Below are 113,676 nucleotides of genomic sequence, written 5' to 3' on the forward strand. Positions count from 1 at the left end.
CACGACACTGGGTGAGCTGACTGCTTCAATCGCCCATGAAATCAACCAGCCGCTCGCCGCCGTGATCGCAAACGCCGACGCCTGCGTCGCCTGGCTGCAACGCAGTCCGCCCGACCTCAAGGCGGCGCGCCGCTCGGTGGAGTGGATCATCGAGGACGGCAAGCGTGCCAGCGACGTGATCCGTCACGTTCGGGCGCTCGCCAAGCGTTCCGAAATCGAGATGGCTCCGCTCGACGTCAGCGTGGTCGTGCGCGAGGCCGTCGCGCTCGTTCAGCGCGAGATGGCCAGCCATGCCGTGTCGGTCCGAATGGAGCTGTCGTCGGCACTGCCCAGGATCGTTGGCGATCGCATTCAATTGCAGCAGGTCCTGATCAACCTGATCAAGAACGGGATCGAGGCCATGGAAGGCATCCATGATCGCCCGCGCGAGCTCGCGATCCGTTCAGCGGCCGACGACGATGGCGCGGTGTTGGTGAGCGTATCCGACTGCGGCGCTGGTATCTGCGAACAGGCAATGGACCGCCTGTTCATGCCGTTCTTTACCACCAAGTCCTCCGGCATGGGCATGGGCCTGTCGATCTGCCGCTCCATTATCGAGGCCCATGGCGGACGACTTTCCGCCATACCGAACCAGGAGCATGGCGCGACCTTTCAGATCACGCTGCCGCTCCATCGAGAGGACGCATTGTGACCGAGCGCGCGGGGCCTTCGCCCAAGGAGGACGGCGACCAGCCAATCGTCTTCATCGTCGACGACGACGCGTCCATGCGCCGTGCGCTCACCAATCTATTCGAGTCGGTCGGCCTCAAGGTCGAAGCATTCGGCTCAGCGCCGCAACTCCTGCAGGCCAAGCCGCCAGAAGTCCCCAGTTGCTTGGTGCTCGACATCCGCCTGCCCGGAACAAGCGGCCTAGAGCTGCAGACCGATCTTGCCAAGGCAAATATCCAGACGCCCATCATCTTCATCACCGGTCATGGTGATATTCCCATGACCGTTCGGGCCATGAAGAGCGGCGCGATCGACTTCCTGACCAAGCCGGTTCGCGACCAGGACATCCTGGACGCGGTCCAGGCCGCAATCGAGCGAGACCGCAAGCGCCGCGACCTCAACAAGACGGTATCGAACGTCAGATCACGCTTCGAGTCACTCAGCTCGCGGGAGCGGGACGTCTTGTCACTGGTGACGTCGGGCCTGATGAACAAGCAAGTGGCCGCCCAGCTCGGTTTGGCGGAAATCACGGTCAAGATCTATCGCGGCCAGATCATGCGAAAAATGGGTGCGAAGTCGCTGGCCGACCTCGTGAGGATGAGCGAGGCGCTCGGGATTCGACCCAGCAAGCCCGACGTACAAACCTAAGTATGAGTTTCCAATGGTGACTGGCAGGTCCACCTTGCACGTTTAGGTATGGCCGTGGCGACGGCAAGCGTAATCCTGAGCGAGGAGCGGACGTCTTGTCAGTGGCTTCGGTCATTTCGGTGCTTGATGATGATCCCTATGTGCGGGCCGCAATCAACAATCTCTTGGAATCCCGCGGATACATTGTCCACACATTCGCCTCCGCCGAGGAGTTTTTGCGGTCGACCGATTCGACCGACACTTCGTGCGTGATCGCGGACGTGCAGATGCCGTCGGTCACTGGAATCGATCTGCTGACGCAGATGCGCGCCCAGGGGTCGGCGACGCCATTCATCTTCATCACCGCTTTCCCGGATGAGAGCGTGCGTGTGCGTGCGCTTAAAGCCGGGGCAAGTTGTTTCCTCGGTAAGCCCTTCGCCGCCTCGGATCTGATGCAATGCCTGGAGGTGGCGCTGGCAGAAGGTGGCGAAACCGTGAAGTGATTGTCCGGCGGTCAGCGAAGGCGACACGCTGACAACAGCACCGCCGCCTCAATCCACCTTGATGTTGGCCGCCTTGATGATCGGCCACCATTTTGCGATCTCCGCCTTCTGGCGGGTGCCGAGCGCTTCTGGCGTGAGCTGATCCTTGGGCGTCATCTCCAGGCCCTGGCTTTCGAGTTGCTTCTTCACTCCGGGATCATTCAGCGCTTCCACGGCCGCCGCGTTGAGTTTGGTCACGATCTCCTTCGGCGTGCCCTTCGGCACCCACATGCCCGACCACAGCGTCATGTTGAAACCCTTGAGACCCGCCTCCGCCGCGGTTGGAATCTCCGGCGCCGACGGCAGGCGCTTGTCGTCGGTGATGGCGTAGGCGCGAATGGTGCCGGCGCGGACTTGGTTGATGGAGTTGGAGGTCTGGTCGACGATGAGGTCGATCTGACCGGCGATGAGATCGTTGAGGGCGGGCGCGGTGCCGCGATACGGCACGTATTGCAGCTTGATGCCGGAGACGCTCTCGAAATAGACGCCGGCGATGTGGCTGCCGGAACCCGCGCCGGCGGTGCCTGCTGTGGGCGGCGACGGCCGTGACTTTAGCCACTCAATGAACTCTTTCAGCGAGGTCGCGGGCACCGCGTTCTTGCTGACAATGATCATCGGATTGCTCGGCAATAGCACCACCGGCTCTAGGTCGGCGACGAGGTCGTATTTGAGCTTGTAGACGGCACCGTTGGCAACGTGCGTGCCGAGATGGCCGAATGAGATGGTGTAGCCGTCCGGCGGTGACTGCACGGCACGGCCGACGCCGATCGAGCCGCCCGCGCCGGTGACGTTCTCGATCACCACGGGCTGGCCAAGCGACACCCGCATGCGTTCCGCAAGCACCCGCGCCATTGCATCCGACGGCCCGCCGGCCGCGAATGGCACGATGATTGTGATGGGACGCGTGGGATAATCGTCGGCGCGCGCGGCGCCTGCAACAGCGAGAATAGCAATCAGCGCAGCCCAAGCGGCCTTCATGGTCCTCTCCCCAGCAATGTCTTTATTATTTTTGGCCCTCTGCCCGCGTACGGGAAGAGGGATCAATCGTGGCGTATTGCCGCGCTAATCTAAAGCGCGATGAGATTAGGATGAATCGTCATCGCGCTCTAGGTTATCGTTTGAGCATGATCTTTTCGGAAAACCGCTGCACACTTTTCCGGATCATACTCTAGAACTGCGTGTAATCGATCGGCTTGTGGCGATCGAGCGTACGGGTGACCGGCGGCAGTGGATATTTCAGGCCGGTCGCACAGTTGAACAGCATCACGCGGTCGGTCTTGCTGACGCGGCCGTCGGCGAGGCTCTGTTTGTAGGCGGCGTAGGTGGCGGCGCCCTCGGGGCACAACAGGAGCCCCTCCTCGCGTGCAACCTCGCTGAGCGCCGACGAGATCTTGTCGTCGTCGACCGCGATGGCAAAACCCTTGCTCTGCCGCACCGCGCGCAGGATCAGGAAATCGCCGATCGCCTGCGGAACGCGAATGCCGGAAGCGATGGTGTGCGCATCCTCCCAGCGCGTCGCATGCTCGGTGCCCTCGTCATAGGCCCGCACCATCGGCGCGCAGCCCGAGGCCTGCACCGCGACCATGCGCGGACGCTTGGGGCCGATGAAGCCGATCTTCTCAAGCTCGTCGAACGCCTTCCACATGCCGATCAGGCCGGTACCGCCGCCGGTCGGATAGAAGATCACGTCTGGCACGTCCCAGCCGAGCTGCTCGGCGAGCTCGAGACCCATCGTCTTCTTGCCCTCGATGCGGTACGGCTCCTTCAGCGTCGACGTGTCGAACCAGCCGACTTTTGCTTTCCCCTCGCCGACGATCTTGCCGCAATCGTCGATATAGCCGTTGACGCGATAGACGGTCGCGCCCTGGAGCTCGATCTCGCTGACATTCACTTCCGGTGTGTCGGCCGGGCAGAAGATCGTAGTCTTGATGCCGCACGACGTCGCATAGGCCGCGAGCGCCGCGCCGGCGTTGCCGTTGGTCGGCATCGCCATGTGCTTAATGCCGAGCGCCTTGCCCATCGACACCGCCATCACGAGGCCGCGCGCCTTGAACGAGCCGGTCGGCAGCCGCCCTTCGTCCTTCACGATGATCTCGCCGCCGCCGAGTTTGGCGCCGAGCTTCGGCAGCCGGATCAGCGGCGTCGTGACCTCGCCGAGGGAGACAATGTCCTTGCATTTGCGCACCGGCAGCAGCTCGCGGTAGCGCCACATGTCGCCGGGACGCTGGGCCAAAGCGTCCTTGGTCAGCGCCTTCTTCACCCCGGTGAGGTCGTAGCGGACCAGAAGCGGCTTGCCGGCCTTGGAGAGGTTGTGGACCTGGTCGGCCGCGTAATGATCGCCCTCCATCGCGCATTCGAGATGCGTGACGAAGGTCGGGCGTTCGATGGTCAGGTTGTCGTTGTCGTGCATGGGTTCATTCCCTCTTCTTGTTTTCGTATTTCTCTATCAGACCCGTCACCCTGAGGTGCTCTCCATGCGGCGCCACGCGCCGGATGGAGAGCCTCGAAGGGCGACGAGCCCGGCTGCTGCATCTCGGCCGTTCATCCTTCGAGGCTCGCCCAACGGTGCTCTGCACCGCTGGCCTCGCACCTCAGGATGACGGAGCCGAGAGACGCGAAGCCCAGCCCGTCAAATATTCAGCACCCGTCCATAAGCATCCAGCACGGCTTCCTTCATCATCTCCGACAGCGTCGGATGCGGGAACACCGTGTGCATCAGCTCTTCTTCCGTGGTCTCCAGATTCATGGCGACGACATAGCCCTGGATCAGTTCGGTGACTTCAGCGCCGACCATGTGAGCGCCGAGAAGCTGGCCGGTCTTCTTGTCGAAGATCACCTTGACCAGACCTTGGTCCTCGCCGAGCGCGATCGCCTTGCCGTTGCCGACGAAGGGGAAGCGGCCGACGCGGATCTCGCAGCCATTCTCCTTGGCCTTGGCTTCGGTGAGACCGACCGAGGCGACCTGCGGATGACAATAGGTGCAGCCCGGGATCATGTTCTTCTCCATGGGGTGCGGATTGAGGCCCTTGATCGCCTCGACGCAGATCACACCCTCATGCTCGGCCTTGTGCGCGAGCATCGGGGGACCGGCGACGTCGCCGATGGCGTAGATCCCGGGGACATTGGTCTTGCCGTGGCCGTCGGCCACGATGATGCCGCGGTCGGTTTTGACCCCCAACTTCTCCAGGCCGAGATTCTCGATGTTGCCGACCACGCCGACCGCGGAGATCACCCGCTCGAACTCAGTCGTGACAGGCTTGCCCTTGCCGTCGTCGATGGTGGCGACGACGCTGTCGGCCTTCTTCTCGAGTTTTGTGACTTTGGTCGAGGACATGATTTTCATGCCCATCTTCTCAAAGCGTTTCCGCGCGAGCCCTGCGATCTCCGCGTCCTCCACGGGGAGGATCTGCGGCAGCACCTCGACCACGGTGACGTCAGAGCCCATGGTGTGGAAGAACGACGCGAACTCGATGCCGATCGCGCCGGAGCCGACCACCAGCAGCGACTTCGGAATCCGGTCCGGCACCATCGCCTCGAAATAGGTCCAGACCAGCTTCTGGTCGGGCTCGAGCCCCGGCAGAACGCGCGGCCGCGCGCCGGTCGCGACGATAATGTGCTTGGCCTGGTAGGTCCCCTCGCCCAGCGAGCCCTTCGGCGCCTCGACATCGGACTTTTTCACAGTGACCTTGCCGGGTGCGTCGATCGTGGCCGCGCCCCAGATCACGCTGACCTTGTTCTTCTTCATCAGGAAGCCGACGCCCGTGTTCAACTGCTTCGAGACGCCACGCGAGCGCTGCACCACGGCCTTCGGATCGAACGACACCTTTTCGGCCGACAGGCCGTAATCCTTGGCGTGCTGCATGTAGTGGTAGATCTCGGCTGAACGCAGCAGCGCCTTGGTCGGGATGCAGCCCCAGTTCAGGCAGATACCGCCAAGATACGACTTCTCGACGATCGCCGTCTTGAAGCCGAGCTGGGCGGCGCGGATCGCGGTGACATAGCCGCCGGGACCGGAGCCGATGATGATGACGTCGAAGGATGTATCGGCCATGGCGGCTCCCGTTCAACTCAAGAGGCGCCGCGAGCGCGGCGCTTGAAGACAACAAACCTGACCAGCCATTCGATGATCCCGACCAGGACCAGAACGGCCAGCGCGCTCAACACAATGGGTTGAGCGATGTTTCGCGACAGTTGCTCTCCCGACAGGAAGGCGGAGTGAAGAAAATCGAGTCCGATCGGATTGAGCGCGACAACGGCTCCGAGCAGCAGCGATATCCATGGCCAGCGGGTACGGACATGCAAGGTTGCCCCCTCTGCCGCCGCGTCAGACCATCATCATGACGGGATTTTCGATCAGCTGCTTGAACGCACCGATCAGCTCGGCGCCGAGCGCGCCGTCGATGGCGCGGTGATCGCAGGACAAGGTCACGCTCATCATGTTCGCGATCTCGATCTTGCCGCCGCGCACGACGGGACGCTCTTCGCTGGTGCCCACGGCCAGAATGGTCGCGTGCGGCGGATTGATCACGGCGGTGAAGTGGCTGATGCCGTACATGCCGAGGTTGGAGACGGCCGTGGTGCCGCCCTGGTATTCCTCAGGCTTCAGCTTGCGCGAGCGGGCGCGCGCGGCAAAATCCTTCATCTCGTTGGAGATGGTGGAGAGCGTCTTGGTCTCCGCCTTGCGGATGATCGGCGTGATCAGGCCGCCCGGCATCGCTACGGCAACACCGACGTCGGAATGGTGGTGCTTGACCATGCCGCTTTCGGTCCAGCTGACGTTGCAGTTCGGGATTTTCTGCAGCGCCACCGCCATTGCCTTGATGACGAAGTCGTTGACCGAGATCTTGTAGAGCGGCTTCTTCTCCTTGTCCTTGGGAGCAGCTGCATTGATCTCCTCGCGCGCGACCAGCAGCTTGCCGATGTCGCAGTCGATGGTGAGATAGAAGTGCGGGACGTTCTGGATCGACGCGGTCAGGCGCTGCGCGATGGTGCGGCGCATGCCGTCATGCGGGACGATGTCGTAGGTATCAGGCTCGAACAGCGACAGGATCTGCTTGTCCGACATGGTCGGCGCGATCGCTGGCGCCCCGGACGGCGCCGCCGCGGGCGCCTTGAGGCCCTTGCCGGACTTGGCCTGCTCGACGTCGCGCGCGACCACGCGGCCGTGCGGGCCGGTGCCCGTGACCATCGCAACGTCGATGCCGGCTTCCTTGGCGATACGGCGCGCCAGCGGCGATGAGAACACGCGGCCGCCATGGCCGTTGCCGTGCGCCGCGGGAGCTGCAGCCTGCGCCGCCGGTGCGGCGGCAGGTGCCGGCGCCGCCTTCGGTGCGGCCGGAGCAGGTGCCGGTGCCGGCGCAGCAGCAGGTGACTCAGCGGCCTTGGGCGGTGCAGCCGAGGCGGTCGGCTTCGCGGCGCCCGCGGCCTTCACGTCCTCGCCCTCGCCGGCCAGCACCGCGATCACGTCGTTGACCGGGACGTCCTGCGTGCCTTCGGGCACCAGGATCTTGGCGATCGTGCCCTCGTCGATCGCCTCGACCTCCATGGTCGCCTTGTCGGTCTCGATCTCGGCGATGACGTCGCCGGATTTGACCTTGTCGCCTTCCTTCTTCAGCCACTTGGCGAGGTTGCCCTTCTCCATTGTCGGCGAGAGAGCGGGCATCAGGATGTTGATGGGCATGCTGACCTCACGAAGAACTTCTCAAAACGTCGCCTTCGACAGCGAAGACGAACAGACCAGGTTTAGTTGCCGATGTCGCCCTGCCACAGGCGCTCATTGGCGGGATTGGAACGCCACGTCTTCATCATGGTGATGGAGCGGTCGTCGGCAAGATCGATCCAGGGGATGCCGAACTTGTCGAGGATGTCCTTGGACCCTGGGAAGGTGACGGATTCTCCGATCACCACCAGCTTGACCTTGAACAGCGCCAGCGCGCCGGCGCACATCGAGCAGGGCGACAGCGTGGTGTACATGACGGTGTCGTGGAACGTGATTGCGCCCGCCTCGCGCAGGCAGCTCATCTCGCCGTGCAGGATCACATTGTTCTCCTGCACGCGGTTGTTGTGGCCACGGGCGATGATCTTGTTGTCGCGCGTCAGCACCGCGCCGATTGGCAGACCACCTTGCGCGATCGAGGCTTCCGCCTCGCGGATCGCCTCCAGCATGAAATCGTAATGATAGGATTCTACCGCCACGTCAGTGCCCTTTGCCGCGTGGCGTCGTCGTGCCGGTGTCGGTGGGACGCTCGATCTCGGCCTGGAACATGTCCAGGATCCGGTTCAGGGCATCCTCCTCGGTGTACTCGCTCTCGCGCGCATAGGCGCGCGCGGCATGACGGGCGAGATCGACGAGCAGCAGGCCCCACATGTCGGGCTCCTCGAAGGCGCGCTGGAACGCCATCGACAGCCCGCCGTCCAGCACGAACACGCGCAGGATCTCGACCGCGTCCTCGCGGGTCATGACGTCGGGCGGCAGTGGCTGCTCCTTCGGGCCCGCCATGGTCTACCTGTAGCAGACGGCTTTGGCGGCCTCGACGACTTCCGCCGCCGAGGGCAGCGCGAGCTTCTCCAGGTTCGCGGCATAGGGCATCGGCACGTCCTTGCCGGAGACGCGCGTAACCGGCGCGTCGAGATAATCGAAGGCGTTCTCCATGATGCGCGCGGCGATCTCGGCGCCGACGCCGCTCTGGGCCCAGCCCTCCTCCACCGTCACCGCACGGCCCGTCTTCTTGACCGAGTTGATGATGGTCTCGGTGTCCATCGGTCGCAGCGTGCGCAGATCGATCACCTCGGCCTCGATGCCGTCCTTGGCGAGCTCGTCGGCGGCCTTGAGCGCATAGGTCATGCCGTTCGACCAGGAGATGATGGTGACGTGGCTGCCGGAGCGCACAATGCGCGCCTTGCCGATCGGAATCACGAAATCGTCGAGCTTGGGCACTTGGCCGGTGTGACCGTAGAGCACCTCGTTCTCGAGGAAGATCACCGGGTTGGGATCGCGGATCGCGGCCTTGAGCAGACCCTTGGCATCGGCCGCGGAATACGGCGCGACCACCTTGAGACCGGGAATGTGCGAGTACCAGGCCGAATAGTCTTGGCTGTGCTGGGCGGCAACGCGCGCAGCGGCACCGTTGGGCCCGCGGAACACGATCGAGCAGCCCATCTGGCCGCCGGACATGTAGAGCGTCTTGGCCGCGGAGTTGATGATCTGGTCGATCGCCTGCATGGCGAAGTTGAAGGTCATGAACTCGACGATCGGCTTGAGGCCCGTCATCGCGGCACCGACGCCGACGCCGGCAAAGCCGTGCTCGGTGATCGGGGTGTCGATCACGCGCTTGGCGCCGAACTCCTGGAGCAGGCCTTGGGTGACTTTGTAGGCGCCCTGATATTCGGCGACCTCTTCGCCCATCACGAAGACATCGGCGTCGCGGCGCATCTCTTCGGCCATGGCGTCGCGCAAGGCTTCGCGGATGGTCTGCGTCACCATCTCGGTGCCGGCAGGCACCTCCGGATCGGGCTCGGCCACGGCCTGCGGCGCGGCTGGCGCGGCCTTGGGCTGAGGCGCTTCGGCCTTTGCAGCGGCGGGCGGAGCGGACTCCGCAGCCTTCTCCTGCTTGGCCGGTGCCGGTGCTTTCGCGAGATCGGCGGCGCTCTCGCCGTCGGCGAGGATGGTCGCGATCGGCGTGTTGACCGCGACGTCAGCGGTGCCCTCGGGGATCAGGATCTTGCCGAGCGTGCCCTCATCGGTCGCCTCGACCTCCATCGTCGCCTTGTCGGTCTCGATCTCGGCGATGACGTCGCCCGACTTGATCGGCTCGCCCTCTTTCTTCAGCCATTTGGCGAGGTTGCCCTTCTCCATCGTGGGCGACAACGCGGGCATCAGCACTTGAATTGGCATATCGACTCCAAAAGAAAGCTTGCGCGCGTTCAGCGATAAACGTCGGTCCAGAGCTCGGCGGCATCCGGCTCGGGATCATGTTGGGCGAAATCGGCGGATGCGTTGACGACGTCGCGCACCTCGGCGTCGATCGCCTTCAGATCCTGCTCGGTGACCTTGGCCGCCAAGAGGCGGTTACGCACCTGCTCGATCGGGTCCTGGTCATGGCGGACCTTCTCGACCTCCTCGCGCGTGCGATATTTTGCAGGATCGGACATCGAGTGGCCGCGATAGCGGTAGGTCTGCATCTCCAGGATGTAGGGACCCTTGCCGGCACGGCACCAGGCCGCCGCCTCCTCGCCCGCAGCCTTCACGGCGCGGACATCCATACCGTCGACCTGCTTGCCGGGAATGTTGAAGGACGCGCCGCGCTTGGAAAAATCCTGCTGCGCCGAGGCGCGCGAGACCGAGGTGCCCATGGCGTAGCGGTTGTTCTCGATGACAAAGATCACCGGCAGTTTCCAGAGCTCCGCCATGTTGAAGCTCTCATAGACTTGGCCCTGGTTGGCCGCGCCGTCGCCGAAATAGGTGACGCTCACATTGCCGTTGCCGCGATAGTGATTGGCGAAGGCGAGACCCGTGCCGAGCGAGACCTGCGCGCCGACGATGCCGTGGCCGCCGTAAAAGTGCTTCTCCTTGCTGAACATGTGCATGGAGCCGCCCTTGCCCTTGGAATAGCCGCCGCGGCGGCCCGTGAGCTCGGCCATGACGCCGTTGGCCTCCATGCCGGTGGCGAGCATGTGGCCGTGATCACGATAGCCGGTGATGACCTGATCGCCCTCTTTCAGGGCCATCTGCATGCCGACCACCACGGCTTCCTGGCCGATATAGAGGTGGCAGAAGCCGCCGATTGCGCCCATGCCGTAGAGTTGGCCGGCCTTTTCCTCGAAGCGCCGGATCAGGAGCATGTCGCGGAGCGCCTTGAGCTCCTGCTCCCTGGTAAATTCCGGGGGCGAACCGCCGTCGGTCTTGTCCTGTGGAGTGCTTGCGGCGGCTTTCTTGGGTGCGGCCATGGGAATTCCGGGTCAGAGAAAACTTTCGCCCTCTCTAACCCAAGTCAAACACCGTTGGAAAGCACCGCGGCGGCATGGCACGATTTTCGTTATGCCGCACTGCAACGTGATCGTAATATTGGAAAATCTTTGGCGCCGATCGGGCAACAAATCGATGCAAGGCTGCCGCACGCGCAGATTCGTGACCTCGTCAAGAAGCGTTGAGGCGACCGGGACCTGACATTCGGAATGGGCGGCGCCGAAACGACGCCGCCCTCTCCGCCGACCGATCAGAAGAAGCCGAGCTTCTTCGGGCTGTAGCTGACCAGGAGATTCTTGGTCTGCTGGTAGTGATCGAGCATCATCTTGTGGGTCTCGCGCCCGACGCCCGACTGCTTGTAGCCGCCGAAAGCCGCATGCGCGGGATAGGCGTGGTAGCAGTTGGTCCAGACCCGGCCGGCCTGGATCTCCCGGCCGAAGCGGTAGCAACGGTTGGCATCGCGGCTCCAGACGCCCGCCCCGAGACCGTAGAGCGTGTCGTTGGCGATCGCGAGCGCCTCCTCGTCGGTCTTGAAGGTCGTGACCGAGACCACGGGGCCGAAGATCTCCTCCTGGAAGATCCGCATCTTGTTGTGACCCTCGAACACGGTCGGCTGGACGTAGAAGCCGCCGGTGAGATCGCCTGCGAGCTCGGCACGTCCGCCGCCGGCCAGCACCTTCGCGCCCTCCTGCTTGCCGATATCGATATAGGAGAGGATCTTGGACAGCTGCTCGCTCGAGGCCTGCGCGCCGATCATGGTGGTGGCGTCGCGCGGATCGCCCTGCTTGATCGCGGCAACGCGCTTCAGCGCGCGCTCCATGAAGCGGTCATAGATATCGGCATGCACCAGCGCCCGGCTCGGACAGGTGCAGACCTCGCCCTGGTTCAGCGCGAACATGACGAAGCCTTCGATCGCCTTGTCGAAGAAGTCGTCGTCCTCGGCAGTGACGTCCTTGAAGAAAATGTTCGGCGACTTGCCGCCGAGCTCCAGCGTGACGGGAATGAGGTTCTGGCTGGCATATTGCATGATCAGCCGGCCCGTCGTGGTCTCGCCGGTGAACGCAATCTTGGCGATGCGCGGGCTCGAGGCCAGCGGCTTGCCGGCTTCCAGGCCAAATCCGTTGACGATGTTGAGGACGCCCGGCGGCAGGATGTCCGCGATGATCTCGGCCCAGACCATGATCGAGGCCGGCGTCTGCTCGGCGGGCTTGAGCACCACGCAATTGCCGGCGGCCAGCGCAGGCGCAAGCTTCCAGCAAGCCATCAGCAGCGGGAAGTTCCAGGGAATGATCTGGCCGACCACGCCGAGCGGCTCGTGGAAATGATAGGCGATGGTGTCGTGATCGATCTCGCCGATCGAGCCTTCCTGGGCGCGCACGACGCCGGCGAAGTAGCGGAAGTGATCGATGGCGAGCGGCAGGTCGGCGGCGCGGGTCTCGCGGATCGGCTTGCCATTGTCCCAGGTCTCGGCGATGGCGAGGCGCTCGAGATTCTCTTCCATGCGATCGGCGATCCGGTTCAGGATCGCGGCGCGCTCGGCGACGCTGGTGCGGCCCCAGGCGGCCTTCGCCGCATGCGCCGCGTCGAGCGCCGCCTCGACGTCCTGCGCGTCGGAGCGCGCGATCTTGCAGACAACCTGGCCGGTCACCGGCGAGGCATTGTCGAAATACTTGCCCGAGATCGGCGCGACGAATTTGCCGCCGATGAAATTGTCATAGCGTTCGGCGAAGGGAACTTTGGTGACGCTGAGGAATTCCACCTTGTTCATTGATCACTCCCGATGTTTGCTGTTCGCGCAATTCGTCGCGTGGTCGCGACTTGCGCCGACGATGATGCGGGAGGTGTTTTCTGTCAGCCCGGGCGGGAGCGATGATGGCGCCGACCTGTCGCAGTTCTGCGACAGTCGTGGGCGAGGCAGCGCAAGATTGAGCACTTGCAGCTTCCACACCGTCATTGCGAGCCACCGGGTCCGCGCGAAGCGCGGCCCGATGACAGGCGCCGCGAAGCAATCCAGACTGTCCCTGCGGAAAGATTCTGGATTGCTTCGCTTCGCTCGCAATGACGATTGAGGGAGCAGTTGCGTTCAGTGGTTCAGCTCGAACCGCTTCAGCTTCCGATGCAGCGTGGCGCGGCTGACGCCGAGGGCCTTGGCGGCCGCCGAAACGTTGCCACCCGCGCGGAGCATCGCCCGCTGCAACACCGCGCGCTGACCGCCGGCAAGGTGGTCGTGTGCAGTGTCGCCGCCGAGGAGATCGGCCGCGGGCACCGGCTGCAGTGCCCGGCCGAGGGCGATCCCGAGTCCGATCCGGGCAGCGCGGGTTGCGCCGATCACGAGATCGTCCGCATCAACAGCGATGAGGCCGCCGCAACTACCGTCCGGGCCCTGCGTCAGCACGATGCGGGCATGGCTGAAGGCCCTGCGAAACAGGTCGGCCTCGATACGCTTGGCCGCCTCGCCCGCCGCCAGCGCGATCAGACTGGAGAACGCGTCGGTGCGGTCGGCGCGGCAGGAGGAGACGTCGAGCACGCCTGCCAGCGCCGCCTCATGGTCGTAGATCGGAACGGCGGTGCAGCTCAAAAGCGTGTTGCGGGCGAAGAAGTGCTGGTCGCGATCGATCGTCAGCGGACGCTGCTCGACGAGGCAGGTGCCGATGCCGTTGGTGCCCTCGTGCTCCTCGCTCCAGAGCGCGCCGGTCCACAGCCCCCAGGATTGAAACGTCGCATCGTCCCCCGGCGTGCCACGGCGATCGACCGGAACGCCCTCGCCGTCCGCGAGCAACACACAACAGCCGCTGGCGCCGACGGCCTGATACAGCCGGTCCATCGCACCTTGCGCGGCCGCCAGCAGCGGCGCGATGCGCTCACGGGCCTGATCCAGCTCGGCTTCGGTGAGCCGCATCGGTGAGCTGCGCCCGGCGGGATCGAGATGATGCAATCGGGACGAACGGCGCCACGACGCCACGAGCGCGGACCGGGCCGCCTGGCCTGACGCGATGGCGGCCTCGACGCGGGCCGCGTGATGCGGGGGCGTTGACCCATTCATCACTTGTTTCCTCCGGAAGGTAGTCTAGGCAGTACCGGCACGGCCCGGTTGATCTGCGTCAATCTTGGGCGACTGCGAGGCATGAGCCCCCTTGCTGTGGCGCCGTCAAGGCAGCCGACCGCTTCTTGGCCTACGACTTTCGGTACAGTTGAGGGCTGAGTTGGCGCCGATCGGCAGCCGCTTTCGTTGCCGGTTTCGAATGCAGCGAAAATGCTATTTCGCCGGTATCATCCGAACGAGATCATGCGGATTGACATAGTCGAGCTGGTAGCGCGCCCGCTCGTCCAGCATATCAGGATCGATCCTGGACGTGCGCAACAACGAGACGCGCTGCTCGCTCCTGGCGCGCTCGCGCTTGAGCTGTGCCAGCTCGCTGGTCAGCGCGATGATCTCCTGATCCAGCTCCTGGCGGGCGTTGAGGCCGTATTTGCCGGTGTAGGCGTTGACGCCGAAATAGCCGACGATCGCCGCCGCCATCGCATAGAGGGCAAGGCCGGTCAGGATCGATTTCAGGCGCGCGCGGGAGACCATCTTGGGAAGATGGGGCAGGTTGGTTAAGGGAGTGCTAATCGTCCTCTCCCTGCGCGTCGCTCCAGCCGCCGATCGCGGCGAGGCAAGCTATCTCCACGCGTCATGGCCGGGCCTGTCCCGGCCATCCACGTGCTTTGCCTGGGATGACGAAGAACGTGGATGCCCGGGACAAGCCCGGGCATGACGGAGAGTTGAGCGGCCTTGGCTTCCAGTTTCAGCCGTGATGCTTCGCGACGTGGGCGGCGAAGGCGTCGATATAGGCCTGGAGCACAGGCTTCAGCGACTCCTTGACCAGATTGCCCTCGGCATCAAAGGCGTCGCCAATGGCGTTCAGATAGGTCTCCGGCTGTTGCATGATCGGGCCGGTAATACCAGGCAGGATGGTTTGCAAATGCTTGGCCGCGCTGACCCCGCCGAGCGGGCCCGGCGAATTGGAGATGATGCCGACCGGCTTGCCATTGAAGGAGCTTTTGCCATAGGGCCGCGAGGCGACGTCGATGGCGTTCTTCAGAGCACCAGGGATGGAGCGGTTGTATTCGGGCGTGACGAAGATAACGCCGTCCGACTTCTGAAGCTTATCGCGGAACGCCAGCCAGTCCGCGGGAGGCGCGCCCTCGAGGTCCTGATTGAAGAACGAGATGCCGGCCGGCGTGATCACCTCGAGCTTGAGCGAGCTAGGTGCGAGCTTGGCGAGCGCATTGGCGATCTTGAGCGAAAAGCCGGCCTTGCGCACGCTGCCGGCGATTACGACGATATTGTAGGCCATGGAATGTCCTTCGAACTTGAGCGGGAGTGCCGGGAGCGCACTTAAGCGATCCGGACCAATGGATGCAAGTGCATGAACCGGCTCGATTTGGAAACGCTGCGTTTCTCGAACGTATCCCTTGGCTTCTCCGGGCGACATCGCGCCCTTTGGCTGTTGGCCAAAACATTCGGGCCGCCAAGCGGCGGCCCGATCTCTCGCCCAAACGGCTAACTCCGATCAGATCGTCGGATTCCACGCCGACGGAATCAGGCGGTATTTGGCGCCGTCCTTCACGACATGCCCGACCGACGGGAAGGTGAAGTGGAAGCCGATCACGGTCGCTTTCTCGGCCGCCGCCATGTCGTAGAATTTGTGGCGCGTCGTCTGCGCCATCGCCGGATCAGCGTCGAACATCACGTGCCAGTCCGGATTGCGCAGGAAGAATTCCGGAATGTTGGTGACATCGGACTGGATCAGCACTTTGGCATCGCCCGATGCGACCGCGAACGAGGTGTGGCCTGGCGTGTGACCCGGCGTCGCGATCGAGGTGATGCCGGGTGCGACCTCCTTGCCCCACTCGTACTTGGTGACCTTGGACTCGAGGCCGGCAAAGGTCTTCTTCACGTTGGCGAAATAGTTCTTCATCATCGGGTTGGACTCCGCCTTGGCGACGTTGTCCTCGCTGGTCCAGAACTCCCAGTCCTTGCCCGGCACCATGATCTCTGCATTCGGGAAGGCGAGCGTGCCATCGGCGAGACGGAGGCCGTTGGTGTGGTCGGGATGCAGATGCGACAGCAGCACGACATCGATGTTCTTCGGGTCGACGCCAGCGGCCTGGAGATTTTGCAGGGTGCGGCCGACCGCGCCCTTGCTCGGCTCGAGATTGGCGACGCCGTTGCCGGTATCGATTAGCACGAGCTTGGAGCCGGTGTTGATGAGCTGCGGATTGAACGGCACCGTGACCATGCCCTTTGGCATGTAGGCCGCCTCGCCCGCGGCCAGCGCCTCGTCCTTCGGTATGTTGACGACGAACTTCTCCGGCATCGGGAAGGTGCGCGCACCATCGTTGATCGACGTGCACTCGTAGCTGCCGACCTTGTAGCGATAGAAGCCCGGCGCCTGCGTCCCAGCCGGCTGCACTGAGGCATTGGCGGTGGTCGGTCCAAGCCCGGTAACGGCGGCCGCACTGAGGGCGGCGGCACCTGCGAGCAGGTGACGGCGATTGAGGTCGGTCATGCAGAGGTCCCCTTCTGAACGCCTTGCGGTTTTTCCGCTTTCAACGGCGGCGGGAATAATCGCCCGCTTCGCTCAGAAGGCAAGTCCCTTCTTCCGGTGACGTGCCGTCGCACATCACGATAATTTATTTGGGTTGAGGGGGAATTTTTCGGCGATCGCCTGTCTGCGCCAGTATCGCTTCGGTGCATGGCCGTAGACTCGCTTGAAGGCGTGTCCGAAGGCGCTCTCCGACGAGTATCCAAGCTGCGCGGCCGTTGCCGAAACGGTCGCTCCACGTCGAAGAAGATCGCGTGCAAGTCGCATTCGCCATCTAAGCAGGTAGTCGAGCGGCGCCAGCCCCACCAGAGACTTGAACCGCTTCGAAAACGCGGATCGCGACATGGCGATCGCTTCGGACAATGCTTCCAGGGTCCAGGGGTGAGCGGCGTCTTCGTGTATCAGCCTGATGGCCTTGCCGATCCTGGCGTCGACCAGTGCGTTGATCCATCCCAAACCCTCGCCGGAATCCTGATCCAGCGCCGCGCGGAGCACCTGGACGAGCAGGACGTCGGCAAGCCTGTCGGTGAGTACGGCCGCTCCGATTCCCGTCCCCCTGATTTCAAGGTCGAGAATCTCGAGCGTGGAATGAATGACGGCTGCCGATGGACTGCGCGACGGTATGAGCAGAAAGCGAGGGAGCGCATCGAGCAGCAATCCGGCGTCCGACGCTTCGAAACCGAAACTGCCGGCAAGCAGAACGGTATCGCGGCCCGCGTGACGCGCGACATCCGACTGCGTCCAATCGAACGCCGCTATACCGTCTTCGGGAGCAAGGCGTTGGTCGTTGGCCAGAACATAGGCTGGTGCATTGGCCAGAAGAAAGCAGTCGCCGGAGACAAGCCGATGATGGGCTTCGTCGCCGAAATCGATCCAGCAATCACCTCGGATGACCGCGCCGAACTTAAGGGCGGGTTTGGCCGGGAACCGATACGACCAATTGCCGCCCGCCTCGAACCTCGTGCAACGCGCAGCGCGAACGTTCAGGAGCGAGAAGACCTGAGACAGCGGGTCCAAGGTCTTGTGCCTATCCGAGGGTTTATCCAAGGCTTGATCCGATCTCGACGATTTTCGAGCACTTCGAGCATAGATCATCCTCGATTCCGATGCGAAGGTGATCTCGCAACGAATTGCGTGGAACATCTATGACAGGCATCGCAGGCAAGGTCATCGCCATCACGGGCGCCAGCAGCGGAATTGGCGAAGCCGCCGCCCGGCATCTCGCAGAACGTGGCGCCATCGTGATCCTCGGCGCACGGCGCGCCGACCGGCTGCAGATTCTGGCCGCGAGCATCGCCTCAAAGGGCGGAAAGGCGTCGTACCTCGTCACCGACGTCAGGCAACGCGAGGATGTCGCCAGGCTCGTCGGACTTGCCACGGACCGATACGGGAAGCTGGACGTCCTGATCAACAATGCGGGGATTGCCCCGATTTCCCGCCTTGACGACCTGAGGGTCGACGACTGGGACGACATGATCGACGTGAACGTGAAAGGCGTGCTCTACGGAATCGCCGCCGCCCTGCCCGTCTTTCGACGTCAGGGCTTCGGTCATTTCATCAACACCCTGTCGACCGCCGGCATCAAGATCGTTCCGACAATGGCGGTCTACGCGGGATCGAAGAATGCTGTCAGGGCGATTTCCGAAGGGCTTCGTCAGGAGGCCGGCCCCTCGCTTCGGGTGACAACCATCTCACCCGGTTATGTCGACACCGAACTGCCGTCCTCCATGACGGATTCCGCGTTGCGGGAGCAAGGGCAGGCAAGCATGAAGGCGATGGCCATTCCGGCGAGCGCAATCGCGGAGGCGATGGCCTTCGCGATTGCGCAGCCGGATAGCGTGGACGTCGGCGAGATCGTCATTCGCCCCACGGCTCAGGCATAAACTCGATCAGGCCTGGACGCCGTTGCGCGTCACGACTTATTCGGGTTGATGAGGAATTTTTCGCCGGTGGCACGTTTGGCGTACACCGCGATGTTGGCGGGATCGAGCGCCTCGGCGAGCGACACCACCTTGGTGTAGTGGCTGGCGAAGGTGGTCTTGAGCTCGGACGCGACGCGCTGGCGCAGGCGACCGATCTCGGCCGGACCGATCTTCTGGAGGAACGGCGTGAGCAGCCAGCCGCCGACGCCCCAGCTCAGGCCAAACGAGCGGTTCAGCTCGGTCGGGCGCGTGTCGAGGCTGCCGTAGATATAGACCTGCTTGTACACGTTGGAGCCGTAGCGGCTGTATTCCTTCGCGGTCTTGTTGGCCGCGATCTCCATCGCGGTAAGAATCTGGCTCGCCAGCTTGCCGCCGCCGATGGCGTCGAAGGCAATCGTGGCGCCGGTCTCGACCAGCGCGTTGGTGAGGTCGTCCATGAAGCTCGCCGCGCTGGAATCCACGACATGCTTGGCGCCGATCTTGTGCAGGATGTCGGCCTGCTCCTTGCTGCGCACGATGTTGACGAGACCGATGCCGTCCTTGATGCAGATCTTGTTGAGCATTTGGCCGAGATTGGAGGCGGCGGCCGTGTGCACGAGCGCCTTGTGGTTCTCGCGCCGCATCGTCTCGGTCATGCCGAGCGCGGTCAGCGGATTGACGAACCAGGAGGCGCCGTCGGCCGCCGTGGTGCCTGCCGGCAGTTCCATGACGTCGCGGACCTTCAGCACGCGATATTGCGTGTACATGGCGCCGCCGATCATCGACACCGTTTTGCCCATCAGCGCCTTCGCGGCATCCGATGATCCGGTCCGGATCACCGTGCCGGCGCCCTCGTTGCCGACCGGCAATGACTGATCGAACCTGGCCGCCATCATTCGCATCGCGCCCTCAGGCATTTTCGCGGTGATGACCGGTGCGTCCTTGGTGCCGGAGGCCTGGGCCGCCGACATGTCGGCGGCCCCGATCAGGAGCCCGAGGTCGGAGGGGTTGATCGGCGTGGCTTCGACGCGAACCACGACCTCATCGTCGGCCGGCTCCGGTGTCGGGACATTCACGAGGGACAATTCCAGCTCGCCGCTCTTCTTCAGCAGCGAACGTAGTTGCAGTCCGGTCTTGCCGTCGCTCATGTCGATCCTCCCCTGTCCTTTCTTCGCGAGTCGAAGCGCCGGCTTATGCCAGCGCCTTCAGTGCCGCCCTGCCGCCGTAGAGCGCCTGCTTGCCGAGCTGCTGCTCGATACGCAGGAGCTGGTTGTATTTGGCGGTGCGGTCGGAACGCGCAAGGGAGCCGGTCTTGATCTGACCGCAATTGGTGGCGACCGCGAGGTCGGCAATGGTGGAATCCTCGGTCTCGCCGGAGCGGTGCGACATCACCGAGGTGTAGCCGGCCTTGTGCGCCATCTCGACGGCGGCGAGCGTCTCGGTCAGCGTGCCGATCTGGTTGACCTTGATCAGGATCGAGTTGGCCCGGCCCGCTTTGATGCCTTCGGCGAGGCGCTTGACGTTGGTGACGAAGAGATCGTCGCCGACGAGCTGGCACTTCTTGCCGATGAGGTCGGTGAGCTCCTTCCAGCCGTCCATGTCGTCTTCCGACATGCCGTCCTCGATCGTGACGATCGGATAGCGCGCGACGAGGTCCGCAAGATACTTGGCCTGCTCGGAGATCGAGCGGGACTTGCCCTCGCCTTCATAGACGTACTTGCCGTCCCTGAAGAACTCGGTCGAGGCGCAGTCGAGCCCGAGCACGATGTCGGAGCCCGCCTTGAAGCCGGCCTTGCCGATCGCGTTCATGACGAAGTCGAGCGCCGCGTCCGCCGACGGCAGGTTCGGGGCGAAGCCGCCCTCGTCGCCGACATTGGTGTTGTGACCGGCCTTCTTCAGCTCGGACTTCAGCGTGTGGAAGACTTCCGCGCCGTAGCGCAAGCCCTCGGCAAAGCTCGACGCGCCGACCGGGAGGATCATGAATTCCTGGAAGTCGATCGGGTTGTCGGCGTGCACGCCGCCATTGATGATGTTCATCATCGGCACCGGCAAGAGCCGCGCCGAGGTACCGCCGACATAACGGTAGAGCGGCATGTCGAGCGAGTTCGCGGCCGCCTTGGCGCAGGCCAGCGACACACCGAGGATGGCGTTGGCGCCCAGCCGGCTCTTGTTCGGCGTGCCGTCGAGGTCGATCATGATCTGGTCGATCTGGGCCTGCTGCTCGACATCGAGGCCGCTCAGGGCCTCGAAGATCTCGCCATTGACGGCGCTGACTGCCTTGGAGACGCCCTTGCCGAGATAGCGGGCCTTGTCGCCGTCGCGCAGTTCCACTGCCTCATGGGCGCCAGTCGAGGCTCCCGACGGCACCGCGGCGCGGCCGAGCGCGCCGTCTTCCAGCACGACATCGACCTCGACGGTGGGATTGCCCCGGCTATCGAGGATTTCGCGGCCGATGATGTCGATGATGGCGGTCATGATGTGCACTTCCGTTCGTTAGGGCTGATCGGTGTCGCGGGTCTTACACGGGCCGCAAGCAAATGTGAACGCTTGGACGAGCCGCTTCGACTGACGCATGAAGAACCTCAGATTATGCTCGACGACATCTGCTCCGCGCGTCCATCCTCAATCCTAGACAGTCGGGGTAACGCCATGAATCGCCGCCAGTTTCTTGCCTCGAGCGCCGCCCTCCTCGCCGTCCGCCCAAGTTTTGCGCAGGAAGGCCCGTTCCGGACAAAATACTTCCCGATCAGCCCAGGCATCGGCCTGCACGATCTCACGCCCGCTCCTGATGGCACCGTGTGGTTCACGGCGCAGGGCAAAGGCCTACTCGGCAGACTCGATCCAAAGGATGGCACCTTCAAGACGGTCAGCCTCGGCCAGGGCGCCGCCCCGCATGGCGTGACCATCGGCCCCGACGGCGCGCCATGGATCACCGAGGGCGGCCAGAATGCGATCGCGCGGGTCGATCCCGGCGATCTCAAGGTCACGCTGTTCCGCCTGCCGGAAAAGTTCGCCGCCGCCAATCTCAACACCGGCGTGTTCGATAAGGAAGGCACCTACTGGTTCACGGGCCAGTCGGGCTACTACGGCCGGCTCACGCCGAAGTCGGGCGAGATGACGGTCTTCAAGGCACCAAAAGGCATCGGGCCCTACGGCATCACCGTCACGCCCAAGGGCGACATCTGGTACGCCTCCCTCGCCGGCAGCTACATCGCCAAAGTCGATCTTGCAAACGGCAATGCCCGCGTCGTGCAGCCGCCGACAGCGAATGCGGGCTCACGGCGCGTCTGGTCGGATTCAAAGAACCGGATCTGGGTCAGCGAATGGAATAGCGGCCATGTCTCGGTGCACGATCCCGCCAATGGCTCCTGGAAGACATGGAAGCTGCCGGGCGAACGTCCCCGCGCCTATGCCGTCTATGTCGACGACAAGGACAAGGTCTGGCTGAGCGATTTCTCCGCCAATGCCATCGTCCGTTTCGATCCCACCACTGAAAAGTTCAACGTCTTCGCCAGCGACAAAGCCAATGCCAACGTCCGCCAGCTCGACGGCCGTCCGGGCGAGCTGTGGGGTTGTGAGTCCGGCAACGACCGGATCGTCATGATCCAGACGATCGCGGCCGGTTGACGGCCGCGACATTTGCGTCCATCCCGGCATCCGAAACAGGATGTGACGACGATGGCGAAGAAATCCCTCCAGCTCGGTCGTGCGGTCGAGTGGCCGCACACACCGGAAGAAGCCCAGCTCGACCGCGTGCCCAACCCGCAAAAGGGCACTGATTATCTGGTGCGCTTCACCGTGCCGGAATTCACCTCGCTCTGCCCGGTCACGGGACAGCCGGATTTCGCGCATCTGGTGATCGACTACGCGCCGGGCGCGTGGCTGCTGGAGTCGAAATCGCTGAAACTCTACATCGCGAGCTTCCGCAATCACGGCGCCTTCCACGAGGACTGCACCGTGATGATCGGCAAGCGCATCGCGAGCGAGATCAAGCCGAAATGGCTACGCATCGGCGGCTACTGGTATCCGCGCGGCGGCATCCCGATCGACGTGTTCTGGCAGACCGGCCGCGTGCCGAAGGGCCTGTGGGTGCCTGAGCAAGGCGTCGCGCCCTATCGTGGACGGGGCTAGAGCATGATCCGGAAAAGTGTGAAGCGGTTTTCCGAAAAGATCATGCTCAAACAAAGAGCTAAAGCGAGATGACGATTCAACCCAATCTCATCGCGCTTTAGCGTGCTCTTGTCCCACCTGGCGCGGCATTGACCGACGTGCTCAGGCCCGCGCGTCTGACGGCGCCCGCTGCTTGAGCAGCTGGGCGCAGACGAAGCCCAGCACCATCATGATCACGGCGCTCGCGAACAGGGTCGGCACTTTGCCGGCATGCTGGAGGCCGAAGCCATAGGCGAGCGGCCCCACGGTTTGCCCCATGAAGAAGAAGAACGAATGCAGCGACAGCGCGGTGGCCCGCGCCTCGACCGAGAGCTCGCTGGCGAAGACCTGGAGACAGCCATGGGCGATGTAGAAGCCCCATCCCATCACGATGAGATTCAGGGCCTGCACCTCCCAGCGTGGCCCGAAGGCGACGGCAATGAGCTGTGAGGCAACCAACGTCATGCCCGCGATCATCATGCCCTTCATGCCGAGCCACGGCAGCAGGCGCGACACCGTCAACGTGTAGAACAAGCCGCCAACCGCAAAGCCCGCGATGACGATACCGGCGATCGAGAGCGAGGTCTGCCCGAGCTCGAACAGGAACGAGGCGATGTAGGGAAACAGGCCGAGCACGCAACAGCCCTCGATGAACACGGCCGAGTAGCAGACATAGGCGTTCGGATTGGTGAAGATGGTGCGATAGCCGGCCTTCAGCGCCGATAGGCTGGTCTTCGGTGGATGCTTGACCTTGGCGCCGTGAAAGCCGGCGGCAACCGCGATCGAGGCGACGATTACGAGCACGCCGAGCACCGCGAGCACGCCGCGCCAGCCGAGAAAATCGCCGATCAGCCCGGAGGCCGAGGCGCCGAGCAGATTGCCGGTCATCGCGCCGGCGAGCGTGCGGCTGATCGCAACTTGGCGTTTCTCTGGCCCAACGAGATCGCTGGTCAGGCTCAGCGCCACCGGAAACACGCCGCCCGAGCCGATGCCGGCGAGAATGCGGGTCGCAAACAAAACCGAGAACGAGGTCGAGAGCGCGCCTAGGATGTTGGCAAGGCCGAGCAGCGCGAGGCAGCCGATCATCAGCCGCGTCTTGCCGAACAGATCGGCGGCAGCGCCAATGATGGGCTGGATGATCGAGAAGGTGAAGGCGAACACCGCGGCAAAGCCCGCGGCGGTCGCGATGCTGACGCCAAAGTCCTCGGCGATGTGCGGCAGCACCGGATCGAGCGCGCGTGCCGAGAGCGCTGCGGCGAAGCTTGCGCCTGATATGACGTAAAGCGCTGTCGGCAAGCCGTGATCGTGCGGCCGCGCCTCGCCGTGCTGCATCAGCGCGGATTCTTTGCGAGCGCGTCGAACGCCATCAGTCTAGCAATCAGGCCCTCGAACTCGCGCAGCGGCACCATGTTGGGGCCATCGGAGGGCGCGCGATCAGGATCGGGATGGGTCTCGATGAAGACGCCAGCCACGCCAACGGCAACAGCCGCGCGTGCCAGCACCGGCACGAATTCGCGCTCGCCGCCCGACGACGTCCCCTTTCCGCCCGGCTGCTGCACCGAATGGGTGGCATCGAAGATCACGGGCGCGCCGGTGGTGCGCGCCAGGATCGGCAATGCGCGCATGTCGGAGACCAGCGTGTTGTAGCCGAAGGAGGCGCCGCGCTCGGTGACGAGCACGTTGGGATTGTTCGCGCGCGCGATCTTGGTGACGACATTGGCCATGTCCCAGGGTGCCAGGAACTGGCCCTTCTTGACGTTGACGACCTTGCCGGTCGCGGCCGCCGCGAGCAGCAGGTCCGTCTGCCGGCAAAGGAAAGCGGGAATCTGCAGGACGTCGACGGCCTGCGCCACCTCGGCGCATTGCGTGGCCTCGTGCACGTCGGTGAGGACAGGCAGGCCGAGCGAGGAGCGGATTTCGGCGAAGATCGGCAGCGACTGCGCAAGGCCAAGCCCGCGCGCCGCCGATGCGCTGGTGCGGTTGGCCTTGTCGAACGAGGTCTTGTAGACGAGCCCGATGTTCAGCCGCGCGGCGATCTCCTTCAGCGCGGAGGCGACCTCCAGCGCATGCTGGCGGCTCTCGAGCTGGCATGGCCCGGCAATGACCGAGATCGGCAGGTCATTGCCGAATCTGACCGTGCCAATGGTGACGACCGGCGCCGCTGACGTCGTAGAGCTCAAGGCAAATCCCTCGTTTCGGCGCGACCATAGCCGTGATGAGGGTCGGATCAACCCTATTCGGCCAGGGCGGTCAGAATATCAGGGTTGCGCGGAGGCTCCCTTTGCGGCTGCGCACGCCGGCCGGCGCTCACTTCACCGCGGAGAATGCGGTCGGCGCCAGGATCTGACTGACGATGTTGGCGACGATCTGGCCGTCGGCTTCGCTCTCGGCGCGCGCTTTCATCCAGTCGGGATCGGCAATGAACTTGCCCCACTTCGTCTCGCGCTCGGCGAGCGACTCCCAGGCCAGGAAATAGGTCAGCTCCTGGTTGGATTCACCGATCAGCGTGGTGAAGAAGCCGGCCTGCTTGATGCCGTGCTTCTCCCAGATCTTCAGCGTAGCGGTCTCGAACCGCTTCAAGAGCGCCGGCAGCCGGCCGGGGACACAGTGATAAACGCGCATCTCGTAGATCATTGGAGTTCACTTCTGCATTGTTGTTCTTGCGGCTGGGAGTTGTCGCAACAAATTGCGCGATCGTCAAAGGCGAAGGGAGCCCGCTACACCAGCCGGCTCTGCACCATCGCCGCCTGAATGAAGGACGCGAACAGCGGATGCGGCTCGAAGGGCCGCGACTTCAGTTCGGGGTGGAACTGGACGCCGATGAACCAGGGATGATCCTCGTACTCGACGATCTCCGGCAGCACGCCGTCGGGCGATAGCCCAGAGAATTTCAGGCCGTGTTGCTCGAGGCGGTCCTTGTAGGCCGTGTTGACCTCGTAGCGATGGCGGTGACGCTCGGAGATTTCCGTCGCGCCGCCATAGACCTCTGAGACGCGGCTGCCACGATTGAGCGTTGCCGGATAGGCCCCCAGCCGCATCGTGCCGCCGAGATCGCCGGCCTGCGAGCGCTTCTCGAGCTCGTTGCCACGCAGCCATTCCGTCATCAGGCCGACCAGGGGCTCCTTGGTCGGGCCAAACTCGGTGGAGTTGGCCGCCTCGATGCCGACGAGGTTTCGCGCGGCCTCGATGACAGCCATCTGCATGCCGAAGCAGATGCCGAAATACGGCACGTCGCGCTCGCGCGCGAACTGCGCCGCCTTGATCTTTCCCTCCGCGCCGCGCTGGCCGAAGCCGCCGGGCACCAGGATGCCGTTGACGTGCTCGAGGAACGGCGCGGGATCTTCCTTCTCGAAGATCTCGCTCTCGATCCAGTCGAGATTGACCTTCACCTTGTTGGCGATGCCGCCATGCGACAGCGCCTCGATCAGCGACTTATACGCATCCTTCATGCCGGTGTACTTGCCGACGATGGCAATGGTGACGTTGCCTTCGGGATTGCGGACGCGCTCGTTGATCTCTTGCCAGCTGCGCAGCTCCGGCGGAATCCGCGAGCCAATACCGAAGGCGGCGAGCACTTCGTCGTCGAGGCCTGCATTGTGGTAGGCCTCGGGCACGGCGTAGATGTTGTCGACGTCGCGCGCCTCGATCACGGCGCTTTCGCGCACGTTGCAGAACAGACCCAGCTTGCGCCGCTCCTCCTTCGGGATCGCGCGGTCGGTGCGGCAAAGCAGGATGTCCGGCTGGATGCCGATCGAGCGCAGCTCCTTCACCGAGTGCTGCGTCGGCTTGGTCTTGAGCTCGCCGGCGCTGGGGATGTAGGGCAGCAGCGTGAGATGGATGTAGACGGCGTGATCGCGCGGCAGCTCGTTCTTGAGCTGGCGGATCGCCTCGAAGAACGGCAGGCCCTCGATGTCGCCGACGGTGCCGCCGATCTCGACCAGCACGAAGTCGTAATCGTCATTGCCGTCGAGGACGAATTCCTTGATGGCGTTGGTGACGTGCGGAACCACCTGGATGGTCGCGCCGAGATAATCGCCGCGGCGCTCCTTGGAGATGATGTCCTGGTAGATGCGCCCCGTGGTGATGTTGTCGGCCTTGGTCGCCGGCCTGCCGGTGAAGCGCTCGTAGTGACCGAGATCGAGATCGGTCTCCGCGCCGTCATCGGTCACGAACACTTCGCCGTGCTGATACGGCGACATCGTGCCGGGATCGAGGTTGAGATAGGGGTCGAGCTTGCGGAGGCGGACCTTGTAGCCCCGGGCTTGCAACAGCGCACCGAGTGCCGCCGAGGCCAGACCCTTGCCGAGCGAAGAAACCACGCCGCCGGTGATGAATATGTACCGCGCCATGGGACTTAACCTCTAATCCCTCGAATTCGATTCGCCAAAGCGATTCGTATTCCGCCCCAAAGATTTTGCGGGCCTGTGGGTGATCCAGAACTGAAAGTGGTGACAGTGCCTTGATGGGGACTTTTGCTGCAGGACGGTAGAAGCCGCCCTGCATGGCCCCCCTGCTTTATTGCGAGCGCGGCACCTGCGGGCCGGCGGGCGCCTGGTTCTGCTGCTGCTCGTCGGCCTTCTTCAGCGAATCCAGGATGCCGCCCGAGGTCGGCGGTGCGATCGGCGACCCGCCGGCCGGCTGGGTTTGCGACGGCTGGCCGATGATCGACGACGGCTTGCGGTCGTAGCCGGCGTACCAGGACAGGAACAGGCTGGTGAGGAAGAAGCCAACGGCCAAAACCGCAGTGGTCCGCGTCAAAAGGTTCGCCGTGCCGCGGCTCGACATGAAGCCCGCGCCTCCGCCCATGCCGAGGCCGCCGCCTTCCGACTTCTGGAGCAGGACGGCGCCGATCATGACGGCGACGATCATGAGGTGGATGACGATGACAACGGTCTGCATAGTATCCTTCCGTCACAAGCGGGCGGCGCCTGACGGCGGCCGATCGCGCTTCGCGGGTTTTCCTGAAGTTGCGCGGTGTTACACGATCGGAGGGGGTATTGCCACCCCCGATCGGGCCCGGACCAACGGTTTGAATGAGCTAGGGACAGCCCTTGGCAATCGCAAGGAAATCGGCCGCCTTCAGGCTGGCGCCGCCGACCAGCGCGCCGTTGACGTTTTTCACCGCCATCAGCTCGGCCGCATTCGAGGGCTTGACCGAACCGCCGTAAAGGATCCGCATCTTGGCACCGTCGGCCTTGAACCGGGAAATCAGGAGCTCCCGGATAAAGCCATGAATTTGCTCGACATCCTGGGACGTGGGGGTCAGGCCTGTGCCGATCGCCCATACCGGCTCATAGGCCACGACCAGATTGGCTGCGGTGGAGCCGTCCGGCAGTGAGCCGTCGAGCTGGCCGCGCAGGATATCCAGGGTCTGGCCGGCATCGCGCTGGCCTTGCGTCTCGCCGATGCAGACGATCGCCGTCGCCCCGGCGCGCCAGGCTGCCTCGGCCTTCTGCCGGACCAGGGCATCGCCCTCGCCGTGGTCGGCGCGCCGCTCGGAATGACCGACAATGATGGCGGTTGCGCCGGCATCCACCAGCATTTCGGCGGCAACATCGCCGGTATGGGCGCCGGAGGCCTTGGGATGGCAGTCCTGGGCCCCCACCGCGACCTTCTTGCCCCGCGCCTTGTCGGCGAAGGCGGCGATCAGGGTTGCGGGCGGGCAGACCAGCAGGTCGGCCTTGGCAGCCACGTCCGCCGCGCCGTTGAGCATGGCGTCGAATTCGGCAGCCTGGGCCTTCAGGCCGTTCATCTTCCAGTTGCCGGCGATCAGCGGTCGGATGGCGTCGGTCATGTCAGTGTCCAGCAAAATGAGGTTTGTGCATGCGCTAGCAGAGCTGTCGCGGCAGTTCCAGAGACCAGAGGCTTTTAACCGCAGCTTCGAGGCGCCGCATGAGGTGAGGTTGCGGGGGGAAAGCCGCCACTTTATGATGATCTATCAATTTGGTGACGCGCTTTTGCGGAATCTGCATTAAGACGCGCTCCCGTTCCCCTCCTGCCAAACAAGTTGGACCAAATGCTTCGAGGAATGCGCAAGGCCTCATCAAACTGGCTCGGCAAGACCATTATGGCCGTGGTGATGGGCGTGTTGATCGTCAGTTTCGGCATTTGGGGCATCGCCGACATCTTCCGCGGCTTCGGGCAGTCCACGGTGGCCAAGGTCGGCAGCACCGAGATTTCGCTCAACGAGTTCCGCCAGATCTACACCGACCGCCTGCAACAGATCAGCCGCCAGTTCGGCCGTCCGCTGACGCCCGATCAGGCACGTGCCTTCGGCCTCGACCGCCAGGTGCTCCAGCAGACCATCGCCGAAGCCGCCATCGACGAAGAGGCGCGCCGGCTCGGGCTCGGCCAGTCTGACGACCAGATCCGCCAGGTCATCATGAACGACCCCAACTTCAAGGGAGTCGGCGGCAACTTCGATGCGAATCGCTTCCAGGCCGTGATCCGCAATTTCGGCTATACCGAGCAGCGCTACGTCGCCGAGCAGCGCAAAGTGTCGCTGCGCCGGCAGATCACCGGCACGATTGGCGCCGGCCTCGAGCCGCCGAAAACCATGCTCGACGCGTTGACGCGCTTCCAGAGCGAGCAGCGCGCCATCGAGTTCGTCAGGCTCGACGCCGCGCAGGCAGGCCAGATCGAGGCGCCCTCGCCCGAGACGCTCGCCGCCTATTTCGAGGATCACAAGGTCCAGTTCCGCGCGCCCGAATATCGCAAGATCGCCTTCGTCGTGGTCTCGCCGGAGGAGATCGGCAAGTGGTCCGAGGTGTCGGACGAGGACGCCAAGAAAGTGTTCGACCAACGCAAGAACCGGCTCGGGGCGCCGGAGAAGCGCCAGATCCAGCAGATCGTGTTTCCGAACTTGGCGGAGGCGCAGACCGCACGCGAGCGCCTCGTCGGCGGGATGTCGTTCGAGGACCTCGGCAAGGAGCGCGGGCTGAGCGCCTCCGACGTCGATCTCGGGCTCGTGACCAAATCTTCGCTCGATCCCGCCGTCGGCGATGCCGCCTTCGCGCTTCCTGCAGGCGAGATCAGCCAGCCGATCCAGGGCGGGCTTGGCGTCGCGATCGTCAAGGTCGACAAGGTCGAGCCGGGCAAAGAGGCGGACTACGCCAGCGTTGCGGGCGACATCAAGCGCGAGATCGCGACCGAGCGCGCGCGCGTCAAGGTCGCCGATCTCCGCGACAAGATGGAGGACGAGCGTGGCGGCGGCTCCAGCGTGATCGACGCGGCGCAGAAGCTCGGGCTCACGGCGGTGACCATCGACGCCGTCGACCGTTCCGGCCGCGCCCCGAACGGCCAGCCGGTCGCCAATATTCCGCAGGGCCTCGACGTGGTGTCGCAGGCCTTCAACACCGACGTCGGCGTCGACAACGACTCGATCTCGTTCAAGGGCGGCTATGTCTGGTACGACGTCATCGCGATCACGCCCTCGCGCGACCGCAATCTCGACGAGGTTCGCGACCAGGTCGAGGCGCGCTGGCGCCAGGACCAGGTGGCGGCCAAGCTGAAGACCAAGGCGACCGAGATGGTGCAGAAGCTCGAATCCGGCAGCAAGCTCGCCGATGAAGCTGCTGCGATCGGCGCCAAGGTCGAGACCGCGACCGGCTTCAAGCGCGATGACTCGCCTGCCGGCGTACCCGCAACCGTCGTATCGGCCGCCTTCCGCACCGCCAAGGACGGCGTCGGACAGACGCCCGTGAGCGGCGGCAGCGAAGTGATCGTCTTCCGGGTCACCGACATCGTCGAACCCACGGTGGACGCCGCCTCCGACGCCGTGAAGAAGCTGAAGGACAGCCTCGACCGCGCGCAGACCGAGGAGCAGGTCGCTTCCTACGTCAACAAGCTTGAAACCGACATCGGGACCACCATTAATCAGGCCGCCTTCGCGCAGGTGACCGGCGCGAACCAGTGAGTTGAAAGCACGCGATGGACGACCTGAAATCGATCATTGGAAAAGTGGCGACCGGCGCCAGCCTGTCGCGTGACGAAGCCGCCTCCGCCTTCGACGCCATGATGTCGGGCGAAGCCACGCCCTCGCAGATGGGCGGCCTGTTGATGGCGCTCAGGGTGCGCGGCGAGACCGTGGACGAGATCACCGGCGCCGTTACGGCGATGCGCTCCAAGATGCTGGCCGTGACGGCGCCGCCTGACGCCGTCGACATCGTCGGCACCGGCGGCGACGGCTCCGGCTCGGTCAATGTCTCGACCTGCGCCTCCTTCATCGTCTCGGGCGCCGGCGTGCCGGTGGCCAAGCACGGCAACCGCGCGCTGTCCTCGCGCTCGGGCGCCGCCGACGTGCTCGCCTCGCTCGGCGTGAAGATCGACCTCAGGCCCGAGCAGGTCGGACATTGCGTGCGCGAATGCGGCATCGGCTTCATGTTCGCCCCCGCCCACCATCCCGCCATGAAGAACGTTGGCCCGACCCGGGTCGAGCTTGCGACGCGCACGATCTTCAACCTGCTCGGCCCCCTGTCCAATCCGGCCGGCGTCAAGCGACAGATGGTCGGCGTATTCTCGCGGCAATGGGTGCAGCCGCTGGCGCAGGTGCTCAAGAACCTCGGCTCGGAGTCCGCCTGGGTCGTGCATGGCTCCGATGGCCTCGACGAGATCACACTGACCGGCCCGACGTTCGTCTCCGCCCTCCAGAATGGCGAGATCCGGAATTTCGAAGTGACGCCGGAAGAGGCCGGCCTGTCGCGCTGCGAGACCGGCGCACTCAAAGGAGGCGACGCCGAGGCCAATGCGATCGCGCTGCAAAGCGTGCTCGACGGCAAGCCGAGCCCCTACCGCGACGTCGCGCTGATCAACGCTGCCGCCGCGCTTGTCGTGGCCGGCCGCGCCAAGGATCTCAAGGAGGGCGTTGCGATCGGCGCGAAGTCGCTCGATAGCGGCGCCGCAAGCGCGCGGCTGAAACATCTGATCGCGGTCTCGAACGGCTGGGCCTGATATGTCGGATATCCTGACCAAGATCGAAGCCTACAAGCGCGAGGAGATCGCCGCGGCCAAGCGCGCGCAGCCGCTCTCGATTGTCGAGGCAAAAGCCAAGGCGCAAGCCGCCCCGCGCGGCTTCGTGCGCGCGATCAAGGCGAAGCACGCCAATGGCGACTACGCGCTGATTGCCGAGATCAAGAAGGCCTCGCCGTCGAAGGGACTGATCCGCGCCGATTTCGATCCGCCCCAGCTTGGCAGGGCCTATGAGGCCGGCGGGGCCGCCTGCCTTTCGGTGTTGACCGACACGCAGTCGTTCCAGGGTCATCTCGACTTCATGGGGGCGGCGCGCGCGGCAACGTCACTGCCGGTGCTGCGCAAGGATTTCATGTTCGACACCTATCAGGTGGCGGAGGCTCGCGCTCATGGCGCCGATTGCATCCTGATCATCATGGCCGCGCTCGACGATGCGACCGCCAGGGATCTCGAAGACGCCGCATTCGCCTACGGCATGGATGTGCTGATCGAGATCCATGACCGCGCCGAGCTCAACCGCGCGCTGAAACTTCGCTCGCCGATGATCGGCGTCAACAACCGCAATTTGCGCACCTTCGAGACCACGCTTGCGACCAGCGAGGCACTGGCGCCGCTGATCCCCGCGGACCGGCTGATGGTCGGCGAGAGCGGCATCTTCACAGCCGCAGACCTTGCGCGGCTCGAGCGCGTCGGCATGTCAACCTTCCTGGTCGGCGAGAGCCTGATGCGGCAGGCCGACGTCACCGCCGCCACGCGCACCCTGCTCGCGCGCGAGCCGGCACCGCGCGCGACGGGCACGCGCTGACATGGCGCGCAGGCCTTCCACGACCCGCTCGGCGAAAGCTAAGGCCGGCCCTGCCCTCACCCATATCGGCGCCTCCGGCGAAGCGCGGATGGTGGACGTGTCTGACAAGCCCGCGACCGAACGGCTTGCGGTCGCCGAAGGCCGCGTCATCATGACCAAGGCGACGCTCGATCTGATCGTATCCGGCAACGCCAGGAAGGGCGACGTGCTCGGCACCGCGCGCATCGCCGGCATCATGGCCGCCAAGCGCACCTCCGAGCTGATCCCGCTCTGCCATCCGCTCGCGCTGTCGAAAGTCACGCTCGACATCGAGCCCGATGCGAAACTGCCGGGCTGCCTCGTCCGCGCCAGCGTGAAGGTCACCGGTCCCACCGGCGTCGAGATGGAGGCGCTCACGGCGGTCTCGGTCGCCTGCCTCACCATCTACGACATGATCAAGGCGGTGGAGCGCGGCGTGCGCATCGAGGGCATCCATCTCGTCGAGAAGCTCGGCGGCAAGTCCGGCCATTACCGCGCCTGATCGCGTCGCTCTTGTCCCTCTCGGTGTCGTTGGAAGATGTGTTCGCAGATCACGTGCCAATGCGCTTTCGAGGACCGCCAACATGTTAGATAGTTAAGCCTTGGTTGATCGCGGCACGGCCGGCAGGAATTGATCGGCATCACGGAAGGCCCTCGGCAATTCCTGCACGTCTTGCGTCGCGCGCATCGGTTGCCTTTGTGCCCGGCCGTTCATATCGCGTTAACCGCGCTTCCTAACTTCGCCTCCACACCGTTCCCGTAAACCAACGGATGTTTCCGGGGCCAAGAATTGATCCTGGCGTGTGCACGGCAATGATCCAGCATGATGACGAGATTCGGCAGTCGCCTCTTTGACCAGGCCTTCGCCCGCAGCGGCCCGATCCGCTGGCTGGTGGTGGGCGGCACGCTGCTGATCGCGGCGATCGCCGTTGGCGCGACGCTGATGGCGCAGAATTTCCGCGAACGCGCGCTGCGCAACTCCGGCCGCGAGCTGGAAAACACCGTGCTGATGCTCGCCCATCATTTCGACCAGCAATTGCAGGATTTCGCGGTCATCCAGAAGGATTTCGTCGACCACGTCCGCGCAACCGGCATCAATAATGTGGAGGACTATCGCAAGCGCCTCTCGGGGCAGGACATCCACCGCATGCTGCGCTCGAAGATCGAGGCGCTGCCCTACATGGGCGGGGTCAACGTCATCGACGCCGAAGGTAATCTGGTCAACTCGTCGACGGCATGGCCGGCCCCGAACCTGAACGTTGCCGATCGCGCCTATTTCCGCACTTTCAAATACGATCCCTATTCGCCTGACGTACTGATCGAGCCGCTGCACAGCCGCATCTCGGGCGCCTGGACCATCCTGATCGTCCGCAAGATCCTTGGACCGAACGGCGAGTTCCTGGGCGTCGTCGGGCGCGGCATCGAGCCCGCCAATTTCGAGAAGTTCTTCGCTTCCGTCGTGCTCGGCGAAGGCGCGTCGATCTCGATGCTGCATCGAGACGGCACGCTGCTGGCCCGCTATCCCCTTTCCAGCGAATTGATGGGGCGGAATTTCAAGACCGGCCCGTTCTCGCATCAGAGGGTTTTCGGGCTCGATCACTTCGCCGGCCGCTTCGTGAGCCCTATCGATGGCGACGACCGGCTGATCTCCTCGCGCGCCCTGCCCCACTTTCCGATCCTGATCATGGCCACCATGACGCGCGCGGCGGCCCTGGCGGACTGGCGCGAGCAGATCGGCATCCTGATCTCGGTCGCCGCCTCTTCCGCACTCGCCATCGCGGGCGTGCTGATCGCGGTCGTGCGCAAGCTGCTGGAGCAGCACCGCCTCTCGCGGGAACGGCTGACGCTGGAAAAGCAGCGGCTCGACCGCGCCGTCAACAACATGACGCAGGGCCTCCTGCTGTTCGATGCCGAGCGGCGGCTCGTGATCTGCAACCAGCGCTACATCGAGATGTACGGGCTGTCGGCCGAGACCGTGAAGCCCGGTTCCAGCTTCCACGACATCATCGCCCATCGCAAAGCGACGGGCTCCTTCACCGGCAATGTCGACGACTACGTTGCGCGCGTGCTGCGCGACATCCACCTGCGCAACTCCATGGTGGTCGACACCTCCGACGGCCGCTCGATCCAGATCGTCAACGAACCGCTCGCGGACGGCGGCTGGGTCGCGACGCATGAGGACATCACCGAGCGCCGGCGGACCGAGGAACGCATCACCCACCTCGCCCATTACGACGCGCTGACCGACCTGCCCAACCGCGCCATGTTCCACGAGCATCTGCGCGAAGAGTTGGGTACCATCGCCGACGGCGAAGAGATCGCGGTGCACTACATCGACATCGACGAGTTCAAGGGCGTCAACGACGCACTCGGTCATCTCGTCGGCGACGAGCTGTTGAAATCGGTCGCACAGAGCCTTCGCCGCTGCGCAGGTCCGATGGATTTCGTGGCACGGCTCGGCGGCGATGAATTCGCGATCGTACAGAGCGCAGTAACATCGCCGGAGGAGGTCAACGAGCTCGTCGCGCGGGTGTTCGAGACCATTCGCATGCCGTTCGACTGCATGGGCCATCATCTCACCACGGACGCCAGCATAGGCATCGCCCTTGCGCCGAGACACGGGACCGCGCTGGACCAGATCCTGAAGAATGCCGATATGGCGATGTATGCGGCCAAAGCCGCCGGCCGCCGCACCTATCGCTTCTTCGAGCACGAGATGGACGCCAAGGTCCGCGAGCGGCGGCAGCTCGAGATCGACCTGCGCCACGCCATCGCTCATGGCGGCCTCGAGGTCTATTACCAGCCCTGCCTCGGCCTGAAGGACGACCGCATCACCGGATGCGAGGCGCTGGTACGCTGGCGCCATCCCGAGCGCGGCATGGTCTCACCGGCCGAATTCATCCCGATCGCCGAAGATACCGGCCTGATCAACGAGATCGGCGAATGGGTGCTGGCGACTGCCTGCAGGGATGCAGCAAACTGGCCCGACGACATTCGCCTCGCCGTCAACGTCTCGCCGGTGCAGTTCAAGAGCGGCACGCTGGCACTGAAGATCATGGCCGCCCTCGCCGCCTCCAATTTACCGGCGAGCCGGCTCGAGCTAGAGATCACCGAGGCCGTCCTGATCCGCGACGACGACGCAGCGCTCGCGATCCTGCACCAGCTTCGCGCCATCGGCGTGCGCATCGCGCTGGATGATTTCGGCACCGGCTACTCGTCGCTGAGCTATCTGCACCGCTTCCCCTTCGACAAGATCAAGATCGACCGCTGCTTCGTCGACGACATCGCCGGCCCCGACGGCTCCGCCAGCATCGTCCAGGCCGTCGTCAACCTCGCGGCCGCCCGCCGCATGACCACCACGGCCGAGGGCGTCGAGACCGAAGAGCAGCAGCGCCTGCTTCGCGCGCTTGGATGTTCCGAGATGCAGGGCTATCTGTTCAGCGCCGCGAAGCCCGCCGACAAGATGCTGGAGCTGTTCGCGCTGCATCGCAGCCGTCTCGCCCAGCGCGGTGGCGAGGAAATCCGCCGCCGCGAGGCCGGCTAGATCTTCGGCCGAACGGCCTGATCCCTCCCATCCCCGCGATGAAGTGCTGGTGGAGCGCGACAGCCGCTACGAAGCAACGTTTGCCGCCATGAACCCGAGCTGAGACGGCCCCCAAACGAAATCGCCCGGGAGCGGTCATCCGCTCCCGGGCGATTCCAGACGTCGCAAGAATTAGTTCGGCACCGCCGCCTTTGACCCGGGCTTCGCGGCAACCGCATTCGCGGTGACGCCGTGCAAGAAGTCGAAAGCCGTATGCAGGGCTTTGTCGTCCTTCTCTTCCGGCGGGACGTAGGATTGTGATCCGGTCTGCTCGGTGCCGTCGGCGGCCTGCAGATGCCCGCGCATCTGGGATTCCGCCATGGTGTCCATCCGGCCCTTCAGCTCGGGCGGCACATCCTGCAGGATCTCGATGTCGGGCGCGATGCCCTGGGCCTGAATCGAGCGGCCCGACGGCGTGTAGTAGCGCGCCGTGGTCAGCGCCAGCGCACCGTTGCCGGCGCCGAGCGGAATGATTGTCTGCACCGAGCCCTTGCCGAACGAGCGCGTTCCGATGATCGTCGCACGCTTGTGGTCATGCAGTGCGCCGGCCACGATCTCGGAAGCCGAAGCCGAGCCGCCATTGACCAGAATCACCAGCGGCTTGCCCTTGGTGAGATCGCCGCCATGCGCCGTGAAGCGCTGGGTCTCTTCCGGATTGCGCCCGCGGGTCGAAACGACCTCGCCGCGCTGAAGGAATGCGCTCGACACCGAGACGGCCTGGTCGAGCAGACCGCCTGGATTGTTGCGCAGGTCCATCACATAGCCTGCGAGCTTCTCCGACGGGACCTGCTTGGAAATCGATGCAATAGCCTTCTTCAGGCCGTCGGTGGTCTGCTCGTTGAACGAGGTGATGCGGATATAGCCGATGTCGCCGTTCTCGACGTGGAAGCGCACCGGGCGCACATGGATGATCTCGCGGGTGATCGCGACGTCGAGCGGCGCGTCGGCCCCCTTGCGCACGATGGTGAGCTTGGTCTTGGTGTCGACCGGGCCCTTCATCTTGTTGACAGCCTGCTCGAGCGTCATGCCCTGCACGGCCTCGCCGTCGATCTTGCTGATGAGGTCGCCGGACATGATGCCAGCCTTCGACGCCGGCGTATCGTCGATCGGCGAGACGACCTTGACGAGACCATCCTCCATCGTGACCTCGATGCCGAGCCCGCCGAACTCGCCGGAGGTGGTCTCCTGCATCTCGGTCCAGGCCTTGGCGTTCATGTAGCGCGAATGCGGGTCGAGCGAGGTCACCATGCCCGTGACCGCGCCTTCGATCAGCTTGGCATTGTCGGGCTTCTCGACATAGTTCGCCTTGACCCGCTCGAACACTGCGCCAAACAAGTTGAGCTGGGAATAGGCATCATCCGCGCTCGCCGCCGCCCGTGCCGCCCACACGCCGCCGTGGGGACTGGCTACCAGAAGGGTCAGACACGCTCCCGTGAGCGCGCCCAGGGGGAACAGCAGGTTTTTCCGCATGGATTGACTGGCCTTTTGCTTAGCGGTTCTCTTGAGGGGCTTGTCTCTCGGGCTTGGAAGCCGCCATGCAAATGGCGATCCAAGTCACGTCTCACAACACCATTCTGGTTTCTTCAAGGCCGGCCTGCCGTGCCGGCGGTACGCCGCAGAAATCCCTTCGCCGCGGCTTAAACTTTTGGCAACGTTCCGAAACCACTTTGCGCAAAGCGGACATCGGTCGGCCGCCCACGCTTCGCAGCTATGCGATTTTAGGATGGTTTTGCAGGGCCGGACGCGATACGCGATGGCGATAAGACTTCAAATTCTCGGGAGGACAACAATGAACGACGCGCCCCGCATCCGGCCGGAAAGGAACGTCGAACTCGGCGCCAGCAACGAGCCGTTCCAGAACCTGCACGAATTCATCCGGAAAGCGCGCGCCAACCTCAACCAGAATGCCTGGGACTACATCGTCGGCGCTGCCGAGACCGAGACCACGATGCGCCGGAACCGGATGGCGCTGGACGAGATCGCCTTCCGCCCCCGCGTGCTGCGCGATGTTCGCAAAGTCGACGGCTCGGTCGAGCAACTCGGCCGCAGGATGCGGCTGCCGGTGGTGCTCGCCCCGGTTGGTGCGCTCGAAATCTTCGATCCCGATGGTGCGGCAAGCGTGGCGCGCGCCGCCGGCACCTTCGGTGCGGCGCACATGTTGAGCTCGGTGTCCGAGCCCGGCCTGGAAAAGACTGCCGAGGCCGCGCCCGACGCGCTGCGGCTCTATCAGCTCTATGTCCGCGGCGACGATGCCTTCGTCGCCGATGTCGTCAGCCGTTCCGAGAAGAACGGCTATGCCGCATTCTGCCTGACCGTCGACACCGCCCATTACAGCCGTCGCGAACGTGACATCGCCAAGCGCTACGTTCGCGAAAGCCGCCTGCGCGCGACCGGCGGTGACTACCAGAAGGGTCTGGAATGGCGGACCGTGAAGATGATCAAGGACAAATTCAGGATCCCGCTGATCCTGAAGGGCATTGCCACCGCCGAGGACGCACAGATCGCGATCGATCATGGTGTCGAGTGGATCTACGTCTCCAACCATGGCGGCCGTCAGCTCGATCACGGCCGCGGCGCCATGCATGTGCTGCCTGAAATCGTCGAGGCCGTGAAGGGTCGCGCCAAGATCATGGTCGATGGCGGCTTCTGCCGCGGCACCGACATCGTCAAGGCGATCGCGGCGGGCGCCGACATCGTCGGCATTGGCCGGCTGCAATGCTGGGCGCTGGCGGCGGCCGGCGAAGCCGGCGTGATGCGAATGCTGGAACTGCTGGAGGATGAAGTGCTGCGCTGCCTCGGCCTCTTGGGTGCCACCTCGTTCGCCGAGGTCGACAAGTCCTGCCTGCATCAGGCGACCGCAACGAATGCGCCGAGCGTGTTCAGCGCGTTCCCGCTGTTCGACCACGACCCCTATCGATACTGAAGTGAAAGGACACGATGACCTCGCTCTCTCCCGGCAGCGCCGATGCGCTCCTGTTCGATCTCGGACGCGTGGTGCTCGACATCGACTTCTCCAAGGCGATCGCCTGCTGGGCGGGACATGCCGGCTGCCAGCCCGAGGCCATCGTCGCGCGCTATGTGCGTGACGAGGCCTACCGGCTGCACGAGGTCGGCAAGATCAGCGACGAGGACTATTTCCAATCGCTGCGTTCATCGCTCGGGATCGGCATTTCCGATGCGCAGTTTCTGGAGGGATGGAACGCGATCTTCGCCGGCGAGATGCCTGACATCGCCGAGCTCTTGCCGCGCGCTGCAAAGCAGATGCCGCTCTATGTCTTCTCCAACACCAACCGGCCGCATGTCGACTATTTCTCGAAGGAATATGCGGACCTGCTCGGGCATTTCCGCGAGCTCTATTTGTCGTCCAGCATCGGCCTGCGCAAACCGGATCCGGAGGCGTTCGACCATGTCGTGAGGGCGATCGGCGTGCCGGCCAGCCGAATCGTGTTCTTCGACGACCTTGCCGAGAACGTCGAAGGGGCGCGGGCGCGCGGATTGACGGCGGTGCATGTCACCTCGCCCAGTGATGTCGGCAACGCCTTGCGAGCGTTAGGAATTTGACGCCGACGCCCCGGCCGGATCTGGTTGGGTTCCGAGGACCAAATCTGCTTGGGATGCGGAACCAAATCACTTTGTGCATTTTTGTACAAAGTTCCGGGAACGGAAATACTTCCTCCGGACTCTATGAATCCGTTGGGACTTCTACATCGGACTAATTCTCGTGCTGGGCAAAGCCTACCTCACAAAGCAAGCTTCTCTGCTGCTCGAATTCGCCAGAACCACCTCGGATTCGCGCCTCTCCGCCAAGCTCATCAGCAAGGCCGCCGACCTGAAATCACAGGCCGATCCGCTGCCGGATAAGGATCAGGGCCCCAAAGCTCCGGACGTGACGCCTGGCGTCAGTCCGGGCGAACAGACGCAGAGTTGATCGATGCTGGCCGTGGCTCTGGTCATTCTCGTCCTAGCCATGGCCACTCTGGTACCAATCTGCCTCGTCCTGGAGATCATGTCGCGCCGGGCCTGACGCCGCCTTCGTTGCCTGCGAATGCGTGGTCGGGATGATCATCCCGCTCGGCTGCTCTTTTGCCTCTGCGCTCGCGCTCGGCTAGAAGGCTTCCTGCCAATTCGTCCGCGAGCAGGAGTTTTCGCCGTGGCTCTCATGCCGGTTTCCGATGCGCTTGCCGCCGTGCTTGCCGGCGCGGAGCCTCTGGCCGAGGAAATGGTTGCTCTCGACGCAGCCTTCCACCGTGTGCTCGCCCGCGACGTGGCGGCGCTGCGCACGCAGCCGCCGGAAGCAATGTCCGCGATGGACGGTTATGCCGTGCGCGCGGCCGACGCGGGGCCGATCGATTCCCAGCTGACGGTGATTGGCGAGGTAGCGGCGGGTCGTCCGTTCGTGGGAACAGTCGGCGCCGGCGAAGCCGTGCGGATCTTCACCGGCGGCGTCGTTCCCAACGGTGCCGACGCGGTCGTGATCCAGGAGGATACGGTCGCCGACGGCAAGCGCATCACCATCAAGGAAGCCGCGATTCCCGGTCGGCACATCCGCCCCGCAGGCGTCGACTTCTCCGAAGGCGACACGCTCCTGCGCAAGGGAACCCGTCTCACCGAGCGCGACCTCGCGCTCGCCGCCGCCATGAACCACCCCCAGCTTGCCATCTGCCGCCGCCCGAAGGTCGCGATCCTCGCCACCGGCGACGAACTGGTGATGCCGGGCACCACGCCCGGCCGCGGCCAGATCGTCTATTCCAACGGCTATGCCCTGCACGCGCTCGCCCGCAGCGAGGGGGCCGACACCAGCGACCTCGGCATTGCCGCCGACACGCTGGAGGCCACCACCGCCGGCATCCGCCGCGCCCGCGAGAGCGGCGCCGACATCCTGGTCACGACCGGCGGTGCATCGGTCGGCGACCACGATCTGGTCCAGCAGGCGCTGAGGGACGAAGGTGTCTCGATGGCGTTCTGGAAGATTGCGATGCGCCCGGGCAAGCCAATGATGCATGGGCGGCTCGGTGCGATGCGCGTGATCGGCCTGCCGGGTAATCCCGTGTCGTCCTATGTGTGCGCCTTCCTGTTCATGGTGCCGCTGATTCGCGCCTTGTCGGGCCGGTCCGTGATTCATCACCGCCATGAGCGCGCCGTGCTCGGCCGCGATGTGGGCGCAAACGATATGCGCGCGGATTATCTTCGTGCACGTCTGGAACAGCGCGACGACGGCACGCTGGTGGCCGTTCCCGTCGATCACCAGGATTCCTCGCTGCTTGCGAATCTCGCTGCGGCGCAGGCACTTCTCGTGCGCGCACCGTTCGCGCCGAAAGCCGGAGCCGGCTCGCCTTGCGAGGTGCTGCGCCTGCCCGTCTGAGCGCACCACCACACGTGTTCCGCGAACTTTGTCGCGTTCACGGTAAATTAAGCAGTTGCGGAACACATATCGAACATATAGTGTCCGTTCATGATTTGTTTCGAGGATGTAGCGGTTCGCCGCTCCAATTCAGCGTCTCGGAATCGAACGACATCAACCGGGGGACTTTGGTCGAGATGTTAACGCGCAAACAATACGAGCTTCTGCGGTTCATCAGCGAACGTCTGAAGGAAAGCGGCGTGCCGCCCTCCTTCGACGAGATGAAGGATGCGCTCGACCTGCGCTCGAAATCGGGCATCCATCGCCTGATCACCGCGCTGGAGGAGCGCGGCTTCATCCGCCGCCTGCCCAACCGCGCTCGCGCCATCGAGGTGATCAAGCTGCCTGAGCTCCAGGCCGCCGCCGGCAACCGCCGCGGCTTCACGCCAAGCGTCATCGAGGGCAATCTCGGCAAGGTGCGCGCGAGCTCCAGTCCGCCCGCCGACGAGGGCGAGCGTCCCGTTGCGGTGCCCGTGATGGGTCGCATCGCAGCCGGTACGCCGATCGAAGCGTTGCAGACCCGCAGTCACACCATCAGCGTGCCGCCCGACATGCTCGGCTCGGGCGAACACTATGCGCTCGAAGTGCGCGGCGATTCGATGGTCGAGGCCGGCATCCTCGACGGCGACATGGCGCTGATCCAGCGCAACGAGAGCGCCGATACCGGCGACATCGTGGTGGCGCTGATCGACGACGAGGAAGCGACGCTCAAGCGCTTCCGCCGCCGCGGCGCCTCGATCGCGCTCGAACCCGCCAACGCCGCCTACGAGGTGCGCATCCTGCCGCCGAACCGGGTGAAGATTCAGGGCAAGCTGATCGGACTGTACCGCAAGTACTGAGACGACCCAGCGGTCATTCGATACCAATGATTCCGATTGGAGCGGACGGATTGTCCGCTCCAGCTGAATAGTCTTTCTGATCTTGGGCAGATTATCTGGCCCCTCTCCCAGCGCTATGTCCTCAACATGCCGCCCGAAGCACTCATCGCTTTGCGGCTCAAGAGATCGAGGAGACAACGATGCGCAGGATCGTTTTGAGCGCGTTCGCCAGTATGCTGATCGCTGCATCGGCAGCGCAAGCATTCGCAGCACAATCGCAGCACCATCCCCGCAAGTCGGCGCACGCAACAACGACCGAGCAATTCCGTAGCGCCCGAAATGCCGTCGCGCGACAGCCACAGCCGAGTTGGCCATATTCCGGATGGTCGGCGCCCGCAGGCCGCTGACGCTCGCATCCGCCAAATGCACTAAAGCGAACTTTGTTCCTATCGGATTCGGGAAAGATAATGTGATCGCATCCTGCTGACGCCAGCCGCAGATTCGCCCACAACCAAGCAGAACGTTACGTGCTTCCACTCTGATAGAGGCTTGCGCCTCCGAAAGAGGCGCGGGTTGCTATCTTCGAATAGGAGCACCCGATGTGTGACTACAGTCTGCATGCCGTTGCATCGCGCCCCGCCGAAGTCGGCGAGACGATCGTGTCGACAACGTTCCGCGGCACCTCGACGCGCGGTTTTGCTTCCGCGGCCGACCCGACCGTGGCCGTCTGCCTGCTGCCGGGAACGGAGCTCGCCTTCGCCGACAACGTCCGTTACGACAATCGTTGGATCTGGACGCGCACGATCAACTCCCGCGTCGGCAAGTTCGGCAAGATCGATCCGCACATTCCCGATCGCCATCATGACGCGATCGAATTCCCCGACGGCAAATACGTGCTGGTGACGCAGCTCGTCGAAGGCCAGCGCGCAACCGTGCTGCAACTGCCGGTGACGCAGCCGGTCGGCGAGCGCGAGCACAAGCCGCTGGTCGATGCCGACAGCCGGCCGACGATCACGCGTCTGCCGATCGGCTGAGCCGTCCCTGGCCACCAGGTCGGGCCAGGATTGAAAATGCCATCGCCGGCCGAGGCCGGCGAGATGGTATGATTTATGTTCTGCGGAAGTCCGGTTGGACCCGGACCAAGTCCTCGCATTTGTTCTTAATCGTCTGGCCTTAATCGTCGGCCTGCAAGTCGGTCTCCGCCGGAGTCGCGTCCCGGTTGCGGGCCGTAGCCGCCTTCGGCGCGAGGCTCCCGTCGAAATCACCCTCGCCGGCGCCGGCCGGGAGCCAAGGGCGGCTTGAGCCTCTCGCTCTCACAGATTGAACTGCAAAACCGTCACCACGCTGCGTCAACGCCAGCGCGCCTTGGCTGGTGAGACGCTGCCGACCGACCATCATCGCCGCACAATCCGGCGGCGCGGGGCGCCGCGTCACCACCAGCGCGGCGCGGCTGCAATCATCAGCCAGCGCGTCGATCCGCAAGGAAAGCGCAACCAGCCGCCCGTCGGCGAGCGGCGTCACGCAGCCCGCATCGTCACACGACACGCCATCGGCCAGCGAGCTACTCCCGGCGTCGCGCGGATCGGCGTCGGCAGCTAACCACTCCCTAAGCAGAAAGCCGTCCTTGCTCGCCCGGATCACATGCAAGTGCCCGTCCCTGCCCCGCACCGCGACGCTCGCGCCGCCTCCGGCAATCAGGATGTCGGGCTGCCGCACCGACAGCCCCCAGGCAATGGAAGCCAACAACATCAGCGCACCAGACCAGCGCAAGGGTGTGCGCAACAGGCCCATCACGATGATCCCGAGGCTTGCCGCGATCAGCGGCGCGATGCCGAAGGCGGGGATGCGGCCGATTGCGCCCGGCAGTGCCGCCACCCAGCGCGATACCGCGACCATCCAGTCGATCCCGATCCCCATTAGCCACCAGAACACGCCGTCGAGCCCGAAGGGAGCCGCGAGCAATCCCAGCAGCCCCGCCGGCATCACCAGCGCCGAAACCACCGGCATCGCGCCAAGATTGGCGAGTACGCCAAACGGCGTGACACGGTGGAAATGGAAGGCGGCGTAGGGCGTGGTCGCAAGCCCCGCGATCAGCGAGGCCAGGAACAGCATCGCGATCTCGCGGCCGCCCCATAGCGCGATGCGCGCTGTCGCCGAATGATCGGGCGAAGCAAACAGGTTCGGCATGCCGATCTGCACCAGCGCGACCAGCCCGAGCGTCGCGGCGAAGGACATCTGGAAACTCGGATGCACCAGCGCTTCGGGCGCGACCGCGAGCACGATCAGCGCAGCCACCGCCAGCGTGCGGAAGGTGATAGCGCGGCGATCCACCATGACCGCGATCAGCACCACCGCCGTCATGAAAAACGATCTTTGCGTTGCGACCTCCGCGCCTGACAGCAGCAAATAGAACGCGGCCGCCACCAGCGCTGCAGCTGCCGACCATTTCTTGATGGCAAAGCCCGCCGCCAGCCCGGGGATCAGTGCCAGCAGCGCACGCACTGCGAAGAACACGACACCGGCGACAACCGCCATGTGATAGCCGGAGATCGACAGCACATGGCCGAGCCCCGAGATGAACATGGCGTCGTTGACGGGCGTGGTGATCGCATCGCGCCGTCCGGTGAGCAGCGCGGTCGCGATCGCACGGTTGTCGCCCTCGAGCGTCGCACGGATGCGCGCGTCGATCGCATCGCGCAGGCCCTGCATGAAGGCCGCGTAGCGCAGCCGCAGGCCACCGCCATCCGGCGGCACTGAAGCCGTGATCGCGCCCATCACGAAGCCGGAGGCGCCGATGCCCTGGAAGAACATGTCGCGGGAGAAATCGTAGCTGCCCGGGCGCACGGGAGAGATCGGCGGCATCAAGCGCGCCTTCAGCTGCACGAAGCTGCCGACCTCCGGCGCCGTCCCCTTGCGCACCGACAGGCGCACGCGCTCCAGCCTGACGTCGCTGCGCTGCGCCTCCATCGCGGTAACGCGCAGCACGAAGCGATCGGTGCGCTCGCGGATGTCGCGGGTCTCGACGAAGCCCGACAGCGACACCGAATAGAGCGGCTTGGCCAGCACGGTATGGGCGATGCGCGCCGTCTTCCACGTCGCCATGGCAAAACCCGCCACCACCGCCGCGATCATGATCGCGGGCGCGAACAGCCGGCTCCGCCGCAACAGGACGGCGCCGAGCATGAGCGCGGCCGCCGTCGCGGCAACGACCCACAGCACGGGCTCGTGATCGGCGGCGAAATAGAGCGCGATGCCGGCACCGAAGGCGACGGGCACCCAGGGCAACAGCCGCCCGGCGCCGGCCTCAGCGCGCGCCCATTCGCGCAGCGTCTCGACGATCGCGGGCCACGCACCAAAGCCCGCCGGCGCAAAGCCGCCGGCCGATGTGGCGCGGCCAACCGGCCACGTTCCAGCGACTCCCTGGGAGCGTACTGGCCGGCCCGGCTCCGCCATTCCCCTGCACCTTACGCTACGCGACGGGTGCAGAGGCTACCGGAACGTGCGGCTGCGCGAATAGCGGTACGGATCAGGAACGAACGCGGCGGGACCCTACTTTTCCTCTCCATCGTCACGGCGAGCGCCGCCTTGGCATCTCTTCTGGATTCCTCGCAACGCCTGAGACGTCTTTGACCAGAAGTATTCGAGCCCTTGCGATCTCGTTCGCAAAGCGTCCTGCGACAGATCGATTGAGCCGAAAGTCTCATAAGTTGCCGGCCCAAGGTGGGATTACACTACGGTTCCCCGCCTCCCCGACAGGACGGGCAAGGCAGTGGTGGCTCGCGGTTCTAAGGCCGCCGGAGCTCTTCTCAGGTGGCGCGAAAGTGCGCCTGAAGTCAGACGTTGCCGACGCAACTCTTTGAATTGGCGCCTGCGACGCCGCGCATCACGCTCTCCCCGCGAGAAGATCGATCGCTGAAACAAGCGAGGAGACGTCTTGAAACCATAGGAGTCGCACATGCAGGTACCGAGTGATTTTCGCCGCGTGATCATCGCTGCATCGGTGGGAAACATCATCGAATGGTATGATTTCTACATCTTTGGCAGCTTGGCCGCAGTTCTATCGGTCAAGTTCTTTGAGCAATCCCACCCGGTTGCCGCCCTCCTCAGCACGATCGCGCTCTTCACGGCAGGATTTCTCATCCGTCCGCTGGGTGCCTTCCTGTTCGGATGGATGGGTGACCGGGTCGGCCGCAAATACACCTTTCTCATTACGCTCAGCGGAATGGGACTCGGCACGGGAGCGATCGGGTTGATCCCGACCTACCAGTCGATTGGTCTGACGGCGGCGTTCGTTCTCTTCGGCCTGCGCATGATCCAGGGCCTTTGCCTGGGCGGCGAATATGGTGGCGCCATCACCTACGTCGCCGAACATGTGCCGGACGATCGACGCGGCTATTATACCGGCTGGCTGCAGACCTCGCCTACTCTCGGAATCGTGGTGTCGCTGGCCGTCATCATCCTCACGCGGACATATGCCGGCAACCAGGCCTTCGACGAATGGGCTTGGCGCGTTCCGTTCCTACTGTCCTTCCTGCTGGTGGCGATTGCGATCTACATCCGGCTCCAGCTCCAGGAAACGCCGATCTTCCAGGAGATCAGGTCCCGCGGCCAGATGACGAGGAATCCTTGGAAGGAGGCTTTCCTCAGCTCCAACATCAAATACATCGGGATCGCAATTGTGGTCCTGATCGGACAGGGCGTGGTCTGGTACAGCGGTCAGTTCTGGGCGCTGTACTTCCTGCAGCAGGTCTCCAAGGTGGACCCGCTAACCTCCGCCTACATCGTGGGCGCCGCACTGCTCATTGCCACGCCGAGCCTGATCCTCTTTGGCTGGTTGTCGGATCTGATCGGCCGCAAGCCGGTGATCCTCGGCGGCATGCTGCTCGCCGCGATCACGTACTATCCGCTGTATCTGTGGCTGGGGACTGTCACGCAGCCCGGAAACGTCAACTATCCGGTCGCGACCTTCATCATCTTCATCCTGGTTTGCTATGTCGGGATGGTATACGGGCCGGTCGGCGCGTTTCTGGCGGAATTCTTTCCCGCCAGGATCAGGTATACGTCAGTCTCGGTGCCGTATCACATCGGCAATGGCTGGGGTGGCGGATTGGTGCCGTTCATCACGTCGGCGGCATTCGCCGCGACCGGCAGCATCGGCTATGCGCTGATTTATCCGATCGTGGTCCCCGCGGTGTGCTTCGTGCTTGCCGTCTTCCTGATGCCGGAAACGCGCAAGATCAGCATCTGGGAGCCGATCGAGCCGAGAACTGCATTGTGATGGATTGATCCCGGTGCAGGACCGCGGGGCCCTGCACCGGAGTTCGTGTCGGGGCGCAGTGCCGATCGTTCCCATCGGCACCGCGCCCGAGCGAGCCGATCTCGAACTCCCGGCCGCCAGCAAATGGCGGTCGGCAAGCGCCCGACTAGCACCTCTTCTCAGCCAGCCAGTCGATGCCAACGATCGTGCCACCAGGTGCTGAAGTCGCGATCGGTCATCAGCTCCCAGACAGCGAGTAGGATCACCAGTATGCCGGACAGCACGCTGCTCACCGTTGCCGATACCGGCTCATAGCCAATGGTCCAAGGTGCCAGTAGCAGAGCCAGGCCCACCAGCATTTCTCCCCATTCTTCCAGATAGGACGGGATGAAAAGTGCCTCGATGGCAAACAGCATGACGCCGAGCCCGAGTGCGATGGAGACCCAGACAGGCGCCCCGGACAAGCCCAGGATAAAGGACGAAAGAACCAGCCACAGGCCAACCAGGAGGCTGGCAGCGTCTTGCCAATGTTGGATGCGCATAATGCTCACCTCCTCTCTCCCGGTTAGATGGTGGCGCAGCTGAGAAAATGCATCCCTCCGACCTGCGCCGTGTTGCCGCGACAGAAGCCGCATCCAATCCTCGCGTCCCATGCTCCGGAAAGGGCCCTTGCGAGGGCCTGCACCAGGATGCAGACTAGCCGCGCGTGACAGGTGTCGACGTCTATCGTCCCGGCCGCACTTCGTTCGCGTTGCGCCCGGGACAAGAGGGAGGTGACGCCATGCGAGAAATCGAAATCCACGACTATGCGCGGCAGTTGCTGGAAGCCCATGGTCCCAAGGCCATTGCGGAAGCCGCCCAGAACGCCATCGATCTCGAGTCGAAGGGCGAGATCGAGCTGGCCAAGACCTGGCGGCATATCGAAGACGCCATGAAGCTGATGCGTGGGCCTCACCAAAGCTGAAGCAGCCGGCGTGCGTAGCCGCTTGACCGCAAATGCCGCCAAGCCGGATTGAGGCTGGAGGGGCGGCAACACAGAGTATGGACCACAATCCGTCGCAAGCCGTTCGGCTGCGGCTGAACGGCAACGCGACCCGCAAGACGCGCATCTCCACGATGCTGGGAGCGAGCCATGTTTCCAAAATGTGCGACGGCCGAAGATCTCGTGAAGGCGATCAAGGACGAGAAGGTCCAGATGATCGATCTGCGGTTCACTGACCTGCCGGGGGTATGGCAACATTTTTCCGTCCCGCCGAGCGCGGTGAGCGTCGATGCGCTCGAGGAGGGCATCGGGTTCGACGGCTCATCGATCCGCGGCTTCCAGGAGATTCAGGAGAGCGACATGCTGGTCGTCGCCGATCCGACGACGGCCTTCGTCGACCCCTATAGTCCGGCAACGACGCTGGTCCTCATCTGCAACATCCGCGACCCCGTGACCAGCCAATCCTATAGCCGCGATCCACGCTACGTCGCCCAGAAGGCTGAAACATATCTCAAGGGCACTGGTCGCGCCGATACGAGTTACTTCGGCCCGGAAGCGGAGTTCTTCGTCTTCGACGAGGTGCGCTACGGTCAGGGCATCAATTACGCCATGCACGAGATCGATTCCAGTGAAGGCAGCTGGAACACCGGCGCGGAGGAAGCGCCGAATCTGGGGCACAAGCCGCGCCCTAAGGAGGGATATTTTCCCGTTCCTCCGACCGACAGCATGCAGGCGCTACGCACCGAAATGGTGCTGACCATGGAGCAGCTGGGAATCCAGATCGAAGCTCATCACCACGAGGTCGCAACTGGCGGCCAAAACGAAATCGACATGCGCTTCACAACCCTCACCCGCATGGCCGACAATTTGATGATCTACAAATATGTGGTGAAGAATACCGCGCATGAGCACGGCAAGACCGCGACCTTCATGCCGAAACCGCTGTTCGAGGACAACGCTTCGGGCATGCATGTGCACCAGTCGCTGTGGAAGAGCGAGACCAACCTGTTCTACGACCAGGGCGACTATGCCGAATTGAGCCAGCTTGGCCGCTACTACATCGGCGGCCTCCTGACCCACGCCTGGGCGTTGTGCGGGCTTTGCGCCCCGACGACCAACTCCTATCGGCGCCTGGTGCCGGGCTATGAGGCTCCCATCAACCTGGTCTACTCCCAACGCAATCGTTCAGCCTGCTGCCGCATTCCAATGTACTCGCCGAATCCACGCGCAAAGCGGGTCGAATTTCGTTCGCCCGACCCCTCCTGCAATCCCTACCTGGCTTTTGCTGCAATGCTCATGGCGGGCCTCGACGGTATCGACAACCGGATCGATCCCGGCAGCCCCATCGACAAGAACCTTTACGACCTGCCACCGGCCGAAGCCAAGCAAGTGAAGTCGACACCGGGATCGCTGGATCAGGCGCTCGACGCACTCCAGCGCGACCACGCATTCCTGCTGCGCGGCGACGTCTTCACGGCCGACCTGATCGAGACCTGGCTCGACTACAAGCGAAAAAAGGAGGTCGATGCGATCCGGCTGCGACCGCATCCCTATGAGTTCCACCTCTACTACGACATCTGACAGCGGTCGGATGCGGATTCATCAACGTTGGCTAAATGCGGGAAATCCATCGGGCGCTGTTGCAGCAGAATAGTTTGCCATGCGACCACTTTTCCATCCGAGCCTGGTCAACGGTCGCTACGGCGACCCGACGGTCTATGTCGAAACGCTGTTCGAAAAGCGAAGTCTGCTGTTCGATGTCGGAGAGATTGCTTCACTAGCGCCGCGGAGGATACGGCGCGTCGACCAGGTCTTTGTCTCGCATGCACATATTGACCATTTCGTGGGCTTCGACCATCTGCTTCGCTTGCTCGTCGGGCATGAGAAATCGGTGCAGCTGTTCGGTCCGTCCGGCTTTGCCGAGCACGTCTTTCACAAGCTTCAGGCCTATTGCTGGAACCTGGTCGAAACCTATCCCTGCGATCTCGTTTTCGATGTAAGCGAACTCGGAACGGCGGATTCCATCTCGACCACGCGGTTCCACCTGAGGAAGGCGTTCGCAGCAGAGCCATCAGTCTCTCGCAAGGCCTTTGGCGGCGTACTCTGCGATGAACCGACCCATCGCGTGTCCGCCGCGATCCTTGAACATGGTACGCCCTGCCTCGCCTTTGCGCTGCAGGAGGCAGCGCATGTCAACGTATGGAAGAACCGGCTGTTGGAGCGCGGACTGCCCGTCGGTCCCTGGTTGCTGTCGCTGAAGAAGGCCATCGTCGAGCGTCGCGCCGACGATCATTTGATCCGCATCAATGAAACGGCAACGTCAGATCGCCCCGTTCCGCTCGCCAGCCTGCGCGATCTCGTGACGGTCGCTGCGGGCCAGAAAATTGCCTATGTAACCGATGTTGCCGACACGCCGGCCAATCGCGCCGCCATCGTGGCGCTGATTCAGAATGCAGACATCCTCTTCATCGAGGCGGCGTTTGCGGGGGCCGACGCCGCATTGGCGAATGAGCGGGCTCATCTTACAACCACGGCTGCCGGAGAAATCGCACGGGAAGCCAATGTGCGCCGCGTCGAGCCCTTCCACTTCTCGCCGCGCTATGCGGGAGAGCAGGAGCGGATGCTGGCCGAGGTGATGGCGGCGTTCAGGCATCTCGCACCTGACGCAAAGAGCTAAGCGGCAGGACCGGAGTGGAAAGTCATGTCCGAGGAACGACAACTGCCAGCGGTGTGTCGGAAACCGGTGCGGCTCTTCCTATGCGGAGATGTCATGTGCGGCCGCGGCATCGACCAGGTGCTGGCGCACCCCTGTAGCCCCGAGATTTACGAAGATTACATGCGATCGGCGGCGGGCTACGTGCTGCTCGCCGAGCAGGCGAACGGGCCTATTCCGCGGCGCAATGGATCGTCCTACGTCTGGGGCGCTGCACTGGAGCAATTCAAGTCCATGCAGCCGGACGCGCGGATCATCAATCTCGAAACGGCTGTGACGGGCAGCAACGACCGCGCGAACAAGGGCATCAACTACCGCATGAGCCCCGAGAACGCAGACTGTCTCGCGGCCGCGGGGATCGACTGCTGTCTATTGGCCAACAACCATGTGCTCGATTGGGGCCGCGCCGGCCTAGTAGAGACGCTGACGACTTTGCAGAAGCTCAACATCAAGGCGGCGGGCGCAGGCCGCAATGATCGGGAAGCGCGCGCACCCGCAATGCTGAGCCTTGCCGACGCGCGGCTCCTGGTCTTTGCGTTCGGATCGGCATCGAGCGGAATCCCGTTCAAGTGGGTTGCAATGTCAGACACTCCGGGCGTCAACCTGCTGCCTGACCTCAGCAGGGCGAGCGCGTTCGAGGTCGCTGACCAGATCATGGCGGCCAGAAGGCCGGGCGATCTCACGGTGGTGTCGATCCATTGGGGATCCAATTGGGGATATGACATTCCCGATGAGCAGAGGATTTTTGCCCGGGCCCTGGTCGACAAGGCAGGCGTGTCGATCGTTCACGGGCATTCTTCGCACCATCCGAGAGCGATCGAAATCTATCGAGACCGCCTTATACTCTATGGCTGCGGTGATTTTCTGAACGACTATGAGGGGATCCGTGGTTACGAGCGCTACCGCGACGACCTGGCGTTGATGTATTTCGCCGACCTGGATCCAACCAGCGGAAGCCTCCATGCGCTCAAACTGGTTCCCATGCAGATCAAGAACTTTCGTCTCTCCATTCCATCGCGGCGCGACATTGAATGGATCCGGCAAACCCTGGATAGGGAATGCCGGCCGTTCGGAACGAGGGTTATTTTTGAATCCGAACAGCAGCTTGCATGTGTCGCGCAGAGGGCAACGACCTGACTCTCGTAACAAGCACTCCCCGATAGAATTGGCGGGCCGGCGCGACTGGGACTGCGTCCCCGCCGGGCAGCCGACCCAATCTTCGACTCCCGCTAGCCGACGAAGGCTGTGGCTTTGCCAAACGCCGCCCTCGGATGTCTTATGCTCAATGTCCGCCGCGGAGGTTACGCGCGATGTTGACCCAGATTTATGAAATCTCCACCCTCGAAGAGGCGTCCGCTGTTTCAGCCATTGGCGTCGATCATGTCGGCGTGCTCGTCGGAGACGGCCGATTTCCGCGCGAGCTGCCGATCTCAGCAGCTTCCGAAATCGCCGCGGCGATTATACCGCCATCGAAGTTCTCAGCACTGTTTCTGACCTGCGATCTCTCCTTGATTGCCTCATGGGCGCGCGAACTCAACCCCGCGATCGTCCATTTGGGAGCCAGCGCCGAATTGCTTTCGCCGCAAGACGTTGCTTCGCTCAAACGCATGTTGCCCGGGATGGTCGTGATGAGGAGCATACCGGTGTTCGGCGAGGAGAGCATCGCGATTGCCCGCAGCTACGTTGGCATTGCAGACCTTCTGCTTCTCGACAGCTATCGAGCCACGGACGAGCAGATCGGCGCGCTCGGCGTGACGCATGACTGGGGTATCAGCCGCCGGATCGTGGACCTCGCCCCTGTTCCTGTTGTCCTTGCCGGTGGTCTCGGACCGGACAACGTCGCAGAAGCGATCCGCACCGTCCGTCCAGCCGGTGTTGATTCCAAGACGAGAACGGATCAGGACGGATCGCACGCCAAGGACCTGGATCGAGTCCGCCGGTTCCACGAAGCGGCTCGGGCGGCGGCGCCGGCATAGTGTGGAGCAGCTGACATTGTGATTGTTCGGTTCACGGATTTCGGATGCGCCCATGGGGAATCCCAGGGCCGTGCGGACCGCGATCTTGGCCTTTCGACCGGCAGCCCGGTTGAGATCGTCCCTTAGATGGTTATGTCGCAACGTGGTCTGCAGTTATGCGCACGCCGAGAAAGCAGAGCTCAGGAACGGATTGGCCAAAACCGAAGACGCGCCACGCCAGGCCGCCGGCGACTGGCAACAAGCGGCTGGCCGATCAGACCCGCAAGATTCTCGGCAAGCACTACGCGAGCAAATATCGGGTGCGGTAATCGCGATCGTTGCGCGGCCGGCTGTACGGCTTGCAATCACCTTCCGGCGGCCTAACATGTGGAACTCTGCCGATAGGAGCGTAGCCATGGAACTCACCGTGGTGCCCATCGTCAAACCGGACGCGGCCAACTTCATCTTTGGCCAGTCGCATTTCATCAAGACCGTGGAAGACCTCCACGAGGCGCTGGTGGGCGCGGTCCCGGGCATCCGCTTCGGGTTGGCCTTCTGCGAGGCTTCCGGCAAGCGGCTGGTGCGCTGGTCAGGTAATGACGAAGCCGCCCTCTCTCTCGCACGCGACAATGCATCGGCCATCGGCGCCGGCCACACTTTCCTGATCTTCCTGGGCGACGGGTTCTTTCCCGTCAACGTGCTGGCTGCCGTGCGCGCGGTGCCGGAGGTCTGCCGCATCTACTGCGCGACCGCCAACCCAACACAGGTGATCGTCGCGCAAACCGAGCTGGGCCGCGGCGTGCTCGGCGTGGTGGATGGCGCTTCGCCGCTGGGTGTAGAAACCGACGCCGACATTACGTGGCGGAAGGACCTGCTGCGAAAGATCGGCTACAAGCTGTAGTGGCTGGATGAAGCAGGATGCGATCAGGTACGCCCCCCGGCGCTAGATCAGCGCAGCCCGGGACGACACGTGGTGGCTCGCGATCTTCCAGCCGTCATCTTCGCGCACAATCACCCAGGTGAGCTTGACCGACAGCGGCGCGGCCTCCTCGCCGAGGTCGAACGAGGCGATCGCGGCCATGTTGATCACATCGGGCGCGACCTGCGCCGCGGCCACCTCGGAAAAACGGACGCTCGGCGAGCGCCAGCGCGGCAGGCCGTTGAAATAGTCCGCGACGCCGTCCCTGCCCCGATAGAGGTTCGGGTTGGAGCCGAAGAAGAACGCGTTCCTCGCATAGAGCGACGACAGCGCGGCCGCGTCGAGCGTCGCGAAGCCGGCGCACCATTTCGCGACGATGGCGGAAACGATGGCGTCGGCTTCATTGTTCATGTCGTATCTCAGCCTTTCGCGACTTCCTTGGCAAACGTGTCGCGCAGGCCGATGGTGCGCGAAAACACCGGCTTGCCCGGCGTCGAGTCCTTGTCGCGCACGAAATAGCCCTGCCGCTCGAACTGCATCGGCTCCATCGAATTGCTTTCCGCAACCGATGCCTCGACTCGGGCATCAGCCAGGATCTCTAGCGATTGCGGATTGAGATCGGCGGCGAAGTTCGCGGCGTCCGGATTCGGATTGGAGAACAGCTGGTTGTAGATGCGGATTTCGGCTGGCTTCGACGTCGCTGCCGGTAGCCAGTGCATGGTCGCTTTGACTTTGCGGCCATCGGGCGCGTTGCCGCCCTTGGTGGCGGGATCGTAGGTGCAGCGCAGCTCCACCACCTCGCCTGCGTCGTTCTTGATCACACCGGTGCACTTGACGAAATAAGCATAGCGCAGCCGCACCTCATTGCCCGGCGACAGGCGGAAGAATTTCTTCGGCGGATTCTCCATGAAGTCATCCTGCTCGATATAGAGCTCGCGGCCGAACGTGATCTTGCGCGTGCCGGCGGTGGGATCGTCGGGATGGTTGATCGCCTCGAGCTCCTCGACCTGCCCTTCCGGATAGTTCTCGATCACCACTTTCAGCGGCTTCAGCACCGCCATGCGGCGCTGCGCCGTGCGGTTCAGTTCCTCACGGATGCAGAACTCGAGCATGCCGACATCGACCACGCTGTTGGCCTTGGCGACGCCGATGCGTTTGACGAATTCGCGCAGCGCGGCCGGCGGCACGCCGCGGCGGCGCATCCCCGCGATGGTCGGCATGCGCGGATCGTCCCAGCCCGCGACATGGCCCTCGCGAACAAGCTGGGTCAGCACGCGCTTCGAGAGCAGCGTGTAAGTCAGGTTCAGCCGCGCGAACTCGTACTGGTGCGGCTCTGACGGCACCGGCAGCTTCTCGATGAACCAGTCATAGAGCGGCCGATGGTCCTCGAACTCCAGCGTGCAGATCGAGTGCGTGATGCCCTCGATCGCATCCGACTGGCCGTGGGCATAATCATAGCTCGGATAGATGCTCCATTTGGTGCCGGTGCGCGGATGATGCGCATGCAGGATGCGATACAGCACGGGGTCGCGCAGATTGATGTTGCCCGCGGCCATGTCGATCTTGGCCCGCAGCACGCGCGCCCCGTTCGGGAATTCGCCGGCCTTCATACGGCGGAACAGGTCGAGATTTTCCTCCACCGAGCGGTCGCGGAACGGCGAGTTCCTGCCGGGCTCGGTCAGCGAGCCGCGCGAAGTGCGGATCTCCTCCTGGGTCTGGTCGTCGACATAGGCGAGCCCGTCGCGGATCAGCTGCTCGGCCCATTCATAGAGGCGATCGAAATAGTCCGAGGCGAAGAACAGATTCTTGCCCCAGTCGAAGCCGAGCCAGCGCACATCGGCCTGGATGGAATCGATATATTCCTGCTCTTCCTTGATCGGGTTGGTGTCGTCGAAGCGCAGATGGCAGCGGCCCGGAAACTCCTGGGAGATGCCGAAATTGAGTGCGATCGACTTGGCGTGGCCGATATGCAAATAGCCGTTCGGCTCCGGCGGGAACCGGGTCACGATCTCCTTGTATTTGCCCTGATCGAGATCGGCCTGGATGATGTCACGAATGAAATCGCGCCCAACCTCAGTCGCCACCGGTTCTGTCATTACGAAAATCCTGTAGGGAAATCAGCGGTCCTTCTGCCAAATTCGCTGGGCCGCGCCAAGCCTTAGCAGGTCCGCTGTCGGGCTTTAGTTATGCTCCGGTCCTGATATATACCACCGCCTCCAATGCATAGGCCCTGCCAAGAATGACCGATTCCGTCGTCACGCGCTTCGCTCCCTCGCCGACCGGCTTCCTCCATATCGGAGGCGCCCGCACGGCGCTGTTCAACTGGCTCTATGCGAAAAAGCACGGCGGCAAGATGCTGCTGCGGATCGAGGATACCGACCGGGAGCGCTCCACCGAGGCCGCCATCGCCGCCATCCTCGACGGCCTCAAATGGCTGGAGCTCGGCTGGGACGGCGAGGTCATCTACCAGTTCGCCCGCGCCGCCCGCCACCGCGAGGTCGCCGAGCAGCTGCTCGCCGACGGCAAGGCCTATCGCTGCTACGCCACCGCCGAGGAGCTTGCCGCCATGCGCGAGAAGGCGCGCGCCGAAGGCCGCACCCGCCTCTATGACGGCATGTGGCGCGACCGCGATCCCGCGACCGCCCCGGCCGACGTGAAGCCCACCATTCGCCTGCGCGCGCCGCAGACCGGTGAGACCGTGATCGAGGACCAGGTCCAGGGCCGCGTGGTCTGGCAGAATGAGAACCTCGACGACCTCGTCCTGCTGCGCGGCGATGGCAACCCGACCTACATGCTCGCGGTGGTGGTGGATGACCACGACATGGGCGTGACTCATGTCATTCGCGGCGACGATCATCTGATCAACGCCGCCCGCCAGAAGCAGATCTACGATGCGATGGGCTGGGCGCTGCCGAGCATGTCCCACATCCCCCTGATCCACGGCCCGGACGGCTCGAAGCTGTCGAAGCGCCACGGCGCACTCGGCGTCGATGCCTACCGCGCCATGGGGTACCTCCCGGCGGCGCTGCGCAACTATCTCGTCCGGCTCGGCTGGAGCCATGGCGACCAGGAGATCTTCTCGACCGAGGAGATGATCGCCGCGTTCGACCTCGGCAGCGTCGGCCGTGCCGCCGCCCGCTTCGATTTCGCCAAGCTGGAGAATCTCAACGGCCACTACATCCGCAACGCCGACGATCAATCACTCGTGAAGATGTTCGAGGATGTGCTGGACCACGTCGTGCCCAGCCGCGACGACATTAAGGCCAAGTTAAACGACACCACGCGGGCGCAGCTCCTGAAGGCCATGCCGGCCCTGAAGGAGCGCGCCAAGACGCTGATCGAGCTGATCGACGGCGCCTACTTCATCTTCGCCGACCGGCCACTGCAGCTCGATGCCAAGGCGCAGGCGCTGCTGACAGCTGAGAACCGCAAGCTGATCGGCCAGCTTCATTCCGCGCTGGGGAAAGTCGAGACATGGAGCGGCGCCAGCACGGAAGCCGCGCTGCGCACTTTTGCCGAGGAAAATAGTCTCAAGCTCGGCGCGGTCGCCCAGCCCTTGCGGGCCGCGCTGACCGGACGGACGACGTCGCCTGGTATATTTGAGGTTTTGGACGTCCTGGGACGCCAGGAAAGCCTGGGCCGGCTTAAAGATCAATCTACGACGTAAGTCGACCATGCGTGGGGTGATCTTGCAGCGCACACAGCAATAATATACCCATCTCCCCCGTACATTCTGGAACATCCGGCCTGCCCCCAACGATCTCCTCAGGGGCCTCCGGCTCCGGCCCGTTTCACCACACATCGGGGACCTACGATGGACGCAAAACCGAGCAACAAGACCGCCACGCTGACGGTCGGAAACAAGAATTACGATCTTCCGATCCTCAGCGGCAGCGTCGGGCCCGATGTGATCGATATCGGCAAGCTCTACGGCCAGTCCGGCCTGTTCACCTACGATCCGGGCTTCACCTCGACGGCGAGCTGCCAGTCCAAGATCACCTATATCGATGGCGACGCGGGCGTGCTGGAATACCGCGGCTACCCGATCGAGCAGCTCGCCGAGCACGGCGACTTCCTGGAGACCTGCTACCTCCTGCTCTACGGAAACCTGCCGACGGCGACGCAGAAGAAGGACTTCGACTACCGCGTGACCCATCACACGATGGTGCACGAGCAGATGGCCCGCTTCTTCCAGGGCTTCCGTCGCGACGCCCATCCGATGGCGATCATGGTGGCGGCCGTCGGCGCGCTCGCCGCGTTCTACCACGACTCCACCGACATAAACGATCCGAAGCAGCGCATGATCGCCTCCATGCGCATGATCGCGAAGATCCCGACGCTGGCGGCCATGGCTTACAAGTACACCGTCGGCCAGCCCTTCGTTTATCCGAAGAACTCGCTCGGATTCGCCGAGAACTTCATCAACATGTGCTTCGCGGTGCCCTGCGAGGACTACAAGGTGAGCCCGGTCCTCGCCGACGCGCTGGAGAAGATCTTCATCCTGCACGCCGACCACGAGCAGAACGCCTCGACCTCGACGGTGCGCATCGCCGGCTCCTCCGGCGCCAATCCGTTCGCCTGCATCGCGGCGGGCATCGCCTGCCTGTGGGGCCCGGCGCATGGCGGCGCCAACGAAGCCGCGCTCAACATGCTCTACGACATCGGCACGGTCGACAAGATCCCCGAGTTCATCGCCAAGGTGAAGGACAAGAACTCTGAAGTCCGCCTGATGGGCTTCGGCCACCGCGTCTACAAGAACTACGATCCGCGCGCCAAGATCATGCAGAAGATGTGTCACGCCGTGCTCAAGGAGACCGGCCATGGCGACGATCCGATGCTGAAGGTGGCGCTGGAGCTCGAGAAGATCGCGCTCAGCGACCAGTATTTCATCGACCGCAAGCTCTACCCGAACGTCGACTTCTATTCGGGCATCACACTGAAGGCGATGGGCTTCCCGGTCTCGATGTTCACCGTGCTGTTCGCGGTCGCCCGCACCGTCGGCTGGATCAGCCAGTGGAGCGAGATGATCGAGGATCCCCACCAGAAGATCGGCCGTCCGCGCCAGCTCTACACCGGCGTCGCCAAGCGCGACTACGTGCCGATCGACAAGCGGTAACATTGGTCGTCACGGCTTTCGAAACGGCGCCATCGAGAGATGGCGCCGTTTTCGTTTGGCAGGACATCTACGATTTGGGAGATCGCACACGCCGACCTTGCTGCCGCGCACAACAACAAGTCGGCGCATCGGACCGGCAAACACTTGACAGTCGAAACGCTCCGCGCGCAAATTCTTACACTAAGTAAGAATGACGATAGGGATGGAAATGCCGGAGCAGCCGAGAAGTCGGCGGCAGACGCGCGCTGCCATTTTGACTCATTTGCTCCAGTCGGGCGGCTCGTTTCGGCCGCCGCTGGCGAAGGCGGTGCGCCTGTCCGAGGCGAGCCTGTCGCGCATCCTGTTCGACCTGAAGGCCGAGGGCCTGATCGAGGAAGTGCGGCGCCCTGCCCCTTACGTCGGCGGCCCGACGGGTCTCGTGTCGCTCGACGGCTCGGTGGCGCTCGCAGCCGTCGAGCTGTCCGCTCAATGGCTCAGCGTCGGCGTCGGTGGTCTGTCGGGCGAGCTGCACTATACCGAGCGTCTGCCGTTGCCCAAGGCGCCAACCGTTGAGACGGTCGGCCGCGTGTTCCGCGAAGCGATGACATTGTTGCGCGACTGGACACGCCGCCGCCACATCACGCTCTCCCAGATCGGCGTCTCCATTCCGGGCCTTGGCCGGTTGACCATATCCGGCAATCCGATCATCGCCTGCGACGTCGGACGCATCAGCGCCATGATCGGCGAGATGTTTGCCGATGTGCCGCTGGAATTCACCAATTCGGTGGTGGCGCACGCCACCTTTCACCGCTGCCGCACGCAGAACTATCCGTTCGGCGGCACGCATCTGTTCGTCTTTGTCAGCCATGGCGTTGCCGGCGCCTGGATGGATGACCCGTCTGAAGCCGATGCACTCCAGCCGGTCGAACTGGGCCACATGGTATTTGGACCCGAGGGACCGCGCTGCCGCTGCGGCCATCTCGGCTGCGTCGAGGCCTATACCTCGCTCGCCGCTTTGGCCGAGCTCCTCGGCGTCTCCGACGCCGAATTGCTCCATCTCGGCAGCGAATGGGTGCACGCGATCCCGCTCTCGACGCGCGTGCGCCAGGAGTTGCGGCGGCGGCTGTTCCGGCTTGGCCTTGCGATCGGCAACACGCTGAATGTGAAGCCATGCGGTGGCGTCGCCATCAGCGGCTGGCCATCGCTGCTCTCCGATGACGATCGCAACGCCGTGGTCGAGGGGATCGACGCCTGCCTGCTGGGTGGCCGGACATTGGCGCAAGTGTCCATCGCCTTCGTGCCACCCTCGACCGGCAACGATCCGCAGGCTGCCCTGGCCTTCGCCGCCTTCTGCCTGGCCAGCCGCGGCGGCATGCCCGCCACATCGACGGAGGCCGCCTGACATGCCCTGAGCCGGCCTCAACGCGCAAAGAACTTCACACCGGGAGGAACTGCCATGCCGATCACAACAACAAGGCGTCGTCTGCTCGCTGGATCTGCTGCCGCACTCGCGCTGCCGGCATTTGCCCGCGCCCAGGGCGCGGTCAAGCCGCGCCTGACCGCGATCTCGCAATGGTCCGCGGGCAGCGACGGGGCGGCCATCACGGCGCTCGGTAAGAAATTCGAGGAGAAGGGAGGGGTCTGGCAGCACTCGCCCGTCCCCGGCTTCACCACCGAGATGATGAACAAGCTGCGCGCTCAGATCATGGCCGGAGATCCACCGGCCTGCTCGCAACTCAAAGGTCCCGAGATTGCAGCCTGGTCGAAGATTGCCCCGACCGTCGATCTTGACGCCGTCGTCGCTGCCGCCAGCTATGAGAAGGTCGTCGCTCCAGATCTTGCACGATTGCATAAGCCGGGCGGCAAGTGGATCGCGCTGCCGTTGCAGATCTACAGCACCAACATGCTGTTCCTGTCCAAACGCGCGATGGACAAGGCCAAGGCCGACAAGATCCCCGTCACCTGGGCAGACTTCAATGACCTTGCCGAAAAGATGAAAGCGGGCGGTGTCCCCTATCCCATCGCCAACGGTGGTACCCGCCCGGACGACGGACAAAAATTCGAGGCTTCTCTGGCGGGCATCAGTCCCACCGCATACCGCGCCGCCATCATGAATCTCGACAAGAAAGCTCTGGAGGGTCCCGAGCTCAAGGCCGCGTTCGCGCAGGTGCGCAAGATCGCCGACTGGATGGATCCCAACGTCGGCGCCCAACACTTTTCGACCAACCTGAAGCGCTTCGTCGACGGCGACATGGGCATGATGATCATGGGCGGATGGGCGCAGGGCGTATTACGCAATGCCGGTTTCAAGTTCGACGACTTCATGATTGCGCCGGGCCCCAGCGACAATGGCAAGCCGGTGTTCCTGTTGAACGCCGATGCGTTCATCTTCTGGCAGCGCAAGGAGCCCGACCTCCAGGCCGGTCAGATGCTGATGGCTCAGCTCGTCATGGATCCCGCGATCCAGACGATGTATTCGCAGATTACGGGGTCAATACCCGTGCGCACCGATGTCGATCTTTCCGGTGAAGGCTGGTCGGACGGTCAACGGCGGACCGCAGCAGCCCTGAAAGATGCTATTGCCAGCAATCAGGCGGTTCTGAGTCTTGCGCACAATATGGCGCAGGAAAACGGAATGACCGCAGCGATGATCGACGTGATCACGGAATACGTGAAGAACAAGACGATCAAGCCGGAGCAAGCGGTCACCCGCCTTGCCGATGCCGTCGAGAGCGCACGTTGACCCAAGCCGTCGCGACAAGACTGGGCCGGCCGGCGGTATCTGACGTGGTGCGCCGGCTGCCCGAATATCTGATGATCTGGGTGCCGCTGCTGCTGTCCGCCGCGCACCTCGTGTCGTTCTCGCTGTGGACGATCTGGATCTCGTTCACGCCATCCACTCTGGTGCCGGTCTCGGGCTGGGTGGGGTTGCGCAACTACACGGCGGTCGCGGCATCGCGGAACTGGCAGATCGCCTTCGACAATTTGCTGCTGTTTGGCAGCGCTTTCGTGCTGCTGAGCGCGGTGACCGGCCTCATCCTTGCGATCCTGCTCGATCAGCGCATTCGCGGCGAGAACCTGCTGCGATCCATCTTCCTCTACCCCCTGGCGGTGTCGTTCGTGGTCACCGGCACGGTCTGGAGTTGGCTGCTCAATCCTGGCCTTGGGATCCAGAAGCTGGTCCATGACCTCGGCTGGACCTCCTTCAAGTTCGACTGGCTGATTGACCGCGACATGGCCATCTGGACCATTGTTATCGCTGCCATCTGGCAATCCTCGGGCTTCGCCATGGCGCTCTTCCTTGCCGGCCTTCGCTCGGTCGATGCCGACCTCATCAAGGCTGCGCAGATCGACGGCGCCGGACCGGTCCGAATGTACCGGCGCATCATTCTGCCGACGCTTTGGCCGATCACCATCACCGTCGTCGTGATCCAGTTGCAATTCGCGATTTCGGCTTTCGACCTCGTCCGCGCGCTCACCAACGGCGGGCCGGGAATCGCGACTCAGCTGCCGGCACTTGTCGTCTACGACCTGATGTTCCAGCGCAGCCTGCTCGGTCGCGGGGCAGCGGCGGCGGTGCTCATGCTGCTGATTCTTCTCGCGGTGCTGCTGCCGTATGCAGCGTGGCGTTATCTTCAGCGGCGGCGGGCGGCCCATGCGTGACCGAACCTTCGCACCAACCCGGATTTTGATCTATCTCGTCGTTTCGCTGATCGCTGCAGCATGGCTCGCGCCATTGGCTGTTGTCGTCCTGAACTCGCTCCGCAGCAACGAGGAGATCGCGCAAGCCTCGATGATCGGCTGGCCGCAGCAATGGGCCTGGAGCAATTACGCCGCAGCCTGGAGCGGCTTCTGCGTCGCCGAGACCTGCGCCGGCATCCGTCCGTACATGCTGAACTCCGCGCTCGTCACGATTCCTGCGACGATTTTCTCGACCATGCTCGGTGCGATCGCCGGTTATGCCGTGTCGCTCTGGCGTTTTCGCGGCGACAGCTGGGTCTACGGAATCGTGACCCTCGGCCTGTTCCTTCCCCAGCAGATGCGCCTGCTTCCCTGGACCATCGTGCTGCGAGACATCGGTCTCATCAACACGCTGGCGGGCCTCGTGTTGATTCACACCATCCAGGGGCTCTCCTTCACCACGCTGTTCTGCCGAAACTACTATGTCGCCATTCCCCATGAATTGATCAGGGCCGCGCGCATCGATGGCGCCGGGTTCTTTCGTATTTTCTGGCGCATCATTCTGCCGCTCTCGCCTCCCATCCTGATCGTCACCGTGATCTGGCAGTTCACGCACATCTGGAACGAATTCCTCTATGGCGTGACGTTCACGAGCGGCCAGCAGCAGCCCGTCACGGCTGCTCTCATCGCGCTATCTGCTGCAGTTGCGGATATCCCGCAGCATGGCGTGCAGAGCGCAGCGGTGATCATCGCAGCGCTGCCCACTTTGTTGATCTATCTCCTCGGCGGCAGGTACTTCGTGCGCGGCCTTACCGCCGGCGCAGTGAAATGATGGATTTGTCATGGCAGCACTAAGCATCCGCGCCCTGTCCAAGCGCTACGCCAATCTGGAGGTGCTGAAAGGCATCGATCTCGACATCGAGAGCGGCGAATTTACCGTGTTGGTCGGACCGTCCGGCTGCGGCAAGTCCACACTGCTCAACATCGTCGCCGGGCTCGACCGGCCGAGCGCGGGGAGGATCGAGATTGGCGGGCGCGTCGTCAACGACATACCGCCCAAGGACCGCGACATCGCCATGGTGTTCCAGTCCTACGCGCTCTATCCCTCCATGACGGTGCGCCAGAACATCACCTTCGGCATGGAATGCCGCCACGTGCCGAAGGCCGAGCAGGAGAAGGCGGTGGCGAATGTGGCGAAGCTGCTCCAGATCGAGCCGCTGCTCGGCCGCAAGCCGTCGCAATTGTCTGGTGGCCAGCGCCAGCGCGTGGCCATGGGCCGCGCGCTGGTGCGCAATCCCCTGCTCTTCCTGTTCGACGAGCCGCTGTCCAATCTCGACGCCAAGCTGCGCGTCGAGATGCGGATGGAGATCAAGCGGCTGCACCAGCGCATCGGCGCCACCATCGTCTATGTCACCCACGACCAGATCGAAGCAATGACGATGGCGACACGGATCGCAGTGATGCATCAGGGCAGCGTGCAGCAATTCGCCGATCCCGATACCGTGTACCGCTATCCGGCCAATCTGTTCGTGGCGCGTTTCATGGGCTCGCCGCCGATGAACACGATGCCGGCGCGGCTCGAGACCGGGAATGACGGACCGGTGGTCGTGATCGGCGCCGGGCGGCCGGACGAGGTTCGTCTGCGCCTGAGGGGATATGACGCCGCAGCATCCTTCGTCGGTCGCGAGGTGGTGTTCGGGATCAGGCCGGAATGCATTGCCGAAGGCAGCCGCGCGTTTTCCGGCGATGCGCCTGTCCTCGTCAACGCGCCGGTGGAAATGGTCGAGCCGACGGGTGCCGAGACGATGGTGTTGTTGCGGCTCGGGGGCGAGCCCGCGATGGCGCGAATCTCGCCCGATATCCGCCCCACGCTCGGCGCGTCCGCCTCTTTCGCGCTCGACACGCGGCGCATTTGCCTGTTCGACCCCGAGACGGAGCGACTGATCGCATGACGAAGACGACCTATTCAGGCCTTGCGGGGCGCGTAGTGTTGATCACCGGTGGCGCCAGCGGCATCGGCGCCGCCTTCGTACGGGCTTTCGCGTCCCAGGGCGCCCGCGTCGCCTTCCTCGACATCGACACGAAGGCCGGTGAAACGCTGGTGCGGGAGGTGGCGGCCGCGTCCGAGACTGCGCCACTGTTCGTGCCCTGCGATCTCCTCGACATCGAAGCCATGCGCACCGCGATGGCGGAGGTCCACCGTTCGCTGGGCGATGCCGCCGTTCTCGTCAACAATGCCGCCAACGATCAACGCCAAATTCTTTCGGAGATGACGCCGGCCGAGTTCGACTGGATGATCGGCGTCAATCTCAAGCACGTCTTCTTCGCGGCGCAGGCGGTGGTGCCGCAGATGCGGGCGCGCGGCGGCGGCTCGATCATCAACATGTCGTCGATCGCCTGGATCCGCGGCGCCCCGGCGCTGCCGGTCTATGCCGCCGCGAAAGCGGCGATCGTCGGCTTCACCAACTCGCTGGCCCGGTCGGTCGGCCCCGACCGCATTCGCGTCAATGCGATTGCGCCGGGTATGGTGATCACCGAGCGCCAGCGCCGGCTGTGGTATCCGGAGGAGCAGGCAATCGCCGAGATGCGCGCGCGTCAGGCCGTTCCCGATGCGGTGACACCCGACGACATCGCAAACATGGCGCTGTTCCTCGCCTCCGACGAGAGCCAGCGCATCACGCGCCAATGCTTTCAGGTCGACGCGGGCCTCGCCTAGTCCTGTAGGGTGGGCAAAGCGCAGCGTGCCCACCGTCTCTCTACGCAATTGATGAGGAGAAATGGTGGGCACGCTTTCGCTTTGCCCACCCTACGAATCCGTCTTACCGCCTACCCTTGCGCATCGTCGCGAGCACGATGTCGGCGGCGAGCACGCTCGGCGACTTGTTGCCGGTCGACATGATTTGATCGAGCCGGGCGAAGGCTTCGACCTGCTCCCGGCGCAGCGGCGAGTCCGTCAACAGCGCGGCGAGCGCCGGTGCCAGCTTCTCCGGCGTGCAGTCCTCCTGCAAGAACTCCGGAATGACGTCGTTGCCGATCACGAGATTAGCGAGGATCACCGAGGAGACGCGGATCGCGCGGCGCAGGATGAAGGCCTCGATCGCGCCGACGCGATAGGCCGTCACCATCGGAATGCCCGACAGCGCAAGCTCCAGCGTTACCGTGCCGGATTTCGCCAGCGCCGCGTGAGCAACGCGGAAGGCGGCGCGCTTGTCGTTCTCGCCGATCACGATCTGCGGCTGGACCGGCCAATTCGCGATGCCCTCGCGGATCGTCGCTTCGAGGTGCGGCATGGTCGGCAGCATCAATTCAAACGCGCGCCCCTCCGCCTGCAAGCGGCCGAGCGCCGCGCCGAACACCTCGAGGTGATGCCGGATCTCGCTGCGGCGGCTGCCGGGCAGCACCAAGAGCACCGGCGGCTCACTGTTGCGGCGCTTCTGTTCCTCCGCGTTCGGCCGCAGCGAGCCCAATTGCTCGACCAGGGGATGGCCGACATAGCTGCATGGCGGCCCGCCCAGCTTGCGGTATTCCTCCGGCTCGAATGGCAAGAGGCCGAGGACATGGTCGACATAGCCGAGCATGGTCCGCGCCCGTCCCGGCCGCCACGCCCAGAGCTGCGGCGACACGTAATCGACGATCGGAATCGCCGGACTGCGCGAACGCACGCGGCGGGCGACGCGATGGGTGAAATCGGGGCTGTCGATGATGACGAGCGCGTCGGGCGCGGCCTCGGTCACGGCGTCGGCCGTCTTACGGATCAGCCGCAGGATTTTCGGCAATTGCTGAATGACGGCGGCGAAGCCGACGATCGACAGCTCCTCGATCGGAAACAGGGTCTCGAGCCCCTCGCGCGCCATGGTGCGGCCGCCGACGCCTGCGAACTGCACACCGTCGCCGAGGCGCTGACGCAGCACCTTCATCAAGGCACTGCCGAGCCGGTCGCCGGATTCCTCCGTGGCGATCAGAAAGATCTTGCGCTTGGGATCGCGGCCCTGCATCACGCCGGCAGGCCGATGACGAAGAGGTATTTGGCGTCGGCGAGCGCAATCATCGCCTGCGGCTCTGCGACAATCGTGTTGCCGGCAATGACGGCGATGCCGGCAAGACCGGCCTTAGCGACGCCCTCGATGGTCCGCGGGCCGATCGTCGGCAGGTCGAAGCGCAGATCCTGGCCGCTCTTCGGCGCCTTCACCAGCACGCCGCGGCCCATGGCCGCGCGAATGCGGCCCTCCTCACGCAGCCGCGCGACGCGCGCGAGCAGCGCGTCGGTGCCCTCGATATCCTCGACCGCCACGACATGACCGTCGATCACGACCGCGGCCTGGCCGATGTCGAACGGACCAAGCGCAGTCAGCACCGCCCGGCCGCGCTCGATGTCGGTCTTGCCAGTGTCGCTCGGCCAGGCGCGGCTGATGCAGCCCTCGGGCATCAGCAGATCGGGCGCGACATCCTTGATGCCGACCATGCGAAAGCCGTCCTGCTCGAGGATGCGGCCGACGCCGGACAACAGATGATCATCGCCGCCGCGGAAGGCGCGGATGACGTTTCCGAGCAGGCGAAGCGTCTTGATGTCGAAGCGGATCTCAGAGAGCGAGGGGCGGACCAATGTGCCGATGAAGATCAGGTCGCGGCAACCTTCTTCGCGAAACAGCCGCATCGCGCGGCCGAGCTGGCCGACCGAGATCCAGCGGTGGCGGAATTTCTCCACCCGCGCCGGATCGCAGGCCCCGCGCAGCGGAAACAGCACCGGTGTGATGCCGCGCGCGGCAAGCGATTCGGCAACCGCGAACGGCATGGCGCCGCCGCCGGCGACCACGCCGACAGGTGAGGAAATCTCCGCAGCCGCCGATGTCATGCCCGCGGCCATCCCAGGATCACTTCGCGATGGCGGGAAGACAGAGCGGGCGCTTGCCCTTGCCGATGAAGTCGAGGATTTCGGCGATCGCAGGGTCTTCGCCCGCGAGCGGCCGCGCGGCCTCCAGCCGCTCGGCGAAAGTGCCGGGACCGTGGAAGAGTTTTTGGTAGAACCCTCTCACGGTCGCAAGCCGCTGCTTGGTGAACTTGCGCCGCTTCATGCCGATCAGATTGAGGCTTTCCAGCACCGCATATTGGCCATTGACCAGCCCGTACGGGATAACGTCGTCGCGGACGCCACACACACCGCCGACCATGACATAGGGGCCGACGCGCGTGAACTGGTGCACCGCCGACAGGCCGCCAATGTAGACGGCGTCGCCGATCTCGCAATGACCGCCGAGCGTCGCCGAGGTCGCGAAGATCACGTTGTCGCCAACCATGCAGTCATGGCCGACATGGCTGTTGTTCATGAAATAGCCGCCGTTGCCGACGCGCGTCAGCCCTCCACCTTTGATGGTGCCGACATTCATCGTCGCGCCTTCGCGGATGGTGCAGCTGGAACCGATCTCGAGTTTCGTCGGCTCGCCCTTGTAGCTGAGATCCTGCGGGGCGCCGCCCAGCACTGCGAACGGCGAGATCACGCAGCCATCGCCGAGCGAGGTATGGCCGATGACGGTGACGTGTCCGATCAGCTTGCAGTCCGCGCCGATCACGACGTTCGGGCCGATGATGCAATAGGGTCCGATCTCAGTGCCCGCGCCGATCACGGCGCCGTCCGCGACCCGTGCGGTGGGATCAATCTTGCTCATCAAGCCAATCTTACTCGTCAAGAAGGTCTGGTTATGTATTGAAGTCACTTGGTTTTCGGCTGGTTAGCGCGACTATGCCCGATCTGTCCAGTGACGTATCATCTCGGCGTGTTTCATGTGCCGGATGAGGTGGCCTTCCCGGCCCATCAACAGGTTCATGTGAAGCCTGAGGTGATCGTGGTCAGGACCCTGGCACTTCTGCTCGCCCAGCTCGCGACGGCTCCGATCGTGTCCGAGACGGTCGAGACCGGCGAACGCCGCCTCGTCGATCTCGGGACATTTGAATGCCGGGACATCACCCGCAGCACGGTGCTTCAGCGGGTCTGTTACGATCGCGCGCAGCAGAATCTGGTTGTCGCGAACAACGGCGCCTATGACCGTTATTGCGGCGTGACGCCCGATACGGTCGAGAGTCTCCTCGGCGCGCCCTCCATGGGGCAGTTCTTCAACCAGAATATCAAGCCCGAGGCGACCACCGGGAGCTACGCGTGCCGGACACACGAGCCGGCCCAGAAGGATTGATGCCGCTCAGTCCGTCAGCATGGCGCCGACGTCGGCTTCCGCAACGATCTGCCCGTTGACCTTGGCATCGCCGTGAAACCACCACATGGCCTTGCGGCGGCCGAGCGAACGCATGTGATACTCGATGGTATCACCGGGCAGCACGGGCTTGCGGAACTTGCACTTGTCGATGGTCAGGAAATAGACCGCGCGCGGTTTCTCGGTGCCCTCGACCGACTTGATGCCGATCACGCCCGCGGTCTGCGCCATCGCCTCGATCATCATCACGCCGGGATAGACCGGGCGCTCGGGAAAGTGCCCTTGGAAGGCCGGCTCGTTGAAGGTGACGTTCTTGATGCCGATGCCGCTGTAATCGGCGCGGATGTTGATCACGCGGTCGATCAGGAGCATCGGAAAGCGGTGCGGCAGGGTCTGGAGGATCGCGTTGATATCCACCAGTTCGAACTTAACAGGTGATTCCACCGTCATTCCCGTCCCTCGTCCTTCGCATCGGCCTTGCTGTCGCGCACCAGGCGCTCCACCGCGATGATCTCCTTGAACCACTGTTTGGTCGGCTTGGCGAAATGCCCGCCCCAGCGTCCGCCCGGCGGGATGTCGTCCTTGACGGCACTCATGGCGGTCACCTGAGCTCCGTCGCCGATCTTGAGGTGGTTGTTGATGCCAACCTTCGCTCCCAGCGCCACGTTGTCGCCGATGGACAGGCTGCCGGCGAGGCCGATCTGGGCCGCCAGCAGGCAGTGCCGCCCGATCGTCACATTGTGGCCGATCTGGACCTGATTGTCGATTTTGGTCCCCTCGCCGATCACGGTGTCGCGCAAGGACCCGCGGTCGATCGTGGTGTTGGCGCCGACCTCGACGTCATTCTGGATCAGCACCCGCCCGGTCTGCGGCACCTTCAAATGGCCCTCGGGGCCGAAGAAGATGAAGCCGTAGCCGTCCTGGCCGATCGAGCAGCCCGGATGGATCAGCACGTTGTTGCCGATCAGGGAGCACTGGATGGCCGTGCGGGCACCGACATTGCAGTCCCGGCCGATCTTGACGCCGGGGCCGATCACCGCGCCGACGCCGATCACGGTGCCGCTACCGATCTCGACGTCCGGGCCGATCACAGCCAGGGGATCGACGATCACCCCGTCCTCGAGCCGGGCCGTGGGATCGATGATGGCGGACGGCGCGATGCCGTCATTGCCGACCCAGGATTGCGGCCTGAGCGCGTCTCCGTGCCATTCCCGCGCGATCCTGACGAAGGCACGGAACGGCTGCGCCACCCGCAGCACGGCCACATGCGCGGGCACCTCGGCCTCGAAGCGCGGGCTCACGAGGCAGGCCCCGGCCCCAGTCGCCTTGAGCTGATCGGCATATTTCAGGTTGTCGAAGAACGCCAGATGCATCGGGCCGGCTTCGTCGAGCGAAGCAAGGCCCGTGATGACCTGGCCGCCCCTTTCGGGGTCGACCAGCTGCGCCTTGGTCAGCGCGGCAATGTCAGCCAACGCTGAGGCAGGCGGTTTTGTGAAGAAGGTCGGCTGCGCCATTCCACCCCGTCGCGGTCCGGCTTCGGCATGAAGCGGTCAGGCCGCATCATGCCTCATCTGCAGGATTGGCACGATCCCTTTCGGAAACCGGCTCCAGTGATCCGGATCGTGCCGTGCTGATCGAATTAGAACGTGGTGCCGCCGCCGAACCGGAACTCCTGGACGCGATCGTATTTGCCCTTGGTGAGCGGCACGGCGTAGTCGAAGCGTAGCGGGCCGAACGGCGACTGCCAGATCAGTCCGACACCGACCGACGTGCGGACAACCTTGCTGTCGTCAAAAACGAGGCCGGTACAGGTTCCGGTGCTCGTCGGATTGATGGTCGACGGGATACAACCCGGCACATTGACCTCGTTGGTAGCGGTCCAACTCGTCGGTCCCTTATAATCGTAGAGACCGCCGGCGTCGGCATAGACCGCGCCCTTCAGACCCACTTCCTTGGGCAGGAACCAGAACGGCATCTGCAATTCGAGCGAAGCGCCCCAATACTTGGTGCCGCCGAGCGCGTCCTGCGTACCGAAAGGATTCAGGTCGCGCGGGCCGATGCCGTTCGGCGCGAAGCCGCGGACGAGATTCGGGCCCATCTGGAAGTGGTCGAGCATCCGCAGATCATCGTTGATCTTGGTCAGAATACCGCCCTGCAGACGGACGATGCCGACGATATCAGACACCAGCGGAGCGTAATACTTTCCGTCCGCAACGGTCTTCAGATAGCTGACGTCGCCGCCGACGCCGGCGAAATCCTGCCGGAAGTCGATGAGCAGACCGTCGGTGGGGTTCTTGTTGTTGTCCAGCGTGTTGTAGGTCAGCGTGTAGCCGAGCGCCGAGGTCAGGGTCTTGCCGTTGGCAAGTTCCTTGCGCACCGGCAGCGAGGCTTCACCGTCGCTGTAGCAGCCGAGGCCGTTGGTCGAGCTCAGATCGATGCCGTTCACGGCGGCGAAGGCCGGGCTCGGGTTGAAGGCCGACGTTCCCAGATTGTTGTTACAGTTCGCTAAGTAGCTCGGCAGCGTGATTTCCTGCTGGTAGACCGAGTAGCGCAGCTGGAGCGCCAGATCTTCACGCAAGGAGAAGCCGAGGCGCGGCGAGAAGCCGAGCGTCTTGGTGCCGTAAGAGATGTAGCTGTTGGCCAACTGCTGGCGCTGATAGAGGTCGAGGCCCAGCGCGACGCGGTAGTCGAGCAGATAAGGCTCGACGAACGACAGCGAGTAACCGCGCGCATACTGGCCATAGGTCACCGACGCCTTGGCGAACAGGCCGCGGCCGAGCAGATTGCGCTCGGAGATCGAGACTTCGGCCAGCGCGCCGTCGGTCGTGGAGTAGCCGCCCGAGATCGAGAAGTCGCCGGTCGATTTCTCTTCCATGTCGACGATCAGGATCACGCGGTCGCTCGACGAGCCGGGTTCGGTCGTGATCTTAACGCTCTTGAAGTAGTCGAGGTTCTTCAGCCGCCGCTCGGCGCGGTCGACCAGCGCGCGGTTGTAGGCATCGCCTTCCGAGATGTCGAACTCGCGGCGGATCACGTAGTCGCGCGTGCGGGTGTTGCCGCGCAGATTGATGCGCTCGATATAGGTGCGCGGGCCCTCGTCGACGTTGAACACGACGGAGACGGTATGGGCCTCGAAATTGCGATCGCCGCCGGGACGAACCACGGCGAAGGCATAACCGCGGCGCGAAGCCTCGATCTGCATCTCCTCGACCGACTTCTCGACCGATTCGACGTTGTAGAGCGAGCCGACGCTGACGCGCGAATACCCGCGCAGCGACGAGGGATCGAAATTCGGAATGCTGGAGCGGAAGTCGACCGCGCCGACGCGGTATTGCGCGCCTTCCTCGATCTTGAAGGTGACGTTGAAGCCCTTCTTCTCCGGATCGTATTCGGTGAGCGCGGCCACGACCTGGACGTCGGCAAAGCCGTGCTTGAGATAGAAGCGGCGGATCAGGTCGCGGTCGGCCTCGACGCGATCGGGATCGTAGATGTCGCCGCTGGCGAGGAAGCTCAGCAGGTTCGATTCGCGTGTCTTGATGACGTCGCGCAGACGATAGGACGAGAATGCATTGTTGCCGACGAACTCGATCGACTTGACGCCGGTCTTGGCGCCCTCCTCGATCGTGAAGATCAGGTCGACGCGGTTATTCGGCTGCTCGATGATTTCAGGCGTGACGCGCACGTCATAGCGGCCGGACCGGCGATAGATCTCGGCGATTCGCAAGGTGTCGGACTGCACCATGGCGCGGGAGAAGGTGCCCCGTGCCTTGGACTGGACCTCAGCGGTGAGCTGCTCGTCCTTGATCTTCTTGTTGCCCTCGAAGGCGATGCGCCCGATCACCGGGTTTTCCACCACGGAGACGATGATCTGGCCGCCGGGGCCGCGATTGATTCTGACGTCCTGGAACAGGCCGGTCTCGATCAACGCCTTCAGGCCGTCGTCGATGGCGCCTTGATCCAGGCGGCCGCCCGGGCCCGGCTTGAAATAGGAGCGGATCGTCTCCACCTCGACACGGCGATTTCCTTGGACGGAAATCGACTGGACCGTCTGAGCGAGCGCAGACGAAGACACGAAAACAGCCCCAACCGGGGCAACCACCGGCGCGCCGAACATGATCAGGGTTGCGAGCAAGCCCCCCCGGAGTCGCAGTCCAAACTTCATCGCGCAACGCGCCCTTATCATTCCGTACCAGACCCAACCCCAACGCCGATCTGGAAAGATTCCCCAAGTTCAGGCCGCTTGTAGCCAATTTCACCGACGCCGCAAACGGTCGAGCGCGCCGCAATTTCAATTTCATTCCAAGACGTTGCTCAACAGCAACGCCACAAAAAAGCCCCTATCAGGAAGCCGCCATCCGAAGGATGTCGTTGTAGGTCGCAAACACCATCAACATCAGCACCAAACCGAGCCCGATTCGGAACCCCATCTCCTGAGTCCGTTCGGACAGAGGCCGGCCGCGGACCACTTCCGCCGCATAGAACATAAGGTGACCGCCATCGAGCAGCGGGATCGGGAACAGGTTCAACAGGCCGATCGACACCGACAGCACCGCGCACAAATTGATCACGAACTGGAATCCGGCGCTCGCCGCCTGCCCCGACATCTTCGCGATTCCCAGGACGCCGCTGACCTCGTTGGGATTGCCGTTTCCGACGAACAACGAGCCCAGGAACTTGAAGGTGCTGGTGATGATGAACCAGACCTGCTCGACGCCGATCTTGAGCGCTTCGCCAATGCCCACCGGCGCGGTCGAGGCCTCACCAGCCTGCGACTTGTGCTCGACACCGAGCACGCCGACGCGATGGCGGTTGCCGAACGGATCCTTGCGCTCGAGCAGCGCGGGGGTCGCGGTCAGCGACACAATGGCACCGTCCCGCTTCACCTGGAATGCAAGCGCTGAACCCGCGCTCATCGCAACGATTCGCTGCATGTCGGCAAAGCTCTCGATCGGCTTGCCGTCGATCTGGACGACAACGTCCCCGATCTTGAAGCCCGCCGCGGCCGCAGCGCCGTCGGCGACGACGCCATCGACGCGCGCGATCGTACTCGGCTTGCCGTAGTACAGCGCCATGGCGGCGAAGATCAGCGCGCCCAGGATGAAATTGGCGATCGGTCCGGCTGCGACGATGGCTGCGCGCGGGCCGACCTTCTTGTGGTGGAAGCTGCCGGCGCGCTCCTCGGCCGTCATGGCCGCGAGCGTCTGGGCCGACGGGGTCGAGGCCTCGCTCTCGTCGCCGAAGAACTTGACGTAGCCGCCAAGCGGAATCGCCGAGATTTTCCAGCGGGTCCCGTGACGGTCGTTGAAACCGACCAGCTCAGGCCCGAAACCGAGTGAAAAGGTCAAAACGCGAACGCCCGCCCAGCGCGCGACCAGGAAATGGCCGAGCTCGTGGAAAAACACGACGATGGTCAGGACGAACAGGAAGGGGATCGCGTAACCGAGGAGCCCATGGCTCAACGTATTGAAACTATGGACAAAAAAGTCGATCATCGAATTCCCTCATCCAGCGCCGCAAGGCCCTGGCCCCGAACCATCTAGGATGCCTTTAAGGCAATTTGAGGCAATAGGGCGGCAGCTCTATTTCGAGCAACATGGTCAACGGAGATTGCATCATCGGCCGAGGTCATCGGAGCCTGGCTCCCGCTGCGGATCCAGTCGTCCAGCGTCGCCTCGACGAGGCGCGCGATCGCACCAAACCGGATCTTGCCGGCGATGAAAGCGGCGACCGCGACCTCGTTGGCAGCGTTGTAGACGGTGGTCGCTCCCTTCCCGGTCCGGAGCGAATCGTAGGCCAGGCGCAAGCCCGGAAACCGCTCGAAATCCGGCGCCTCGAAGGTCAGCTGGCCGATCTTGGCCAAGTCGAGCTTGGCCGCCGGACCCTTGATACGGTCAGGCCAGCCGAGACAATGCGCGATCGGCGTCCGCATGTCGGGCGCGCCGAGCTGGGCCACGACGGAGCAATCGGAAAACTCGACCATGCCGTGGATGATCGACTGCGGATGAACGAGCACGTCGATCTCGTCGGGCGCGAGCGCGAACAGATAGGACGCCTCGATCACCTCGAGCCCCTTGTTCATCATCGAGGCGGAATCGATCGTGATCTTCTGGCCCATGCTCCAATTGGGATGCTTCAGGGCCTGCTCGAGCGTGGCCTGCTCGATGTCGGCAGGCTTCCAGGTCCGGAACGGGCCGCCCGAGGCGGTGATGATGACGCGGACGAGCTCGTCGCGATTGCCTGAGCTCAGCGCCTGGAACAACGCATTGTGTTCGGAATCGGCCGGCAGGATGCAGGCGCCGGCCTTTGCCGCGCGCTGCATGAAGAAATCGCCGGCGCAGACCAGACATTCCTTGTTGGCGAGCGCGACATGCGCGCCGCGATCAACCGCGGCCAGGGCCGGCTTCAGTCCGGCGGCGCCGCTCACGGCCGCCATCACCCAATCGGCAGGACGCGCACCCGCCTCGATCACCGCGCTTTCGCCGGCGCCGCATTCGGTGCTGGTCCCGGCCAACGCGGCCTTCAGCTCGGCGAGCTTGGAGGTGTCGGCGATCGCGACGTAGCGCGCGGAGAATTCCTTCGCGAGCTTGGCCAGCGCTTCGACATTGCCGTTCGCCGTCAGCGCCTCGACGCGATAGCGTTCGGGCGAGGCGCGCAGCAAATCCATCGTGCTGTCGCCGATCGAGCCGGTGGCACCGAGTACCGTGACGCTGCGGACGGCAGACGCAGCAAGCCTGTTGTTACGCAATGGGACCGCGCTCATATCCTCACCAAACCATAAGACCGCTTCCGGCGCTATGCACACCATGGCGGAGAAAGCCGATAATCCATGCCGCCAGGATGGCGGCAACAAAGCCGTCCAGGCGGTCCATAAGTCCGCCATGGCCGGGAATTAAGTGACTGGAATCCTTGACGCCGAAGCGCCGCTTCACCGCGGATTCGAACAGATCGCCCAATGCCGATACCACCGACAGGATGGCGCTGACGAGCAGCAATGGCGCCATCTTTCCGAGCCCGCAAGCCGCGAAGCCTACCGCAACCAAGAGGCTTGCGACAAAGCCGCCGAGAGCGCCCGCCCAGGTCTTCTTGGGACTCACGCGTGGCCACAGCTTCGGTCCACCGATGCTGCGGCCGGCGAAATAGCCGCCGACATCGGTCGCCCACACCACGAGCAGCACGAACATCAGGGCGGCGAACCCGTTTAAGAGATCCTGCCGCACCAGGATCGAGGCCAGCAGCGCCGCCGATGCATAGGCGAATCCGGTAGCCGCCCAGACGAACTTGCCCCGCGCGATCAGCGTCACGATCGCACCGCCGATGAAGCCGGCGATGACAGCCGTCTTGAGCGCGCCGAAGGCAACGCAAAATCCCATGATGGCGATGACGATAGTCCCCGTCCCAGTCAGCGCGACCGAGCCCGCGCCCACCACCATCAGCCATTCCGCGAACAATCCGATCGATACCAGGGTGACAAGAAGTGCCCACAGCCAGCCGCCGGCGTAGGCGAGCGCAATGGCGAGCGGCGCCAGCACGAGCGCGGCGAGGATCCGCAGCACGAGATTGCTCGGGGCAGGCGCAGAGCCCGCCGGTGCGGCGTCGGGTTCGCTCACGAGGCGGTTTTCGCGACCAGGCCGCCGAAACGGCGCTCGCGCCTGGCAAATTCGGCGATCGCGCTTTCCAGCGCCGCCTTGTCGAAATCGGGCCAGTGGATCGGCACGAAGACGAGCTCGCTATAGGCGGCCTGCCACATCAGGAAGTTGGACAGGCGCTGCTCGCCGCTGGTGCGGATGATGAGATCGGGATCGGGAATATCGGGCGCATCGAGATGCGCGCCAAGCGTCTCGGCGTCGATCGTGGCGGGATCCCGCCTGCCCTCTGCGACCTCGCGCGCGAGCTTCTGCGCGGCCTTCGCGATCTCCTGCCGCGAGCCGTAGTTGAAGGCGACGACGAGCGTGAGGCGCGTGTTGTCGCGCGTCAGCTCCTCCGCCTCGTTGAGGAGCGCGCAGATGTCGCTCTCGAGCCCTTCGCGCTCGCCGATGATGCGGACCTTGACGCCGTCGCGATGCAGGCTCGCCAGATCGTTGCGGATGAAGCGCCGCAGCAGGCCGAAAAGATCGCCGATCTCGCTCGCCGGGCGCGACCAGTTCTCCGAGGAGAACGAGAAGATGGTGAGATAGCGAATGCCGAGCTCGTGCGAGGCGCGCACCACGCGGCGCAGCGCGTCCACGCCGCGGCGATGCCCTTCCGCACGCGGCAAGCCGCGCGCAGCCGCCCAACGCCCGTTGCCATCCATGATGATGGCGACATGCGCAGGCGCGTCGGACCGGTCGGGTCCTTCCGTTGCAGGCGCGGCGGCGTTGGACATGAAGGCGATGCCTTAAACGGTGAGGATTTCTTTTTCCTTGGCGGCCAGCAGCTGGTCGATCTCGGTGATCGTGCCGTCGGTCGCCTTCTGCACCTCGTCGGCGTGACGCTTCTGGTCGTCCTCCGACATCTCGTGATTCTTCTCGAGCTTTTTTAGCACGTCGAGACCGTCGCGACGGACATGGCGCGCGGCGACCTTGGCGGCCTCCGCGTATTTGTGCGCGACCTTCACCAGCTCCTTGCGGCGCTCCTCGTTGAGCTCGGGAATACGCAGGCGCAGCACTTGGCCCTCGGTCGCGGGCGACAGGCCGAGATTGGAATCGACGATCGCCTTCTCCACGGCCTTGACCATCGACTTGTCCCAGACCTGCACCGAGATCAGGCGCGGCTCCGGCACGCTGACGGTGGCGAGCTGATTGAGTGGCATGTGAGTGCCATAAGCGTCGACCTGCACCGGATCGAGCATCGAGGCGGAGGCGCGCCCCGTCCGCAGGCCGCCAAGCTCGTGCTTGAGGGACTGGACGGCGCCCTGCATGCGGCGCTTCACTTCGTTGAGGTCGAAACTACCCGTGGCCATCACGTTTCTCCTTCGAAATCCCGGCGACCGCTCCGCGCCCTTCTCTTGGGGCGCGACGACGAGCCGTCAGCCGGCGACAATGGTTCCGTGGCCGGCACCACGCAGAATCGCACCGATCGAACCCGACTGCGCGATCGAGAATACAATGATAGGCAGCGACGTCTCGCGGGCAAGCGCGAAGGCGGTGGCATCCATCACCTTGTAGTCGCCCTCGATGGCCTGCGAATGCGTCAGCCGGTCGAACCGCGTGGCGGTCGGATCCTTCTTCGGGTCGGCCGAGTAGACGCCGTCGACATTGGTCGCCTTCAGCACCGCCTGGGCGCCGATCTCGGCGGCACGCAGCACCGCGGTCGTGTCGGTGGTGAAGAACGGATTGCCGGTTCCGCCGCCGAGCAGCACGATCCGGCCCTCGGCGAGGTATTTGTGCGCCGCGGTGCGGGTGAACAGCTCGGAAATCTCCGGCATGACGAAGGCCGACAGCGTGCGCGCCGGCGCGCCCTTGCGCTCGATCGCCGCTTCCAGCGCGAGGCAGTTCATCATGGTGGCGAGCATGCCCATGGTGTCGCCGGTCGGGCGCGATACGCCGCGGGAGGAGACCTCGACGCCGCGCACGATGTTGCCGCCACCGATCACGACCGCGACCTCGGTGCCGAGCTTGCGGGCGGCAATCAGATCGTCCGCAACCCGGTCGACGGTCGGCTGGTCGATACCAAAGCCCTGCTGTCCCGCGAGATATTCGCCGGACAGCTTGATCACGACGCGACGATAGACCGGATCAGTCATGAGCACTTTCCTTGTCCGGGCGCCGCTTCCGGCGGCACGCCGGAAGGAGGTGTTCCGGCGCTTACTTCTTGCCGCTGGCCGCCGCGACCTCGGCTGCGAAGTCGCTTTCCTGCTTCTCGATTCCCTCACCGAGAGCATAGCGCACAAAGCCCGCGATCTTCACAGGCCCGCCGACCTTGCCCTCGGCCTCCTTCACTGCCTGCGCCACCGACTTGCCGGTGTCGTGGATGAAGGCCTGCTCGAGCAGGCAGACTTCCTTGTAGTAGGTCTTGAGGCCGGACTCGACGATCTTCTCGATCACGTTCTCGGGCTTGCCCTGCTGGCGGTATTTGTCGGCAAGCACGTCCTTCTCGCGCTTGACGACCGCCGGATCGAGGCCGGACGGATCGAGCGCCAGCGGGTTGGTGGCGGCGACATGCATCGCGATTTGGCGACCGAGCGTTGCGAGCTCGTCGGCCTTGCCCGGCGATTCCAGCGCCACGATCACGCCCATCTTGCCGGCGCCGTCGATGACGGCCCCGTGGACATAGCTCGACACCACGCCCTGGCTGACTTCGAGCTGGGCGGCGCGGCGCAGCGTCATGTTCTCGCCGATGGTGGCGATCGCGTCATTGATCGCGGTCTCGATCGTGACGTCGCCGACCTTGGCGGCCTTGATCTTCTCGACGTCGGCGCCGACGTCGAACGCGACCTGAGCGATCATCTTGACCAGACCCTGGAACTGGCCGTTGCGCGCCACGAAATCGGTCTCGGAGTTGACCTCGACCACGACGCCCTTGGTGCCCTTGGTGAGCGCGCCAATCAGGCCCTCGGCCGCGACGCGGCCCGACTTCTTGGCGGCCTTCGACAGGCCCTTCTTGCGCAGCCAGTCCTGCGCGGCTTCCATGTTGCCGTCGTTTTCGGTCAGGGCGGCCTTGCAGTCCATCATGCCCGCGCCGGTCGACTCGCGCAGGTCCTTGACCATCGCAGCTGTGATCGTTGCCATCGTTGAAAATCCTTTGTGCCTGCCGGTTTGCCGCGGCGCGGCATCGAAGCGCCCCGCCGCGGTCCATCTCAGGAATTCGCGTCAACTGAAATGGTGGCCGGATCCTATCCGGCCAACCCATCGCTCTTTTTGACTATTCCGCTTCCGCGGTCAGCGCCTTGGCCTTGGCCACCCAGGCATCCGCGCGGCTCGGCAGACCGACTTCTTCGCCGATCGTGTGCGCGGTGTCGTGGTCGAGCTCGGCGAGCTGCCAGTAGTGGAAGATGCCGAGATCGTTGAACTTCTTCTCGATCGCACCCGACACGCCCGGCAGCTTCTTGAGGTCGTCCGCGGTGCCGCGGGGACCTGCAAGGCCCTGGAAACCGCTCGACGAGGGCGCCGGCAGCTCTTCGGCGAGCGGCTGGGCCGAGGCGCCGACATCGATGCCCGAATCGCCCTGCGCGCGCGAAATGCCGTCGATTGCCGCACGCGCAATGAGATCGCAGTACAGCGAAATCGCGCGGCCGGCGTCGTCATTGCCCGGCACCACATAGGTGATGCCCTTGGGGTCCGAATTGGTGTCGACGATCGCCGCGACCGGGATGTTGAGCCGCTGGGCTTCCTGGATCGCGATGTCTTCCTTGTTGGTGTCGATCACGAAGATCAGGTCGGGCAGACCGCCCATGTCCTTGATGCCGCCGAGCGAACGGTCGAGCTTGTCGCGCTCGCGCTGCAGCGTCAGGCGCTCCTTCTTCGTGTAGGAATTGGCTTCGCCGCCCGACAGCACGTCGTCGAGGTGACGCAGACGCTTGATCGAGGCCGAGATCGTCTTCCAGTTGGTCAGCGTGCCGCCGAGCCAGCGCGAATTGACGAAATACTGCGCGCAGCGCTTGGCCGCGTCGGCAACGCCGTCCTGCGCCTGGCGCTTGGTGCCGACGAACAGGATGCGGCCGCCCTTGGCAACCGTGTCGCTGACGGCCTGGAGGGCCTGGTGCAGCATCGGCACGGTCTGGGCGAGGTCGACGATGTGGATGTTGTTGCGGGTGCCGAAAATGAACGGTGCCATTTTCGGATTCCAGCGGTGAGACTGGTGACCAAAGTGCACGCCAGCTTCGAGCAGCTGACGCATGGTGAAATCGGGTAGCGCCATCGTTCTAATTCTCCGGTTGGTTCCTCCGGAAACGTGTGAGCAAAACGGAGCGTTCTCGCCCCGGTTGCCACCGGACGGCCTTGTGAGCCATGTTTCCGTGTGAGATGGCGCGCTATATAGCGCCATTTCGGCCAGAAGCAAGGAAATAAGGGCCTTTCGGGGGGCGGTTTTCGTCCGCCAGAGCCCCCCCCTTTAGAGAGATCGGGCCGTGCCTTAGCACTTCGGCTGGTTCGGCGGGCACTTCTTTGCCGCCGGCGGCGGAGCCGCGGGGTGTGGCGGAGGCGCTGCCGGGCGCGGCGGTGGCGGAGGCGCGACGGCCATCCGGGGCGGCGGCGGTGGTGCCGGCCGAGCCACCGGCGGCGGCGGCGCGGGCCGTGCCATCGGCGGCGGCGCTGGCCTTGCCACCGGCGGCGGCGGCGCCGGCCGCGCAGCCGCCACGGGCGGAGCCACCCGTGCCGGTGGAGGCGATGCGACATGCGGCGGAGGCGGCGGTGCCGGGCGCGCGACGGCGGCCGGCGGCGGAGGCGTCGGTCGTGCCACGGCTTGCGGCCGCGGTGGCGGTGCGGACGGCCGGACAGCCTGCGCCGGCGCAGCCGACGGATGATTCTGCGGCTTGATCGGCTCGCGCGCGGCCGAGGGTGGCGGCGTGACCGGTCTGCCGGCGGTGATCGGAGGCGTGCCGTGCCCACCCGCCGCTGGCGGCGGCAAGCTGGCCGGCTCGCGGGTCGCGGATTTGGCGTGATCCGCAGGCCCGGCCCCAGCTGGGCTCTGTGCCACCGGTGGCTTCGGCACTTGGCCGGGCCGAGCGGCCGGACTGGTCGCGGGGGGCGCAGCCGTCCCTGGCGCGACAGCCGTTGGCGCACCGGAATGAGCCGGCGGTGTTGTGCCCGGGGCAGCAGTCGTCGGCGCCCCCGGATGGGTCGGCGACGGCGCACCGGGTGCAGCCGCCGTCGGCGGCACGGGCCTTCCGCCCGGCAGAGGCCCTGCCCCCGCGGGCGGCGCCGGTGGGCCGCCGTGAGCGCCGGGGACCGGCAGCGTGTTGGCCTGCGGCAGCCTGGTCGGTGGCGCAGCGGTTGGCGCAACAGTCGGAGCGACATTCGCCGGCGTCGCGGCAGGCGCTCCAGGTCTAGCCGTAGGTCTAGCCGTCGGCTGGATGGCCGCACTCGGCGGCATCGGCGCCTTGCCCTGCTGGATCAGGGCAGCGCGCTGGACAACGGCCTGTGGCACCGCTGGACCTGCCGGGTTGGCGCGTCCGGCAACGGCTGGCGCCAGATTGCCCTGCGCGGGCGCCGCGCCCGTCGGCGCGGCCGCCGGACGGTTGATCACGGTATTGATGACCGTGGTGTTGTGGATGTTCTGGTAGATGATGTTGTTCGGCGGCGGCGCGACATAGACCGGCGGCTGGACGAACGCCGGGATCGGCACGAACACCGGCTGGGGCAGCACGAACAGGCCGACCACGGGCAGCGGCGGCGGCAGCACGACGAAATCCGGCGGCGGCGGCGGCAGATAGTAGACCGGCGGCGGCGGTGGCGGCGCGAAGCCAAAATCGGGGTCGCTGAAATACAGCACGGGGCGATCGACATAGACCACCTCCTCCGGCGGCGGTGGCGGCACGTCGTAATCGATCATCGCAAAGCTCGGCGGTGGCTCGGCCGGCGCGGTGAGGATCGCAAGGCGCCGGCGCGCATCCGCCGCATGCGGGCCGCGCGGATAGCGGCGCAGATAAGACCAGTACGCTTCGGGCGTGTCGGTGCGGTAGGTCCGCCGCCAGGTGATGGCTTCGCGGCGCGCCGCGACGATCGCCATCACGCGCTTTGCGAGCGGATCGTTCGGATAGGCCACGAGAAATTCCTCATAGGCCGGCAACGTGTCGCGCTCGAGCGCGGCGGCATAGGCATCCTGCACGCCGAGATCGCGGATCGGCTTGCTGCGGATCGCAGCGACCTGGTCGGGCGCGGCCTCCGGCGGTGGCGCGTCCGGCCCACGCTCGAAGAACGAAAATGGGGCGGTGATCTTCTGCTCGTTCCAGGGCACCTGCGCGCCCTTGCTGGCCTCGTTGACGCGCAGGCGGACGCGATCGAACACCTCGGGCAGCGGCAGGCCGCCGGTGCGGATCATCTCGGCGAGCGACTGCGCGTAGATGCCGTAGGGGCCCGGCTCCTCCGGCGCCACCGTGCCCGGCGCCGCATTGAAGGCGATCAGCATGTTCGCCTCGGGCTCGACCAGCGCGAGGCCACTCGCGATCGGCTGGCCGCCTTCGATGAAAGGCTGCGCGCGGGCCGCATCGAGCACAACGATGTTGGCCTTGAGCGGAATGGCGGCGAGCTGGCGGACATAGTCGCTGACGCGCAAGGCTTCGGTCGGAATGTCGGTGTCGCGGGTGATGTTGGAATCGACCGGGATGAAATAATTCTCGCCGGCAAGCTGCACGCCGTAGCCGGCAAGATAGATCATCGCGACGGTGCCAGGGCCGGAGGCCTGCGCCTTCTGGATGAAGTCGCGAAAACTCTTGCGCAGCGTATCGCCGTCGAGATCGCGCGCGCCGACGACGTCGAAGCCCGCCGCCTGCAATGTTTGGGCGATCAGGCCGGCATCGTTCGCGGTGGTCGCCAGCGGCGATTTGGCATAGGCGCCATTGCCGACCACGAGCGCGATGCGCTTTTCCTGCTGCTGGGCGCGCACGGGTCCCGGCGCGCCGGCGGCAAGGGCCACGATCGGCAGGAGAAGGCAAATGAAGACTTTGAGCGTCCCACGCATGGCTTGCTTGCCCGCTATTGTTGTTGAGGTGCCACCACGCATGAGGCGCGCAGCCGGCTGAACGGCGGTTGAACGAAAAGCTCGGATTGAGGCGGCGGCATGGCCACGCCGCTGCTGGCGTCAGCTCCAGATCACCCTCAAGTCAGCCTCAAGTCAGCTTCGAAACGGCGCAAGGCTCCTTCAAGTCCCGACCCTGTGCGATCAGATCGAGCACCCGTCGTGCAGCGCACCTCACTCCACAGCTTGCAGCTCGGCGAGCTTCGTCCGCGCGGTCGCCTCGTCCAGCGCAACGAGTTCGGCCGGCCCAGGATTGGCGTCTCCTGCCGTCGCCACGGAAACGACGGCAAGCCCGGCCAAGCCGCCTACGATCGCGCCGCCGGTCGCGGCATCGTGCCTGGGGCTGCTCTTGATGAGGTAGAAGTGCGTCCGGCCGGCTTCCATCACGATCTCGCGCTTGGTGTCGCCCGGAAACATCAGCTCCGTCACCAGCAATTCGTGGCGACCCGCCGGCCGATCGGCATAGGCGTATTTCCCAGCCACGACTTTGCCGAGCGGCGCACCGTCGAGCTTCACCTCACAGGCGCAGATCGCCATGCTGAGCCCATTCCTCTTGTCCTGGAGCAGGACGACGCGCGAGTGCCCGGCGCGCGGAGGCCCGACCTTTTTCGACACAGAGGCAAAGTCGGTTCCGACCTGATCGCTGACACAGCCCACCAGCATCGCACCGACGGCCAACAACAACGCGCCCCGTCGCAGCATCGCACACCCCAGCCCATTCCCCGGGGGGCATGCTAGCTGGAATCAGCGACAGGTTGCAACCACATCCCACGACCACTGTGTGGATCGCGCAGACCGGGTCTTAGAGCTGCTGCACGTCGACCACGCCTGCGACCGCCTTGATCGCGCCGGCGATCTGCGGCGAGACCTTGAAGCGGCCGGGCAGCTTCATCTCCACCTCGGTCTCGAGGTCGAGCATCATCACCAGCGAGACCTCGCCGTCGCCGTTGGAGCGCGGCGCGATGCCGGGACTGCCGATCTTTGGCGCGGCACCGTTCGCGGGCGCCATCTCGGGTCCGGCGAGACGCTTGGCGATCGATTCCAGCGGCTTGGTGTCGCGCAGGAAGATGCGCAAGCCCTTTTGCGTCTTGGCGGCGGCGTCATCCAGCGGCTCGGCATGCAGCACGCGGGCGCGGACGTCCTCGCCCTGGAGCTCGGCGCCGAGCTGGAGCAGCACGGCGGCGCCCGGCTCCAGCACGTCGCGATATTGCGCGAGGCCTTCGGAGAACAGCACCGCCTCGAAATGGCCGGTCGGATCGGACAGGCCCATGATGCCCATCTTGTTGCCGGTCTTGGTGCGCCGCTCCATGCGCGAGACCACGGTGGCCGCGACCTTGCCGGCGGTGGCGCCGGTCTTCACCGCGCGCGAGAACTCGGCCCAGCTCTGCACGCGCAGGCGCTTCAGCACCGTGGCGTAATCGTCCAGCGGATGTCCCGACAGGAAGAAGCCGATCGCGTCGTATTCGCGGCGCAGCCGCTCGGCCGGCAGCCACGGCTCGACCTGCGGCAGCATGATGCTGGGCGCATCCGCCGAGCCGCCGAACATGTCGTTCTGGCCGATCGTGGCGGCCTCGTGCGCGCGCTGGCAGGCGGCCAGAATCGAGTCCGCGCCGGCGAAGACGCGCGCCCGGTTCGGCTCCAGCGTGTCGAAGGCGCCGGCGGCGGCGAGGCTCTCGATGATGCGCTTGTTGATCGCGCGCGGATTGACCCGCGCGGCGAAGTCGGCGAGCGAGGTGAAGAGACCGTTCTTCGTGCGCTCCTCGATGATCTGGTCGATCGCCTGGATGCCGACGCCCTTCAGCGCGGCGAGCGCGTAGTAGATCGTCTTCTCGCCGACATCGAAGGTCGCGCCCGAGCGATTGATGTTCGGCGGCTCGACCTTGATGCCGAGGCGCTGCGCCTCGGAGCGGAATTCGGAAAGCTTGTCGGTGTTGTTGAGATCGAGCGTCATCGACGCCGCGATGAACTCCACCGGATAATGCGCCTTCATGTAGGCGGTGTGATAGGACACCAGCGCGTAGGCCGCCGCGTGGCTCTTGTTGAAGCCGTAGTCGGCGAACTTCGCCAGCAGCTCGAAGATGGTCTCGGCCTGCCCCTTCGGTACGCCGTTCTTCACCGCGCCCGCGACGAAGATGTCGCGCTGCTTGTCCATCTCGGCGCGGATCTTCTTGCCCATGGCGCGGCGCAACAGGTCGGCGTCGCCGAGCGAATAGCCCGACATCACCTGCGCGATCTGCATCACCTGTTCCTGGTAGATGATGACGCCGAAGGTCTCTTTCAGGATCGGCTCCAGCACGGGGTGCAGATATTCCGGCTCCTCGTCGCCGTGCTTGCGCGCGCAATAGGTCGGAATGTTCGCCATCGGACCCGGGCGATAGAGCGCCACCAGCGCGATGATGTCCTCGAAACGGTCGGGGCGCATGTCGATCAGCGCGCGCCGCATGCCCTGGCTTTCAACCTGGAACACGCCGACCACATCGCCGCGCGCCAGCATCTGGTAGCTCTCGGCATCGTCGATCGGCAGCGTCGCGAGATCGACGTGGATGTTGCGCGGCTTGAGCAGCTTGCAAGCAACGTCGAGCACGGTCAGCGTCTTCAGGCCGAGGAAGTCGAATTTGACGAGGCCCGCCGGCTCGACCCATTTCATGTTGAATTGGGTCACCGGCATGTCGGATTTGGGATCGCGGTAGAGCGGCACGAGTTCGCTCAGGGGGCGATCGCCGATCACGATGCCGGCCGCGTGGGTCGAGGCGTGACGGGTCAGGCCTTCGAGGCGCTGGGCGATGTCGAAGGCGCGCGCCACCACCGGGTCTTCGTCGCGGAACGCCTGGAGCTTCGGCTCGCTCTCGATCGCAGCCGCCAGCGTCACCGGCGCAGCGGGATTCTGCGGCACTAGCTTCGTCAGCTTGTCGACCTGGCCGTAGGGCATCTGCAGCACGCGACCGACGTCGCGCAGCACGCCGCGCGCCTGCAGCGTACCGAAGGTGATGATCTGCGCGACCTGGTCGCGGCCGTAGCGCTGCTGCACGTACTGGATCACCTCGCCGCGGCGGTCCTGGCAGAAGTCGATGTCGAAGTCCGGCATCGAGACGCGTTCGGGATTGAGGAAGCGCTCGAACAGCAGGCCGAATTTGATCGGATCGAGATCGGTGATGGTCAGCGCCCAGGCGACCAGCGAGCCTGCGCCGGAGCCGCGGCCCGGCCCGACCGGAATGCCCTGCGACTTCGCCCATTTGATGAAGTCCGACACGATCAGGAAGTAGCCCGCGTATTTCATGCGCATGATGACGTCGAGCTCGAAGGCGAGCCGTTTGGCGTATGTCTCCTCAGTCGTGCCCTGCGACAGGCCGTGGACGCGCAGGCGGTTGGCGAGCCCCTCCTCCGCCTGGCGCTTCAATTCGGCGGCCTCGACCGCGCCCGCATCCGAGCTCGATGCGGCGCCGACGGTGAAGAACGGCAGGATCGGCTTGCGCGTCATCGGTCGGAACGAGCAGCGCTCGGCGATCTCCACCGTCGAGGCCAGCGCCTCCGGAATGTCGGCGAACAGCACCGCCATCTCGGCGCGGGTCTTGAAGCGGTGATCAGGCGTGAGCTGCTCGCGCTCGGTCTCGGCGATCAACCGCCCGCCGGCGATGCACAACAGCGCGTCGTGCGCCTCGTAATCGTCGGTCGCGGCGAAATATGGCTCGTTGGTCGCGACCAGCGGCAGGCCTTTGGCATAGGCGATGTCGATCAGGCCGCTCTCGATGCGCCGTTCCTTATCGGTGTTGTGGCGCTGCAATTCGATGTAGAGGCGGTCGCCAAACAGGCTGGCGAGACGCTCGCAGCGCAACGCCGCAATTTCGGCCTGCCCGGTGGCAAGCGCCAGCGAGATCGGTCCGTCCGGACCGCCGGTAAGCGCGATCAGGCCCTCGGTCTCGCCTTCGAGCCAGTCGAACTTGATGTGGGAGGCATTGGTGTCGGGCGTCTCCAGGAACGCTCGCGAGTTCAGCCGCATCAGGCTGCGATAGCCGCGCTCCTGCGCCGCCAGCAGCACCACGCGCGACGGCCCCAGCGCATTGCGCGCGTTCGGATCCTGGTCGCCGAAGTCGATCGCCAGTTCGCAGCCAACGATCGGCTGGATGCCGGAACCCGCCATCTTGTCGGAGAACTCCAGCGCGCCGAACATGTTGTCGGTGTCGGTCAGCGCCAAGGCCGGCTGGTGGTCCTTCTTGGCGAGCTCGGCAAGCTTGGCGATCTTGATCGAGCCCTTGAGCAGCGAATAGGCCGAGTGAACGTGAAGGTGGACAAATCCGGCGCTCGGCATGGTCGCGTAACGGCCTCTTGCAGATGAAGTGGAGCGGTCGCCAGCTCCTCAAGGCATTATGCACTCGCCCGGCCGACTCGCCTCCCGATGGTGGGGTGTGGCGCCGCGAGAGTCCACGCCGGAGCGGCCAATCCGCCGCGTCGTCCCGCTTTTCCCCAACCGCGCCTGCTCAGAGCTGCGGAATCACCTGGGCCCAGATCGCGATCATCCCGACGAACAGCGTGATCGACGCCAGTGCAGCCGCTTCTTCCACGAAAACCCTGAACATGTCTCGCTCCTTTACTAGAACGTATGAAGAACATTGTTCTCATTTCGTTCTCAGGAGTCAAGTCGTCTGAACCATTCCGCAAGGGCATGGTTAACTTGTTGAATTCGAACAATAAAAAAGCCCCGGCGCAAGGCCGGGGCTTTCGACGCCGCTCGAATTGAGCGTCAGTCTCAGTAGCGCGCGATAGGCATGCCGCCGAACTTGTAGTTCAGGCGGACGAGGCCCATGTCGACGTCCTGACGGATGCGCTCGGTGCCAGCGAAGCCGGCGAACGTCACGTCCTTGTCGGCCAGGAAGATGTGGTTGTACTCGACGCCAACCGACCAGTTCGGCGCGAAGCCGTACTCGAGGCCGGCACCAACGGTACCACCCCAGCGGGTGTCGCTGGTCGACGCGAGCAGCCCGCCGCCGAGGTCGGAGATCTCGTACTTGTCGCTGACCACAGCCGCACCGCCCTTGACGTAGAGCAGCACGTTGTTCCAGGCATAGCCGACCTGGCCGGTGATCAGGCCGAACGCATCGATCTTGGTGCGGTTGCGGGTGGCGAACAGCGCGCTGACATTGTCGCCGGAGAAGTCGGCCCAGTTGCCCTGGCCTTCCACGCCGAACACGAACTGGCCGGACTGCCAGCGATAGCCGATCTGACCACCGACCGTGCCGCCGGTCGCATCGTGCGAACCTTCGCGGCCGACGCCAACGAAATCCCAGGTGGTGCGAGCCGAACCGCCGCCGCCGTTGATGCCGATGTAGAAGCCGCTCCAGTCGTAGACTGCGGCGATCGCTGCCGGCGGAGCCTTGGTGTAGGGCCGCGCCGCGAGGTCAGCAGCCACCGCCGGCGCAGCCGCGCTGAGCGCGATCAAGCTGACAGCGGCAAGCAACAAATTCTTCTTCATTTGATTCCCGTTCCAGTTTCTTCAGTAGGCCCCCGGGCCGTGGGTCGTCATATCAGCGATCGACGGAATTGCTGTAACTTCGACGCAACAGTTAGAGCCAAAGGGCCGCGCTTCATTAATGAACGTTTAGCAGAGCGCGTGGGAAACCCTATGAAACAAGTGTTTTCTGTAGTTCCAATGTCGACAACACGACATAAACTGCATGCGCGCGTAACAACGTCGCGCGCACATTCGCGTGATCGGAGAATCCAGATGCGAGCCCGAGTTACTCTCCCCATTATCGCCACATTTTCGCTCGCTCTCGCCACATTTGCGCTCGCGCTCAACGCAAGCACGCCGGCGCGCGCCTTCGGCAAGAATCATCCATTCTGTCTCACCGGCGACGAATGGCCGGGGCTGAGCAATTGCAGGTTCGATAGCTACGCGCAGTGTCAGGCGAGCGCATCGGGGCGCGCGCTGACCTGCATCGCCAATCCGTTCTTCGCAGGCCAGAGCGATGATCCCTACGCCTATCAAAATCGTCCGCGCGCGCAGACGCCAGGCTATTCATCAGGCTATTTCCTGTCGCGCTGAGATGCGCCGCGCGTGGCCTACGCTGATCGCAGCCGGCATGCTCCTTGCGAGCGCGCCTGTGCACGCGCAGACCTATGATCCGAGCTATCCGGTCTGCATGCAGATCTACGGTCCCGTCGGCTATTTCGACTGCCGCTATGGCTCGCTTGAGCAGTGCAGATATCTCGCCGTCGGGCGTTCGGCGAGCTGCATCGTGAACCCGTATTTCCCATCAAGGAAACCGACGCCCCCTCGCCGATCGAGCCGTGCCGCCGAATAATCCCAACGATCCGGCGGCCTGCGTCTCCTTAGCTTTGCCAGGGCGTGTTGCGGATGCGCGTACACGCGTTTGGTTTGCGGAAGCTGGGATCGTGATCTTCGATGTAGTCGAAATTGACCGTCCCGAACGTCGTCTGCGGCTTCTTCAGGGCTGAGCAGGTCTGCACCTTCAGGAACTCGTTCTTGAAGTCACCGCGGGGGAACGCAGTGATCACCTGGTCGCGCTGCTCCGGTGTGTACTCGTCATATCCAACACCGACGACGTCCACCAGAACGCCTGCGTTGGTGAGAGCGATCTCCGGCCTCATATATTGCGGAATGCCGGGGGTGGTGTGCAGCGCGATCGCTTCCCACACCAGATCGGCCTGCGGTTCGGCAATGCCGCGCGCCCGCAGAAAGTCGCGCGCGGCGTCTGCGCCGTCGACCTCAAATCGCTTGGTCTCGGTGTGGTAGTGATCAACGAGGCCGAGATCGTGAAACAGCGCTGCGACATAGAGCAGCTCGGAATCGAACTTCAGCTTCTGACGCAGCCCTTTGATCGCGCCGAACACATAGACGCGAACCGAATGGTTGAACAACATCTCGTCTTCGTAACTGCGCACCAGCTCGGTGGCTTCGCGCGCCAGCTTGCTGTCGGGAATCTTGACGCCGGAAATCACCCTCGTCATTTTCAGGCTCCTGGTTTCTGTTCGGCTGATGCCCTTCGGGTCAGGCTGCATTCTCGAGCGCAGCCTGTGGCGTCTTTCGGAAGCTGATCGACATGCGATTGTACGCATTCATCAGGCTGATCGCGATCGTGAGATCGACCAGCTCGCGCTCGCTGAAGACCGCGCGGGCGGCTTGATACGCCTCATCTGGAACGTTGGTCTCGGCGACGCGGGTCACCGTCTCGGCCCAGGCGAGCGCCGCGCGCTCGCGTTCGTCGAAGAGATTGCCCGCCTCGGCCCACGCCTGGACCAGCGCGAGCTTTTCGATCTTCACGCCGCTCTTGAGCAGGTCGCGGCTGTGCATGTCCAAACAATAGGCGCAGTTATTGATCTGCGACACGCGGAGATAGACGAGGGTGACCAGTGTCGCAGGCAGTCCGCTCTGCATGACGTAGCCGTAGACGCCGCCCAGTGCCTTCGCGCCTGCCGGCGCGATGTGGTTGTAGTTGAGACGTTCACTCATCTGCTTTCTCCTTGATGATCAGGGGGGTGAAACGCTCCCTTCGCCCCCTTAGGTGCCCCTGCCATGGTCCACAAAAAAGTACCAAAAACGTACAAAACTCGTGTACCAATATGCATGACCAAACCGCTGCGGCTGAAGCTCGATCGATCCGCAAAGACGCCACTGGCGGAGCAGATCCACAGGGGAATCAGAGCTGCCATCGAGAGCGGTGTGCTCGCCCCGGGCGCTCGCCTGCCCTCATGGCAGGATTTGGCCGCGCAGCTCGGCGTCGCGCGCGGCACCGTGCGTTCGGCGTATGAAAAGCTCTTATCCGCCCAACTGATCGTTGCAGCCCGCGCCACAGGCACGCATGTCGTGGACCGGCCGTCCTTCCCCGTTCGGCGGGACAAAGCCCCGGCCCCCGGCTCATTCATGGAGATGTACCAGGAACTCACCGCAGGGCCGGCGATCTTCCAGATGGGCGTGCCTGCGCAGGAGACCCTTCCTGCCACGCTGCTGGCGAGGATGCGTGCGCAAGCGGTTCGCGTTGAGGTGAGTGCGCCGGCGATTTACCCTGACCCGCGCGGCGAGTTGGAGTTGCGGCGCGAGATCGCGGCCTACCTTGCGCTGGCGCGCGGGATCGAATGCGCGCCGTCCCAGATCATCATCACCAGCGGCTTCAGCGGCGGGCTTGGTCTGGCGCTCCGTGTCCTCGGTCTCGAGCAGAAGAAAGTCTGGGTGGAGAATCCCGGCTTTCCCTTTACGCGGCGCGGCCTCGAGCTTGCGAGATTGTCGATCGCGCCGATCCCGGTTGACGCTGACGGCATCGATGTCGATTACGGCCTGAAACATGCGCCCGATGCGGCACTGGTTGTGGTGACGCCAGGGCAGCAGGCGCCGCTCGGATTCACGCTGTCGCTGGCAAGACGCTCACGCCTGCTCGACTGGGCGACCCAAAACAAGGCGTGGGTGATCGAAGATGATTATTTGAGCGAGCTTCAGCTCAAGGGCCGGGCCACACCAGCGCTCGCCTCTCTCGATCGCGCCGGCCGCGTCATTCACATCGGCTCTTTCAGCAAGACCATGACCCCCGCCTTGCGGCTCGGCTTTGTGGTTGCACCGGCCGCTCTGGCGTCGCGATTTGCCGAAACTGCGGCCTGCCTCGCGCCGGCGCCCGGGCCCGCGGTGCAGCTCGCGACCGCCGAGTTCATGCGGAACGGCCATTATCTCCGGCATCTTCGGCGCACGAAGCGGGTCTACGCAGCGCAAGGCGATGCATTGCTGAAATACCTTCGCCCGCGCACTGCAAATGTTGCGATTGCCGGATTGGCTGCTGTCCTGCGGTTGCCGAAGGGAGCAGCCGATCTTGCCATCGCCAGGGAAGCAGCACCGCTTGGACTGGCGCCTACGCCGCTATCGCTCTGGTATGCGTCGAGGGCTTCGGCGCGCCCGGGACTGTTGCTGGGCGTCGCGACGTCTCCGCTAAAGAGGATCGAGGCGTCCTGTGATCGGCTCCTTCAGATCATCGACCGTATTACGTGATCAGACTCTGAGTTCGGTGACCTTCACCGGCCAGCGTGACGATCAAAGCTCCGCTTCGGGTGGCGATCACGGCGTGATCGCACTGAACAGTCGGCACCAAGCTGCGCAGGATCGATGAGCCCCTGTATCCATCCGGCGAGGCCGCTACCCACGACGCCGCGTTCAACGCGCCTGGATTGACCTACATGAAACCCGGATTGCGCGGGAGGTAGCAGCCCCAATCTCCGAACTGCCGGTTCGACATCAGCAGCATCGGGAACGTCAGACGCATCCCGTGGTCGGTCGCCGCCTTGAGCGCTGACTCGCTCGCGCCCGGCACGAAGGCCGAAATGGTCGCAACATCGCTCTGCGCCGCGAACGACAACGCAGCAGCAAGTGCCGAGCCCATGAGATCTGGCCGGCGGACTGCAAGCGGGCCAATGTGTCCATCCGAAATATAGACATACCCGACGCACTCACTGCCGGCGTGGATGGTGAACCCGCTCGTCTGGCTGTCGCCCAGGAGATATCGATGATGCTTCTCCCTGGAAACACCGAGAGCACCGACATCAATGAGCGCCAGCTCATCCAACCCGGCCGTCTTGGCCGTGAGAGATTCAAGACGAAGCCGTGGCTCAGCCAACCGCGACGCCAGTCGGTCTCGAGACACGCTGACCATGTAAATCGGACAGCGCGGGAACAGTCCGTGGCGGATGTAGAGGCCTTGAGACACGTTGTTGAACGTGAAGGTGATCAGCGCTTTGACGGATGCGCCGCGCTTCTCTGCGTGAGCAAACATCTTGCTGATGAGTTGATTACCAATGCCGTCGCTCTGGCGATCTGGGGTCACGAACAGCTGCGCCAGAAACCAAAGCTCGCCACAAACCCAACTCCACGCGAAGCCGACGAGTTCTCCGTCGTCATCGGCGACCCATAAACCTTCGGGATCGTCCGTGAGCGAGAAGGCCTGAAAATTCTGCGGGCGGGAGGATGCCATCTTGCCAAAGCCCCGCCTCTCAGTGAGTTCATTGATGCTGGCGACCACGATCTCGTCGGCTCTCGCCAAGTCGTCCATGCGAGCCGGTCGGCACAAGACAGCCATTCTCGAATCCTCCCCGGGGATCAGCACGCCCGGCCAACCGTCGAACCGGGCCGGAGCGTAGAGCCTTCGACAGACATCCTGAACAGGATGAGAGCGACGAAATCCTCGGCCGGCAATCAGGCGAGCGGCCGGATGTTCTGGTTCATGCGGAAGAAGTTCGTCGGGTCGTATTTCGCCTTGATCCGCTGCAGGCGCCGGTAGTTCGGTCCATAGGCAGCAGCGACGGGATCGCCTGTCTCGTCATCGTCGAGATAGTTGACATAGCGGCCGGAGGCAAAGAAGGGCCGCATCCTCTCATGGGTTTCGCGTGCCCAGGAGATGCAACGGCTCGTATCGCTGGGCTGCGTCCACTGCGCGAGGATCAAGAAATTGTAGCCCTCCTGCCGATGCGGAAATGCCGTGTCCCCGGCATCGATACGGGCCGCCGCACCGTGGATGTGCTCAAGAAGCAACTGCCCCATGGGAGTCGGGCAGCGCGCGAAACATTCGATCATGGTCGCAATCGCACCATCACTCAGCTCCCTCAGGAAGTTCGATTTCCAATAGTTGAAGGCGCCTTTCGGAAAGTTGGCGTCGAGCATGCGGTTGAGCTCGCAATAGGGCATCGGCCCGACTGCGTCCAAGATCGGAGCCCCGAACTGTTTCAGCGGCCGCATCGCTCCTTCGGCCTCCGCCGCCGAACCGCAATGGCTGGTGACCAGGGCAGCGACCTCAGTGCCGGATCCGTCGGGCGCATGGGTCAGGGTTGCGAACAGCATGTGCTCGTCCGTGAGCGAGCGCGTGCTGGCCCGGAAGAATTCGAGCACGTCGCGTGAGCGCTCGATGGGGTGGATGATCGGTCCGCCGGTTATGATCGGCCCGACCGTGTGGAGATCATATTCCAGACTGGTCGCGATCCCGAAGTTTCCGCCGCCACCGCGGATCGCCCAGAACAGATCAGGCTCCTCTTGCTTGCTGACCCGCAAAACCTTGCCGTCGGCGGTGACGAGTTCGACGGCCCGCAAATTGTCCAGTGCCAGGCCGTACTTGCCCATCAGCCAGCCCAGTCCTCCGCCGAGCGTCAGCCCGGCGATCCCGGTGGTCGAGACTACGCCGCCGGTGACCGCAAGCCCGTGAAGTTGTGTTTCGCGATTAAGCTCGCCCCAAGTGACCCCGCCCTGCGCCCACACCGTCTTGCCGACAGGGTCGACCCGGACGCCCTTCATGGGCGAGAGGTCGATCATGATACCGCCGTCGATGGTCGCGCGACCTGCCACATTATGGCCGCCGCCGCGAACCGCGACCTCGAGGCCGAGCTTGGTCGCAAGAACGACGGCATCCACGACATCGGACACACTGCGGCACCTGGCAATCAATGCCGGCCGTTTGTCGACCAGCCCGTTGTGGATCTTTCGCGCCTCCTCATAGCCCTCGTCCCCTGGCTTGAGCAGTTGTCCTCCGAACGAGGCGTTGAGATCGGCGGCAGCGCTGGCGACAGATGCGATGGACGACATGACATGGTCTCCTCAGCTTGACCCGCCATATCCTCGATCGTGGGCTATCTTGGAGCAAATCCGAAGATTTCAGGTGACGATGAATTGATTTCACCTAGACTGGCGGCATGTACAAGCTGCCGCCCCTGATCGAGCTGCGCGCTTTCGAAGCTGCCGCCCGCCATCTGAGCTTCAAGAAGGCGGCGGCAGAACTCGGCGTCACGCCAACGGCGATCAGCCACCAGATCGGGTTGCTCGAGCAGTATTGTGGTCGCGCTCTGTTCCGCCGCAGACCACGGCCTCTTTCGCTGACCGATGCCGGAGCGCGGCTCTTCCCCGCCATTCGTGGCGGCCTTGAGGTGTTCGCCGCGGCCATTGCGGCCGTCAAGCAGGAAGGCGACCAACAGCCTCTCCGGGTGACGACAACCAATGCTTTTGCCAGCCGCTGGCTCGTGCCCCGCCTGCCCCTGTGGCGGAAGCTGCATCCCGATGTGCCACTGGAAGTCATCGGCACTGACTCAGTGCTCGATCTGCAGGCCGGAGATGGCGATGTCGCCATTCGCTATGCGACTAGCCGGGCACGGCCGACAGACGGAATCGTCGATGATCTCTTCAGCGATACATTCTGGCCGGTTTGCAGTCCGCGTTTGCTTGCAACGGAGCGCCTGAAGAGACCAGTCGACCTCGCAAACCACGTTCTGATTCACTCCTATTGGTCGCCGGCCGATCGTGAGCCGCCGACATGGCAGAGATGGCTCGCTGCAGCTCAGCGCAGGTGGCGCGAAGTGCCCCAGTTCAAGGACATGCAGCACCTGAGTTTCCGGGAGGAACTGCACGCCATCGAGGCGGTGATCGCCGGGCAAGGAGTCGGGGTTTTCAGTGATGTGCTCGTGGCACACGACCTCGCGGCTGGTACGCTCGTGAAGGCGTTCAAGTTGAGCTTGCCTGGCTACGGCTTCCATGTGGTCAGTAAGCCAGGCCATCCGCGCGCGCGAACCATCCGGGCCTTCTCGGAGTGGTTACGGTCAAGTCCTTGATCCGCTTCTCTGCGCCCTTCGAGATGTCGACTCCCCGTTACGGCGGTTCAGTCCAAATTGACCAGCAACGTCTCCGGCCTCTCGACAGCAGACGCGTCGGCCTTGATGTCTCTCTGTCTTACACCGGCGTATAAATCACGAGCTTCAGCGCGGGATCGTCGTTGGCCTGAAAGCTCGTGTGCTCGAACCGGAGCACGCCCTTGGTCGGATGGTTCATGGTCTTCAGGCCCGAGGCGGTACTGCGGATCTCGTGCGCCTCCCACCATTTGACGAATTCCGGACTGCCCTGACGCAGTCGCGTGAGCAGCTCGGTGAAGGCGGGATCGCCGGCCCAGACGTCGTGAGTGGCGCGAAACATCGCGACCATGCTCTTGGCGACCTCGGTCCAGCCCGCGCCGTAGAATTTTCGCGTCTGCTTGTTCGTCAGCACCAGCAGCAGCGTATTGCGATCCTGCTCCGGCAGCTGTCCGAAGCCAAAGACCTCCTCGGCCGCCGCGTTCCAGGCCAGCACGTCCCAGCGTCGGCCGGTGATGTAGGCCGGCTGCGTCAAGCTCTCGATCATCCGCCGGATGGGCGGCGGCACGATCTCGGGCACGAAGGCCGCCCTCGCGCCGTCGCGCGCCAGCGCCTTCAAATGGGCGTGCTCGGTCTTGCTGAGCCGCAGCGCGCGGGCGAGTGCGTCGACGGTGGTGACCGAGGGGCTGACGGTGCGGCCCTGTTCGAGGCGGATGTACCAGTCGACGCCGATACCAGCGAGCTGCGCGACTTCCTCACGCCGCAGCCCCGCGGTGCGCCGCCGGCGGCCCGCCGGAAGGCCCACGGATTTCGGCGACAGCTTTTCGCGGCGGGACCTGAGGAAATCGCCGAATTCGACGCGGCGTGGGTCGGCCATTGCTGTCGCTCCCGCGATGGAGGGTCCCTAGAATACTAGGATAATACCAGGCCTTCATGTCCCCTCCAAGGCGGCGCATATGCGCTTCACCGACTTTGAGGTGAACATCATGAAAGCTGCCGTGCTCAAATCTTTCGGTTCGCCGCTGGTGATCGAGAATGCCCCCGAACCGGTGCTCGGCACCGGCGAGGTCATCGTCGACGTCGTCGCCACGCGCGTGCTGTCCTACATGAACGAAGTCTTCGACGGGACGCGCAATTATGCGCTCGACCTGCCGATCATCCCCGGACCCGGCGGCATCGGGCGGGTGCGCGCGATCGGCCCGGACGCAACCAAACTAGCCATCGGCGACTGGGTGTTCTGCGACCCGACGGTGCGTTCGCGCGACGACGCCGTTGCGCCCGACATCGCCCTGCAAGGGCTCACCGCCGCCGGCCCCGGCGGCATGCTCCTGCAAAAGCATTTTCGCCACGGCTCGTTTGCCGAGCAGATGCGCCTGCCGACCGAGAACGTTACACGCCTCGGCGCGATCACGCCGGAGGAAGCGACGCAATGGTGCGCCCTTGGCACGCTGCTGGTGCCCTATGGCGGTTTCCTCGCTGCGAACCTGCGACCAGGCGAGACCGTGCTGGTGAGCGGGGCCACCGGCAATTTTGGCAGCGCCGCCGTCTCGGTCGCGCTGGCAATGGGCGCGGCCTGCGTGATCGCTCCCGGCCGCAACGAGAAGATCCTGGCCGACCTCGTCCGCCGCTTCGGCGAGCGGGTCAAGCCGGTCAAGCTCACCGGCGTTGAGGACGACGACCGCGAGAGCATGAAGCGCGCCGCATCAGGCCCGATCGACTGCGTGTTCGACATCATGCCGCCTTCGGTGAGCACCAGCGTGGTGCGCGCGGCGATCATGACGGTGCGCGCTTACGGCCGTGTCGTGCTGATGGGCGGCGTCGGCATGGCGGGCGGCGCGGGGCTCGAGCTGCCCTACCCCTGGATCATGCGCAACTGCATCACCATCCACGGCGTCTGGATGTACCCGCCGGACGCCGCCAGTCGCCTGATCGCGTTGGTGCGTGCCGGGCTGCTCAGGCTCGACGAGTACGAGGTGACGGCGTTCGATCTCGACCACGCCAACGAGGCCGTGGCACATGCCGCGGCCAATGGCGGGCCGTTCAAATTGACCGTGATCCGGCCGTAACGGCGAGCGCGCCGCGGCGATGCGCCGTCGCAGCGGATTTGCTGGACATATCAAACGGCTGGAATGCATCACCCCGATCGTCGCCGGCAGCGGCCGGCTACTGTGCATGGGGTTGTTTTCGCAGTTTTAGTTTGGCGGCCCGCCGGCGCGGCATCAGGAACTCACCTCTCCCTTGGGAGAGGTCGGCGCGTAGCGCCGGGTGAGGGTTTACGGTCTCGCGTTGGGCAGCGCCCCCTCACCCGATTTGCTGGCGCAAATCGACCTCTCCCCGCCGGGGAGAGGTGAAGCGAGCCCGGAGCCCGGTCCAACCAACACGCTTCAGCTAATCGAGCTCGACGACCTGGCCGTTCGACAGCGAGACTCGCCGGTCCATGCGGCTGGCGAGCTCCATGTTGTGGGTGGCGATCAGCATCGACACCTGGGTCGCCTTGACCAGCTGCATCAGGGCCTGAAAGACGTGGTCCGCGGTATGCGGATCGAGATTGCCGGTCGGCTCGTCCGCAAACAGCACGCGCGGCGCGTTGGCAACCGCGCGCGCGATCGCGACGCGCTGCTGCTCGCCGCCGGACAGCTCGGCCGGGCGATGGGTGATGCGGTCGCCGAGGCCGAGATAGCCCAGGATATCTTTGGCGCGTTTGACGCTCTCGGACTTCTTCAGGCCGCGGATCATCTGTGGCAGCATGACGTTCTCCAGCGCCGAGAACTCCGGCAGCAGCCGGTGCGACTGGTAGACGAAGCCGATATCGGTGCGGCGCAGCTGGGTGCGCTCGATATCAGGCAGCTGCGAGGTCGGCGCGCCCGAGACATAGACCTCACCGGAATCGGGCGCCTCGAGCAGCCCCGCGATGTGCAGCAGCGTCGACTTGCCCGAGCCCGACGGCGCCACCAGCGCGACCGACTGCCCGCGCCACAACGCCAGCTTGGCGCCGTCGAGGATCGTCAGCGGCACCTCGCCCTGCAAGTACCGCCGCTTTATCTCGTGGAGATAAATGACCGGTACATCTTCCGCCCCCTGCTGCTGCTCCATCAGCCCCTCACTCGTACCGGAGCGCTTCGACGGGATCGAGGCGCGCGGCGCGCCACGACGGGTACAGCGTCGCCAGGAACGATAGCGTCAGCGCCATGACGACGACCGCCGTGGTCTCGCCGATGTCGATCTCGGCGGGCAGCTTCGACAGGAAATAGAGTTCCGGCGAGAACAGCTCGGTGCTGGTGAGCCAGGACAGGAATTGCCTGATGGATTCGATGTTGAGGCAGATCACGAGACCGACAAAGAAGCCGACCAGCGTGCCGACCACGCCGATCGAGGCGCCCGTGATCAGGAAGATGCGCATGATCGAGCCCTGCGAGGCGCCCATGGTGCGCAGGATCGCGATGTCGCTGCCCTTGTCCTTCACCAGCATGATCAGGCCGGAGACGATGTTCAGCGCGGCGACCAGCACGATCATGGTCAGGATCAGGAACATCACGTTGCGCTCGACCTGGAGCGCGTTGAAGAAGGTCGAATTGCGCTGCCGCCAGTCGACCAGGAACACCGGGCGGCCCGCGGCCTCCGTCACTGCCTTGCGGAAGGCGTCGATCTTGTCGGGATTGGTGGTGAACACCTCGATCGAGGTGACGTCGTTGCTGCGGTTGAAATAGGCCTGTGCCTCCGCCAGCGGCATGAACACGAAGCCGAGATCGTATTCGGACATGCCGATCTCGAACACGGCGACGATCTTGTACGGCTTGATGCGCGGCGTCGTGCCCATCGGGGTGACCGCGCCCTTCGGCGCCACCAGCGTCACGCTGTCGCCGGCATGCAGCGACAGCTGGTCGGCGAGGCGGCGGCCGATCGCGACGCCCTGCCCCTCGTCAAAGCCTTCGAGCGAGCCCTGCTTGATGTTCTTGGCGATCGAGGTGAGGTTGTTGAGGTCGTCGGAGCGGATGCCGCGCACCAGGACGCCCGAAGCGTTCCATGGAGATGACGCCAGCGCCTGGCCATCCACCACGGGAGCAGCGAGCCGGATGCCCTCGACCTGGCTGAGGCGGTCGGCGACGTCCTTCCAGTCGGTCAGCGGCGATTCCAGCGGCTGGACCAGGATATGTCCGTTGAGCCCCAAGATCTTGTCGAGCAGCTCCTTGCGGAAGCCGTTCATGACAGCCATGACGATGATCAGCGTCGCCACGCCCAACATGATGCCGAGAAAGGAGAACCCGGCGATGACCGAGATGAATCCCTCCTTGCGGCGCGCCCGCAAATAGCGCCCCGACAGCATCCACTCGAATGGCGCAAAAGGCGCGGTCTGCACGGTTTCGGTCATGGTCTCATCCATCGCTCGATAATCCCATGATTCGGGGTCAATTGTGGCCGGATTGGCGGCCGCGATATCGCGCGATGAACAATATTCAGCCGACCAGCCGGGCGACTGCGTCCGCAGGCGACATGGTCTCGCGTGCGCCGTCGGCTCGCCGCTTGATCTCGACCTTGCCGTCGGCGAGCCCCTTCGGCCCGATCATGATCTGCCAGGGGATGCCGATCAGGTCGGCAGCGGCGAATTTGGCGCCGGCGCGCTGGTCGGTATCGTCATAGAGCACATCGACGCCCTTGGCGGTCAGCTCCGCATAGAGCTTCTCGCAGGCCGCATCGACCGCGGCATCGCCCTGCTTGAGGTTCAGCACCACGGCGCGGAACGGGGCGACGGCTTCCGGCCATTTGATGCCGGCGTCGTCGTGACAGGCCTCGATGATGGCGCCAAGCAGGCGCGAGACGCCGACACCGTAGGAGCCGCCATGGATCGGCACGTCGACACCGTCGGGGCCGGCCACCAGCGCATTCATCGGCTCGGAGTACTTCGTACCGAAATAGAAGATCTGGCCGACCTCGATGCCGCGGGTGTTCACCCGCTTGTCTGCAGGCACCTCCTGCTCGAACCGCGCGGAATCGTGAACGTCCTCGGTCGCAGCGTACAGCGAGGTCCACTGCTTGATGATCGGTGTCAGATCGCCCTCATAATTGACGTCCTCGCCCGGCACCGGCAGGTCCAGCACGTCGCGATTGATGAAGACGCCGGATTCGCCGGTCTCCGCCAGCACGATGAACTCGTGGCTGAGATCGCCGCCGATCGGGCCGGTCTCGGCGCGCATCGGGATCGCCTTCAGCCCCATCCGCGCGAAGGTGCGCAAATAGGCGACGAACATCTTGTTGTACGCGACCCGCGCCGCCGCCTCGTTGAGGTCGAACGAATAGGCGTCCTTCATCAGGAACTCGCGGCCGCGCATCACGCCGAACCGCGGACGCTGCTCGTCGCGGAATTTCCATTGAATATGATAGAGATTGAGCGGCAGGTTCTTGTAGGACTTCACATAGGCGCGGAAGATCTCGGTGATCATTTCCTCGTTGGTCGGTCCGTACAGCAACTCACGCTTGTGGCGGTCGGCGATGCGCAGCATCTCCGGGCCATAGGCATCGTAGCGGCCGCTCTCGCGCCAGAGATCGGCGAGCTGGAGCGTCGGCATCAATACCTCGATCGCGCCGGAGCGGTCCTGCTCCTCGCGCACGATCTGCTCGATCTTCTTGAGCACGCGGAAGCCGAGCGGCAGCCAGGCATAGATGCCGGCGGCCTCCTGCCGGATCATGCCGGCGCGCAGCATCAGCCGATGCGAGACGATCTCCGCCTCTTTCGGATTTTCCTTCAGGATGGGCAGAAAGAATCGCGACAACCGCATGGCAATACTCTAGGAATCAGTGACGGGTTGCAGTGAAACCGGATTGGGAGCGAAAACACAAGACCGAGAATGAGGAAAAGCCGCTAACGCGGCGGAATTCCTGTCATTTTTCCGTCGACTTCAGGTTTGACTTGAGCAGCAGCATGCCCTGCAAAGCCGGCGAGCCTAGGGCTATGCCACCTCCAGTTCATCCTCCAGCGCGATCCTCTCGAAGTCGGTCACCAGCGCGTCGATCCGCACGTGCCAGCGGCCGGCGAAGGGCAACTCGACCTTGCGCACATGCCAGTAGCCGTCCGGCCCCAGCGAGGCACCCCGTTCCATCGGCTCGATGCCGCGCTCAGGCAGGCTCAGCGTCAATGTCACCTCCTTGGCCGCGAGCGGCGTCCCCTCTCCGGTCATGAGCTGAAGCACGAAATCGTCGACGCCGGCCTTCCCAGGAGACACCAGCACCTGGAACATTGCCTTGTCGCTGTGAATGTGGATCGCCAAGGGCGTCTCCGGAACGATGGTCCGTGGCGGCGGCGTGAAGCGCCAGCCGGCGACGACCGCGAAGATGATGAGTGCGATCGCGCATTCGAACAGGATCGACCGCTTGAGGGCGGACGCGGCCTCGTGATCCCTTGCCAGCGCCGGGGTCAGGTGAAAGCGGTTGAGCGCGGCGAGTGCGAGTAGCACGAGGACCAGCGCGAGCTTGATGGAAAGGACGAGGCCATAACGGGTCTCGACCAGCGCCGACAACCTTTCGAGCTGGACGATGGCGAGCACAAGGCCGGTCAATGCCAGCGTGGCGACGACCGGCACGGCGATGTGGGAGAAGCGGTTTACGACAGGCAAGGTCGTGGCCGTCGGCTTCGACACCAGTGCAACGAGCGGCGCCAGCGCCCCGATCCAGAAGGCAACGCCGAGGCCGTGGAGGAAAATCGCCGGCCGCATCAACATTTCGGGCGGAGCCGTGGCGGCGTGCCCGGTCATGGCCAGCGACAGGCCGACGCCGATGAACGCGATGAACGCAAGAGCGCGCGCGTACCATGCGCTGCGCAGCGCCACCAACGCAAGCAGCATCGCGGCGATGGCGACCAGCGATGCGGGACCCGCGGTCGTCGCGAACGCCACCTTCCAGGGGGCCATGGTCGCAAGAGCCGCCGGCGGCAGGCCGAGGAGATCGAGGCCCAGCGCACCAAGGGACACCACCGCGCTCGGAAGGCCGACCGCGAGTGCCACGCGCGGCACGGTCGTGCCAGTCATCGACCACGCGATCCAGCGCGCGAACAACACACCGCCGACGCCGACAAACAGCCCGAGATAGAGACCAACCCGAGTCAGCCAGATCAGCGCGCTCAACCCGCTGTCCGGATTGACCGGCGGCTTCGTCCCCGTCGGCACGCCGATCGAGAATACCACCGATCCCGCGATGGGATGGCCGTCCTGCGAAATCACGCGATAGCTGACGACCGCCGTGCCCTGCGGCAGGTCCGGCGGCACCGCAACCGAGATGGCCTCTCCCGACGCGTCGACGCGCACATCGTCCCGCGCCCTGCCCGTGCCATCAATCAGCTGGACCGCGCCCGGTGTCACCGCCTCGTTGAAGCGCAGCACCACGGCCTTCGGCGCGCTCGCAAGCATGCTGCCGCTGGCCGGCTCGACCGCGACCAGCGCCGCATGCGCGGACGCGCCGGTCGCGAAGCCGACAACGATGAGCAGCGTCGCGAGCGTGGCGAGCAGGCGCATTACGGCTTTGGCAGCAGCTTCACGCCCGGTGCCGGCGACTTGCCCTCATGCGAATGCCCTGCCCCCTCTGCCGGGATTTCGATCCAGCGGCTCACGCCCGTTTCGCATTCCTGGACGACGGGGAAGTACAGGGTCGTGTTCGGCTTGAGCGAGCCGGTCAGGACCGTGTGCATGACGAACTCGTCATAGTTCTTGTCCGGCAGCTTGCCGCCGGACCACATCACCTCCTTGACGCCGGAAGAGAGCTTGTTGCCGTGATAGTCGTATTCCCCGGCATATTTGCCCTCGACGACATCGACGTTCCAGCCCGCCTTCGGCATCGGCTTGACCGCGATCACCCCTTCAGGGATCTGCACGCGGATCTTCACCGTGGGCGAGCCCGCACAGCCGTGCGGCACGGTGAACACAGCCTTGTACGACGCGCCGACCGTGGCATGCTTGGTCTCGAGCGACACGTGCGCCGCCGCCGGCGAGATGGCGAACGCAGCAATCAGGATCGGGCAGGATCGCTTCAACATATTCAGTCTCCCGGAGGCCAGATCCAGCCTCATCACATCTTCATTCCCGAGTGATCCGGCATTTTCTTCATGTCCATATGGCCGGAGTGCCCGGCGCCGCCGGGCGCCGGCGCGCCAACAGCCTGGACGTCGAGAGAGACGGCGACTTTGCCGGCCTTCTCGAACTGAAGTGTCAGCGGCACCTTGTCGCCCTGCTTGAACGGGCCCTTAAGCTCCTGGAGCATCAAATGATTGCCGCCGGGCGCAAGCTTCACGGTCTTGCCGGGATCAATGATGAGCCCCTTGTCGAGCGGGCGCATCTTCATCACGCCATTGTCCATCGCCATCTCGTGAATCTCGGCCTTCCCCGCGATGTCGGCGGAAACGCTGACCAGCCTGTCCGCCGCCGACCCCTTGTTCTCGATGGTGAGATAGCCGCCCGCGACCTTGGCGCCGCCCGGCGTCGCCCGGCTCCAGGCCTGCGAGATGACGAGATCGCCGGCTTTGACGTCGTCGGCGCGCACGGGGGCGGCGAACATTGCGGCGGAAAGCGCTGCGAGCGCGAGGATGCGTGAGAGCTTGGTCATGTCCTTTGCCTTTCTTGTCGTAAACATCACTCCACCCCTCAGAACGTGTACTTGCCGGCGACAACGAAGGTTCGCCCCGGGAACGGATGGAACAGGAAGTACTGCTCGTTGAAGAGATTATCGATGCCGAAGTCGAATGCGAAGTTCTTCGTCGCGTTATAGTGCACCTTCAAGTCCACAACGAAGAAGTTATCGAACGCGCCATAGACGTGGGAGACGCGATCCGTGTTGTCCAGCGTCGAGTACTGCTTGCCGCTGTAGCGTGCAGCAACCGTGTAGGCCCAGCTATCGTTCGGCCGGTAGGTCACGCCGAACTTAGCGCGCCAGTCGGGCACGTAAGGCACGCGCTTGCCGACCACAGTCGTGGGCAGATTCGTCAGAGGATCAATTCCGGCCCACCCCGCGTCGGCCAGGATTCGCGAGTCGACATAAGTAACGCTGCCGAAGAGCTGCAGACCACTGACGAGAACGTTGTCCTTGTCGGCGGACAACTCGATACCCTGCAACCTGATCGCATCGACGTTGCTGATCACGGTCGTCGGCGTTTGCACCTTCGTGATCGGATTGGTGACGAGGTTGGTCTGGGAGATGATCGCATGATCGGTGTGCTCCCGGAACAGGGTCAAGCGGATGCGGCCGTCGCTCCATCTGCGCTCGATGTTCAGCTCACCTGTCAGATCCTGCTCGGGGAACAGGTTGGGGTTGGCGATCGTCGCTACGCCGCCGACTGTCAGGTTCTGATAGAGCTCCGTGACGGTCGGATAGCGATAGGCCTGCCCGAAGTTTGCCGTGATATTCCAGTCCTTGTTCGGATCAAAGGACAGCGACGCCTTCGGTGAAAAATTCGTCGAGGCGAGTTGCGATTGTTGAACCGCAGCGATCGATGTAATCGCGCCGGCAGCGTTCGTCGCGGTGCTGATATTGAAACCATCCTGGGCTCGCCAGGTTTCGAACCGACCACCGAGCGTGAGCTTCAGATTGGGAAGGATCCTCCAGGCATCCTGAAGCCAAATCGCACCGGTCCGGGTCTCACCCTGCCCCTGCGAGTAGAGCGTGCCCGTCCCGGTGTCTCCCGTCGTATTCCAAACGGATGACGCATAAACGGGACTTTCCAGGCGATAACGATCACCATGCATGCCGAAACTGACCTCGTGCGGTCCGTCGTAACCATACGGCCGCCAGATCCCCTTGGCATCGGCATTCTGCCAGTTGGTGCCGTCCATCCTCGTGATCTTCCCGTTCTGGGAATAGCCGACGCCTGTGGGCGTGATGGTGAACGGATTGAGCTGGATGTCCTGGAGATAGTTGTAGCTCGACGCCGAAAGGTCGAAATCGTAGGTGCCCTTGGTGTCGCTCTTGATCGCAACGGCGTTGCTGACATGGGTCTGGTCCCAGACATATTTGCCCGTGGCAAATCCGGACAGGCCCGCGAATGTGGGCGCACCCGTCGCTGCTGATTTCAAGTAGGTCTGGGGATCGGAGACCTGGTGGTTATTCCAGATCCCAAACGAGTAGGTCGCCTGCACCTGCGCCGTCACGTCATAGGAAAGGCGGATGTTACCGGACGTCTGCTGCGAATGCGCGAGGATGCCCGTGCCCACCACGTTGGCCGCAACGCCCTGCTTGTTGAGCGCCGAAAACGCACCGGTCGTACCGGCCGGGATGCTGCCGCTCGTCGTGTAGGTCAGGGGCTGCTGGTAGCTATCGAGATAGTTGGCGCTGACGAGCCAGGACAGCTTGCCGTCGCGATTGCCCGCAGCGGCGCTGGTCTGGCTGGTCACGTAGGTGTCCTTGGTGCCGTATTGATTCCAGGGCATCACGGACACAGTTTCCTTGGCGACTGCAAACGGCTTGTCCGGCATCTTTGACGAGATCAGCAGCACGCCGCCGATCGAGTTGCCGGGATAGGCGGCCGCGAACGGCCCGTTGAGATAGTCGACCCGACCGATCGCTTCCGGCGAGATCAGGTTCCACTTCGGCGAGGCATTCGTGTTGTTGTTGCCGATCAGCGCCGAGATCAGGAGATCGTCGTAGTAGATTAACGTCCGCGAGCTCGAATTGAGGCCCCAGCTTCGCGTCGCGAGCACGGCATTGTTGTCCCCGTCGTTGCGCTTCCGCACGAACAAGCTCGGCATATATTTGACGGCGTCCTCGGGGTCCTTGAGGTTGATAGTCTCGTCGACCTCTTTCGCCGTGACGCTGAAGGAGCGCTGCGGCAATTGATAACGGGCCACGGCGGCCGGCGGCTCGAGTGACACGCGGGCACTGCCTGCACCTTGCTCGGCCGCGACGGCGGGGGCGGCCCGCTCGGTGACGGGCTTTGCCGACCGGTTCCGGACGGCGACCGTACGCGCCGCCGGCTTGCGCGGCTTGGGCTTCACTACCGCGGGCGCATCGACGGTGACCGGCGGCAGCACGACGTTACTGCTCTGAGCGAAAACTCCGCTCGACGACGCCAGCAGCGCGGCCTGAATGGCAACGATGCTCACGCCGCGGCGGGCATGACAACGTAACATGGGGCATTCCTGACGCCGGCTTTCTTCCCGGCTGTTCGACAGCATCAATCGCCAGCGGACGAGCCGCGGCGACGGTGGAGGTCGTCAGGAAATTCGAGGAGGCGCGCGCGCCTGGGCGCTTGAGCCCTTGTGGGTGAAAACGGCAGATACATCCGCCGCGTGCCACACTACGCTTTCGACGTGGCGGGAGGGAATCGCGAACGCCGGCTGCGGCGGCGAATCGAGCGATGCGCCCGCCTGCGCCAGGCAACACAGCGCGCACGCACCGGCGTGCGCGGTGGGGTCGCCGGTTTGATCGTTCAGGCCCCCCTGCTCACCCCCGCTGTGGCAGATGACGCCGGCGGACAACGGATCGGCCACGGCCTGACCGGCCGCCAGACAGGCGGCAATCGGCGCCAGCACCTGCATCACCAGGGCGAGCAGGACCAGGGGTAGGAATTTTTGCAGCCGCGCGCGCATCCGCCGAACCATTCGTTCGCTTGCTAACTAAACACCGCGGCCTGCCCTAAGTCGAGGTCAGTTCCGCGGCCTTCTTGCCCCGGCGCAAATTTCTCGAAAACTGTGGTCGGAGCACCCTACCCCGGTGGGGAGGGCCGGCATTTGAGACAAGTCAAAGGCCCCACGGTCCACAGATTTCTTATATTTGTCATATACTTATAAGGTCGCCAACCCGATCATTTCGTCAGCTGCTCTTATTTTGAACAATCGTTGCCGAAAATGATGACAAGTGAGAAAAGTTGATCTAGCATCCTCTTGCTCAGGCGCTGACCGCGAGGTCGTGGCCTGGTGGTCCAAGTCTCGGGAGGAGCCCCTGGCGCGCAAAACGCAGCGTCGCCCCGTCAATCAAGAGCAAATCTTAGAATCGGGGATAATAGGGTCGACACAATTTTTGAGCGGGGCCAGGGCCCCGCTCTTTTTTTGCCTGCATGGCTGAAGCGCCGATGAAGGCTTCTCCCAATCCGATCGAGCGCAGTTTTGAGCTGGCGGCCTCGCGCTGCGCCGATCTGACGCCGAGGGTCTATCAGCGCCTGTTCGAAGAGCATCCGGAAACCCGGATGATGTTTCGCTCGCAAGGCAGCGAGCTCGTGATGGGGTCGATGCTCGCGCTGGCGATCGAGGCGGTCCTCGACTTCGCCGACGAGCGTCGCGGGCATTTCCGGCTGATCGCCTGCGAGGCCGCCTCGCACGAGGCTTACGGCACGTCACGCGACCTCTTCATCGCATTCTTTGCGATCATCAGGGATGCGCTCCGCGATCTGCTCGGCGATGAATGGTCGCCGGACATTGGACAGGCCTGGGATGCATTGCTCGTGGCGATCGACGCATTCGCCGGCGTGCCGGCCTGACGCTTTGCGCTGCACCAACGGTGGCTTGCTGCGATCGCGCGATTGATTGCAGATTGAGTGACGTCAGCTCTTGTGAGACACTTTCGGACATCGGTCGCGCAAGCAATGACGCGCCGACGATAAAATTTTACGGGAGCGAGCGATGTCCGGGACGAAAGATTTCTCGACGACGAGGCGCGATCTTCTTCAGGCGGCAGCGACCGCCGGCGCCGCGACTGCCATCCTCGGCAGCATGGGCATAAACCCAGCACTTGCAGCCGAAGTCGGACGATCCGAGAAGCCGCTGAAAGCGGCCTTCTCCAACGCAGGCCTCCAGGCCACCTGGTGCGCGCAGGGCAAGCAGGCCGCGGAATTCTGGGGCAAGCTGTTCAATGTCGAGGTGACCTGGTTCGATGGTCAGCTCGACGCGGTGAAGCAGCGCGCCGCGATCGACAACATGGCGTCGCAAAAATGGGATTTCGTCGCGATCCAGGCTTTCGGCATCGGCACCCTCACCCAGCCCGTGCAGAAGATGATCGACGCCGGCACGCCCGTGATCGACATGGACACGCTGATCGCGCCGCTCGACCAGATCAATGTCCACTCCTTCCTCGCCCCCGACAACGAGTTCATGGGCGCCTCGGTGACGCAGGCGCTGTGCAACGCCATGGGCGGCAAGGGCAAGATCATCATGACGCAAGGCGCGCTCGGCCATACCGGCGCACAAGGACGCGCCAAGGGCTTCAACTCGGTGGTCAAGCAATTCCCTGGCATCGAGGTGCTCGACACCCAGCCGGCCGACTGGGACGTCTCCAAGACCGCCCGCCTCTGGGAGACCTATCTCACCAAATATCCGCAGATCGACGCGGCGTTCTTCCACAATGACGACATGGCGCTCGCCGCCTACAACATCATGAAGGCCCGCAACCGCACCAACATCCTGATTGGCGGTGTCGATGCCATGCCGCCGGCGATCCAGGCGGTGAGCGAGGGCCGCATGTTCGCGACCGTGCGCAATCCATCCTGCCGCATCCATGGCGGCGCCATCATTGCAGGCGTGTCGGCCGTGGTCGGCGGCGAGAAGAGCGGACAGGGAATCCCGAAAAACGTCGTCACTGACGGCCCGGTCGTGACCAAGGCCAATGCCCCCGGCATGCAGTGGATGGAAGACCATTTCCTGATTTAGTCCTCCATGCCAGAGGTTCGTTCGCCCATCCTCGAACTGAAAGGCATCACGAAGAGCTTCGGCGGCGTCGAAGCGCTTCGTGGTGTCGACTTCGCGCTTCTTCCCGGCGAGATCCACGGTCTCGTCGGCGAGAACGGCGCGGGAAAAAGCACGCTGATGAAGATCATCGCCGGCGTGCATGCCGAATTCTCCGGCCGCTTCCTGATCGACGGGGTGGAGACGCATTTTCGCTCGGCGCGCGATGCGCATGCGGCCGGCATCGCCATGGTGCACCAGGAGCTCTCTGTCGCGCCCGACCTGACCGTCGCGGAGAACGTCTTCCTGGGCAACCAGCCGGTCAATCGGCTCGGCCTCGTGCAGTGGCGGCGGATGGCGCGCGAAGCCGGCGAGCAGCTCGCCCGCTTCGGCATCGACGTCGACCCGATGAGCAGGCTCGGCGACCTCCCGATCGGACTTCAGCAACTGATCGAGATCGCTCGCGTGCTGTTCTCCGGCGCGCGCATCGTCATCCTGGACGAGCCGACCTCCGCGCTCTCCCCGCCCGAGGTCGAGCGGCTGTTCGCAACGCTCCGGCGCCTGCGCGAGGAAGGCACTGCAATCGTCTTCATCTCGCATTTCATCGAGGACATTTTGCGCGTGTCCGATACGGTGACCGTGTTCCGCAACGGGCGGAAGGTCGCGGAGACGGCGAGCGCCACCACCAGCAAAGGCGCGCTGATCGAGGCCATGATCGGCCGCGGCGGCGAGGTGCTCGAGCACAGCTACACCGATGATTTGATGCTGCCGCAGCCGAGCGACAGCGTGGTGGTGCTGAAAGTCGATCAGCTATCGCTTGCCCGCAGCCTTCAGGATGTCTCGTTCGAGGCCCGCGCCGGCGAGGTGCTCGGCATCTACGGCTTCATGGGCTGCGGCCAGCAGGAGCTGTCGCGCATCCTGTTCGGCAAGCTGAAGCCGGACAGCGGCACGCTCGCCGTCGAGGGCACGCCAAAGACCTTTGCCAGCACGGCGGCGGCGCGGCGGGCGGGCGTGGCGCTGGTGCCGGAGAGCCGGCGCGACATGCTGTTTCACCAGGAGCCGATCTACAAGAACATCTCGATCAGCATTCTGGATCGCATCTCGTCCCTGCTGCTCAAGCCGGCACAGGAGCGCGATATCGCCAAGCGCCAGGTCGATCAGTTGCAGATCCGGCCGCCCGTGGTCGGCCTCGACCTCGGCATGCTTTCCGGCGGCAACCAGCAGAAGGTCGCGCTGGCGAAATGGCTGACCTATCCGCCCAAGCTTCTGGTGCTGTGCGAGCCGACCCGTGGCATGGATGTCGGCGCCAAGAACGACGTCATCAACATCGTCCGCGACCTCCGCGCCAGGGGGCTTGCCATCATCGTGCTGTCGACCGAGCCGGAAACGGTGCTGTCGCTGGCCGACCGCATCCTCGTGCTCAAGCGCGGCGCATTGGTGCGGGAATTCAGGAACGAGCCGGTCAGCAAGGACCGCCTGCTGGAAGCGGCGTGACGGAGCAGCACCATGACGAGCAGTGAAACGGTTCCGGCGGCGGCTGCGCGAGCGCGGGGCGTTGCGCCCTTCCTGCGCTCGCAGATGCGCAACATCGCGCCGTTCCTCACCCTGATCTTCCTGTCCGGCTTCTTCGCCTTCGCCAGCCCCTCCTTCGCAACGCTCGACAATCTCGGCAACATCCTGACCCAGGTGTCAGTGACTGGCATCATCGCGGTCGGCCTCACCTTCGTGATCCTCTGCGCCGAGATCGACCTGTCGATCGCCAGCATCGCCAACGTCACCGGCATCGCCGTCGCCTATTTCACGCTCCAGGAATCCTACGTCAACATCGCCAATGTGCCGCTACCGGGCGCGGTCGCGATCATCCTGTCGATCCTGCTCTGTGCGCTGCTCGGCCTCGTCAATGCGCTGGGGCTGACCGTGATCGGCATCCCCTCCTTCATCATGACGCTGGCGATGATGCAGATCGCGGCCGGCATCTCGGCCCTGCTGGTGCGCGGCCAGATCGCCTACAAGGTGCCGAGCCTGATCACGACGCTCGGCTCGGGCTCGATCGGCGGCATTCCCTGGATCGTCATCGTCGCAGCCATCATGCTGCTCGGCGGGCATCTGGTGCTGACCTACACGCGCTTCGGCCGCTACATCTACATGGTCGGCGGCAATCGCGAGGCGGCCGAATATTCCGGCCTCAACGTCAAGCTCATCCTCGGCGCGGTGATGGTGATCTCGGCGGTTTGCTCCGGCATCGGCGGCATGCTCGGCGTCGCCCATTTCGGCAGCGCGCAGCAGAACGAGTTCGACACCTACCTGCTCGACTCCATCGCCGCCGTCGTGGTCGGCGGCACCAGCCTGTTCGGCGGCCGCGGCGGCATCGGCAACACCATCGTCGGCCTGTTCGTGCTCGGCGTCCTCAACAACGGCCTCGACCACGTCAACATCGACAGTTTTTTGAAGATCCTGATCCGCGGCCTGATCCTCTTGGCGGCGCTGGTCATCAACGTCTACGCCCAGCGATTGAGGGAAAAAGCGGCGGAGTAAGGCCGCTCGCATCAAAAAGTGCGAAAACAACCCATGCACAGTAGCCGGGGCTAGCGGAATCAATGGCTTGCCGGTGACGCCGCACAATTGCGGATTTCACGAAATCCATTTGACACGTCGGGCAAAACAGGGGCAGGATGTCACCATGGCGATGTCTCGGCCCGAGGCAGCGCTGCCTGAACGCTCTGACGTTCAGCGCAAACAAATATCCCGTCATCCTGAGGTGCGGGGCAAGCGATGCGAACGCATCGCATGCGGAGCCTCGAAGGATGAACGGCCGAGATGTGCAGCCGGGCCGTCGCCCTTCGAGGCCTCCGCTACGCTCCGGCACCTCAGGATGACGGACATAGAGCGACGCTCGCTGCCCCCCGTCATTGCGAGCGCAGCGAAGCAATCCAGAGTCTTTCCGCGGATACATTTCTGGATTGCTTCGCTGCGCTCGCAATGACGACGTGGTGGCAGAGAGCTCGACCACGTGCACGCCGAAGTCTGAGAACGCCGCTACCTTCCGGCCTGATGGCTTTTTGTGGCGCTTTTTGCAGCCTGCTCGCGAGGTAACGTCTGGTCCTCCGACGACATGAATTGACGCTCCGCGGCGAGACGTCCCAATTCCAGCGTCGTGAGCAATTGCCCCTCGGATCCGCTTCACTCCGCGGCGATCGCCTCGATCTCCAGCAGCCATTTGCTGTCGACAGTTTCAGCGATCATGACCGTCAGCGCGGGTTCGTGTCCTTCGAGCATCTTGCGACGAATGGCACGATTGGGCACGACCTGACTGATGTCGGTCAGGAACGTCGTGACCTTGACCAGATGCGTGACGCCGAGGCCGGCGGCGGCGAGCACCTCGATCACATTGCGCCAGGCTTGCTCGCATTGCGCTTCGAAACCTTCGGGCACGCTGCCGTCGGATTTTTCGGGGACCTGGCCGCTGATGAACAGCAGGCGGCGATGCTGACTGAATTCAAGTCCCATGCTGTAGCCGCCGGCGGGAGCATGGACCGATGGTGGATTATGACTGACGATTTGAGCCATGTCAGATTGTCTCCTGTTCGCTCCGGTTTGCGATCGGTCGACCCTAACCGGCGGCATCGTGCCGGCGCAAAGCAATGTTGCTGCGATTCAGCGCAAGAAAATCTATTGCAAGCGCGCGGCCATTCAGTGACAAACTGGGCAGCGATGACTTACATCCTTCCTCCGCTGAATGCGCTCCGCGCATTCGAAGCCGCGGCTCGGCATCTCAGCTTCAAATTGGCCGCGCACGAGCTGCACGTAACGCCCGCCGCCGTGGGGCAGCAGGTGAAGGCGCTGGAGGCGCGCCTCGGCGTACGCCTGTTCGAGCGGCTGCATAAGCAGCTCATCCTGACCGCGGCCGGTCAGGCTTATTTGC

103 protein-coding genes (2 of these 103 running past the window's edge) are annotated in these 113,676 nt (G+C 64.1%); 43 read left to right on the plus strand and 60 right to left on the minus strand.

Going from position 1 to position 113,676, the window contains the following annotated elements; genetic code table 11:
- From BLV07_RS12865 to BLV07_RS12875, 3 genes are all read left to right on the plus strand, one after another.
- Positions 1-691: the 3' end of a PAS domain S-box protein gene (locus BLV07_RS12865; RefSeq protein ID WP_091885610.1), read on the plus strand. It extends 1,295 nt beyond the left edge of the window; only the last 691 of its 1,986 coding nucleotides appear in the window; its start codon lies beyond the left edge, outside the window; its stop codon occupies positions 689-691.
- Complete coding sequence (locus BLV07_RS12870; protein WP_091885615.1) at positions 688-1,356, plus strand: response regulator transcription factor; 669 nt, start codon at positions 688-690, stop codon at positions 1,354-1,356. The genes BLV07_RS12865 and BLV07_RS12870 overlap by 4 nt, the downstream gene beginning before the upstream one ends.
- Positions 1,357-1,451: 95 nt before the next feature.
- On the plus strand, positions 1,452-1,838 hold the full coding sequence (locus BLV07_RS12875; RefSeq protein ID WP_176945503.1) for a response regulator transcription factor: 387 nt from the start codon (positions 1,452-1,454) through the stop codon (positions 1,836-1,838).
- Between the two features lie 48 nt (positions 1,839-1,886).
- Here the strand turns inward: BLV07_RS12875 and BLV07_RS12880 are convergent, their stop codons facing one another.
- The 15 genes from BLV07_RS12880 to BLV07_RS12955 form a co-directional block, all read right to left on the minus strand.
- Positions 1,887-2,855: a tripartite tricarboxylate transporter substrate binding protein BugD gene (locus BLV07_RS12880; protein ID WP_176945504.1), complete on the minus strand. Its 969-nt coding sequence runs from the start codon at positions 2,853-2,855 to the stop codon at positions 1,887-1,889.
- 190 nt (positions 2,856-3,045) lie between these two features.
- The gene (locus BLV07_RS12885) at positions 3,046-4,287 is read right to left on the minus strand and encodes a threonine synthase (protein WP_091885626.1); all 1,242 of its coding nucleotides are present in this window, start codon (positions 4,285-4,287) and stop codon (positions 3,046-3,048) included.
- 219 nt (positions 4,288-4,506) lie between these two features.
- Entirely contained in the window at positions 4,507-5,928 is a 1,422-nt protein-coding gene (lpdA, locus tag BLV07_RS12890; RefSeq protein ID WP_091885629.1) for a dihydrolipoyl dehydrogenase, read from the minus strand.
- A 17-nt stretch (positions 5,929-5,945) separates the two neighbouring features.
- Positions 5,946-6,179 carry a hypothetical protein gene (locus BLV07_RS12895; protein ID WP_091885634.1) on the minus strand — a complete coding sequence of 78 codons (234 nt, stop codon included), beginning with the start codon at positions 6,177-6,179 and terminating at the stop codon, positions 5,946-5,948.
- Between the two features lie 22 nt (positions 6,180-6,201).
- Positions 6,202-7,557: a pyruvate dehydrogenase complex dihydrolipoamide acetyltransferase gene (locus BLV07_RS12900; protein WP_091885639.1), complete on the minus strand. Its 1,356-nt coding sequence runs from the start codon at positions 7,555-7,557 to the stop codon at positions 6,202-6,204.
- Between the two features lie 62 nt (positions 7,558-7,619).
- The gene (locus BLV07_RS12905; protein WP_091885643.1) at positions 7,620-8,072 is read right to left on the minus strand and encodes a nucleoside deaminase; all 453 of its coding nucleotides are present in this window, start codon (positions 8,070-8,072) and stop codon (positions 7,620-7,622) included.
- Position 8,073: 1 nt separating this feature from the next.
- Complete coding sequence (locus BLV07_RS12910) at positions 8,074-8,376, minus strand: DUF5076 domain-containing protein (RefSeq protein ID WP_027559362.1); 303 nt, start codon at positions 8,374-8,376, stop codon at positions 8,074-8,076.
- Positions 8,377-8,379: 3 nt separating this feature from the next.
- Positions 8,380-9,771, minus strand: coding sequence for a pyruvate dehydrogenase complex E1 component subunit beta (locus tag BLV07_RS12915; RefSeq protein WP_091885648.1), 1,392 nt, complete (start codon positions 9,769-9,771; stop codon positions 8,380-8,382).
- A gap of 29 nt (positions 9,772-9,800) precedes the next feature.
- On the minus strand, positions 9,801-10,823 hold the full coding sequence (gene pdhA / locus BLV07_RS12920; protein ID WP_091885651.1) for a pyruvate dehydrogenase (acetyl-transferring) E1 component subunit alpha: 1,023 nt from the start codon (positions 10,821-10,823) through the stop codon (positions 9,801-9,803).
- A gap of 269 nt (positions 10,824-11,092) precedes the next feature.
- Complete coding sequence (gene adh / locus BLV07_RS12925; protein WP_091885655.1) at positions 11,093-12,610, minus strand: aldehyde dehydrogenase; 1,518 nt, start codon at positions 12,608-12,610, stop codon at positions 11,093-11,095.
- A 315-nt stretch (positions 12,611-12,925) separates the two neighbouring features.
- Entirely contained in the window at positions 12,926-13,885 is a 960-nt protein-coding gene (locus tag BLV07_RS12935) for a GAF domain-containing protein (RefSeq protein WP_176945505.1), read from the minus strand.
- Positions 13,886-14,098: 213 nt separating this feature from the next.
- Positions 14,099-14,416: an FtsB family cell division protein gene (locus BLV07_RS12940; protein ID WP_008567889.1), complete on the minus strand. Its 318-nt coding sequence runs from the start codon at positions 14,414-14,416 to the stop codon at positions 14,099-14,101.
- A gap of 214 nt (positions 14,417-14,630) precedes the next feature.
- Positions 14,631-15,182, minus strand: a complete 552-nt coding sequence (locus BLV07_RS12945) for an NADPH-dependent FMN reductase (protein ID WP_091885664.1) — start codon at positions 15,180-15,182, stop codon at positions 14,631-14,633.
- Between the two features lie 216 nt (positions 15,183-15,398).
- Positions 15,399-16,397, minus strand: a complete 999-nt coding sequence (locus tag BLV07_RS12950) for an MBL fold metallo-hydrolase (RefSeq protein ID WP_091885667.1) — start codon at positions 16,395-16,397, stop codon at positions 15,399-15,401.
- Between the two features lie 114 nt (positions 16,398-16,511).
- A complete protein-coding gene (locus BLV07_RS12955; RefSeq protein WP_244551075.1) occupies positions 16,512-17,528 on the minus strand; it encodes an AraC family transcriptional regulator in 1,017 nt (338 codons plus the stop codon).
- Between the two features lie 50 nt (positions 17,529-17,578).
- On the opposite strand from BLV07_RS12955, the gene BLV07_RS12960 reads away from it, so the two are divergent.
- A complete protein-coding gene (locus tag BLV07_RS12960) occupies positions 17,579-18,316 on the plus strand; it encodes an SDR family oxidoreductase (protein ID WP_091885670.1) in 738 nt (245 codons plus the stop codon).
- A gap of 29 nt (positions 18,317-18,345) precedes the next feature.
- Here BLV07_RS12960 and BLV07_RS12965 read toward each other — a convergent pair whose 3' ends face one another.
- Positions 18,346-19,482, minus strand: coding sequence for a zinc-binding dehydrogenase (locus tag BLV07_RS12965; protein WP_091885673.1), 1,137 nt, complete (start codon positions 19,480-19,482; stop codon positions 18,346-18,348).
- Positions 19,483-19,525: 43 nt separating this feature from the next.
- Positions 19,526-20,809, minus strand: a complete 1,284-nt coding sequence (gene eno, locus BLV07_RS12970; protein WP_091885676.1) for a phosphopyruvate hydratase — start codon at positions 20,807-20,809, stop codon at positions 19,526-19,528.
- 174 nt (positions 20,810-20,983) lie between these two features.
- Here eno and BLV07_RS12975 point away from each other — a divergent pair, with 174 nt between their 5' ends.
- Both BLV07_RS12975 and queF read left to right on the plus strand, forming a co-directional pair.
- Positions 20,984-21,961: a Vgb family protein gene (locus BLV07_RS12975; RefSeq protein WP_091885679.1), complete on the plus strand. Its 978-nt coding sequence runs from the start codon at positions 20,984-20,986 to the stop codon at positions 21,959-21,961.
- Positions 21,962-22,012: 51 nt separating this feature from the next.
- Positions 22,013-22,465, plus strand: coding sequence for a preQ(1) synthase (queF, locus tag BLV07_RS12980; protein WP_176945506.1), 453 nt, complete (start codon positions 22,013-22,015; stop codon positions 22,463-22,465).
- A 141-nt stretch (positions 22,466-22,606) separates the two neighbouring features.
- Here the strand turns inward: queF and BLV07_RS12985 are convergent, their stop codons facing one another.
- The 6 genes from BLV07_RS12985 to tpiA all read right to left on the minus strand — a co-directional run bounded on the left by BLV07_RS12985 (position 22,607) and on the right by tpiA (position 28,277).
- Positions 22,607-23,815 carry an MFS transporter gene (locus tag BLV07_RS12985; RefSeq protein ID WP_091885685.1) on the minus strand — a complete coding sequence of 403 codons (1,209 nt, stop codon included), beginning with the start codon at positions 23,813-23,815 and terminating at the stop codon, positions 22,607-22,609.
- Entirely contained in the window at positions 23,815-24,663 is an 849-nt protein-coding gene (gene kdsA / locus BLV07_RS12990; RefSeq protein WP_091885688.1) for a 3-deoxy-8-phosphooctulonate synthase, read from the minus strand. Before kdsA ends, BLV07_RS12985 begins: the two co-directional genes overlap by 1 nt.
- Positions 24,664-24,790: 127 nt before the next feature.
- Positions 24,791-25,117: an NIPSNAP family protein gene (locus tag BLV07_RS12995; protein ID WP_091885691.1), complete on the minus strand. Its 327-nt coding sequence runs from the start codon at positions 25,115-25,117 to the stop codon at positions 24,791-24,793.
- 83 nt (positions 25,118-25,200) lie between these two features.
- Positions 25,201-26,832, minus strand: coding sequence for a CTP synthase (gene pyrG / locus BLV07_RS13000; protein WP_091885694.1), 1,632 nt, complete (start codon positions 26,830-26,832; stop codon positions 25,201-25,203).
- Positions 26,833-26,998: 166 nt separating this feature from the next.
- Positions 26,999-27,382, minus strand: coding sequence for a preprotein translocase subunit SecG (gene secG / locus BLV07_RS13005; protein ID WP_091885697.1), 384 nt, complete (start codon positions 27,380-27,382; stop codon positions 26,999-27,001).
- Between the two features lie 139 nt (positions 27,383-27,521).
- Positions 27,522-28,277, minus strand: a complete 756-nt coding sequence (gene tpiA / locus BLV07_RS13010) for a triose-phosphate isomerase (protein WP_091885700.1) — start codon at positions 28,275-28,277, stop codon at positions 27,522-27,524.
- 222 nt (positions 28,278-28,499) lie between these two features.
- Here tpiA and BLV07_RS13020 point away from each other — a divergent pair, with 222 nt between their 5' ends.
- The 5 genes from BLV07_RS13020 to BLV07_RS13040 all read left to right on the plus strand — a co-directional run bounded on the left by BLV07_RS13020 (position 28,500) and on the right by BLV07_RS13040 (position 35,817).
- A complete protein-coding gene (locus BLV07_RS13020; protein ID WP_091885706.1) occupies positions 28,500-30,398 on the plus strand; it encodes a SurA N-terminal domain-containing protein in 1,899 nt (632 codons plus the stop codon).
- A 14-nt stretch (positions 30,399-30,412) separates the two neighbouring features.
- Entirely contained in the window at positions 30,413-31,432 is a 1,020-nt protein-coding gene (gene trpD / locus BLV07_RS13025) for an anthranilate phosphoribosyltransferase (RefSeq protein ID WP_091885709.1), read from the plus strand.
- Position 31,433: 1 nt separating this feature from the next.
- Positions 31,434-32,255, plus strand: a complete 822-nt coding sequence (trpC, locus tag BLV07_RS13030; protein WP_091885712.1) for an indole-3-glycerol phosphate synthase TrpC — start codon at positions 31,434-31,436, stop codon at positions 32,253-32,255.
- Position 32,256: 1 nt separating this feature from the next.
- Positions 32,257-32,775 (plus strand): cyclic pyranopterin monophosphate synthase MoaC, encoded by a 519-nt coding sequence (moaC, locus tag BLV07_RS13035; protein WP_091885715.1) that lies wholly within the window; start codon positions 32,257-32,259, stop codon positions 32,773-32,775.
- 321 nt (positions 32,776-33,096) lie between these two features.
- Positions 33,097-35,817 (plus strand): bifunctional diguanylate cyclase/phosphodiesterase, encoded by a 2,721-nt coding sequence (locus tag BLV07_RS13040; protein ID WP_091885718.1) that lies wholly within the window; start codon positions 33,097-33,099, stop codon positions 35,815-35,817.
- A gap of 171 nt (positions 35,818-35,988) precedes the next feature.
- On the opposite strand, the gene BLV07_RS13045 is transcribed toward BLV07_RS13040, so the two are convergent.
- A complete protein-coding gene (locus BLV07_RS13045) occupies positions 35,989-37,326 on the minus strand; it encodes a S41 family peptidase (RefSeq protein ID WP_091885720.1) in 1,338 nt (445 codons plus the stop codon).
- Between the two features lie 319 nt (positions 37,327-37,645).
- Between BLV07_RS13045 and BLV07_RS13050 the strand changes: the two genes are divergently transcribed.
- The 6 genes from BLV07_RS13050 to BLV07_RS13080 all read left to right on the plus strand — a co-directional run bounded on the left by BLV07_RS13050 (position 37,646) and on the right by BLV07_RS13080 (position 43,109).
- Positions 37,646-38,779, plus strand: coding sequence for an alpha-hydroxy acid oxidase (locus tag BLV07_RS13050; RefSeq protein ID WP_091885725.1), 1,134 nt, complete (start codon positions 37,646-37,648; stop codon positions 38,777-38,779).
- Between the two features lie 14 nt (positions 38,780-38,793).
- Positions 38,794-39,417, plus strand: coding sequence for an HAD family hydrolase (locus BLV07_RS13055; RefSeq protein WP_091885728.1), 624 nt, complete (start codon positions 38,794-38,796; stop codon positions 39,415-39,417).
- A 160-nt stretch (positions 39,418-39,577) separates the two neighbouring features.
- Positions 39,578-39,784: a hypothetical protein gene (locus BLV07_RS13060; protein WP_091885731.1), complete on the plus strand. Its 207-nt coding sequence runs from the start codon at positions 39,578-39,580 to the stop codon at positions 39,782-39,784.
- A 222-nt stretch (positions 39,785-40,006) separates the two neighbouring features.
- Positions 40,007-41,218 carry a molybdopterin molybdotransferase MoeA gene (locus tag BLV07_RS13065; RefSeq protein ID WP_091885734.1) on the plus strand — a complete coding sequence of 404 codons (1,212 nt, stop codon included), beginning with the start codon at positions 40,007-40,009 and terminating at the stop codon, positions 41,216-41,218.
- Positions 41,219-41,394: 176 nt separating this feature from the next.
- Positions 41,395-42,096: a transcriptional repressor LexA gene (gene lexA, locus BLV07_RS13070; RefSeq protein WP_091886069.1), complete on the plus strand. Its 702-nt coding sequence runs from the start codon at positions 41,395-41,397 to the stop codon at positions 42,094-42,096.
- Positions 42,097-42,674: 578 nt separating this feature from the next.
- Entirely contained in the window at positions 42,675-43,109 is a 435-nt protein-coding gene (locus BLV07_RS13080; RefSeq protein ID WP_091885739.1) for a hypothetical protein, read from the plus strand.
- 139 nt (positions 43,110-43,248) lie between these two features.
- On the opposite strand, the gene BLV07_RS13085 is transcribed toward BLV07_RS13080, so the two are convergent.
- A complete protein-coding gene (locus tag BLV07_RS13085; RefSeq protein ID WP_091885742.1) occupies positions 43,249-45,528 on the minus strand; it encodes a ComEC/Rec2 family competence protein in 2,280 nt (759 codons plus the stop codon).
- A 502-nt stretch (positions 45,529-46,030) separates the two neighbouring features.
- Between BLV07_RS13085 and BLV07_RS13090 the strand changes: the two genes are divergently transcribed.
- Positions 46,031-47,353, plus strand: coding sequence for an MFS transporter (locus tag BLV07_RS13090; protein ID WP_091885747.1), 1,323 nt, complete (start codon positions 46,031-46,033; stop codon positions 47,351-47,353).
- A gap of 158 nt (positions 47,354-47,511) precedes the next feature.
- On the opposite strand, the gene BLV07_RS13095 is transcribed toward BLV07_RS13090, so the two are convergent.
- Positions 47,512-47,874 (minus strand): SPW repeat domain-containing protein, encoded by a 363-nt coding sequence (locus BLV07_RS13095; protein WP_176945519.1) that lies wholly within the window; start codon positions 47,872-47,874, stop codon positions 47,512-47,514.
- A gap of 239 nt (positions 47,875-48,113) precedes the next feature.
- On the opposite strand from BLV07_RS13095, the gene BLV07_RS13100 reads away from it, so the two are divergent.
- From BLV07_RS13100 to BLV07_RS13125, 6 genes are all read left to right on the plus strand, one after another.
- Positions 48,114-48,296 (plus strand): hypothetical protein, encoded by a 183-nt coding sequence (locus BLV07_RS13100; RefSeq protein WP_176945507.1) that lies wholly within the window; start codon positions 48,114-48,116, stop codon positions 48,294-48,296.
- A gap of 168 nt (positions 48,297-48,464) precedes the next feature.
- On the plus strand, positions 48,465-49,895 hold the full coding sequence (glnA, locus tag BLV07_RS13105; protein WP_091885751.1) for a type I glutamate--ammonia ligase: 1,431 nt from the start codon (positions 48,465-48,467) through the stop codon (positions 49,893-49,895).
- A 79-nt stretch (positions 49,896-49,974) separates the two neighbouring features.
- Positions 49,975-50,991, plus strand: a complete 1,017-nt coding sequence (locus BLV07_RS13110; protein ID WP_091885755.1) for a ribonuclease Z — start codon at positions 49,975-49,977, stop codon at positions 50,989-50,991.
- A 24-nt stretch (positions 50,992-51,015) separates the two neighbouring features.
- Entirely contained in the window at positions 51,016-52,164 is a 1,149-nt protein-coding gene (locus tag BLV07_RS13115) for a CapA family protein (RefSeq protein WP_091885758.1), read from the plus strand.
- 173 nt (positions 52,165-52,337) lie between these two features.
- The gene (locus BLV07_RS13120) at positions 52,338-53,003 is read left to right on the plus strand and encodes a phosphoribosylanthranilate isomerase (protein WP_244551076.1); all 666 of its coding nucleotides are present in this window, start codon (positions 52,338-52,340) and stop codon (positions 53,001-53,003) included.
- Between the two features lie 394 nt (positions 53,004-53,397).
- Positions 53,398-53,883 carry an adenosine-specific kinase gene (locus BLV07_RS13125; protein WP_091885765.1) on the plus strand — a complete coding sequence of 162 codons (486 nt, stop codon included), beginning with the start codon at positions 53,398-53,400 and terminating at the stop codon, positions 53,881-53,883.
- A gap of 42 nt (positions 53,884-53,925) precedes the next feature.
- Here BLV07_RS13125 and BLV07_RS13130 read toward each other — a convergent pair whose 3' ends face one another.
- Positions 53,926-54,312 (minus strand): SgcJ/EcaC family oxidoreductase, encoded by a 387-nt coding sequence (locus tag BLV07_RS13130; RefSeq protein ID WP_091885768.1) that lies wholly within the window; start codon positions 54,310-54,312, stop codon positions 53,926-53,928.
- A gap of 8 nt (positions 54,313-54,320) precedes the next feature.
- Positions 54,321-55,997: a glutamine--tRNA ligase/YqeY domain fusion protein gene (locus tag BLV07_RS13135; protein WP_091885771.1), complete on the minus strand. Its 1,677-nt coding sequence runs from the start codon at positions 55,995-55,997 to the stop codon at positions 54,321-54,323.
- Positions 55,998-56,140: 143 nt separating this feature from the next.
- Here BLV07_RS13135 and gltX point away from each other — a divergent pair, with 143 nt between their 5' ends.
- The 8 genes from gltX to BLV07_RS13175 all read left to right on the plus strand — a co-directional run bounded on the left by gltX (position 56,141) and on the right by BLV07_RS13175 (position 65,393).
- The gene (gene gltX / locus BLV07_RS13140; protein ID WP_091885774.1) at positions 56,141-57,568 is read left to right on the plus strand and encodes a glutamate--tRNA ligase; all 1,428 of its coding nucleotides are present in this window, start codon (positions 56,141-56,143) and stop codon (positions 57,566-57,568) included.
- 147 nt (positions 57,569-57,715) lie between these two features.
- Positions 57,716-59,017: a citrate synthase gene (gltA, locus tag BLV07_RS13145; RefSeq protein ID WP_091885777.1), complete on the plus strand. Its 1,302-nt coding sequence runs from the start codon at positions 57,716-57,718 to the stop codon at positions 59,015-59,017.
- Between the two features lie 202 nt (positions 59,018-59,219).
- Positions 59,220-60,398, plus strand: a complete 1,179-nt coding sequence (locus BLV07_RS13150; protein ID WP_176945508.1) for an ROK family transcriptional regulator — start codon at positions 59,220-59,222, stop codon at positions 60,396-60,398.
- 54 nt (positions 60,399-60,452) lie between these two features.
- Complete coding sequence (locus tag BLV07_RS13155) at positions 60,453-61,739, plus strand: ABC transporter substrate-binding protein (RefSeq protein ID WP_091885784.1); 1,287 nt, start codon at positions 60,453-60,455, stop codon at positions 61,737-61,739.
- The gene (locus BLV07_RS13160; RefSeq protein ID WP_176945509.1) at positions 61,736-62,659 is read left to right on the plus strand and encodes a carbohydrate ABC transporter permease; all 924 of its coding nucleotides are present in this window, start codon (positions 61,736-61,738) and stop codon (positions 62,657-62,659) included. The genes BLV07_RS13155 and BLV07_RS13160 overlap by 4 nt, the downstream gene beginning before the upstream one ends.
- The gene (locus BLV07_RS13165) at positions 62,652-63,509 is read left to right on the plus strand and encodes a carbohydrate ABC transporter permease (RefSeq protein WP_176945510.1); all 858 of its coding nucleotides are present in this window, start codon (positions 62,652-62,654) and stop codon (positions 63,507-63,509) included. Before BLV07_RS13160 ends, BLV07_RS13165 begins: the two co-directional genes overlap by 8 nt.
- Positions 63,510-63,519: 10 nt before the next feature.
- A complete protein-coding gene (locus BLV07_RS13170; protein ID WP_091885794.1) occupies positions 63,520-64,629 on the plus strand; it encodes an ABC transporter ATP-binding protein in 1,110 nt (369 codons plus the stop codon).
- Complete coding sequence (locus tag BLV07_RS13175) at positions 64,626-65,393, plus strand: SDR family NAD(P)-dependent oxidoreductase (RefSeq protein WP_091885797.1); 768 nt, start codon at positions 64,626-64,628, stop codon at positions 65,391-65,393. Before BLV07_RS13170 ends, BLV07_RS13175 begins: the two co-directional genes overlap by 4 nt.
- Before the next feature lie 103 nt (positions 65,394-65,496).
- On the opposite strand, the gene lpxB is transcribed toward BLV07_RS13175, so the two are convergent.
- The 3 genes from lpxB to lpxA are packed head-to-tail and all read right to left on the minus strand — an operon-like array spanning position 65,497 to position 68,340.
- A complete protein-coding gene (lpxB, locus tag BLV07_RS13180; RefSeq protein WP_091885802.1) occupies positions 65,497-66,675 on the minus strand; it encodes a lipid-A-disaccharide synthase in 1,179 nt (392 codons plus the stop codon).
- A complete protein-coding gene (locus BLV07_RS13185; RefSeq protein ID WP_176945511.1) occupies positions 66,672-67,529 on the minus strand; it encodes an LpxI family protein in 858 nt (285 codons plus the stop codon). Before BLV07_RS13185 ends, lpxB begins: the two co-directional genes overlap by 4 nt.
- Positions 67,530-67,548: 19 nt before the next feature.
- Positions 67,549-68,340, minus strand: a complete 792-nt coding sequence (gene lpxA, locus BLV07_RS13190) for an acyl-ACP--UDP-N-acetylglucosamine O-acyltransferase (RefSeq protein ID WP_091885811.1) — start codon at positions 68,338-68,340, stop codon at positions 67,549-67,551.
- Between the two features lie 177 nt (positions 68,341-68,517).
- On the opposite strand from lpxA, the gene BLV07_RS13195 reads away from it, so the two are divergent.
- Complete coding sequence (locus BLV07_RS13195; RefSeq protein ID WP_091886078.1) at positions 68,518-68,862, plus strand: KTSC domain-containing protein; 345 nt, start codon at positions 68,518-68,520, stop codon at positions 68,860-68,862.
- A gap of 6 nt (positions 68,863-68,868) precedes the next feature.
- On the opposite strand, the gene fabZ is transcribed toward BLV07_RS13195, so the two are convergent.
- The 15 genes from fabZ to BLV07_RS13270 all read right to left on the minus strand — a co-directional run bounded on the left by fabZ (position 68,869) and on the right by BLV07_RS13270 (position 88,999).
- On the minus strand, positions 68,869-69,330 hold the full coding sequence (gene fabZ, locus BLV07_RS13200) for a 3-hydroxyacyl-ACP dehydratase FabZ (protein ID WP_091885814.1): 462 nt from the start codon (positions 69,328-69,330) through the stop codon (positions 68,869-68,871).
- Positions 69,327-70,394: a UDP-3-O-(3-hydroxymyristoyl)glucosamine N-acyltransferase gene (gene lpxD / locus BLV07_RS13205; RefSeq protein ID WP_091885817.1), complete on the minus strand. Its 1,068-nt coding sequence runs from the start codon at positions 70,392-70,394 to the stop codon at positions 69,327-69,329. The genes fabZ and lpxD overlap by 4 nt, the downstream gene beginning before the upstream one ends.
- Before the next feature lie 125 nt (positions 70,395-70,519).
- Positions 70,520-73,042 carry an outer membrane protein assembly factor BamA gene (bamA, locus tag BLV07_RS13210; RefSeq protein ID WP_091885820.1) on the minus strand — a complete coding sequence of 841 codons (2,523 nt, stop codon included), beginning with the start codon at positions 73,040-73,042 and terminating at the stop codon, positions 70,520-70,522.
- 178 nt (positions 73,043-73,220) lie between these two features.
- Complete coding sequence (gene rseP, locus BLV07_RS13215; RefSeq protein WP_091885822.1) at positions 73,221-74,372, minus strand: RIP metalloprotease RseP; 1,152 nt, start codon at positions 74,370-74,372, stop codon at positions 73,221-73,223.
- 44 nt (positions 74,373-74,416) lie between these two features.
- Positions 74,417-75,640, minus strand: a complete 1,224-nt coding sequence (dxr, locus tag BLV07_RS13220) for a 1-deoxy-D-xylulose-5-phosphate reductoisomerase (RefSeq protein WP_091885825.1) — start codon at positions 75,638-75,640, stop codon at positions 74,417-74,419.
- Positions 75,641-75,644: 4 nt separating this feature from the next.
- Positions 75,645-76,487, minus strand: coding sequence for a phosphatidate cytidylyltransferase (locus tag BLV07_RS13225; protein ID WP_091885828.1), 843 nt, complete (start codon positions 76,485-76,487; stop codon positions 75,645-75,647).
- Positions 76,484-77,242, minus strand: coding sequence for an isoprenyl transferase (locus BLV07_RS13230; RefSeq protein WP_091885831.1), 759 nt, complete (start codon positions 77,240-77,242; stop codon positions 76,484-76,486). Before BLV07_RS13230 ends, BLV07_RS13225 begins: the two co-directional genes overlap by 4 nt.
- Before the next feature lie 12 nt (positions 77,243-77,254).
- Complete coding sequence (frr, locus tag BLV07_RS13235; RefSeq protein WP_091885834.1) at positions 77,255-77,818, minus strand: ribosome recycling factor; 564 nt, start codon at positions 77,816-77,818, stop codon at positions 77,255-77,257.
- Positions 77,819-77,884: 66 nt separating this feature from the next.
- Complete coding sequence (gene pyrH, locus BLV07_RS13240; protein WP_091885838.1) at positions 77,885-78,601, minus strand: UMP kinase; 717 nt, start codon at positions 78,599-78,601, stop codon at positions 77,885-77,887.
- Positions 78,602-78,662: 61 nt separating this feature from the next.
- A complete protein-coding gene (tsf, locus tag BLV07_RS13245; RefSeq protein WP_091885841.1) occupies positions 78,663-79,586 on the minus strand; it encodes a translation elongation factor Ts in 924 nt (307 codons plus the stop codon).
- Between the two features lie 133 nt (positions 79,587-79,719).
- The gene (locus BLV07_RS13250; RefSeq protein ID WP_091885844.1) at positions 79,720-80,715 is read right to left on the minus strand and encodes a 30S ribosomal protein S2; all 996 of its coding nucleotides are present in this window, start codon (positions 80,713-80,715) and stop codon (positions 79,720-79,722) included.
- 213 nt (positions 80,716-80,928) lie between these two features.
- Complete coding sequence (locus BLV07_RS13255; protein ID WP_091885847.1) at positions 80,929-83,475, minus strand: caspase family protein; 2,547 nt, start codon at positions 83,473-83,475, stop codon at positions 80,929-80,931.
- Positions 83,476-83,706: 231 nt separating this feature from the next.
- Positions 83,707-84,234, minus strand: coding sequence for a DUF2846 domain-containing protein (locus tag BLV07_RS13260; protein WP_176945512.1), 528 nt, complete (start codon positions 84,232-84,234; stop codon positions 83,707-83,709).
- 100 nt (positions 84,235-84,334) lie between these two features.
- Positions 84,335-87,838 (minus strand): DNA polymerase III subunit alpha, encoded by a 3,504-nt coding sequence (gene dnaE, locus BLV07_RS13265; RefSeq protein ID WP_091885850.1) that lies wholly within the window; start codon positions 87,836-87,838, stop codon positions 84,335-84,337.
- A gap of 438 nt (positions 87,839-88,276) precedes the next feature.
- Positions 88,277-88,999: an outer membrane protein gene (locus BLV07_RS13270; protein WP_091885854.1), complete on the minus strand. Its 723-nt coding sequence runs from the start codon at positions 88,997-88,999 to the stop codon at positions 88,277-88,279.
- A 252-nt stretch (positions 89,000-89,251) separates the two neighbouring features.
- Between BLV07_RS13270 and BLV07_RS13275 the strand changes: the two genes are divergently transcribed.
- Positions 89,252-89,572, plus strand: coding sequence for a DUF3551 domain-containing protein (locus BLV07_RS13275; protein ID WP_091885857.1), 321 nt, complete (start codon positions 89,252-89,254; stop codon positions 89,570-89,572).
- Position 89,573: 1 nt separating this feature from the next.
- On the plus strand, positions 89,574-89,831 hold the full coding sequence (locus BLV07_RS13280) for a DUF3551 domain-containing protein (RefSeq protein WP_091885860.1): 258 nt from the start codon (positions 89,574-89,576) through the stop codon (positions 89,829-89,831).
- A gap of 28 nt (positions 89,832-89,859) precedes the next feature.
- On the opposite strand, the gene BLV07_RS13285 is transcribed toward BLV07_RS13280, so the two are convergent.
- Both BLV07_RS13285 and BLV07_RS13290 read right to left on the minus strand, forming a co-directional pair.
- Positions 89,860-90,498 (minus strand): HD domain-containing protein, encoded by a 639-nt coding sequence (locus BLV07_RS13285; protein WP_091885863.1) that lies wholly within the window; start codon positions 90,496-90,498, stop codon positions 89,860-89,862.
- 40 nt (positions 90,499-90,538) lie between these two features.
- Complete coding sequence (locus tag BLV07_RS13290; RefSeq protein ID WP_091885867.1) at positions 90,539-91,000, minus strand: carboxymuconolactone decarboxylase family protein; 462 nt, start codon at positions 90,998-91,000, stop codon at positions 90,539-90,541.
- 114 nt (positions 91,001-91,114) lie between these two features.
- Between BLV07_RS13290 and pdxR the strand changes: the two genes are divergently transcribed.
- Complete coding sequence (pdxR, locus tag BLV07_RS13295) at positions 91,115-92,521, plus strand: MocR-like pyridoxine biosynthesis transcription factor PdxR (RefSeq protein ID WP_091885870.1); 1,407 nt, start codon at positions 91,115-91,117, stop codon at positions 92,519-92,521.
- Positions 92,522-92,702: 181 nt separating this feature from the next.
- On the opposite strand, the gene BLV07_RS13300 is transcribed toward pdxR, so the two are convergent.
- Entirely contained in the window at positions 92,703-93,575 is an 873-nt protein-coding gene (locus BLV07_RS13300) for a GNAT family N-acetyltransferase (protein ID WP_244551077.1), read from the minus strand.
- Positions 93,576-93,718: 143 nt separating this feature from the next.
- Positions 93,719-95,095: an FAD-binding oxidoreductase gene (locus BLV07_RS13305; RefSeq protein WP_091885873.1), complete on the minus strand. Its 1,377-nt coding sequence runs from the start codon at positions 95,093-95,095 to the stop codon at positions 93,719-93,721.
- A 107-nt stretch (positions 95,096-95,202) separates the two neighbouring features.
- On the opposite strand from BLV07_RS13305, the gene BLV07_RS13310 reads away from it, so the two are divergent.
- Positions 95,203-96,111 (plus strand): LysR substrate-binding domain-containing protein, encoded by a 909-nt coding sequence (locus BLV07_RS13310; protein WP_091885877.1) that lies wholly within the window; start codon positions 95,203-95,205, stop codon positions 96,109-96,111.
- Between the two features lie 118 nt (positions 96,112-96,229).
- Here BLV07_RS13310 and BLV07_RS13315 read toward each other — a convergent pair whose 3' ends face one another.
- Positions 96,230-97,003 carry a helix-turn-helix transcriptional regulator gene (locus BLV07_RS13315; protein ID WP_091885882.1) on the minus strand — a complete coding sequence of 258 codons (774 nt, stop codon included), beginning with the start codon at positions 97,001-97,003 and terminating at the stop codon, positions 96,230-96,232.
- 109 nt (positions 97,004-97,112) lie between these two features.
- Here BLV07_RS13315 and BLV07_RS13320 point away from each other — a divergent pair, with 109 nt between their 5' ends.
- Complete coding sequence (locus BLV07_RS13320; RefSeq protein ID WP_176945520.1) at positions 97,113-98,192, plus strand: zinc-binding dehydrogenase; 1,080 nt, start codon at positions 97,113-97,115, stop codon at positions 98,190-98,192.
- 322 nt (positions 98,193-98,514) lie between these two features.
- Here BLV07_RS13320 and BLV07_RS13325 read toward each other — a convergent pair whose 3' ends face one another.
- The 8 genes from BLV07_RS13325 to BLV07_RS13360 form a co-directional block, all read right to left on the minus strand.
- A complete protein-coding gene (locus BLV07_RS13325) occupies positions 98,515-99,219 on the minus strand; it encodes an ABC transporter ATP-binding protein (RefSeq protein WP_091885886.1) in 705 nt (234 codons plus the stop codon).
- A 7-nt stretch (positions 99,220-99,226) separates the two neighbouring features.
- Positions 99,227-100,507, minus strand: coding sequence for a lipoprotein-releasing ABC transporter permease subunit (locus BLV07_RS13330; RefSeq protein WP_091885894.1), 1,281 nt, complete (start codon positions 100,505-100,507; stop codon positions 99,227-99,229).
- A gap of 73 nt (positions 100,508-100,580) precedes the next feature.
- Positions 100,581-101,900 (minus strand): proline--tRNA ligase, encoded by a 1,320-nt coding sequence (proS, locus tag BLV07_RS13335; RefSeq protein ID WP_091885897.1) that lies wholly within the window; start codon positions 101,898-101,900, stop codon positions 100,581-100,583.
- Positions 101,901-102,071: 171 nt separating this feature from the next.
- Positions 102,072-103,628 carry a copper resistance CopC/CopD family protein gene (locus BLV07_RS13340; RefSeq protein WP_091885900.1) on the minus strand — a complete coding sequence of 519 codons (1,557 nt, stop codon included), beginning with the start codon at positions 103,626-103,628 and terminating at the stop codon, positions 102,072-102,074.
- Positions 103,628-104,146, minus strand: coding sequence for a YcnI family copper-binding membrane protein (locus BLV07_RS13345; RefSeq protein ID WP_091886088.1), 519 nt, complete (start codon positions 104,144-104,146; stop codon positions 103,628-103,630). The genes BLV07_RS13340 and BLV07_RS13345 overlap by 1 nt, the downstream gene beginning before the upstream one ends.
- A gap of 32 nt (positions 104,147-104,178) precedes the next feature.
- The gene (locus BLV07_RS13350) at positions 104,179-104,712 is read right to left on the minus strand and encodes a copper chaperone PCu(A)C (protein WP_091885903.1); all 534 of its coding nucleotides are present in this window, start codon (positions 104,710-104,712) and stop codon (positions 104,179-104,181) included.
- A 38-nt stretch (positions 104,713-104,750) separates the two neighbouring features.
- Positions 104,751-107,228, minus strand: a complete 2,478-nt coding sequence (locus BLV07_RS13355) for a TonB-dependent receptor (protein ID WP_244551078.1) — start codon at positions 107,226-107,228, stop codon at positions 104,751-104,753.
- Between the two features lie 84 nt (positions 107,229-107,312).
- Positions 107,313-107,687, minus strand: a complete 375-nt coding sequence (locus BLV07_RS13360) for a DUF2946 domain-containing protein (protein ID WP_176945514.1) — start codon at positions 107,685-107,687, stop codon at positions 107,313-107,315.
- A 482-nt stretch (positions 107,688-108,169) separates the two neighbouring features.
- Here BLV07_RS13360 and BLV07_RS13365 point away from each other — a divergent pair, with 482 nt between their 5' ends.
- The 4 genes from BLV07_RS13365 (at position 108,170) to BLV07_RS13380 (ending at position 112,289) form a co-directional block, all read left to right on the plus strand.
- Positions 108,170-108,574 carry a globin gene (locus tag BLV07_RS13365; protein WP_176945515.1) on the plus strand — a complete coding sequence of 135 codons (405 nt, stop codon included), beginning with the start codon at positions 108,170-108,172 and terminating at the stop codon, positions 108,572-108,574.
- Between the two features lie 142 nt (positions 108,575-108,716).
- Positions 108,717-109,739, plus strand: coding sequence for a sugar ABC transporter substrate-binding protein (locus tag BLV07_RS13370; protein ID WP_091885915.1), 1,023 nt, complete (start codon positions 108,717-108,719; stop codon positions 109,737-109,739).
- A gap of 6 nt (positions 109,740-109,745) precedes the next feature.
- Entirely contained in the window at positions 109,746-111,248 is a 1,503-nt protein-coding gene (locus BLV07_RS13375) for a sugar ABC transporter ATP-binding protein (protein WP_091885918.1), read from the plus strand.
- A 12-nt stretch (positions 111,249-111,260) separates the two neighbouring features.
- On the plus strand, positions 111,261-112,289 hold the full coding sequence (locus BLV07_RS13380; RefSeq protein WP_091885921.1) for an ABC transporter permease: 1,029 nt from the start codon (positions 111,261-111,263) through the stop codon (positions 112,287-112,289).
- A 645-nt stretch (positions 112,290-112,934) separates the two neighbouring features.
- On the opposite strand, the gene BLV07_RS13385 is transcribed toward BLV07_RS13380, so the two are convergent.
- The gene (locus tag BLV07_RS13385; protein WP_091885925.1) at positions 112,935-113,321 is read right to left on the minus strand and encodes a RidA family protein; all 387 of its coding nucleotides are present in this window, start codon (positions 113,319-113,321) and stop codon (positions 112,935-112,937) included.
- 144 nt (positions 113,322-113,465) lie between these two features.
- Here BLV07_RS13385 and BLV07_RS13390 point away from each other — a divergent pair, with 144 nt between their 5' ends.
- Positions 113,466-113,676 carry the 5' end (the start) of a LysR family transcriptional regulator gene (locus BLV07_RS13390; RefSeq protein ID WP_091885928.1) on the plus strand. 416 nt of this gene lie beyond the right edge of the window, so only the first 211 of its 627 coding nucleotides appear in the window; its start codon is at positions 113,466-113,468; its stop codon lies off the right edge, out of view.

This window comes from Bradyrhizobium sp. Rc2d (assembly GCF_900099855.1).
In the GTDB taxonomy this organism is placed as follows: Bacteria; Pseudomonadota; Alphaproteobacteria; order Rhizobiales; family Xanthobacteraceae; genus Bradyrhizobium.

What these genes read in the sequence shown, in the direction of transcription:
- BLV07_RS12880 (WP_176945504.1), bottom strand. Translation starts at nt 2,855, where the DNA reads ATGAAGGCCGCTTGGGCTGCGCTGATTGCTATTCTCGCTGTTGCAGGC.
- BLV07_RS12885 (WP_091885626.1), bottom strand. Translation starts at nt 4,287, where the DNA reads ATGCACGACAACGACAACCTGACCATCGAACGCCCGACCTTCGTCACG.
- lpdA (WP_091885629.1), bottom strand. Translation starts at nt 5,928, where the DNA reads ATGGCCGATACATCCTTCGACGTCATCATCATCGGCTCCGGTCCCGGC.
- BLV07_RS12900 (WP_091885639.1), bottom strand. Translation starts at nt 7,557, where the DNA reads ATGCCCATCAACATCCTGATGCCCGCTCTCTCGCCGACAATGGAGAAG.
- BLV07_RS12910 (WP_027559362.1), bottom strand. Translation starts at nt 8,376, where the DNA reads ATGGCGGGCCCGAAGGAGCAGCCACTGCCGCCCGACGTCATGACCCGC.
- BLV07_RS12915 (WP_091885648.1), bottom strand. Translation starts at nt 9,771, where the DNA reads ATGCCAATTCAAGTGCTGATGCCCGCGTTGTCGCCCACGATGGAGAAG.
- pdhA (WP_091885651.1), bottom strand. Translation starts at nt 10,823, where the DNA reads ATGGCCGCACCCAAGAAAGCCGCCGCAAGCACTCCACAGGACAAGACC.
- adh (WP_091885655.1), bottom strand. Translation starts at nt 12,610, where the DNA reads ATGAACAAGGTGGAATTCCTCAGCGTCACCAAAGTTCCCTTCGCCGAA.
- BLV07_RS12935 (WP_176945505.1), bottom strand. Translation starts at nt 13,885, where the DNA reads ATGAATGGGTCAACGCCCCCGCATCACGCGGCCCGCGTCGAGGCCGCC.
- BLV07_RS12940 (WP_008567889.1), bottom strand. Translation starts at nt 14,416, where the DNA reads ATGGTCTCCCGCGCGCGCCTGAAATCGATCCTGACCGGCCTTGCCCTC.
- BLV07_RS12945 (WP_091885664.1), bottom strand. Translation starts at nt 15,182, where the DNA reads ATGGCCTACAATATCGTCGTAATCGCCGGCAGCGTGCGCAAGGCCGGC.
- BLV07_RS12950 (WP_091885667.1), bottom strand. Translation starts at nt 16,397, where the DNA reads ATGACCGACCTCAATCGCCGTCACCTGCTCGCAGGTGCCGCCGCCCTC.
- BLV07_RS12955 (WP_244551075.1), bottom strand. Translation starts at nt 17,528, where the DNA reads ATGATCTATGCTCGAAGTGCTCGAAAATCGTCGAGATCGGATCAAGCC.
- BLV07_RS12960 (WP_091885670.1), top strand. Translation starts at nt 17,579, where the DNA reads ATGACAGGCATCGCAGGCAAGGTCATCGCCATCACGGGCGCCAGCAGC.
- BLV07_RS12965 (WP_091885673.1), bottom strand. Translation starts at nt 19,482, where the DNA reads ATGAGCGACGGCAAGACCGGACTGCAACTACGTTCGCTGCTGAAGAAG.
- eno (WP_091885676.1), bottom strand. Translation starts at nt 20,809, where the DNA reads ATGACCGCCATCATCGACATCATCGGCCGCGAAATCCTCGATAGCCGG.
- BLV07_RS12975 (WP_091885679.1), top strand. Translation starts at nt 20,984, where the DNA reads ATGAATCGCCGCCAGTTTCTTGCCTCGAGCGCCGCCCTCCTCGCCGTC.
- queF (WP_176945506.1), top strand. Translation starts at nt 22,013, where the DNA reads ATGGCGAAGAAATCCCTCCAGCTCGGTCGTGCGGTCGAGTGGCCGCAC.
- BLV07_RS12985 (WP_091885685.1), bottom strand. Translation starts at nt 23,815, where the DNA reads ATGCAGCACGGCGAGGCGCGGCCGCACGATCACGGCTTGCCGACAGCG.
- BLV07_RS12995 (WP_091885691.1), bottom strand. Translation starts at nt 25,117, where the DNA reads ATGATCTACGAGATGCGCGTTTATCACTGTGTCCCCGGCCGGCTGCCG.
- pyrG (WP_091885694.1), bottom strand. Translation starts at nt 26,832, where the DNA reads ATGGCGCGGTACATATTCATCACCGGCGGCGTGGTTTCTTCGCTCGGC.
- secG (WP_091885697.1), bottom strand. Translation starts at nt 27,382, where the DNA reads ATGCAGACCGTTGTCATCGTCATCCACCTCATGATCGTCGCCGTCATG.
- tpiA (WP_091885700.1), bottom strand. Translation starts at nt 28,277, where the DNA reads ATGACCGACGCCATCCGACCGCTGATCGCCGGCAACTGGAAGATGAAC.
- BLV07_RS13020 (WP_091885706.1), top strand. Translation starts at nt 28,500, where the DNA reads ATGCTTCGAGGAATGCGCAAGGCCTCATCAAACTGGCTCGGCAAGACC.
- trpD (WP_091885709.1), top strand. Translation starts at nt 30,413, where the DNA reads ATGGACGACCTGAAATCGATCATTGGAAAAGTGGCGACCGGCGCCAGC.
- trpC (WP_091885712.1), top strand. Translation starts at nt 31,434, where the DNA reads ATGTCGGATATCCTGACCAAGATCGAAGCCTACAAGCGCGAGGAGATC.
- moaC (WP_091885715.1), top strand. Translation starts at nt 32,257, where the DNA reads ATGGCGCGCAGGCCTTCCACGACCCGCTCGGCGAAAGCTAAGGCCGGC.
- BLV07_RS13040 (WP_091885718.1), top strand. Translation starts at nt 33,097, where the DNA reads ATGATGACGAGATTCGGCAGTCGCCTCTTTGACCAGGCCTTCGCCCGC.
- BLV07_RS13045 (WP_091885720.1), bottom strand. Translation starts at nt 37,326, where the DNA reads ATGCGGAAAAACCTGCTGTTCCCCCTGGGCGCGCTCACGGGAGCGTGT.
- BLV07_RS13050 (WP_091885725.1), top strand. Translation starts at nt 37,646, where the DNA reads ATGAACGACGCGCCCCGCATCCGGCCGGAAAGGAACGTCGAACTCGGC.
- BLV07_RS13055 (WP_091885728.1), top strand. Translation starts at nt 38,794, where the DNA reads ATGACCTCGCTCTCTCCCGGCAGCGCCGATGCGCTCCTGTTCGATCTC.
- lexA (WP_091886069.1), top strand. Translation starts at nt 41,395, where the DNA reads ATGTTAACGCGCAAACAATACGAGCTTCTGCGGTTCATCAGCGAACGT.
- BLV07_RS13080 (WP_091885739.1), top strand. Translation starts at nt 42,675, where the DNA reads ATGTGTGACTACAGTCTGCATGCCGTTGCATCGCGCCCCGCCGAAGTC.
- BLV07_RS13085 (WP_091885742.1), bottom strand. Translation starts at nt 45,528, where the DNA reads ATGGCGGAGCCGGGCCGGCCAGTACGCTCCCAGGGAGTCGCTGGAACG.
- BLV07_RS13090 (WP_091885747.1), top strand. Translation starts at nt 46,031, where the DNA reads ATGCAGGTACCGAGTGATTTTCGCCGCGTGATCATCGCTGCATCGGTG.
- BLV07_RS13095 (WP_176945519.1), bottom strand. Translation starts at nt 47,874, where the DNA reads ATGCGCATCCAACATTGGCAAGACGCTGCCAGCCTCCTGGTTGGCCTG.
- BLV07_RS13100 (WP_176945507.1), top strand. Translation starts at nt 48,114, where the DNA reads ATGCGAGAAATCGAAATCCACGACTATGCGCGGCAGTTGCTGGAAGCC.
- glnA (WP_091885751.1), top strand. Translation starts at nt 48,465, where the DNA reads ATGTTTCCAAAATGTGCGACGGCCGAAGATCTCGTGAAGGCGATCAAG.
- BLV07_RS13110 (WP_091885755.1), top strand. Translation starts at nt 49,975, where the DNA reads ATGCGACCACTTTTCCATCCGAGCCTGGTCAACGGTCGCTACGGCGAC.
- BLV07_RS13115 (WP_091885758.1), top strand. Translation starts at nt 51,016, where the DNA reads ATGTCCGAGGAACGACAACTGCCAGCGGTGTGTCGGAAACCGGTGCGG.
- BLV07_RS13120 (WP_244551076.1), top strand. Translation starts at nt 52,338, where the DNA reads ATGTTGACCCAGATTTATGAAATCTCCACCCTCGAAGAGGCGTCCGCT.
- BLV07_RS13125 (WP_091885765.1), top strand. Translation starts at nt 53,398, where the DNA reads ATGGAACTCACCGTGGTGCCCATCGTCAAACCGGACGCGGCCAACTTC.
- BLV07_RS13130 (WP_091885768.1), bottom strand. Translation starts at nt 54,312, where the DNA reads ATGAACAATGAAGCCGACGCCATCGTTTCCGCCATCGTCGCGAAATGG.
- BLV07_RS13135 (WP_091885771.1), bottom strand. Translation starts at nt 55,997, where the DNA reads ATGACAGAACCGGTGGCGACTGAGGTTGGGCGCGATTTCATTCGTGAC.
- gltX (WP_091885774.1), top strand. Translation starts at nt 56,141, where the DNA reads ATGACCGATTCCGTCGTCACGCGCTTCGCTCCCTCGCCGACCGGCTTC.
- gltA (WP_091885777.1), top strand. Translation starts at nt 57,716, where the DNA reads ATGGACGCAAAACCGAGCAACAAGACCGCCACGCTGACGGTCGGAAAC.
- BLV07_RS13150 (WP_176945508.1), top strand. Translation starts at nt 59,220, where the DNA reads ATGGAAATGCCGGAGCAGCCGAGAAGTCGGCGGCAGACGCGCGCTGCC.
- BLV07_RS13155 (WP_091885784.1), top strand. Translation starts at nt 60,453, where the DNA reads ATGCCGATCACAACAACAAGGCGTCGTCTGCTCGCTGGATCTGCTGCC.
- BLV07_RS13165 (WP_176945510.1), top strand. Translation starts at nt 62,652, where the DNA reads ATGCGTGACCGAACCTTCGCACCAACCCGGATTTTGATCTATCTCGTC.
- BLV07_RS13170 (WP_091885794.1), top strand. Translation starts at nt 63,520, where the DNA reads ATGGCAGCACTAAGCATCCGCGCCCTGTCCAAGCGCTACGCCAATCTG.
- BLV07_RS13175 (WP_091885797.1), top strand. Translation starts at nt 64,626, where the DNA reads ATGACGAAGACGACCTATTCAGGCCTTGCGGGGCGCGTAGTGTTGATC.
- BLV07_RS13185 (WP_176945511.1), bottom strand. Translation starts at nt 67,529, where the DNA reads ATGACATCGGCGGCTGCGGAGATTTCCTCACCTGTCGGCGTGGTCGCC.
- lpxA (WP_091885811.1), bottom strand. Translation starts at nt 68,340, where the DNA reads ATGAGCAAGATTGATCCCACCGCACGGGTCGCGGACGGCGCCGTGATC.
- fabZ (WP_091885814.1), bottom strand. Translation starts at nt 69,330, where the DNA reads ATGACGGTGGAATCACCTGTTAAGTTCGAACTGGTGGATATCAACGCG.
- lpxD (WP_091885817.1), bottom strand. Translation starts at nt 70,394, where the DNA reads ATGGCGCAGCCGACCTTCTTCACAAAACCGCCTGCCTCAGCGTTGGCT.
- bamA (WP_091885820.1), bottom strand. Translation starts at nt 73,042, where the DNA reads ATGAAGTTTGGACTGCGACTCCGGGGGGGCTTGCTCGCAACCCTGATC.
- rseP (WP_091885822.1), bottom strand. Translation starts at nt 74,372, where the DNA reads ATGATCGACTTTTTTGTCCATAGTTTCAATACGTTGAGCCATGGGCTC.
- dxr (WP_091885825.1), bottom strand. Translation starts at nt 75,640, where the DNA reads ATGAGCGCGGTCCCATTGCGTAACAACAGGCTTGCTGCGTCTGCCGTC.
- BLV07_RS13230 (WP_091885831.1), bottom strand. Translation starts at nt 77,242, where the DNA reads ATGTCCAACGCCGCCGCGCCTGCAACGGAAGGACCCGACCGGTCCGAC.
- frr (WP_091885834.1), bottom strand. Translation starts at nt 77,818, where the DNA reads ATGGCCACGGGTAGTTTCGACCTCAACGAAGTGAAGCGCCGCATGCAG.
- pyrH (WP_091885838.1), bottom strand. Translation starts at nt 78,601, where the DNA reads ATGACTGATCCGGTCTATCGTCGCGTCGTGATCAAGCTGTCCGGCGAA.
- tsf (WP_091885841.1), bottom strand. Translation starts at nt 79,586, where the DNA reads ATGGCAACGATCACAGCTGCGATGGTCAAGGACCTGCGCGAGTCGACC.
- BLV07_RS13250 (WP_091885844.1), bottom strand. Translation starts at nt 80,715, where the DNA reads ATGGCGCTACCCGATTTCACCATGCGTCAGCTGCTCGAAGCTGGCGTG.
- BLV07_RS13255 (WP_091885847.1), bottom strand. Translation starts at nt 83,475, where the DNA reads ATGCGTGGGACGCTCAAAGTCTTCATTTGCCTTCTCCTGCCGATCGTG.
- BLV07_RS13260 (WP_176945512.1), bottom strand. Translation starts at nt 84,234, where the DNA reads ATGCTGCGACGGGGCGCGTTGTTGTTGGCCGTCGGTGCGATGCTGGTG.
- dnaE (WP_091885850.1), bottom strand. Translation starts at nt 87,838, where the DNA reads ATGCCGAGCGCCGGATTTGTCCACCTTCACGTTCACTCGGCCTATTCG.
- BLV07_RS13270 (WP_091885854.1), bottom strand. Translation starts at nt 88,999, where the DNA reads ATGAAGAAGAATTTGTTGCTTGCCGCTGTCAGCTTGATCGCGCTCAGC.
- BLV07_RS13275 (WP_091885857.1), top strand. Translation starts at nt 89,252, where the DNA reads ATGCGAGCCCGAGTTACTCTCCCCATTATCGCCACATTTTCGCTCGCT.
- BLV07_RS13280 (WP_091885860.1), top strand. Translation starts at nt 89,574, where the DNA reads ATGCGCCGCGCGTGGCCTACGCTGATCGCAGCCGGCATGCTCCTTGCG.
- BLV07_RS13285 (WP_091885863.1), bottom strand. Translation starts at nt 90,498, where the DNA reads ATGACGAGGGTGATTTCCGGCGTCAAGATTCCCGACAGCAAGCTGGCG.
- BLV07_RS13290 (WP_091885867.1), bottom strand. Translation starts at nt 91,000, where the DNA reads ATGAGTGAACGTCTCAACTACAACCACATCGCGCCGGCAGGCGCGAAG.
- pdxR (WP_091885870.1), top strand. Translation starts at nt 91,115, where the DNA reads ATGACCAAACCGCTGCGGCTGAAGCTCGATCGATCCGCAAAGACGCCA.
- BLV07_RS13300 (WP_244551077.1), bottom strand. Translation starts at nt 93,575, where the DNA reads ATGGACGACTTGGCGAGAGCCGACGAGATCGTGGTCGCCAGCATCAAT.
- BLV07_RS13305 (WP_091885873.1), bottom strand. Translation starts at nt 95,095, where the DNA reads ATGTCGTCCATCGCATCTGTCGCCAGCGCTGCCGCCGATCTCAACGCC.
- BLV07_RS13310 (WP_091885877.1), top strand. Translation starts at nt 95,203, where the DNA reads ATGTACAAGCTGCCGCCCCTGATCGAGCTGCGCGCTTTCGAAGCTGCC.
- BLV07_RS13315 (WP_091885882.1), bottom strand. Translation starts at nt 97,003, where the DNA reads ATGGCCGACCCACGCCGCGTCGAATTCGGCGATTTCCTCAGGTCCCGC.
- BLV07_RS13320 (WP_176945520.1), top strand. Translation starts at nt 97,113, where the DNA reads ATGAAAGCTGCCGTGCTCAAATCTTTCGGTTCGCCGCTGGTGATCGAG.
- BLV07_RS13325 (WP_091885886.1), bottom strand. Translation starts at nt 99,219, where the DNA reads ATGGAGCAGCAGCAGGGGGCGGAAGATGTACCGGTCATTTATCTCCAC.
- BLV07_RS13330 (WP_091885894.1), bottom strand. Translation starts at nt 100,507, where the DNA reads ATGGATGAGACCATGACCGAAACCGTGCAGACCGCGCCTTTTGCGCCA.
- proS (WP_091885897.1), bottom strand. Translation starts at nt 101,900, where the DNA reads ATGCGGTTGTCGCGATTCTTTCTGCCCATCCTGAAGGAAAATCCGAAA.
- BLV07_RS13340 (WP_091885900.1), bottom strand. Translation starts at nt 103,628, where the DNA reads ATGCGCCTGCTCGCCACGCTCGCGACGCTGCTCATCGTTGTCGGCTTC.
- BLV07_RS13345 (WP_091886088.1), bottom strand. Translation starts at nt 104,146, where the DNA reads ATGTTGAAGCGATCCTGCCCGATCCTGATTGCTGCGTTCGCCATCTCG.
- BLV07_RS13350 (WP_091885903.1), bottom strand. Translation starts at nt 104,712, where the DNA reads ATGACCAAGCTCTCACGCATCCTCGCGCTCGCAGCGCTTTCCGCCGCA.
- BLV07_RS13355 (WP_244551078.1), bottom strand. Translation starts at nt 107,228, where the DNA reads ATGTTACGTTGTCATGCCCGCCGCGGCGTGAGCATCGTTGCCATTCAG.
- BLV07_RS13360 (WP_176945514.1), bottom strand. Translation starts at nt 107,687, where the DNA reads ATGCGCGCGCGGCTGCAAAAATTCCTACCCCTGGTCCTGCTCGCCCTG.
- BLV07_RS13365 (WP_176945515.1), top strand. Translation starts at nt 108,170, where the DNA reads ATGAAGGCTTCTCCCAATCCGATCGAGCGCAGTTTTGAGCTGGCGGCC.
- BLV07_RS13370 (WP_091885915.1), top strand. Translation starts at nt 108,717, where the DNA reads ATGTCCGGGACGAAAGATTTCTCGACGACGAGGCGCGATCTTCTTCAG.
- BLV07_RS13375 (WP_091885918.1), top strand. Translation starts at nt 109,746, where the DNA reads ATGCCAGAGGTTCGTTCGCCCATCCTCGAACTGAAAGGCATCACGAAG.
- BLV07_RS13380 (WP_091885921.1), top strand. Translation starts at nt 111,261, where the DNA reads ATGACGAGCAGTGAAACGGTTCCGGCGGCGGCTGCGCGAGCGCGGGGC.
- BLV07_RS13385 (WP_091885925.1), bottom strand. Translation starts at nt 113,321, where the DNA reads ATGGCTCAAATCGTCAGTCATAATCCACCATCGGTCCATGCTCCCGCC.